At 62.0% G+C, this 113,188-nt stretch carries 109 protein-coding genes and 3 pseudogenes (2 of these 112 only partly in view); 68 read left to right on the plus strand and 44 right to left on the minus strand.

The window, feature by feature from the left end:
* Both NOV72_RS04350 and NOV72_RS04355 read right to left on the minus strand, forming a co-directional pair.
* Positions 1 to 155, minus strand: partial view of an O-methyltransferase gene (locus NOV72_RS04350; RefSeq protein WP_106853384.1) — the beginning only. Its footprint begins 511 nt before the window's first position; only the first 155 of its 666 coding nucleotides appear in the window; the start codon lies at positions 153 to 155; its stop codon lies beyond the left edge, outside the window.
* 141 nt (positions 156 to 296) lie between these two features.
* Positions 297 to 1,565, minus strand: a complete 1,269-nt coding sequence (locus NOV72_RS04355; RefSeq protein WP_106853385.1) for a LysR family transcriptional regulator — start codon at positions 1,563 to 1,565, stop codon at positions 297 to 299.
* A 210-nt stretch (positions 1,566 to 1,775) separates the two neighbouring features.
* Here NOV72_RS04355 and NOV72_RS04360 point away from each other — a divergent pair, with 210 nt between their 5' ends.
* Positions 1,776 to 2,003: a hypothetical protein gene (locus NOV72_RS04360; RefSeq protein ID WP_245932892.1), complete on the plus strand. Its 228-nt coding sequence runs from the start codon at positions 1,776 to 1,778 to the stop codon at positions 2,001 to 2,003.
* Positions 2,004 to 2,014: 11 nt separating this feature from the next.
* On the opposite strand, the gene NOV72_RS04365 is transcribed toward NOV72_RS04360, so the two are convergent.
* Together NOV72_RS04365 and NOV72_RS04370 are read right to left on the minus strand one after the other, a co-directional pair.
* Complete coding sequence (locus tag NOV72_RS04365; RefSeq protein WP_245932893.1) at positions 2,015 to 2,710, minus strand: GntR family transcriptional regulator; 696 nt, start codon at positions 2,708 to 2,710, stop codon at positions 2,015 to 2,017.
* A gap of 165 nt (positions 2,711 to 2,875) precedes the next feature.
* On the minus strand, positions 2,876 to 3,676 hold the full coding sequence (locus NOV72_RS04370) for a glutaredoxin domain-containing protein (protein WP_245932894.1): 801 nt from the start codon (positions 3,674 to 3,676) through the stop codon (positions 2,876 to 2,878).
* A gap of 122 nt (positions 3,677 to 3,798) precedes the next feature.
* Here NOV72_RS04370 and NOV72_RS04375 point away from each other — a divergent pair, with 122 nt between their 5' ends.
* The 15 genes from NOV72_RS04375 to NOV72_RS04445 all read left to right on the plus strand — a co-directional run bounded on the left by NOV72_RS04375 (position 3,799) and on the right by NOV72_RS04445 (position 17,234).
* Complete coding sequence (locus NOV72_RS04375) at positions 3,799 to 4,674, plus strand: LysR family transcriptional regulator (protein ID WP_106853683.1); 876 nt, start codon at positions 3,799 to 3,801, stop codon at positions 4,672 to 4,674.
* Positions 4,675 to 4,723: 49 nt separating this feature from the next.
* Positions 4,724 to 5,455 (plus strand): GntR family transcriptional regulator, encoded by a 732-nt coding sequence (locus NOV72_RS04380; RefSeq protein WP_106853386.1) that lies wholly within the window; start codon positions 4,724 to 4,726, stop codon positions 5,453 to 5,455.
* Positions 5,456 to 5,703: 248 nt separating this feature from the next.
* Positions 5,704 to 6,654, plus strand: coding sequence for an ABC transporter substrate-binding protein (locus NOV72_RS04385; RefSeq protein ID WP_245932895.1), 951 nt, complete (start codon positions 5,704 to 5,706; stop codon positions 6,652 to 6,654).
* A gap of 7 nt (positions 6,655 to 6,661) precedes the next feature.
* On the plus strand, positions 6,662 to 7,522 hold the full coding sequence (locus NOV72_RS04390; protein ID WP_106853387.1) for an ABC transporter ATP-binding protein: 861 nt from the start codon (positions 6,662 to 6,664) through the stop codon (positions 7,520 to 7,522).
* Positions 7,519 to 8,277 (plus strand): ABC transporter permease, encoded by a 759-nt coding sequence (locus tag NOV72_RS04395; RefSeq protein ID WP_106853388.1) that lies wholly within the window; start codon positions 7,519 to 7,521, stop codon positions 8,275 to 8,277. Before NOV72_RS04390 ends, NOV72_RS04395 begins: the two co-directional genes overlap by 4 nt.
* Positions 8,274 to 9,050, plus strand: coding sequence for an ABC transporter permease (locus tag NOV72_RS04400; protein WP_106853389.1), 777 nt, complete (start codon positions 8,274 to 8,276; stop codon positions 9,048 to 9,050). The genes NOV72_RS04395 and NOV72_RS04400 overlap by 4 nt, the downstream gene beginning before the upstream one ends.
* Before the next feature lie 2 nt (positions 9,051 to 9,052).
* Entirely contained in the window at positions 9,053 to 10,456 is a 1,404-nt protein-coding gene (gene leuC, locus NOV72_RS04405; RefSeq protein WP_106853390.1) for a 3-isopropylmalate dehydratase large subunit, read from the plus strand.
* Positions 10,453 to 11,070, plus strand: a complete 618-nt coding sequence (leuD, locus tag NOV72_RS04410) for a 3-isopropylmalate dehydratase small subunit (protein WP_106853391.1) — start codon at positions 10,453 to 10,455, stop codon at positions 11,068 to 11,070. Before leuC ends, leuD begins: the two co-directional genes overlap by 4 nt.
* Before the next feature lie 16 nt (positions 11,071 to 11,086).
* On the plus strand, positions 11,087 to 11,968 hold the full coding sequence (locus NOV72_RS04415; RefSeq protein ID WP_106853392.1) for an isocitrate lyase/PEP mutase family protein: 882 nt from the start codon (positions 11,087 to 11,089) through the stop codon (positions 11,966 to 11,968).
* 180 nt (positions 11,969 to 12,148) lie between these two features.
* Entirely contained in the window at positions 12,149 to 13,303 is a 1,155-nt protein-coding gene (locus NOV72_RS04420; RefSeq protein ID WP_245932896.1) for an efflux RND transporter periplasmic adaptor subunit, read from the plus strand.
* A 1-nt stretch (position 13,304) separates the two neighbouring features.
* Positions 13,305 to 13,997 (plus strand): ABC transporter ATP-binding protein, encoded by a 693-nt coding sequence (locus tag NOV72_RS04425; protein ID WP_106853394.1) that lies wholly within the window; start codon positions 13,305 to 13,307, stop codon positions 13,995 to 13,997.
* 6 nt (positions 13,998 to 14,003) lie between these two features.
* Entirely contained in the window at positions 14,004 to 15,158 is a 1,155-nt protein-coding gene (locus NOV72_RS04430; protein WP_106853395.1) for an ABC transporter permease, read from the plus strand.
* Positions 15,159 to 15,167: 9 nt separating this feature from the next.
* Entirely contained in the window at positions 15,168 to 16,334 is a 1,167-nt protein-coding gene (locus tag NOV72_RS04435) for an ABC transporter permease (RefSeq protein ID WP_106853396.1), read from the plus strand.
* Between the two features lie 106 nt (positions 16,335 to 16,440).
* Positions 16,441 to 16,833, plus strand: a complete 393-nt coding sequence (locus NOV72_RS04440; protein ID WP_106853397.1) for a tautomerase family protein — start codon at positions 16,441 to 16,443, stop codon at positions 16,831 to 16,833.
* A gap of 29 nt (positions 16,834 to 16,862) precedes the next feature.
* A complete protein-coding gene (locus tag NOV72_RS04445; RefSeq protein ID WP_106853398.1) occupies positions 16,863 to 17,234 on the plus strand; it encodes a GFA family protein in 372 nt (123 codons plus the stop codon).
* A gap of 125 nt (positions 17,235 to 17,359) precedes the next feature.
* On the opposite strand, the gene NOV72_RS04450 is transcribed toward NOV72_RS04445, so the two are convergent.
* On the minus strand, positions 17,360 to 18,436 hold the full coding sequence (locus tag NOV72_RS04450; RefSeq protein WP_106853399.1) for an HAD family hydrolase: 1,077 nt from the start codon (positions 18,434 to 18,436) through the stop codon (positions 17,360 to 17,362).
* Positions 18,437 to 18,703: 267 nt separating this feature from the next.
* Here NOV72_RS04450 and NOV72_RS04455 point away from each other — a divergent pair, with 267 nt between their 5' ends.
* The 5 genes from NOV72_RS04455 (at position 18,704) to NOV72_RS04475 (ending at position 24,055) form a co-directional block, all read left to right on the plus strand.
* Positions 18,704 to 19,789: a linear amide C-N hydrolase gene (locus NOV72_RS04455; RefSeq protein WP_106853400.1), complete on the plus strand. Its 1,086-nt coding sequence runs from the start codon at positions 18,704 to 18,706 to the stop codon at positions 19,787 to 19,789.
* Between the two features lie 107 nt (positions 19,790 to 19,896).
* Entirely contained in the window at positions 19,897 to 20,580 is a 684-nt protein-coding gene (locus tag NOV72_RS04460; protein ID WP_106853401.1) for a DUF3348 domain-containing protein, read from the plus strand.
* 10 nt (positions 20,581 to 20,590) lie between these two features.
* Entirely contained in the window at positions 20,591 to 22,837 is a 2,247-nt protein-coding gene (locus NOV72_RS04465) for a DUF802 domain-containing protein (RefSeq protein WP_106853402.1), read from the plus strand.
* Positions 22,834 to 23,481, plus strand: a complete 648-nt coding sequence (locus tag NOV72_RS04470) for an OmpA family protein (RefSeq protein ID WP_106853403.1) — start codon at positions 22,834 to 22,836, stop codon at positions 23,479 to 23,481. The genes NOV72_RS04465 and NOV72_RS04470 overlap by 4 nt, the downstream gene beginning before the upstream one ends.
* The gene (locus NOV72_RS04475; protein WP_106853404.1) at positions 23,474 to 24,055 is read left to right on the plus strand and encodes a DUF2894 domain-containing protein; all 582 of its coding nucleotides are present in this window, start codon (positions 23,474 to 23,476) and stop codon (positions 24,053 to 24,055) included. Before NOV72_RS04470 ends, NOV72_RS04475 begins: the two co-directional genes overlap by 8 nt.
* Before the next feature lie 178 nt (positions 24,056 to 24,233).
* Here NOV72_RS04475 and NOV72_RS04480 read toward each other — a convergent pair whose 3' ends face one another.
* From NOV72_RS04480 to NOV72_RS32610, 3 genes are all read right to left on the minus strand, one after another.
* Positions 24,234 to 24,821 (minus strand): peroxidase-related enzyme, encoded by a 588-nt coding sequence (locus tag NOV72_RS04480; protein ID WP_106853405.1) that lies wholly within the window; start codon positions 24,819 to 24,821, stop codon positions 24,234 to 24,236.
* Positions 24,822 to 24,869: 48 nt separating this feature from the next.
* Positions 24,870 to 27,479 carry a PAS domain-containing hybrid sensor histidine kinase/response regulator gene (locus tag NOV72_RS04485; protein ID WP_106853406.1) on the minus strand — a complete coding sequence of 870 codons (2,610 nt, stop codon included), beginning with the start codon at positions 27,477 to 27,479 and terminating at the stop codon, positions 24,870 to 24,872.
* 196 nt (positions 27,480 to 27,675) lie between these two features.
* Positions 27,676 to 28,077: a hypothetical protein gene (locus NOV72_RS32610; RefSeq protein WP_245932897.1), complete on the minus strand. Its 402-nt coding sequence runs from the start codon at positions 28,075 to 28,077 to the stop codon at positions 27,676 to 27,678.
* Here NOV72_RS32610 and NOV72_RS04495 point away from each other — a divergent pair.
* Positions 27,992 to 29,146 carry an aldose epimerase family protein gene (locus tag NOV72_RS04495; protein WP_106853407.1) on the plus strand — a complete coding sequence of 385 codons (1,155 nt, stop codon included), beginning with the start codon at positions 27,992 to 27,994 and terminating at the stop codon, positions 29,144 to 29,146. The genes NOV72_RS32610 and NOV72_RS04495 overlap by 86 nt on opposite strands.
* Before the next feature lie 2 nt (positions 29,147 to 29,148).
* Here the strand turns inward: NOV72_RS04495 and NOV72_RS04500 are convergent, their stop codons facing one another.
* The 5 genes from NOV72_RS04500 to NOV72_RS04520 form a co-directional block, all read right to left on the minus strand.
* Positions 29,149 to 30,336: a serine hydrolase domain-containing protein gene (locus NOV72_RS04500; RefSeq protein WP_245932898.1), complete on the minus strand. Its 1,188-nt coding sequence runs from the start codon at positions 30,334 to 30,336 to the stop codon at positions 29,149 to 29,151.
* Between the two features lie 3 nt (positions 30,337 to 30,339).
* On the minus strand, positions 30,340 to 31,437 hold the full coding sequence (locus tag NOV72_RS04505; RefSeq protein WP_245932899.1) for a serine hydrolase domain-containing protein: 1,098 nt from the start codon (positions 31,435 to 31,437) through the stop codon (positions 30,340 to 30,342).
* 80 nt (positions 31,438 to 31,517) lie between these two features.
* On the minus strand, positions 31,518 to 32,924 hold the full coding sequence (hydA, locus tag NOV72_RS04510) for a dihydropyrimidinase (protein WP_106853408.1): 1,407 nt from the start codon (positions 32,922 to 32,924) through the stop codon (positions 31,518 to 31,520).
* Positions 32,925 to 32,935: 11 nt separating this feature from the next.
* The gene (locus tag NOV72_RS04515) at positions 32,936 to 33,664 is read right to left on the minus strand and encodes a maleate cis-trans isomerase family protein (protein WP_106853409.1); all 729 of its coding nucleotides are present in this window, start codon (positions 33,662 to 33,664) and stop codon (positions 32,936 to 32,938) included.
* Between the two features lie 57 nt (positions 33,665 to 33,721).
* On the minus strand, positions 33,722 to 35,020 hold the full coding sequence (locus tag NOV72_RS04520) for an MFS transporter (RefSeq protein WP_106853410.1): 1,299 nt from the start codon (positions 35,018 to 35,020) through the stop codon (positions 33,722 to 33,724).
* A gap of 171 nt (positions 35,021 to 35,191) precedes the next feature.
* On the opposite strand from NOV72_RS04520, the gene NOV72_RS04525 reads away from it, so the two are divergent.
* Positions 35,192 to 35,923, plus strand: coding sequence for a GntR family transcriptional regulator (locus NOV72_RS04525; protein WP_245932900.1), 732 nt, complete (start codon positions 35,192 to 35,194; stop codon positions 35,921 to 35,923).
* Between the two features lie 6 nt (positions 35,924 to 35,929).
* Here NOV72_RS04525 and NOV72_RS04530 read toward each other — a convergent pair whose 3' ends face one another.
* Together NOV72_RS04530 and NOV72_RS04540 are read right to left on the minus strand one after the other, a co-directional pair.
* On the minus strand, positions 35,930 to 37,303 hold the full coding sequence (locus NOV72_RS04530) for a GntT/GntP/DsdX family permease (RefSeq protein WP_106853411.1): 1,374 nt from the start codon (positions 37,301 to 37,303) through the stop codon (positions 35,930 to 35,932).
* A 288-nt stretch (positions 37,304 to 37,591) separates the two neighbouring features.
* The gene (locus NOV72_RS04540) at positions 37,592 to 37,888 is read right to left on the minus strand and encodes a hypothetical protein (RefSeq protein ID WP_106853412.1); all 297 of its coding nucleotides are present in this window, start codon (positions 37,886 to 37,888) and stop codon (positions 37,592 to 37,594) included.
* A gap of 274 nt (positions 37,889 to 38,162) precedes the next feature.
* Here NOV72_RS04540 and NOV72_RS04545 point away from each other — a divergent pair, with 274 nt between their 5' ends.
* Positions 38,163 to 39,215 carry a helix-turn-helix domain-containing protein gene (locus tag NOV72_RS04545; RefSeq protein WP_106853413.1) on the plus strand — a complete coding sequence of 351 codons (1,053 nt, stop codon included), beginning with the start codon at positions 38,163 to 38,165 and terminating at the stop codon, positions 39,213 to 39,215.
* Here NOV72_RS04545 and NOV72_RS04550 read toward each other — a convergent pair.
* Positions 39,166 to 40,455 (minus strand): MFS transporter, encoded by a 1,290-nt coding sequence (locus NOV72_RS04550; RefSeq protein ID WP_106853414.1) that lies wholly within the window; start codon positions 40,453 to 40,455, stop codon positions 39,166 to 39,168. The two genes, NOV72_RS04545 and NOV72_RS04550, sit on opposite strands and share 50 nt — an antisense overlap.
* A gap of 121 nt (positions 40,456 to 40,576) precedes the next feature.
* Between NOV72_RS04550 and NOV72_RS04555 the strand changes: the two genes are divergently transcribed.
* From NOV72_RS04555 to NOV72_RS04580, 6 genes are all read left to right on the plus strand, one after another.
* Positions 40,577 to 41,461, plus strand: coding sequence for an RNA polymerase sigma-70 factor (locus tag NOV72_RS04555; RefSeq protein WP_106853415.1), 885 nt, complete (start codon positions 40,577 to 40,579; stop codon positions 41,459 to 41,461).
* A gap of 140 nt (positions 41,462 to 41,601) precedes the next feature.
* A complete protein-coding gene (locus NOV72_RS04560; protein ID WP_106853416.1) occupies positions 41,602 to 42,081 on the plus strand; it encodes a carboxymuconolactone decarboxylase family protein in 480 nt (159 codons plus the stop codon).
* 38 nt (positions 42,082 to 42,119) lie between these two features.
* On the plus strand, positions 42,120 to 42,527 hold the full coding sequence (locus NOV72_RS04565; protein WP_106853689.1) for a cupin domain-containing protein: 408 nt from the start codon (positions 42,120 to 42,122) through the stop codon (positions 42,525 to 42,527).
* Between the two features lie 77 nt (positions 42,528 to 42,604).
* Positions 42,605 to 43,612: a LysR family transcriptional regulator gene (locus NOV72_RS04570; RefSeq protein ID WP_106853417.1), complete on the plus strand. Its 1,008-nt coding sequence runs from the start codon at positions 42,605 to 42,607 to the stop codon at positions 43,610 to 43,612.
* Between the two features lie 125 nt (positions 43,613 to 43,737).
* The gene (locus NOV72_RS04575; RefSeq protein WP_106853418.1) at positions 43,738 to 44,499 is read left to right on the plus strand and encodes an SDR family oxidoreductase; all 762 of its coding nucleotides are present in this window, start codon (positions 43,738 to 43,740) and stop codon (positions 44,497 to 44,499) included.
* Positions 44,500 to 44,527: 28 nt separating this feature from the next.
* Entirely contained in the window at positions 44,528 to 45,064 is a 537-nt protein-coding gene (locus tag NOV72_RS04580) for an Ohr family peroxiredoxin (protein ID WP_106853690.1), read from the plus strand.
* Here NOV72_RS04580 and NOV72_RS04585 read toward each other — a convergent pair.
* The 4 genes from NOV72_RS04585 to NOV72_RS04600 form a co-directional block, all read right to left on the minus strand.
* Positions 45,037 to 46,419 carry an MFS transporter gene (locus NOV72_RS04585; RefSeq protein WP_106853419.1) on the minus strand — a complete coding sequence of 461 codons (1,383 nt, stop codon included), beginning with the start codon at positions 46,417 to 46,419 and terminating at the stop codon, positions 45,037 to 45,039. The genes NOV72_RS04580 and NOV72_RS04585 overlap by 28 nt on opposite strands.
* Before the next feature lie 74 nt (positions 46,420 to 46,493).
* Positions 46,494 to 46,829, minus strand: coding sequence for an NIPSNAP family protein (locus NOV72_RS04590; protein WP_106853420.1), 336 nt, complete (start codon positions 46,827 to 46,829; stop codon positions 46,494 to 46,496).
* The gene (locus tag NOV72_RS04595) at positions 46,826 to 48,571 is read right to left on the minus strand and encodes an FAD-dependent oxidoreductase (RefSeq protein WP_106853421.1); all 1,746 of its coding nucleotides are present in this window, start codon (positions 48,569 to 48,571) and stop codon (positions 46,826 to 46,828) included. Before NOV72_RS04595 ends, NOV72_RS04590 begins: the two co-directional genes overlap by 4 nt.
* 60 nt (positions 48,572 to 48,631) lie before the next feature.
* On the minus strand, positions 48,632 to 49,471 hold the full coding sequence (locus tag NOV72_RS04600; RefSeq protein WP_106853422.1) for an SDR family NAD(P)-dependent oxidoreductase: 840 nt from the start codon (positions 49,469 to 49,471) through the stop codon (positions 48,632 to 48,634).
* 136 nt (positions 49,472 to 49,607) lie between these two features.
* Between NOV72_RS04600 and NOV72_RS04605 the strand changes: the two genes are divergently transcribed.
* Entirely contained in the window at positions 49,608 to 50,501 is an 894-nt protein-coding gene (locus tag NOV72_RS04605) for a helix-turn-helix domain-containing protein (protein ID WP_106853691.1), read from the plus strand.
* A gap of 132 nt (positions 50,502 to 50,633) precedes the next feature.
* Entirely contained in the window at positions 50,634 to 52,283 is a 1,650-nt protein-coding gene (treA, locus tag NOV72_RS04610; RefSeq protein WP_106853423.1) for an alpha,alpha-trehalase TreA, read from the plus strand.
* Positions 52,284 to 52,332: 49 nt separating this feature from the next.
* Here treA and NOV72_RS04615 read toward each other — a convergent pair whose 3' ends face one another.
* Both NOV72_RS04615 and NOV72_RS04620 read right to left on the minus strand, forming a co-directional pair.
* On the minus strand, positions 52,333 to 52,569 hold the full coding sequence (locus NOV72_RS04615) for a tautomerase family protein (protein WP_106853424.1): 237 nt from the start codon (positions 52,567 to 52,569) through the stop codon (positions 52,333 to 52,335).
* Between the two features lie 69 nt (positions 52,570 to 52,638).
* Complete coding sequence (locus tag NOV72_RS04620; protein ID WP_106853425.1) at positions 52,639 to 53,349, minus strand: SDR family NAD(P)-dependent oxidoreductase; 711 nt, start codon at positions 53,347 to 53,349, stop codon at positions 52,639 to 52,641.
* Positions 53,350 to 53,545: 196 nt separating this feature from the next.
* Here NOV72_RS04620 and NOV72_RS04625 point away from each other — a divergent pair.
* Positions 53,546 to 53,928 (plus strand): annotated as a pseudogene (locus NOV72_RS04625) (hypothetical protein).
* A 30-nt stretch (positions 53,929 to 53,958) separates the two neighbouring features.
* Here NOV72_RS04625 and NOV72_RS04630 read toward each other — a convergent pair.
* Positions 53,959 to 54,252 carry a DUF1330 domain-containing protein gene (locus NOV72_RS04630; protein WP_106853692.1) on the minus strand — a complete coding sequence of 98 codons (294 nt, stop codon included), beginning with the start codon at positions 54,250 to 54,252 and terminating at the stop codon, positions 53,959 to 53,961.
* 251 nt (positions 54,253 to 54,503) lie between these two features.
* On the opposite strand from NOV72_RS04630, the gene NOV72_RS04635 reads away from it, so the two are divergent.
* Positions 54,504 to 54,803 carry a DUF4148 domain-containing protein gene (locus NOV72_RS04635; RefSeq protein ID WP_106853426.1) on the plus strand — a complete coding sequence of 100 codons (300 nt, stop codon included), beginning with the start codon at positions 54,504 to 54,506 and terminating at the stop codon, positions 54,801 to 54,803.
* 5 nt (positions 54,804 to 54,808) lie between these two features.
* Here the strand turns inward: NOV72_RS04635 and NOV72_RS04640 are convergent, their stop codons facing one another.
* The gene (locus NOV72_RS04640) at positions 54,809 to 55,690 is read right to left on the minus strand and encodes an isocitrate lyase/PEP mutase family protein (RefSeq protein ID WP_106853693.1); all 882 of its coding nucleotides are present in this window, start codon (positions 55,688 to 55,690) and stop codon (positions 54,809 to 54,811) included.
* Between the two features lie 254 nt (positions 55,691 to 55,944).
* Between NOV72_RS04640 and NOV72_RS04645 the strand changes: the two genes are divergently transcribed.
* A complete protein-coding gene (locus NOV72_RS04645) occupies positions 55,945 to 57,123 on the plus strand; it encodes an alpha/beta fold hydrolase (RefSeq protein WP_106853694.1) in 1,179 nt (392 codons plus the stop codon).
* A gap of 155 nt (positions 57,124 to 57,278) precedes the next feature.
* Positions 57,279 to 58,475 (plus strand): acyltransferase family protein, encoded by a 1,197-nt coding sequence (locus NOV72_RS04650; RefSeq protein WP_106853427.1) that lies wholly within the window; start codon positions 57,279 to 57,281, stop codon positions 58,473 to 58,475.
* 12 nt (positions 58,476 to 58,487) lie between these two features.
* On the opposite strand, the gene NOV72_RS04655 is transcribed toward NOV72_RS04650, so the two are convergent.
* Together NOV72_RS04655 and NOV72_RS04660 are read right to left on the minus strand one after the other, a co-directional pair.
* Positions 58,488 to 59,801 (minus strand): MATE family efflux transporter, encoded by a 1,314-nt coding sequence (locus tag NOV72_RS04655; RefSeq protein ID WP_245932901.1) that lies wholly within the window; start codon positions 59,799 to 59,801, stop codon positions 58,488 to 58,490.
* Positions 59,802 to 60,189: 388 nt separating this feature from the next.
* Positions 60,190 to 61,563, minus strand: a complete 1,374-nt coding sequence (locus NOV72_RS04660; RefSeq protein ID WP_106853695.1) for a sigma-54 dependent transcriptional regulator — start codon at positions 61,561 to 61,563, stop codon at positions 60,190 to 60,192.
* Between the two features lie 407 nt (positions 61,564 to 61,970).
* Here NOV72_RS04660 and NOV72_RS04665 point away from each other — a divergent pair, with 407 nt between their 5' ends.
* Positions 61,971 to 62,867 (plus strand): response regulator, encoded by an 897-nt coding sequence (locus NOV72_RS04665; RefSeq protein WP_106853429.1) that lies wholly within the window; start codon positions 61,971 to 61,973, stop codon positions 62,865 to 62,867.
* A 19-nt stretch (positions 62,868 to 62,886) separates the two neighbouring features.
* On the opposite strand, the gene NOV72_RS04670 is transcribed toward NOV72_RS04665, so the two are convergent.
* Positions 62,887 to 66,789 carry a response regulator gene (locus tag NOV72_RS04670; protein WP_245932902.1) on the minus strand — a complete coding sequence of 1,301 codons (3,903 nt, stop codon included), beginning with the start codon at positions 66,787 to 66,789 and terminating at the stop codon, positions 62,887 to 62,889.
* Positions 66,790 to 67,018: 229 nt separating this feature from the next.
* On the opposite strand from NOV72_RS04670, the gene NOV72_RS32615 reads away from it, so the two are divergent.
* Together NOV72_RS32615 and NOV72_RS04680 are read left to right on the plus strand one after the other, a co-directional pair.
* On the plus strand, positions 67,019 to 67,387 hold the full coding sequence (locus NOV72_RS32615) for a hypothetical protein (RefSeq protein WP_245932903.1): 369 nt from the start codon (positions 67,019 to 67,021) through the stop codon (positions 67,385 to 67,387).
* A 24-nt stretch (positions 67,388 to 67,411) separates the two neighbouring features.
* The gene (locus NOV72_RS04680; RefSeq protein ID WP_106853431.1) at positions 67,412 to 68,236 is read left to right on the plus strand and encodes an alpha/beta fold hydrolase; all 825 of its coding nucleotides are present in this window, start codon (positions 67,412 to 67,414) and stop codon (positions 68,234 to 68,236) included.
* Here the strand turns inward: NOV72_RS04680 and NOV72_RS04685 are convergent.
* Positions 68,233 to 68,880, minus strand: a complete 648-nt coding sequence (locus NOV72_RS04685) for a VC0807 family protein (protein WP_106853432.1) — start codon at positions 68,878 to 68,880, stop codon at positions 68,233 to 68,235. The genes NOV72_RS04680 and NOV72_RS04685 overlap by 4 nt on opposite strands.
* A 110-nt stretch (positions 68,881 to 68,990) precedes the next feature.
* Entirely contained in the window at positions 68,991 to 69,302 is a 312-nt protein-coding gene (locus tag NOV72_RS04690) for a hypothetical protein (protein ID WP_106853433.1), read from the minus strand.
* A 220-nt stretch (positions 69,303 to 69,522) separates the two neighbouring features.
* On the opposite strand from NOV72_RS04690, the gene NOV72_RS04695 reads away from it, so the two are divergent.
* Entirely contained in the window at positions 69,523 to 69,744 is a 222-nt protein-coding gene (locus NOV72_RS04695; RefSeq protein WP_106853697.1) for an HP1242/YdcH family protein, read from the plus strand.
* A 50-nt stretch (positions 69,745 to 69,794) separates the two neighbouring features.
* A complete protein-coding gene (gene ppk2 / locus NOV72_RS04700; protein ID WP_106853434.1) occupies positions 69,795 to 70,856 on the plus strand; it encodes a polyphosphate kinase 2 in 1,062 nt (353 codons plus the stop codon).
* Here ppk2 and NOV72_RS04705 read toward each other — a convergent pair.
* Positions 70,853 to 71,743: a LysR family transcriptional regulator gene (locus NOV72_RS04705; RefSeq protein WP_106853435.1), complete on the minus strand. Its 891-nt coding sequence runs from the start codon at positions 71,741 to 71,743 to the stop codon at positions 70,853 to 70,855. The genes ppk2 and NOV72_RS04705 overlap by 4 nt on opposite strands.
* 82 nt (positions 71,744 to 71,825) lie before the next feature.
* Here NOV72_RS04705 and NOV72_RS04710 point away from each other — a divergent pair, with 82 nt between their 5' ends.
* Entirely contained in the window at positions 71,826 to 72,593 is a 768-nt protein-coding gene (locus NOV72_RS04710) for a sulfite exporter TauE/SafE family protein (protein WP_106853436.1), read from the plus strand.
* A 177-nt stretch (positions 72,594 to 72,770) separates the two neighbouring features.
* Here the strand turns inward: NOV72_RS04710 and NOV72_RS04715 are convergent, their stop codons facing one another.
* Together NOV72_RS04715 and NOV72_RS04720 are read right to left on the minus strand one after the other, a co-directional pair.
* Complete coding sequence (locus NOV72_RS04715) at positions 72,771 to 73,202, minus strand: hypothetical protein (protein ID WP_245932904.1); 432 nt, start codon at positions 73,200 to 73,202, stop codon at positions 72,771 to 72,773.
* Positions 73,203 to 73,438: 236 nt separating this feature from the next.
* Entirely contained in the window at positions 73,439 to 73,642 is a 204-nt protein-coding gene (locus NOV72_RS04720; RefSeq protein ID WP_008347993.1) for a cold-shock protein, read from the minus strand.
* A 245-nt stretch (positions 73,643 to 73,887) separates the two neighbouring features.
* Here NOV72_RS04720 and NOV72_RS04725 point away from each other — a divergent pair, with 245 nt between their 5' ends.
* Together NOV72_RS04725 and NOV72_RS04735 are read left to right on the plus strand one after the other, a co-directional pair.
* A complete protein-coding gene (locus tag NOV72_RS04725) occupies positions 73,888 to 74,676 on the plus strand; it encodes an aldolase (protein ID WP_106853438.1) in 789 nt (262 codons plus the stop codon).
* A gap of 163 nt (positions 74,677 to 74,839) precedes the next feature.
* Entirely contained in the window at positions 74,840 to 76,219 is a 1,380-nt protein-coding gene (locus tag NOV72_RS04735) for an HdeD family acid-resistance protein (RefSeq protein ID WP_106853440.1), read from the plus strand.
* A gap of 5 nt (positions 76,220 to 76,224) precedes the next feature.
* Here the strand turns inward: NOV72_RS04735 and NOV72_RS04740 are convergent, their stop codons facing one another.
* Both NOV72_RS04740 and NOV72_RS04745 read right to left on the minus strand, forming a co-directional pair.
* A complete protein-coding gene (locus tag NOV72_RS04740) occupies positions 76,225 to 76,482 on the minus strand; it encodes a hypothetical protein (RefSeq protein WP_106853441.1) in 258 nt (85 codons plus the stop codon).
* 41 nt (positions 76,483 to 76,523) lie between these two features.
* The gene (locus NOV72_RS04745; protein WP_106853442.1) at positions 76,524 to 77,381 is read right to left on the minus strand and encodes an NAD(P)H-binding protein; all 858 of its coding nucleotides are present in this window, start codon (positions 77,379 to 77,381) and stop codon (positions 76,524 to 76,526) included.
* A 117-nt stretch (positions 77,382 to 77,498) separates the two neighbouring features.
* On the opposite strand from NOV72_RS04745, the gene NOV72_RS04750 reads away from it, so the two are divergent.
* On the plus strand, positions 77,499 to 78,134 hold the full coding sequence (locus tag NOV72_RS04750) for a TetR/AcrR family transcriptional regulator (protein WP_106853443.1): 636 nt from the start codon (positions 77,499 to 77,501) through the stop codon (positions 78,132 to 78,134).
* Between the two features lie 13 nt (positions 78,135 to 78,147).
* Here NOV72_RS04750 and NOV72_RS04755 read toward each other — a convergent pair whose 3' ends face one another.
* The 3 genes from NOV72_RS04755 to NOV72_RS04760 form a co-directional block, all read right to left on the minus strand.
* Positions 78,148 to 79,230: a glycosyltransferase family 2 protein gene (locus NOV72_RS04755; protein ID WP_106853444.1), complete on the minus strand. Its 1,083-nt coding sequence runs from the start codon at positions 79,228 to 79,230 to the stop codon at positions 78,148 to 78,150.
* A gap of 458 nt (positions 79,231 to 79,688) precedes the next feature.
* Positions 79,689 to 79,892, minus strand: a complete 204-nt coding sequence (locus NOV72_RS31825; protein ID WP_146149943.1) for a hypothetical protein — start codon at positions 79,890 to 79,892, stop codon at positions 79,689 to 79,691.
* Between the two features lie 80 nt (positions 79,893 to 79,972).
* Positions 79,973 to 81,025: a LacI family DNA-binding transcriptional regulator gene (locus tag NOV72_RS04760; RefSeq protein WP_106853445.1), complete on the minus strand. Its 1,053-nt coding sequence runs from the start codon at positions 81,023 to 81,025 to the stop codon at positions 79,973 to 79,975.
* A 147-nt stretch (positions 81,026 to 81,172) separates the two neighbouring features.
* Between NOV72_RS04760 and NOV72_RS04765 the strand changes: the two genes are divergently transcribed.
* Together NOV72_RS04765 and NOV72_RS04770 are read left to right on the plus strand one after the other, a co-directional pair.
* A complete protein-coding gene (locus tag NOV72_RS04765) occupies positions 81,173 to 82,258 on the plus strand; it encodes a fatty acid desaturase family protein (protein ID WP_106853446.1) in 1,086 nt (361 codons plus the stop codon).
* Between the two features lie 15 nt (positions 82,259 to 82,273).
* Entirely contained in the window at positions 82,274 to 82,582 is a 309-nt protein-coding gene (locus NOV72_RS04770) for a non-heme iron oxygenase ferredoxin subunit (RefSeq protein WP_106853447.1), read from the plus strand.
* A gap of 31 nt (positions 82,583 to 82,613) precedes the next feature.
* Here NOV72_RS04770 and NOV72_RS04775 read toward each other — a convergent pair whose 3' ends face one another.
* Positions 82,614 to 84,569, minus strand: a complete 1,956-nt coding sequence (locus NOV72_RS04775; protein ID WP_106853448.1) for a methyl-accepting chemotaxis protein — start codon at positions 84,567 to 84,569, stop codon at positions 82,614 to 82,616.
* Positions 84,570 to 84,630: 61 nt separating this feature from the next.
* A complete protein-coding gene (locus tag NOV72_RS04780) occupies positions 84,631 to 85,524 on the minus strand; it encodes a DMT family transporter (protein WP_106853449.1) in 894 nt (297 codons plus the stop codon).
* Positions 85,525 to 85,936: 412 nt separating this feature from the next.
* Between NOV72_RS04780 and NOV72_RS04785 the strand changes: the two genes are divergently transcribed.
* Entirely contained in the window at positions 85,937 to 87,226 is a 1,290-nt protein-coding gene (locus tag NOV72_RS04785) for an MFS transporter (protein WP_106853698.1), read from the plus strand.
* Between the two features lie 69 nt (positions 87,227 to 87,295).
* Here NOV72_RS04785 and NOV72_RS04790 read toward each other — a convergent pair whose 3' ends face one another.
* On the minus strand, positions 87,296 to 88,285 hold the full coding sequence (locus NOV72_RS04790) for a LacI family DNA-binding transcriptional regulator (RefSeq protein ID WP_106853450.1): 990 nt from the start codon (positions 88,283 to 88,285) through the stop codon (positions 87,296 to 87,298).
* Between the two features lie 199 nt (positions 88,286 to 88,484).
* Between NOV72_RS04790 and NOV72_RS04795 the strand changes: the two genes are divergently transcribed.
* The 3 genes from NOV72_RS04795 to NOV72_RS04805 all read left to right on the plus strand — a co-directional run bounded on the left by NOV72_RS04795 (position 88,485) and on the right by NOV72_RS04805 (position 91,799).
* A complete protein-coding gene (locus NOV72_RS04795) occupies positions 88,485 to 89,315 on the plus strand; it encodes an NAD-dependent epimerase/dehydratase family protein (RefSeq protein WP_106853451.1) in 831 nt (276 codons plus the stop codon).
* The gene (locus tag NOV72_RS04800; RefSeq protein WP_106853452.1) at positions 89,312 to 90,220 is read left to right on the plus strand and encodes an SMP-30/gluconolactonase/LRE family protein; all 909 of its coding nucleotides are present in this window, start codon (positions 89,312 to 89,314) and stop codon (positions 90,218 to 90,220) included. Before NOV72_RS04795 ends, NOV72_RS04800 begins: the two co-directional genes overlap by 4 nt.
* A gap of 232 nt (positions 90,221 to 90,452) precedes the next feature.
* On the plus strand, positions 90,453 to 91,799 hold the full coding sequence (locus NOV72_RS04805; RefSeq protein ID WP_106853453.1) for an MFS transporter: 1,347 nt from the start codon (positions 90,453 to 90,455) through the stop codon (positions 91,797 to 91,799).
* A gap of 60 nt (positions 91,800 to 91,859) precedes the next feature.
* Here the strand turns inward: NOV72_RS04805 and NOV72_RS04810 are convergent, their stop codons facing one another.
* Positions 91,860 to 92,609, minus strand: a complete 750-nt coding sequence (locus NOV72_RS04810) for a FadR/GntR family transcriptional regulator (RefSeq protein ID WP_106853454.1) — start codon at positions 92,607 to 92,609, stop codon at positions 91,860 to 91,862.
* 141 nt (positions 92,610 to 92,750) lie between these two features.
* Here NOV72_RS04810 and NOV72_RS04815 point away from each other — a divergent pair, with 141 nt between their 5' ends.
* The 7 genes and pseudogenes from NOV72_RS04815 (at position 92,751) to NOV72_RS04845 (ending at position 99,629) form a co-directional block, all read left to right on the plus strand.
* Positions 92,751 to 93,575, plus strand: a complete 825-nt coding sequence (locus NOV72_RS04815) for an NAD-dependent epimerase/dehydratase family protein (protein WP_106853455.1) — start codon at positions 92,751 to 92,753, stop codon at positions 93,573 to 93,575.
* A gap of 102 nt (positions 93,576 to 93,677) precedes the next feature.
* Positions 93,678 to 94,424: an amino acid ABC transporter permease gene (locus tag NOV72_RS04820; RefSeq protein WP_106853456.1), complete on the plus strand. Its 747-nt coding sequence runs from the start codon at positions 93,678 to 93,680 to the stop codon at positions 94,422 to 94,424.
* Positions 94,421 to 95,073 (plus strand): annotated as a pseudogene (locus NOV72_RS04825) (amino acid ABC transporter permease). Before NOV72_RS04820 ends, NOV72_RS04825 begins: the two are co-directional and overlap by 4 nt.
* On the plus strand, positions 95,057 to 95,785 hold the full coding sequence (locus NOV72_RS04830) for an amino acid ABC transporter ATP-binding protein (RefSeq protein WP_106853457.1): 729 nt from the start codon (positions 95,057 to 95,059) through the stop codon (positions 95,783 to 95,785). Before NOV72_RS04825 ends, NOV72_RS04830 begins: the two are co-directional and overlap by 17 nt.
* A 47-nt stretch (positions 95,786 to 95,832) precedes the next feature.
* Positions 95,833 to 96,630, plus strand: coding sequence for a transporter substrate-binding domain-containing protein (locus tag NOV72_RS04835; protein WP_106853458.1), 798 nt, complete (start codon positions 95,833 to 95,835; stop codon positions 96,628 to 96,630).
* Positions 96,631 to 97,042: 412 nt separating this feature from the next.
* Positions 97,043 to 98,764 carry a ubiquinone-dependent pyruvate dehydrogenase gene (gene poxB / locus NOV72_RS04840; RefSeq protein ID WP_106853459.1) on the plus strand — a complete coding sequence of 574 codons (1,722 nt, stop codon included), beginning with the start codon at positions 97,043 to 97,045 and terminating at the stop codon, positions 98,762 to 98,764.
* Positions 98,765 to 98,777: 13 nt separating this feature from the next.
* The gene (locus NOV72_RS04845) at positions 98,778 to 99,629 is read left to right on the plus strand and encodes an alpha/beta fold hydrolase (RefSeq protein ID WP_106853460.1); all 852 of its coding nucleotides are present in this window, start codon (positions 98,778 to 98,780) and stop codon (positions 99,627 to 99,629) included.
* Positions 99,630 to 99,631: 2 nt separating this feature from the next.
* Here the strand turns inward: NOV72_RS04845 and NOV72_RS04850 are convergent, their stop codons facing one another.
* The 3 genes from NOV72_RS04850 to NOV72_RS04860 all read right to left on the minus strand — a co-directional run bounded on the left by NOV72_RS04850 (position 99,632) and on the right by NOV72_RS04860 (position 101,769).
* Positions 99,632 to 100,426, minus strand: a complete 795-nt coding sequence (locus NOV72_RS04850; RefSeq protein WP_106853461.1) for a DUF899 domain-containing protein — start codon at positions 100,424 to 100,426, stop codon at positions 99,632 to 99,634.
* Between the two features lie 123 nt (positions 100,427 to 100,549).
* The gene (locus NOV72_RS04855; protein WP_106853699.1) at positions 100,550 to 101,059 is read right to left on the minus strand and encodes a DUF6622 family protein; all 510 of its coding nucleotides are present in this window, start codon (positions 101,057 to 101,059) and stop codon (positions 100,550 to 100,552) included.
* A gap of 134 nt (positions 101,060 to 101,193) precedes the next feature.
* The gene (locus tag NOV72_RS04860) at positions 101,194 to 101,769 is read right to left on the minus strand and encodes a thioredoxin family protein (RefSeq protein WP_106853700.1); all 576 of its coding nucleotides are present in this window, start codon (positions 101,767 to 101,769) and stop codon (positions 101,194 to 101,196) included.
* A gap of 241 nt (positions 101,770 to 102,010) precedes the next feature.
* Between NOV72_RS04860 and NOV72_RS04865 the strand changes: the two genes are divergently transcribed.
* The 10 genes and pseudogenes from NOV72_RS04865 to NOV72_RS04910 form a co-directional block, all read left to right on the plus strand.
* A complete protein-coding gene (locus NOV72_RS04865) occupies positions 102,011 to 103,765 on the plus strand; it encodes a cytochrome c biogenesis protein DipZ (RefSeq protein ID WP_106853462.1) in 1,755 nt (584 codons plus the stop codon).
* 386 nt (positions 103,766 to 104,151) lie between these two features.
* Positions 104,152 to 105,438: a quaternary amine ABC transporter ATP-binding protein gene (locus NOV72_RS04870; protein WP_106853463.1), complete on the plus strand. Its 1,287-nt coding sequence runs from the start codon at positions 104,152 to 104,154 to the stop codon at positions 105,436 to 105,438.
* Positions 105,435 to 106,325, plus strand: coding sequence for an ABC transporter permease (locus tag NOV72_RS04875; RefSeq protein WP_106853464.1), 891 nt, complete (start codon positions 105,435 to 105,437; stop codon positions 106,323 to 106,325). The genes NOV72_RS04870 and NOV72_RS04875 overlap by 4 nt, the downstream gene beginning before the upstream one ends.
* Positions 106,326 to 106,379: 54 nt before the next feature.
* Complete coding sequence (locus NOV72_RS04880) at positions 106,380 to 107,261, plus strand: glycine betaine ABC transporter substrate-binding protein (RefSeq protein WP_106853465.1); 882 nt, start codon at positions 106,380 to 106,382, stop codon at positions 107,259 to 107,261.
* Between the two features lie 57 nt (positions 107,262 to 107,318).
* Positions 107,319 to 107,599 (plus strand): annotated as a pseudogene (gene glyA, locus NOV72_RS04885) (serine hydroxymethyltransferase); the annotation flags it as partial.
* A 44-nt stretch (positions 107,600 to 107,643) separates the two neighbouring features.
* Positions 107,644 to 108,531 (plus strand): dihydrodipicolinate synthase family protein, encoded by an 888-nt coding sequence (locus NOV72_RS04890; RefSeq protein WP_106853466.1) that lies wholly within the window; start codon positions 107,644 to 107,646, stop codon positions 108,529 to 108,531.
* A gap of 5 nt (positions 108,532 to 108,536) precedes the next feature.
* The gene (locus NOV72_RS04895) at positions 108,537 to 109,868 is read left to right on the plus strand and encodes an NAD(P)/FAD-dependent oxidoreductase (RefSeq protein WP_106853467.1); all 1,332 of its coding nucleotides are present in this window, start codon (positions 108,537 to 108,539) and stop codon (positions 109,866 to 109,868) included.
* 17 nt (positions 109,869 to 109,885) lie between these two features.
* Positions 109,886 to 111,379, plus strand: a complete 1,494-nt coding sequence (locus NOV72_RS04900) for an aldehyde dehydrogenase (protein ID WP_106853468.1) — start codon at positions 109,886 to 109,888, stop codon at positions 111,377 to 111,379.
* 17 nt (positions 111,380 to 111,396) lie between these two features.
* Positions 111,397 to 112,167: a pyrroline-5-carboxylate reductase gene (locus NOV72_RS04905; RefSeq protein ID WP_106853469.1), complete on the plus strand. Its 771-nt coding sequence runs from the start codon at positions 111,397 to 111,399 to the stop codon at positions 112,165 to 112,167.
* A 53-nt stretch (positions 112,168 to 112,220) separates the two neighbouring features.
* Positions 112,221 to 113,188, plus strand: the 5' portion of a protein-coding gene (locus NOV72_RS04910; protein ID WP_106853470.1) for a LysR family transcriptional regulator. It continues 34 nt past the right edge of the window; only the first 968 of its 1,002 coding nucleotides appear in the window; its start codon is at positions 112,221 to 112,223; its stop codon lies off the right edge, out of view.

The following is a 113,188-nucleotide window of genomic DNA, read 5'->3' on the forward strand; positions in this document are numbered from 1 at the left end:
AGCATCTGAAGCAGCTTGCCCTGATTCGGGGCCACGGCGATCGCGGGCAGTCCCGCTTCCGCGCTGGACTTCAGCGCCGCTTCGAGCGCTTCGTCGGGCGTTTGCGTTCGGTCGCAGAGGTATTCGTCCATCGCAATCCATTGCTGCTCGTCCATTGCATCTCCCGTTCGTTGCGGTGATCGCGCTAACGACACCATACAACACGAATGCCCGCGCAGACAAAGCGCGTTAGCGCGATAAACGATTTAGATAACCTCGCAAACCGATTGCAATCGAGTTGACATGTTCGCGATGTATCACGCGAGCGTCTTGACGATGCCCGTCGAATCGCGGCGCAGTTCATGCCCGAGTTGATCGACCGTCAATCGGATCGCATCGATCAATGCACGTGCCGCCGGCGACGGCGTGCCGCCCGCGCGCATCGTAAGTCCGATTTCACGCCGCGTGTTTTGCAGAGGAATGTCCATCACCACGAGCTGGCCCGATTCGCATTCGTAGTGCAATTGCTGCGCGGAAACGGCGGCGAGCATATCCGTGTGCATCAGGAGACCGCGAATGACCGCGAGGTCGGCTGTCTCGACGGTCGGCATCGGCGGCTTCAGCTTCGCGCGCCTGAATTGCGCCTCGAACATGCCGCGCGCGGGCGCCTGACTGCGCGGCAAGATCCATTGCGCGGCGATCAGATTCTTGAGCGTCAGACCGCTTTCATTTGCGAGCGGATGCCCGCGACGCGCGAGGACGACGATATCCTCCGACATCATGCGCTCGTTGACGAGACCGCTCGACGCATCGTTCTGACGCAGTGCGCCGAGCACGAAATCGATATCGCCCGCGCGCAGGCCCGCCACGAGCGTTTCATAGGCGCTTTCGTCGGTCACGATGCGCACGCCCGGATACTGCGCGGCCACGCGTGCGATCGCACCCGGCAGGATCAGCGTTCGGCCGAGCGGCAGCGCGCCGACCGTCACATAACCCTGAATCGTGCCCTGCAAGGCCGCGAGATCATCGGGAATGTGGCGTAGTTCGTTCAGCGCGCGGCGCACGTGCAGAACGAAGGTTTCGCCTTCGCTCGTGAGCAGCAGTCCGCGCGGACTGCGATAGAAGAGCTGCATGCCCGCGCCCGTTTCCATGATGCGGATCGCGCTGCTGACGGCCGGCTGACTGAGGCCCAAAGTCTGCGCCGCGCTCGGCATATGACGATGCCGCGCGAGCGCCGAGAACAATTGCAGCCGCCGCGTGTTGAGCAGAAAGGCGGGAAGCGTGCCGCCCGTAGCGGTTCGGCGGCGCGATTGCCGCGTCGCGCACCATTGCGCCAGTTCTTCCAGTTCCGCGAAGATGCGCTGACACCGCAACAGCACGGCGCGCCCTGCGGGAGTGGGCAACATGCCTGACGGACGGCGCTCCAGCAAGGTTTCGCCGACCGCCGCTTCGAGTTCCTGCAGCGAACGCGTGACGGCCGATTGCGCACGGAATAGCGCGGCGGCGGCGCGCGTGGCGCTGCCCGTCTGCGCAACGAGACGGAACGCGCGCAAGTACGCGAGGTTGAGCAGTTCGCGATTGTCCATGAGCGAAAGGAATTTGATGCCATCAGTTTGATTTATCGCATCGTAACGCCTTCTGAAGCACGCGCTCCGTTTCCGCTAATTGTCCACGCCGATCATGACGTCATGAGTGAAACGACAGGAGAGCGAAGCCGCGCTGTCGATTGCTATCGCGCGCACGCGTGAAAGCAATGCGCGTTTGACCGTGCTGAATGTGATGGAGTCGGTGCCGTAATGGGCGGGCTGGGGAATCAGCCCGCGCTCGTGATTCGCCGCACCAGCGAGAAGATGCTTGCGCGCGCGGGTATCGAAGCGGACTGGCAAACGCGTACGCTGCCCGAAGACGGCGCTTGCCTCGACGCGGATCTCATCGTGCTCGGTGTGAGAGAGCCGGGACGCTTCAACTGGCAGGCGCGCGTGATCAGTTTGCGTGATGCGGACTTGCTCGCGCATCACGCCTGATTCCGTGCGAATCAGACGTCGAGAATCCTGAAGCGTCGCAGTGCGTCGATTTGCGTCTGAAGATTGCGTGCACGATTCTCGCGACATAAAGCTTGCGCCGACGACGCATCGCCTTGCCGCAATGCCTCGACGATCGCATGCAGGTCGCGTGCTTGCGATTCGTCGGGATCGATGAGCCGCAGCGTCAATTCGCGCACGCGGCGCACCTGATCCGAGCATTCGCCGACGATCTGCGTGAGTCGCGGGTTATCGCTCATTTCGACGAGCCGCGCATAGAACGCTTCTCGCGCAGCCGACCATGCTTCGCGATCATGCTTCGCGAACGCGCGATCCATATCCGTGCACGCTTTTTCGAGCACTTTCAGTTCTCTTGCGCCGGGCTTGCGCGCGGCGACTGTCGCGGCTGCGGTCGCTTCCAGACTCGTCTGCACCTGAAAGACTTCTTCGATATCCGCCATCGACACATTGCGCACACGCACGCCGTGCCGCGGAATGATCTGCACGAGATGCTCGTTCTGCAGACGGATGAGCGCTTCGCGCACCGGCGTACGGCTCACGCCGAACAACTGTACAAGTTCCTGTTCGAGCATCTGCGTGCCGGGGCGCAGTGCGTTGCTGAGAATCTTGTCGCGCAGCGCGAGATAGACCGTGTCGGTCGATTTCTCGCGCGGTTTGCTGATCGCGTCGGCGGTTCGGGCTGAAGCCATGATGGGCATTCCGAAAACGTTGCCGTCGATGCACGGACGATATATCCACCGGGCCACATGCCGGTGGACGGAATGCACACATTATATGAAAAGAATGTCGGCGTATCGCTCAACGTATACGTTAGCGCATGGCGGAAAGGAGCCGCGCGATCGGGAGAGGATCGATTACTTATCCCAGACTTCTTCGGGCAGCGGCAAGCCCGCGAGGTCATCCGCCGTCAAGGGACGATCGATCGTCGCGCCCTCGCTTTCCAGCATCAGCATGACTTGTCGCGTGTGTTGCGCGCTATGCCAGGCGGTGCGTTCGAGCACTTCATGCATCGAGCGGCGGCCGTAATACGTCGGCACGTCATACGAGAGCGAGCGGTCGGATTCATGCTTCCACCAGTCGAGCAGCTTCTCCCGGACGCTTTCGCCCCAGCGCGCGATATCTTCCGCTTGCCATTCGCCGGGCGGCTGATCGTCGAAGCCTTCGAAGCGCAGTTCGATTTGATGCGCGGCCTGAACGCCCATTTCAGCCACGCGAAACACATGGAATGTCAAACCGGCTGGCGTGCGATTTCGATTGCGAAATGGCGTGCGAAAGTAATCGGCGCCGAATTGCCGCGTGTAACGCGCATTCGATTCGAGCACATGCGCGAGCTTGCTGACGAGTTCGGCGGGTGGCAAGGGCGGAGTCGGCGTGGTCTTGAGATCGAGAAAGCGGATCACGTCGTTGATCGACTGGCATAGCGTGTACTTCGATCCCAACGCGACCACGGGCACGCTGCGCGCACCGAGCGCCGTGAGCGCGGCGAGGCCTTCGGGATCGTTGTGCACATCGATGGATTCGAACTCGATGCCCTGACGCGTGAGAAACTCCTTCGTGCGCAGGCACGACGAACATCCCGGTTGCCAGAACACGCGGATCCGGGTTGCGGCGATGGCTTCCTGCATGACGGTTCCTTTCGCGAGTGCCTGATTCAAGGCATTTTCCGCGCGCTGCCGTGCATGGCAAAGCGATGCTTCGTCATGCCGTCATCGTCGTCTGCGATGGCAAGCGTTCTTTCAGTACACTGCGGACGTGTCCAACAAGCGAGGCCGCGTCCATGCAGCCTATCGATCCGCTTTCGCTGAGACTGTTTCTCACCGTCGTCGATGCAGGCACGATCGCCGCAGCCGCGCAGCGCGAACACATCGCGGCGGCGGCGGTGAGCAGACGCATCAGCGAGATCGAAACCCTGTTCGGCGTGCCGCTATTGCGCCGCACGAATAAAGGCGTCGAGCCGACCGAAGCGGGCGAACGGCTCGCGGCGCTCGCGCATCGTGCATTGCATCAATTCGACGATATCGCAATCCAGATGCGCGACTTCGCAAGCGGCACGAGCGGCATCGTGCGCATTGCGGCGAACATCTCGTCGATCGTTCAGTTCCTGCCGCGCGATATTCAATCGTTTGCGGCGCGTCATCCGAACGTGCGCATCGTGCTCGAAGAAAAGCCGAGCGCGCAAGTGGTGCGCGCAGTCGCCGACAATGCCGCGGATATCGGCGTTTTCACTTCCGTTCCTCATGGTTATGCGATTCACGCGATGCCTTATCGCACCGATAACCTCGTGCTCGCGGCACCGCCGGAACATGCACTGGCGCGAGTGCAATCGCTCGCATTCGCCGACGCGCTCGATGAAGAGTTCGTCGCATTACCCGCCGATACCGCGATCAGCCAGTGCCTCACGCGTGCGGCGAACGAACTCGGACGCTCGGTGCGCGTGCGCATTCAGGTGTCGAGCTATGACGCGCAATGTCTGATGATCGAAGCGGGATTGGGGCTCGGCGTGATGCCCGAGGCAGTGGCGAAGCAACACGCGCTCGCTGTCGTCGCATTGACCGATGCATGGGCCGCGCGCGAACTGCTCATCGGCGTGCGTTCTCTCGATGCGTTGCTCGAGGCGTGCCGCAAGCTCGTCGCGCATCTCACCGACGTTTGACGCGGTGTTACCATCGGCGCAGGACGGAGATTCCATCAGGAGTTCAAGCATGGCCGCGTCTCGCATCATCGCCACGCCGAAGGTCTTATCGAACGACAAAGCCGCCGAAAGCGCGAAGCCTGCGAGACGCAACACGACCGAACTCGCCTATCGCGAACTACGCCGAAGGATCATCGAAAGCGAGCTGACGCCGGGCTCGTATCTGCTCGAACAAGAACTGGGGCTGATGCTCGGCTTCAGCCGCACGCCGATCCGCGAAGCGGCGCTGCGTCTGCAAGGCGAAGGTCTCGTGCAGATCGTGCCGCGCCACGGCATCCATATCGTGCCGACGTCCATCTCCGATATCAAACACATCTATGAAGTGCTCATCAGCCTGGAATCGACGGCGGCGGGCATCGTCGCGACAAGAAAAGATGTGGAGCTCGCGCCGCTCGTTCAGGCATGCGAGACGATGACGCTCGCGCTCGAACGTGGCGACATGTTTGCGTGGGCCGCGGCGGACGAGGTCTTTCATGAGACGCTCATTGCGTTGAGCGGCAATGCGCGGCTTCATGGCATCGTCATGAATTGCCGCGATCAGGTGCATCGCGTAAGACGCTTCACGCAGATGGTGAAGGCGCATCCGCAGCCGTCGAAGTCGATACAGGAGCATTACGACATCATCGATGCAATGCGCTGCGGCGATGCAGCGAAAGCAAGCGATCTTTATCGCGCTCATCGCGAGCGCGGCTGGCGCGACCAGACGGCCGTGCTGCAGCAATACGGCATTCAGCAAGCCTGAAACAAGCGATGTGCCCGCTCCGACGAGGGTATGTACGCCCTCGACCAATCTGGACTTTCACCGATTTAATGCATACATTAACTTGCACGGTTATTCGATAAGACCGTGCAAGCGATGCCATTCGTGCGCAGCGCTTTAGCAGATAGCAACGTCCAGAGCAGGTCCGTAAAAACCCGCCGATCATGGATGGAGACCCTTACATGTTTGCGCTTGCAAAGATCGCGAGAATCGCGCGCGGTGCCTGTTTCATGTCTCTCGCGGCCGCTTGCGTTGGCGGCACCAGCGTTCGCGCCGCGCCGCTCACCGTCACGCACTGGGGCGACGGCATGTACGGCGTGCCCTTCGCGGTCGCCATGGAAAAGGGCTTCTTCAAGGAAGAGGGCGTGGACGTGACGGGCTTCATCACGTCTGAAGGCGGCGGCACTACGGTGCGCAACGCGATGGCGTCCGAGATTCCCTACGGCGAAGTCGCACTCCCTGCGGCGATCTCGGCAGTGAAGCAGGGCGTCGATCTGACCATCGTGCACGGCGGGGTGCAGAGCCTCGCCGATCTCGTCTGGGTCGAGCAGAAGAACGGCACGATCACCGGTATCCAGCAGATGAAAGGCAAGACGATCGGCTACAGCAGTCCGAAGTCGACGACCGATACCATCGTCACGATCGCGCTCGATCGCGCCGGATTGACGGGACAAGTGCAGCGCAAGCCGGTCGGAAGTTCGAGCGGCATGCTCACATCATTGCAACAGGGTGCGGTCGATGTGGCCTACATGACCGAGCCTTCGTATAGCGCGAAGAAGGATCAGTTGCGCATCGCGTTTCGTTCGACCGATATCGTGCCGAATGAAACGCAGACTGTCGGCATCGTGCGCACCGATTACCTGAAGACCCATCCCGAAGTGATCAAGGGCATCATCAAGGCGCGGCGCAAGGCGGTGCAATACATGGCCGCGCATCGCGACGAGTCCGCGCAAATCCTCGCGAAGCAGTACAAGATGGACCCGGCGGTCGCGTCTTCCGCACTGAACAACGTGCTGGACGCCGATCCGAAGTACTGGAGCGAAGGCAGTTTCGATCGCAAGAGCATGGACGAAGTGCTGAAGGGATTGATACTCGTGAAGGCGATTCCCGAAGGCCCGTTCGACTGGTCGAAGATCGTCAACGAATCGCTCCTTCCCGCCGATCTGCAAACGAAGAAGTGAGGCCGCGATGAGCGTGTTGTCACGTCGCACGAAGATATCGGTCGTATCGCGCGATCCCGCCGCGCAAGATGCGGAGCGCGTGCAGGCGCGTCTCACCGATGTCACGCGCATCTATCCCGGCACGGCCGGCAAGCCGCCGTTTCATGCGCTCGGGCCCGTGAGTCTCGACTTGCGCGCAGGCGAGTTCTTTTCAGTCGTGGGCCCTTCGGGATGCGGCAAGTCCACCTTGCTCGACGTGCTCGCAGGACTGAATCCCGCGAGCGGCGGCACGGTCGAGTTCGAAGGGCAGGCGGTGGGCCACGAAGTGCCTGACGGCGTCGCGGTCGTGTTTCAGGAAGATGCGAGCTTTCCGTGGCTCAACGTATTCGACAACGCCGCGTTCGCCGCTCGTCGCGCGGGCGTGGCGGAAAACGAAGTGCGCGAGCGCGTCGATCATGCGTTGTCGTTCATGGGGCTGAAGTCGTTTGCACGCGCGTATCCGGCGCAGCTTTCGGGCGGCATGCGTCAGCGTGTGTGCATTGCGCGCGCGATGGTCGTGCGTCCGCGCCTCATGCTGCTCGACGAACCCTTCGGCGCACTCGATCAGCAAACGCGTCTCTTGATGGGCGATGAAACGCTGAAGCTGTGGCGCGACACCGGCGCGACCGTGATGCTCATCACCCATTCGATCGATGAAGCCGTGCTGCTGTCGGATCGCATCGGCGTGATGTCGGCGTGTCCGGGGCGCTTCATCGCGACGATCGAAACCGGCTGGCCGCGCTTGCGCGACAGCAAGATCGCGCTCGATCCGCGCTTCGGCGAACTCACGGCGCAAGTATGGGGCCTGTTGCGCGACGAAGCGTTGAAAGCGCTCGGGAGCAAGCCGTGAACGAGGCGGCGCGCTGGCGCATCGGACTCGTCGTCGGGTTGATCGCATTGCTGGAAATCGCCACGCGCCTGGCGTGGATCAATCCCGTTTCGTTCATTCCGCCTTCGCGCATGGCGGTCAGCGCGTGGGACATTCTCACGTCAGGGCAATTCACCGTCGATATCGTGCAGACGCTCGGCAGCGCGCTCGCGGCCGTGGCGCTCGCCGTGATCGTCGGCTTCATCGGCGGCGTGCTGCTCTTCCGGTTGCCGCGGCTGCGCCGTGTGCTCGATCCCTTGCTGCTCTCGTATTATGCGGTGCCCGTGTTCGTGCTCTATCCTATTCTCATCGTGATCTTCGGATTGAATCGATGGCCGCTCATCGGCATCGGCTTTCTGTTCGCGGTGGTGGCGATGGCCGTGAACACGCTCAATGGTCTCGAACGCGTGCCGCGTGTACTGCTGCGCACGGCGCGCGTATGCCGTCTGAACACGCTCGATGAAATTCGTTTGATTACGTTGCCCGCGAGCCTGCCGTTCGTGTTCACCGGCATCAAATTGACAGTGGTGTATGCGTTCATCGCGGTCGTCGCGGGCGAGTTCGTGTTGTCTGGATCGGGCTTCGGCTATCAGATCGCGTTCGCCTACAACGCATTCGACAACCCGACGATGTACGGCCTCATGGTCCTGATGCTGGTCTTCGTCACGACGATCAACGGCCTGCTGCGCCACGCCGAAAGACGCCTTTACCGGCGCATCAGAAGGGAGGCGGCATGAGCACCGTCGTCATCACGCATGGTACGAGGACGCGACACGCGCAGCGCTGGACCGATGCGCTCGTGCTGATCGTCGTGCTCGTCGCGCTGTGGCAGATTCTCAGCGAAGCGCTCGGCCCCGATGTGCTGACCACGCCCGCGCATACCGTGCAGCGCGCGGTGCATATCGTGAGCGATGCGGATTTTCCGGCGAGTCTTTACGTGACGTCGCTCGCGTTCGCATCGGCGTTCGCGATATCCGCCGTCGCGGGCGTATGCCTCGGCTTGCTGCTCGGCGCGCGCCGCATGGCCGGCGACGTCATGGAGCCGCTGATGATGGGCTTCTATTCGATTCCGAAGGTCACGCTCTATCCCGTCGTGCTGCTCGCGTGCGGCCTCGGGTTGTGGGCGAAGATCGTCTTCGGCGTGATGCACGGCATCGTGCCCATCACGCTCTTCACGATGAACGCGGTGCGCAACATGCCGCCGATCTACGCGCGCGCCGCAAGGACGTATCGCATGAGCCCCGGCGATTTCGCGCGTCATGTGCTGCTGCCCGCGTGCGTGCCGGAAGTGGTGTCGGGCTTGCGCATAGGCTTTTCGTTAACGCTGCTTGGCACCTTGATCGGCGAGATGTTCGCATCGCAGAGCGGCATCGGACGCATGCTGATGATCGCGATGAACCGCAACGAAACGAGCACGATCATGGCGCTCGCGCTGATGCTCTTCGTGTTCGCGACGCTCGTCAACATGCTGTTTCTCGCCTGGCAACGTCATCTCACGCATAGCGACTGATCATGAAAACGCTCTTCGACAAGCTGTGGGACAGTCACGCGATCGCGCATCTCGCGGGCGGCATCGATCTTCTTCAGGTGGACCGTCATCTGATGCACGAGTTGACCGGCGTCGAAGCCGTTCGTGTGCTTCAAAGGCGCGGCTTGAACGTGGATAGTCCCGCGCTGACATTCGCAACGCTGGATCATGTGATCTCGACGATGCCGGGACGCAGCGCGGGCGATGCCGACTGGAGCACCGAGATGATCGACGCGATGCGCGCACAAATGGCACAGCATGCCATTCCCATCTTCGACATCGGCAACGATGGCCGGCAAGGCATCGTGCATGTGATCGGGCCGGAGCTTGGGCTGTCGCTGCCGGGCACGTCGATCGTATGCGCGGACAGTCACACCTGCACGCACGGCGCAATGGGCGCGCTCGCTTTCGGCATCGGCTCGACGGAAGTGGTGCATGTGCTCGCCACGCAAACGATTCGCCAGAAGCGGCCGAAGACGATGCGCGTGCGGTTCGAAGGCCGCGTGCGCGAAGGCGTGAGCGCGAAGGACATGATCCTGTATGTGATCGGCAAGATCGGCGCGGCGGGCGGCACCGGGTATGCCGTGGAATATGCGGGCGACGCAATCGAAGACCTGTCGATGGAAGGGCGCCTCACGCTGTGCAACCTGAGCATCGAGCTGGGCGCGAAGTTCGGACTCGTCGCGCCCGACGAAACGACTTTCGTGTATTTGCGCGATAAACCGTACGCACCGCAAGGCGCGCAATTCGACGCGGCGCTCGCAGACTGGAAGGCGCTCGCGACCGATCAAGGCGCGCACTTCGATCGCGAAGTGATCGTCGATGCCTCCGCGATACGCGTGCAGGTCACGTGGGGCACGAGTCCCGAACATGTGATCGCGCTCGATGAAACGATCCCCGACCCTGCGGCACTCGAGGACGATTCGCGTCGCCAGGCCGCGCAAGACGCAATCGACTACATGGGCGTTCATGCGGGACAACATCTCGACGAACTCGCCGTGGATCGCGTGTTCATCGGCTCGTGCACGAACAGCCGCATCGAAGATTTGCGCATGGCCGCGCGCGTCGTCGATGGTCGTCACGTTGCGCGCAATGTGAAAGCGTGGGTCGTGCCGGGTTCGCTCACGGTCGCGCGTCAGGCGCAAGAAGAGGGGCTGGTCGAGATCTTTCGCGCGGCGGGCTTCGAATGGCGCGAGCCGGGCTGCTCGATGTGCGTCGGCGCGAACGGGGACGTCGTCGGGCGCGGCGAGCGGTGCGTATCGACGTCGAATCGCAATTTCATCGGCAGACAAGGGCCGGGTGCGCGCACGCATCTCGCGAGTCCCGCCGTCGCGGCGGCCAGTGCGATCGCAGGGCATATTGCCGCGCCGCAGGGAGCATCGCGATGAAAGCCGTCACGACGATCATCGGTCCGGCCGCGCCCCTCTTGCGCGATAACGTCGATACGGATCTCATCATTCGTATCGAACGTATTTCGCAACTGAAGCGCGGTCAACTCGGACCTTATTTGCTGGAGACATTGCGCTATCGCGGCAATGGACCGGAAAGCGGCGCGCGCGATGATTTCGTGCTGAATCAGCCGGTATTTAGTGGCGCATGCACGATGCTCGGCGGCAAGAACTTCGGTTGCGGAAGCTCGCGCGAAATGGCCGTGTGGGCGCTCGAAGAAGCGGGCATTCGCTGTGTGATCGCGCCATCGTTCGGCGATATCTTCTACAACAACTGCCTGCAAAATGGCTTGCTGGCAGTGCGGCTCGACGCAAAAATCATCGAGCGTATTGCGACGGCTTCGCGTGATGGGGCAAACGTGGAAGTCGATTTGCGCGCGCTCGAAATACGCGCGCCAGGAATCGATCCCATTCGTTTCGAGTTCGGCGAAGCGCCGCGCGAGGCGCTGCTCGAAGGACTGGATGAAATCGACCAGACGCGGCGCATGAGCGAACAGATCGCGCGGTTTCGCGCCGACGATCGCAAGGCGCGCGGCTGGGCTTATCTTGCCTGACTTCCGGAGATTCATCTTGACCCGTTCCGCACGCTTTCGCGAGTTGTTCAAGGAAGGCCCTTTCGTTTGCATGGGCGCGCATGACGCCATCACCGCGATGCTCGCCGAGCAGGCCGGTGCGAAGTCCATCTATGTATCGGGCTTCGTCGCGTCGGGCGTCGTCGCGGGGCAGCCCGATGTCGGCGTGCTGTCGCAGACGGAGATGTTCGAGCATATTCGCCGCATATGCCGCGTGACGTCGGTGCCGATCTTCGCCGATGCCGATACGGGCTACGGCGGCATTCTCGACGTGCAGCGCACGATGCGTCTCTGGGAAGAAGCGGGCGCCTCCGTGCTGCATCTGGAAGATCAGGCGCTGCCGAAGAAGTGCGGGCACTACGCGGGCAAGCAGCTCGTGTCGAAGGAAGAGATGGTGCTGAAGCTGCGCGCGATGATCGAAGCGCGGCGCGATCCGGATTTTTTCATCGTGGCGCGCACGGATGCGATCGCGGTCACCGGCATCGACGACGCCATCGCGCGACTCGAAGCCTATGCGCAAGCGGGCGCCGACGGTCTCTATGCCGACGCACCCGAAAGCATCGAGCACATGCGCGAACTCACGCGCCGTTTGAAGCCGCTCGGCAAGCCGATCCTCTTCAATCAGGCACGTACCGGAAAGAGTCCATACGTGTCGATGAAAGAGGCCTACGAAATAGGCTTCGATTACACGTTGAGCCCCATCGAGCCGATGCTCGCGATGCACAAGGCCGTGAAGGACATGCTCGACGTGTTCATGCGCGAAGGTTCGACCGATGCCATCGCCGATCGTCTGACGCCTTTCGAAGAGTACAACCGCTTCGTCGGGCTCGATAAGGCGGTCGATGTCGAAAAGCGCTTCGCCAGCGTGCAGCCGAAGTAGCGGGCGTGTTCGCGGTTGTCGGTGGTCAAGTAACGACTTCGTAAGCGCGCGAGTGTCGGCGCTATACTGACTATCCTTCCACCGCATCCCGATCCGCGGGACTCTCTCGCGGCGCAAGTCCATAAATTGGCTGAACACAACCTAGAAAAACTCAAAATCGACCGGGGACCGTCCGCCGCGATGCCGCGGCGCCGGCGCAACTGGCTTCGTTATGCGGTCATCGCGGCGATCCTGCTTGCGCTCGTCGCCGTGGCATTTCGTTTCGCTGGCCCGCAGGCAGTGGAGACCGCCACTGTCACGTCCGTCTACCCGTCGCAAAGTTATACGATGTTGAACGCCACCGGCTATGTCGTGCCGCAGCGCAAGGCGGCGGTGGCGTCGAAGGGGCAAGGGCGCGTCGAATGGCTCGGCGTGCTCGAAGGTACGCCGGTGAAGGAAGGGCAGATCATCGCGCGGCTCGAAAGCAATGACGTGGCCGCGTCGCTCGCGCAGGCGCAAGCGCAGGTGAAGGTCGCGCGGGCCAATCTGGAGCTTCAGCGCGCCGAGTTGAAGAACGCGGAAGTCGACCTCAAACGCTACAAGATCCTCGCCCCGCAAGGCGCGATTCCGGCGACGCAGTACGACGCCGCGCTCGCCCGCTACGACAAGGCGAAGGCTTCCATCAACAGCGACGAAGCCGCGATCTCGTCCGCGCAAGCCAACGCGCAGGCCGCGCAAGTGGCCGTCGATCAGACCGTGATCCGCGCGCCCTTCGACGGCGTCGTGCTGGAGAAGCACGCGAACGTCGGCGACAACATCACGCCGTTCTCGTCGGCGTCGGACAGCAAGGGCGCGGTCGTCACCATCGCCGACATGAAGACGCTCGAAGTCGAAGCCGATGTCGCCGAGTCGAACATCTCGCGCATCGCCGTCGAGCAGCCGTGCGAGATCCAGTTGGATGCGCTGCCCGACGTGCGCTTCGCGGGCCGCGTGTCGCGCATCGTGCCGACGGTCGATCGCTCCAAAGCCACCGTGCTCGTGAAAGTGCGTTTCGTCGAGCGCGACGCGCGCGTGCTGCCCGACATGTCCGCGAAAGTCGCGTTCCTGTCGAAGCCCGTGCCGCCCGAGGAGAAGAAGGCGGTCGTCGCCGTGCAGCCGGCGGCTGTCGTCACGCGCGACGGCAAGAAGGTGGTCTTCGCCGTCGAGCACGACACCGCGCGCGAAGTGCCCGTGACGACGGGCGAGCGCATCGGCGATCTGCTGGCCGTGCAGGGCGTGAAGCCCGGTGACGTGCTCGTCCTCGCGCCCGGCGACAAGCTCGCGGACGGCGCGAAAGTCACGCTGGCGAAGAAATAGCGTGAGCACGACGCCTCTCGTTCAGATCAGCCACGTCGTCAAGTCGTATCGGCGCGGCGTGCAGACGGTGCCGGTGCTGACCGACATCACGCTATCCATCGCCGAAGGGAATTTCGTCGCGCTGATGGGGCCTTCGGGTTCGGGCAAGAGCACGCTGCTCAACCTGATCGCGGGCATCGACCGGCCGGATAGCGGCGAGCTGCTCGTCGGCGGACTCGATATCACGCGCCTGCCCGAAGCCGCGCTCGCGGACTGGCGCGCGGCGAACGTCGGCTTTATCTTCCAGTTCTATAACCTGATGCCGGTGCTGTCCGCCTTCGAGAATGTCGAATTGCCGCTGATGCTCACGCGCCTCACGCGCCACGAACGGCGCGAGCGCGTCGCGATGGTGCTCGACATGGTCAACATGGCCGACCGCATGAGCCACTATCCGTCGGAACTGTCGGGCGGGCAGCAGCAGCGCGTCGCGATTGCGCGGGCGCTGATCACGGACCCGAAGCTGATCGTCGCCGACGAGCCAACTGGCGATCTCGACCGCAACTCCGCCGCCGATGTCCTCGCGATGCTGCAACGCCTCAACGACAAGCTCGGCAAGACCATCATCATGGTGACGCACGATGCTCACGCGGCGGGCGCGGCGAAGGCGCTCGTGCATCTGGAGAAGGGCGAATTGATCGATGGAACCCGACCTTAAACGATCATGTTCGTGCTCAAGCTGATCCTGCGCAACGCGCTGCGTCACAAGCTGCGCACCACGCTGACGGTGCTCGGCCTCACGATCGCCGTGCTCGCCTACGGCCTGCTGCATACCGTCGTCGATGCCTGGTATGCGGGCGCGGCGGCGGCGTCGAACGCGCGGCTCGTCACGCGCAATGCGATCTCGCTCGTGTTTCCGTTGCCGCTCGCGTACGAGAACCGCATCCGTGGCGTAGACGGCGTGACGCTCGTCGCGCGCTCGAACTGGTTCGGCGGCGTTTATCGCGATCCGAAGAACTTTTTCGCGCAGTTCGCCGTGTCGGACAACTATCTCGATCTCTATCCGGAGTTCATCGTTCCGGAACAGCAACGCGCCGATTATCAGCGCGATCGCAAGGGCGCGCTCATCGGCAGGCAACTCGCGGATCAATACGGCTTCAAGGTCGGCGACGTCATTCCGCTCAAGGGCACGATCTATCCGGGCACGTGGGACTTCGTCGTGCGCGGCATCATGGAAGGACGCGATGAATCGACCATCACGCGGCAACTGATCTTTCACTACGACTACCTGAACGAGACGATCCGCAAGACGACCAAGCGCAACGTGGATCAGGTCGGCGTGTATGTGGTCGGCATCAAGGACCCGGACGACGCCGCCGTCGTTTCGCGCAACATCGACAATGTCTTCAAGAACTCGCTCGCGGAAACGCTCACCGAAACGGAGCAGGCGTTTCAGCTCGGCTTCGTCGCGATGTCCAATCAGATCATCGCGGCGATACGCGTCGTGTCTTATGTAGTCATCCTGATCATCATGGCCGTGATGGCCAATGCCATGGCAATGAGCGCGCGCGAGCGCATCACCGAATACGCGACGCTGAAGGCGCTCGGCTTCGGGCCGGGTTTCCTGTCGATGCTCGTGTTCGGCGAATCGATGGCGATTTGCGCGATCGGCGGCGGCATCGGCATTCTGGCCACGCCGCCAATGGCCGAGGTCTTCAAGCACGCGACGGGCGGCGTGTTCCCGGTCTTCATGGTGTCGCACGAGACCATGCTGTTGCAGGCCGCGTGCGCGTTTGCCGTGGCGATGGCGGCGGCGATCGTGCCGGCGGTGCAGGCGAGCCGCGTGCGCATCGTCGAAGGCCTGCGGGCGATCGGCTGAGGACGCGCAATGGCCATTCCCGTTTCCTACGTCGCGCGCAATCTCTGGGCGCGCCGTCTCACGACGATGCTGACCGCGGGCGGTCTCGCGCTCGTCGTGTTCGTGTTCGCGACCGTGCTGATGCTCGACGCCGGCCTCAAAAAGACGCTCGTCTCGACGGGCGAAGCGGACAACGTCGTCGTGATCCGCAAGGGCGCGGAAACGGAGATACAGAGCGCGATCGACCGCAATCAGGCGAACGTCATGGAGATGCATCCCGCGGTCGCGATGAACGGCGACGGCGAGCCGCTCGCCTCGAAGGAAACCGTCGTGCTGATCTCGCTCACCAAGCTCGGCACGAACACGCCCGCGAACGTCGTGATTCGCGGCGTCTCGCCGATGGGCGTGCAACTGCGTCCGCAAGTGAAGCTCACGGCGGGGCGCATGTTCAGGCGCGGGTCGTCGGAGATTATCGTCGGGAGCAGCATCGCGAAGGGATTCGGCGGTACGCGCATCGGCGATCACCTGCGTTTCGCGCAGCGCGACTGGACCGTCGTCGGTCATTTCGATGCGGGCGGCAGCGGCTTCGATTCGGAAATCTGGGGCGATGTCGATCAGTTGATGCAATCGTTCAGGCGCACGAGCTTTTCGTCGATGGTCGTGCGGCTCGCGCGCAGCGATGCGTTCGATCGCTTCAAGGCCGATATCGACGTGGATCCGCGTCTCGCCGACGAAGCGAAGCGCGAGCAGGTCTTCTACGGCGATCAGTCGAAGGCGCTCTCGACGTTCATCAATATCCTCGGCTTCACGCTATCGGTCATCTTTTCGATCGCCGCGATGATCGGCGCGATGATCACGATGTACGCGTCGGTGGCGAATCGCGTCGCGGAGATCGGGACGTTGCGGGCGCTCGGGTTCAAGCGCTTCGACGTGCTCGGCGCGTTCCTGCTCGAAGCGCTGCTGCTCGGGCTGGTCGGCGGTATCGCGGGACTCTGCTGCGCGGCTCTGATGCAGTTCGCTTCGTTCTCGACGACCAATTTCCAGACCTTCGCGGACTTGTCGTTTCGATTCATCCTGACGCCTTCCGTCATCGCAAGGACGCTCGGCTTCTCGCTCGTCATGGGATTGATCGGCGGCTTTCTGCCGGCGTTGCGGGCTTCGCGGATGAACATCGTCGACGCGTTGCGCGCGCGATGATTCGGTTTCCCCGAACGGTCGATGCAGAACTATTGAATTTTCAGCGACGATAGCGCGGCGTAGAGTAGGTGCATTCATTGCTCCCGATCCGGAAGGAGAATTCAAAATGCCACTCGTCAGAATCTCGCTCGTGAAAGGCAAGCCGCGCGACCATATCCGCGCAATCTCGAACAGCGTTCACGAAGCGCTCGTCGAAGCGTTCAAGGTGCCCGCCGACGACCGTTTCCAGTTGATTCAGGAACACGAGCGCGACGACTTCATCTACGATCCCGGATATCTCGGCGTCGAACGCAGCGACGACCTCGTGTTCATCCACATCACCGCGAGCGACTGGCGCGACACGGCGACCAAGAAAACGTTCTACAAAACGCTGGCGGCGAAACTCGCGACATCGCCCGGCTTGCGGCCCGAGGACGTGCTGATCGTGCTCGCGCCGAATCGCCGCGAAGACTGGTCGTTCGGGCGCGGACTCGCGCAGTACGTGGAGGACGCGGCCTGAAGGAAAACCGTAAAGGAGACAAACCCACGATGAACCCGACGACTCTGAAAGGCGCGTGCCATTGCGGCGCGGTGACGTTCGAAGTTCAGACGCCGGTCGAACCGGCCGTGCGCTGCGATTGCAGCCTGTGCCGGCGGCGCGGCGCGGTGATGTCGGCGCCGTTCACCGTGGACAAACTGCGCATCCTGTCAGGCGAAAGCGAACTCACGCTTTATCAGTTCAACACGCGGGTTGCGAAGCATTATTTCTGCAAGCGCTGTGGAATTTACACGTTCCATCAGACGCGCTCGAATCCCGACGAATGGCGCGTGAACGTCGGCTGCATCGACGGCGTGGATGCCTATTCGATCGACGCGCCCGTGAAGAATGGGGCGAGCAGTTCTGTCGTCGGAAATACCTAGCGGTGCGGCCGCGTGAGTGAAGGGCGCGGGGAACGCCGCGTAGGCAGGTCGCTGGCATTCTGCATAACGCATGCAATAAACAAGGCCGCGCTTTGCGATGCGAGCCTATCCGCGGACATAAACCGTTACTGCTTCCCGTCCGGCGGATAGATCGTGTTCCAGTCATCCTTCATGCTCACGACGATCCAGCCTTTCGCGCGTGCTTCGTCCCACGCTTTATCGAGCTTGCCGATCTTCGATTGCCGGTCGTAAGCGTACTCGCGCGTCGCGTCATCGTGATGCACGATGAGTGCGAGATGCGGCCCGGCTTGCGCCGCGGTGTACTGGAGCATCTGCAGGTCGCCGTCCGAGTTGCCGAACGCGAGCACCGGCCTGCGCCCGATGTTGCGATAGATGCCGACGGGCTTGCCCGGACCGTCATCGACGAAATCGATCTTCGGTTCGCGTACGAGCGCGGGCTTGCCATCGCGCATTTCGTACTTCACGACCTGGCTCGAACCGATCACCTGTTCGGGCGGAACGCCGTACACGCGTTCGGCGAACACGCGCATGAATTCGATCGTTCCACCCGACACGATGTACGTCCTGAAGCCGTTCGCACGCAGATACGCAAGCAGTTCGAGCTGCGGCTGATAGACGAGCTCGGTATAAGGCCGCTGGAATTTCGGATGCCGCGCCGTGGCGAGCCATGCGCGGATCGCATGGTCGTAGTCATCGACGGTCATGCCGCTGTTCGCTATCGCGATGAGCTTCAGCACTTCTTTCTGCTGTCCCACGAGCGCCGCCGGATCACGCGCGGCGAGCGCGCGAAACGCCGGATTGTTGCGCCACTCGGGATGCTTCGGCGCGGCCGCCTTCACCTGATCGAGCATGAACACGAACTGGAAATAGAGCGGCTGCTCGGACCACAATGTTCCGTCGTTGTCGAACACCGCGATGCGCTCGGCGGGCGGCAAGAAGGTGGGTGAGCCTTCTCGCGTCACGTCGTCGACGAACTTGATGATCGCCTCGCGCGCGGTGCCTTCGCGCCATGACGGCAGGATGGCGGCCACAGCGGGCTGCGTCTGCGCGCTCTGCACGGGCGCAACGCTCGCGCTGTCGCCCGGGTTCGCACATCCGGCGACGACGAGCGCGGCAAGCAGCATCGCCGCGAGCGCGAGCAGATGATCAACGCGCTGTCGTATCGATCGATATCGTGCCATGCGTCCAATTCCGCAGGTTCTTTCCATTTTCGCAATGTCCCTATTCGATCCCACCAATATACGAACGCATAAGCTAATTCAATCTTTTTTTGAGCGGCCTCGCGAAGCTGTGCGAAACAATGCTCAGATTGCGGATACGGCCCTTCAAGGCGCACGTCATGTCGAAAAACGCAGCGGCGCGATGCTTTGACGAAAGGGCTTCGGTCCAGTAACTTGTCGCCAGCGCAAGCTGTCAAAGCTTCGACCAACGACAGAGGGAACACGGCCATGACCCGTCTGACTCGAAAGATCGCATGCCTCGTCGCGCTCGCATTGCTTTCCACGTCGCTCGCGCTCGCCTGCACGCGCGCATTGTATGTCGGCGATAAAGGCCTTGTGATAACGGGCCGTTCGATGGACTGGTCCGAGGACATGCGCTCGAACCTCTGGGTGATGCCCGCGGGCATCGAGCGCGATGGCAATGCCGGACCGCGATCGATCAAATGGAAATCGAAGTATGGCAGCGTGGTGGTATCGGGCTATGAAATCGGCACGGTCGATGGCATGAACGAGCGCGGGCTCGTCGCGAATGCGCTTTATCTCGCGGAAACCGATTACGGCAAGCCGGACCCGAAGCGCGATCCGATGTCCATCAGTCTATGGGCACAGTATGCGCTCGATAACTTCGCGACCGTCGGGCAGGCGGTCTATGTGCTTTCTCGCGAGCCGTTCCAGATCATCGCGCCGCCGCTGCCCAACGGCAAGCCGCTGACCATTCATCTGTCGCTGTCGGACGCGCGCGGCGATTCGGCGATCTTCGAATACATCAACGGCAAGCTCATCATCCATCAAAGCAAGAAGTACAAGGTGATGACCAACTCGCCGGTCTACGATGAACAGCTCGCCATCGATACGTACTGGAAGAGCGTCGGCGGGCTGGGCTTTCTGCCCGGCACGAATCGCGCGGCGGACCGCTTCGTGCGCGCATCCTTTCTTCTCGATGCTATTCCAAAGCAAGCCGATCCGAACTACATGGCCGGCGTGCCGCAGAAGTCGTACGCGTTTCAGGCCGTGGCCAGCGTAATGAGCGTGATGCGCGCGGTGAGCGTGCCGCTCGGCATCAGCACGCCCGAGCAGCCCAATCTTTCATCGACGATATGGCGCACCGTGTCCGATCAGCAGAACCTGGTCTATTACTTCGATTCCGCGACGCGCCCCGATACGTTCTGGGTCTCGCTGAAAAAGCTCAACCTGAATCCCGGCGCACCGGTGATGAAGCTGACGATCGATGCGGGACAGGTTTTCTCGGGCGAGGCAGCGGGAAGTTTCGTCGCCACGCAGCCGTTTGCGTTCATGCCCGCCAAGGCGCCCTGACGCGGCGTTCGCAGCCGCATTGCATCGGTTCGACAAGAAACGAGGCGTCGATTTCGCTCGCACAGGTAAAATAGTGTCCTTTTGCCCCCGGTGAGACTGTGCAAGGCATGAAGCGCACGGCATTCAGCGGCCCGGCGCTCGTTCGGCTGCTGGCACATTTTGCCGATCTCGAAGTTCACGAACCCGCTCAATCGCTCGCGGACCGCCTGAGTCAATGGCTCGGCTGGACCGATGCGATCGCGCTGTCCACCGCGCTCGCGACCGATCCGCCCGCCATGCCCGGCGCGCGATCCGCGCCGCGCGACGTGGAAGAAGAGTGCGCGCGCGTGCGGGCCTCGCTCGCCGGCGCCTTCGCGCGCGAGGAAGCGGCCGCGCGTCGCAGGCATCGTGCGCCCGTGCAGCCGTCGCCGGACAGTCCGGTTGACTATGCGGATTTTCGTCAGCGCTACGTGTCGCTGCAACAGGCGATGGAATCCGACATCGGCGCGCTGCGCACGCGTTTGCGATCGATGCTCGCGACGAAATCGCCGGACATGGCGCGCCTCGCCGTCGTCGATGCCGTCATGGAACAGGCGCTGACCGCGCGCGAACGCAGTCTGCTCGCCAACGTGCCCGCACTGCTCGGCAAGCATTTCGAGCGCCTGAAGAGCGCCCACGCTTCGCTCGAAACGTCCACAGCCAATGCATGGCTCGACGTGTTTCGCAAGGATCTGCAAAGCGTGCTGCTCGCCGAGCTGGAAGTTCGTTTTCAACCGATCGAAGGCTTGCTCGCGGCTCTTCGCCCCCGCTAACTGGCTCGCTATGTCCCGAAATCTTCTGAACATCGTTGTCTTTTCAATCGGCCTTGCCGCGGTGCTTGGCATCGGCATCGCGTATATCGTGTCGAATCCGATTGCGTTCGCCGTCACGCTCGTGATCGCCGGATGCTATCTCGCGGGCGCGGCGGAATTGCGCCGCTATCAACAGATCACCCGCTCGCTCGACGAAGCCGTCAAGCAACTGGCCGCCGCGCCGCGCAGTCTCGCCGTGTGGCTCGATAACCTGCATCCGAGTCTGCGCCATGCGGTGCGCCTGCGCGTCGAAGGCGAACGCGCGGCGTTGCCGGGGCCGGTGCTCGCACCGTATCTCGTCGGCCTGCTGGTGTTGCTCGGCATGCTCGGCACGCTGCTCGGCATGGTCGCGACATTGCGCGGCACCGGCACCGCGTTGCAAAGCGCATCGGACCTGACGGCGATCCGCGCGTCGCTCGCCGCGCCCGTGACGGGCCTCGGCTTCGCATTCGGCACGTCGATCGCGGGCGTCGCGACATCCGCGATGCTCGGCCTTTTGTCCGCGCTGTGCCGCCGCGAACGCCTGCAAGTCACGCAGCAACTCGACGTGAAGATCGCGACGACACTGCGCGCTTTCACGCAAGCGCATCAGCGCGACGAGACGTTCAAGCTGCTGCAACTTCAAACGGAATTGATGCCGAAGCTCGTCGATCGTCTTCAGTCGATGACGCTCGCAATCGAACAGCAAAGCATCGCTGCGAGCGAACGCCAGCTCGCCGGTCAGGATGCGTTTCATGCGAAAGCGGAGACGTCGTATCGGCGGCTGGCGACGTCGGTGGAACTGTCGCTGAAGCAGAGCGTCGCGGACAGCGCGCGGGCCGCGAGCGCCGCGTTGCAGCCCGTGATGCAGGCAACGATGGACGGCGTCGCGCGTGAAGTGACCGCGTTGCATGCCAGCGTCGAGCAGGCCGTCGCGCGTCAACTGGAAGGCTTGTCGAGCGGCTTCGAGACATCGTCGGCGAAGGTCGCGGAGATCTGGAACGCGTCGCTGTCGAAACACGCGCAATCGAACGCGGCGCTCGTCGAGGAAATGGGCGTATCGCTCGATCGTTTCGCGCAAGCATTCGATCAACGCGCGACGCATCTCGTCGACGGCGTGTCCGCGCAAATGGATCGCGTGTCGGGCGGGCTGGAATCGTCGGTAGCGAAGCACGCGCAATCGAGCGATGCGCTCGTCGCGCGCATGGACGTATCGATGGCGCAATTCGCGCAGACGTTCGAAGCGCGCGCTTCCGGCTTGATCGACGATGTCGCCGCGCGCCTCGAAAGCGCGACGGGCAACCTGTCTCAAACATGGTCCGATGCGCTCGCGCAGCAAGCGCGCGTCAACGAGCGGACGTCTGCGCAGAATCAGGAGGCATTGACGGCCGCAGCCGCGAGCTTCGAACAACACGCGGCCTCGCTCGTGCAATCGGTCGATCGATCGCATGCGGACTTGCGCGCCGAACTCGCGCAACGCGGCGAGGAGCGTCTCGCCGCATGGAGCAGCGCGCTCGACACGATGGCCGCTTCGTTGCGCGAGCAATGGCGCGAAACGAGCGCGGTGGCGGCGGATCGTCAGAAGGATATCTGCGATGCGCTCGCGCAGACCGCGCACGACATGTCCGCGCAATCGCAGGCGCACGCGAGCGCGACCATCGCGGAGATCGAGCGTCTCGTTCAGGCGGCATCGGAAGCGCCGAAGGCCGCTGCCGAAGTCGTCGCTGAAATGCGTCATAAGCTCTCCGAATCAATGGTTCGCGATACCGCGATGCTCGACGAGCGCAGCCGCCTGCTCGCCACGGTCGAAACATTGCTCGACGCGGTGAATCATGCGTCGAACGAGCAGCGCGCCGCGATCGACGCACTGGTCGATACATCGGCGACGCTGTTGCAGCGCGTGGGCGCACAGTTCACCGGCACGGTCGAAACCGAGGCCGGCAAGCTCGGCGCGATGGCCGCGCAAGTGACGACGAGCGCCGTCGAAATGGCGGGCTTGTCGGATGCGTTCGGCGCGGCGGTGCAGTTGTTCGGCGAATCGAACGACAAGCTCGTCGCGCATCTCGCACGGATCGAAAGCGCGCTCGACAAATCGCTTGCACGCAGCGACGAGCAACTCGCGTATTACGTTGCGCAGGCGAAGGAAGTCATCGATCTGAGCATGATGTCGCAGAAGCAGATCGTCGAGGACTTGCAGCATATCGCGGGACAACGCGTGGCCGGAGCGCGCGCGGCATGAACGAGGAAATCGACGGCGGCGCGGAACACGCCGCGCCGATCTGGGCCGCGTTCGCCGATCTGATGTCGGTGCTGCTGGGCGCGTTCGTGCTGATACTCGTCGGCGTGATCGGCGTGCAGTTGCAACTCGAGAACAAGCTCGACGAAGAGGTGAAGCATCGTCAGGAAGAGACGCAGCGCCGCAAGACGCTGGAACAGGCGCTCGCGGGGCCGCTCGCGTCGGGGCGCGTGACGCTCGTGAACGGGCGTATCGGCATCAGCGGCAGCGTGCTGTTCGCGCTCAACTCGGATCAGTTGCAGCCGCAGGGGCGTGACGTGCTGAAGAGTCTTGCCGGGCCGCTCGCCAGCTATCTGCATGCGCACGAGGAAATCCTCATGGTGAGCGGTTTCGCCGACGATCAGCAAGTGCACGAAGGCAACCGGCGTTTCGCGGATAACTGGGAACTGTCGGCGAAACGCGCGTTGACCGTCACGCGCGCGTTGATCGATGCGGGCGTGCCGTCATCGTCGGTATTCGCGGCGGCGTTCGGGTCGGAGCAGCCGGTGAGTTCCAACGCGGATGAACTCGGACGCGCGAAAAATCGTCGTGTGGAGATTTCCGCTGTGCCGCGATCATCGGATGGCGCGGTGAAGGCTCATGACTAACGCGACGCCGGCACGCGCGATGCTCGACGCATGGCGCGCGAGTGGCGACGATCGCGCGAATCCCGTGCGCTTTCATCTCATCGATGCGCTCGACAAACGCGCGGCTGCTTATGAAGGCGAGACGCGTCGCGTGCTCGATGCACGTGTCGCGCAGTTGCTCGATGCTTATCGAAGCGATATCGAGCGTGCCGCTTCGCAGCGCGCCGCGATTCATGACGATGACGAACGCGGACCGCTTGCCGCGCTCGTCGAAGACATCGCGAAGTCGTCTTCGATGCACAAGGCGTCGCATGCCGAATTGCTCGATTACTTCCGCGCGGTGTGGTCGAAAGTCAGCGCGGAAAAGCAGTTGCGCGATTCCCTCGCGCAAGTGCCGAGAAACGCGGGACCGCTCAATTCGAGCAGCCTCGTGCATCGTTCCTTGTCGCTCATGCGTGAAGTATCGCCGGGCTATTTTCAGCAATTCCTCGCTTATGCCGATGCGCTTTCGTGGATGGAAGAGCTGAACGGTCCGGGCTTCGTCCTCGCGAAAGACGCGGCGGGTGCAAAGAAGGGCGGGCGAAAGAAGAAGTGAACGAACGCCGCGCGATTCATCCGAACGCGCGGCGTTCTTGTATCAAGCGAGCCAGCCCTTGATGGTGCTCGACATCACATGGGTCGGGAACGCATCGGGCGGCGCGGTTCACGCTCTTCGTTCGCGCGACGCTTTCGAACGCGATGATGGATTTCAGCGGAAGAAGGCGCATGGGTGCTTACTTCGGCTCTTTCGGCACACGCCCCATCAAAAAGAATTCGTCGTTGGGCCGCATCGAAATCACGTTCGCCATGCGATTCGACAAGCCGAAGAATGCCGTGATGGCCGCGATATCCCATGCGTCTTCATCGCTGAAACCATGCGCATGCAACGCGGCGAAATCGGCATCGTCCACCGTGCCCGACGCGCGGCACACCTTCAGCGCGAAATCGAGCATGGCCTTCTGACGCGGCGTGATATCCGCCTTGCGATGATTCACCGCGATCTGATCCGCGACGAGCGGGCTCTTTTCATAGATGCGCAGAATCGCACCATGCGCGACGACGCAATAGAGACAATCGTTCACCGCGCTCGTCGCGACGACGATCATCTCGCGCTCGCCCTTGGTGAGACCGCCGTCCTTCAGCATCAGCGCATCGTGATAGGCGAAGAACGCGCGAAACTCGTCGGGCCGATGAGCGAGCGTGAGAAACACGTTGGGCACGAAGCCCGCTTTCTCCTGCACTTCGAGAATGCGCGTGCGAATATCGTCGGGCCAGTCTTGCGGATCGGGAACGGGATAGCGGCTGATGGGCTTTTGCGTCATGACGTCCTCGAAGACGTTGATCGAACGCCCATTGTAGAGCGCACTTCTTCAACGCGCGACCGTCAGCGACGACAGAAGCTTCAGCAGGCTATCGACGTTGACCGGCTTCACGAAGTGATAATCGAAGCCCGCCGATTGCGCGCGCAACCGGTCTTCCGCCTGTCCATAACCCGTGATCGCGATCAGCAAAGGCGTCGAGTCGCCCTTGCGACGCAAACGCCGCGCAAGCTCGTAGCCGTCGATATCGGGCAGGCCGATATCGAGCAGCGCCACGTCGGGTTGCAATCGCGGCGCGGCTTCCAGCGCTTCCGCCGACGAATACGCGACACGCGCGACATGTCCCTCCGATTCGCATAGCATCGCGAGCGAATCGGCAGCATCGCGATTATCGTCGACGACGAGAATGCGCAACGCCGCGCGCGTCTCGCGCATGCTCGTATCGGAAAGCGCGAGGGCCGAATGTCTTTCATGATGATGCAAGCGCGGCAGGCGCACGGTGACGGTCGTGCCGAGACCCGGGCCGGGGCTTTGCACGGCGATCGTGCCTTTATGCATTTCGACGAGCTTCTTCACGAGCGACAACCCGATGCCAAGCCCGCCGTTCGAGCGGTCCAGCGTGCGTTCGCCTTGCGAGAAGAGCTCGAAAACTTTAGGCAGAAGATCGGCGGAAATGCCGGTGCCCGTATCGGCGATGATGATCGAAACCCATTCGTCCACGGCCTGCACGCTCACGGTGATCCGGCCTTGCTCCGGCGTGTACTTGCTCGCGTTGTTGAGCACGTTGACGAGGATCTGCGAGAGGCGCGTGGGATCGCCGCAGACCCAGGTGGTGGCATCGGATACATCGACGTGAATGTTCTGCGAGCGCGACTCGACCATGCCCGCGATCGCTTCGACCGCGTGATACACGGCGGTGCCGACGAGAATCGGTTCGAGTTGCAGCGCGATGCGCCCCTGCGTGATGCGCGAGACTTCGAGCAGATCATCGACGATGCGCGTCATATGCTCGACCTGCCTGCGCATCAGATCGATCAGATCGTTCAGATGCGTGTCGCCGTCCTGATCCTTCTGCAATAGCGCAATGGCCGTGCGCAACGGCGCAAGCGGATTGCGCAGCTCATGCGCGAGCATCGCGAGGAATTCGTCCTTGCGGCGTCCCGCTTCACGCAGCATCAACTCCATGTGCTTGCGCTCCGTGATATCGATTACGCTGCCGATAATGCGAAGCGGCTCGCCGTCCTTGCTGCGCTGAAGCAGGGCACTGCCCTGCATCCATTGTTCGCCATGCAGGTTGCGCACGCGAAACTCGAAGTGGCCTTCGGGGTTCTCGCCTGCCGCGATGCTGCGCACATAGCGGTCGAGCGTCTTGCTGTCGTCGGGATGTACGCGAGAAAGCGCCGCGTCATAGCTGAGCGTTTCGGTGATCTGCCGCTCGCCGCCGGTTTCGAGAAAGAGCGTCCACGTCGCGAGTTCGAGCGATGCGATATGAATCTTCGCGGCCTGCATCGCCACCGTGAGACGCAAGCTGCGCGCTTCGATCGCGGCCTGCGCTTCATAACGCGGCGTGATATCGGTCGTGGTGCCGAACCATTCCTGCAGCTTGCCTCGGTCATCGTAGAGCGGCGCGGCGTGCGCCTGCACCATGCGATAGACGCCGTCGCGCCGGTACATGCGAAACGTGAGCGTGCGCGCGGTGCCTTCGCGCACCGCTTCGAGCCATGCCTGATGCGTGCGCTCGCGATCGTCCGGATGGATGTAGTCGAGCCAGCCCCAGCCGGACAACACTTCCGGCGGCGTGCCCGTGAACTGCTCCCACTCGCCGCCCGACGGACGAATCTCGCCGTTCGCATCGGCGGACCAGACGAGCGCGCCCGTCGTTTCGACGAGTGCGCGATAGCGTCGTTCCGAAAGACTCAGACGTTCTTCGTCGGCACGTTGCGCACTGATATCGAAGCTCACGCCATAGACACGCGCGAGCACGCCATAACGATCGAACTCGGGATGTCCGCGCATGCGCAACCAGCGTCGTTGTCCCTGATCGCCTTCGAGCACGAAATCGAATTCGAACGGCCCGCCGTCACGCAATGCTTCGGTGAGCTTGCGCTGAAACGGCTCGCGATATTCGGGCGCGACGCGATCCCACACTTCCGAGAGCAGCACCGCTTCGGTGCCGGCAGGAAAGGAATAGAGCGCGGCGAGTTGTGCGGTCATGCGCACCACGCGCGTCTTCATGTCCCATTCCCACGCGCCCATGCGCGCGCCGGCGAAGGCGGCCTGCAGACGCCGCTCGCTCGCCTCGTACATCGCCCAGGCGTGACGGCACTCGTGTATGTCGATCGCGACGCCGACCGTATCGCTGATCTGTCCTTCCTCGTCGCGCCGCGCCTGCAGATGCAGCGTGTGCCAGCGGAACGCGCCGTCGTTGCGCAGAAGCCGCACATCGACGTTGCGCAGCAATGTGCCGTCCCGCATTTGCCGCAGTGCATCGAGCACAGGAGGAATGTCGTCGGGGTGGACAAAAGCATTCCAATGCCGTCCGACGAGATCCGGAAACGGGATGCCGAGATATCGGCATGCCCAGGGATTGGCGTACTGGATCACCCCGTCTCGCGTCGCGCGCCACACGAACGACGGCAGAAAATGAGCAGGATCGTGCATGAGCGTCTTGCTTCCTTATTCCGGCGAGACGCGTCGCCGGGCGCGGCTTCGAACGCAGCGATAGCTTAGGGATACCATACAACAAAAGCAATCCGAAACGCCGTGTGGCAGCGTTGCGATTACCGTCACGCGCGCGTGCGCAAGTAATTTGTACGCGGTGAAAAATGATTCCTCTAACGAATGGCGCGCGCGACGGCTATCCCGCTTCTCCGACATCTTTCGGATTCGGCAGCTTGCTGTCCTTACCTTCGTCCGTGCGCTTCGGTTGAGCGGGCTCGTCGGTCATCGCACGTTTTTGTTCGTCGGATAAGCGTCTATCCGCCACGTTCGGATCTTCGGGTGTCTGCTTCGGTGGCGTCGGACGATCGTTTGATTCGTTCATGACAGGCTCCTTGTTTTCATCGGTGGATCGCGTGCGATAACGTTCGCATGGTGCGTGCCCGCCCGCATCAGGCATAAGCGATGCTGCCGTGCGCTGCGACGTATCGAACGAACTTCCTTGCAGATCGCTCATGTCGGACACCAAACGAACGCTCATCCGTTTTGCTTTCTTCGCATGCGCGATATGCACGGCGTCGCATGGTTTAGGAGCGTCCATTTCCACCGCACCTTTTGGCGCGACGCAACAAGGGCAGGCAGTCGCGCGATACACGCTGTCCAATGCGCGCGGCGTGACTATGAACTGCATAACCTATGGCGGCATCGTGACGCGCCTCGATGTGCCCGACCGGCGCGGGCGTCGCGCGGACATCGTGCTGGGCTTCGGCTCGCTCGGCGACTACGAGAAGTACAACGGAAAGATTCACTTCGGCGGTCTGATCGGGCGCTATGCGAACCGCATCGCCGATGGACGTTTCGAACTCGACGGACACAGCTACAAGCTGCCCGTCAACGAGCCGCCGAATACATTGCACGGCGGTCCGCATGGCTTCGACGAAAAAGTCTGGACTGTCGTAAGGACGTTTCAAGGTGCGCAAGGTGCGGGCGTGCAGCTTCGTTATGTGAGTCCCGACGGCGAGAACGGTTTTCCCGGCACGCTAACGGTCGATGTGACTTACACACTCACGGACGACAACGAAGTGCGCATCGACTATCGCGCGAAGACGGACAAGCCGACTGTCGTGAATCTCACGAACCATAGTTACTTCAATCTCGCGGGCGAGGGCAGCGGCACGGTCGAAGGGCAACTCATCATGATCGCGGCATCGAGCTATACGCCGGTGCGTGCCGATTCGATTCCCACCGGCGAGATCGCGAGCGTCGAGAGCACGCCGCTCGATTTGCGCGCGCTCACGCCGATAGGCGCACGGCTGCGTTCGTCGAATCAGCAGATGCGTTATGCGCACGGTTACGATCACAACTGGAAGCTCAACAAGAGCGGTCAGCGCAATGGCGAAGCGGCGTTCGCCGCGCGTGCCTACGATCCGTCGAGCGGACGCGTGCTCGATGTCTACACGACGCAGCCGGGCATGCAGTTCTACGCGGGCAATGGTCTCGACGGCAGCGTGATCGGCACCTCGGGCACGGCGTATCGTCAAACGGACGGCTTCGCGCTCGAAGCGCAGCACTTTCCGGATTCACCGAATCGTCCGGCGTTCCCGTCGACCGAGCTCAAGCCCGGCGACGAGTATCACGAAGTCACGGTCTGGAAATTCGGCGTGCGTTAGCGTCAGAGGCTCGGCAGATCGGTCGGGTCGACTTGCGCGCCCGGCACGCCCTTCGTGTGCGCGCTGATTGCGAGTTCATGCCGCAGTGCCGCGCGCCGTTGTGCCGATGGCCGCGCGTGATTCGCGTTGTCGAGTGCGGGAATCACGTAGCCGTTCACCATCTGCCGGAAGGTCTGGAGATTCTTCGCATCGCGCAGGCCGCCGTCGACGGACATCACGCTCGTCATCACGATCACCGTATTGCGCTCGGGCAGCACCGTGATGAATTGCCCCTTGAAGCCCATCGCGTCGAACTCCGGCTCGTTCTGCACGATGTTGTTGATCCACCAGTAGTAGCCGAAGTAAGGCGCGACGCCGGGCGACGTCATCTGCGTGATCCATGTTCGCGGCACGATCTGGCGCCCTTGCCAGCGGCCATGATCGAGCACGAGCATGCCGATCTTCGCCATGTCCACGGCGCGCAGACGCAGGCCCCATCCCGCCGACACGAGTCCGGAACGGTCCGCACGCGTCCATACCGCATGCTTCATTCCGAGCGGGTCGAAGAGACTGGCCTTGGCGTATCGTTCGACCGGCTCGTGCGCGGCGGCGCTCAACATCGCGGCGGCGAGTATCGGGTTGATGTCGGTGTATTCGAACTCGGCGCCGGGCGCGGCCTTGGGATTCGTTTCGGCGGCGAGCTTCAGTCGATCGGGCGCGGCGTAGTAGATCGGATCGTCCTTCGGCTTGAAGTCGTAATGCAGGCCGCTCGACATCGAAAGCACATGCTTCAGTTCGACGTTGCGCTTGTCGGCGAGATCGGCGCGCAAGTCGGGACGCCACGCGGCGAGCTTCGTTGCGACGGAATCGTCGAGACTGACCTTGCCCTGGCCGATGAGTATGCCCGCGAGCATCGACGTCACCGACTTCGTGACGGAGTACAACTCGTAGTTCGAATCGCGCGATGCGCCCGCGCCATAGCGCTCGAAAATCAGCTTGCCGTCTTTCACGACGAGCAGGCTGTACACATCGAGCTTCTGCTCGCGAATCCATTGCGACAGACGCACGAGTTCACGCGAATCGACACCCGCATCTTCCGGCGATGCCTCGGCGAGACCCGCCTCGCGCAGCGGCGCGTCGGCATGAGCGTTGGAGATCGACATCGCGACGAACACTGGCGCGATGCACTTGAGCAGCAAGCGTAGTTTCATGGATCAAGTCTCGGGTGCGTCGTTGAATGCGGCCGCCGTGCCGGGCACGCCCTGCGTCTTGTTGCTCCGATCGAGTTCTTCCTTCAGCGCGCCGGTCTTTGCAGCCGTCGCGACCGGGCGCACCGACGGCGTCAACGCGGGCAGAATGAAGTCGTTCACCATGCGGCGGTATTGATTGAGATACGTTGCGTCGCGCAATCCGCCATCGGTCGGCAAGAGGCTCGTCATCACGACGACCGCATGTTGTTTCGGCAGCACCGTGATGAATTGCCCCTTGAAGCCCATCGCGCCGAATTCGGGCTGGCCTTTCTCGACGACATGCTGAATCCAGCAGTAATAACCGTAGTCGGCGGCTGCGGGAGAGGGCGTCGTCATCTGTTTGATCCACGCCTGCGGCACGACTTGCTTGCCTTGCCAGCGGCCGTTATCGAGCATCAGCATGCCGATCTTCGCCATGTCGACGGCCCGCAGCCGCAAGCCCCAACCGCCCGCCACCGCGCCGGTTTCATCGACGCCGGTCCAGCGATAGTGCGACATGCCGAGCGGCTCGAAGAGCTTCTTCTGCGCGAAGCGATCCTCGCGTTCATGCGCGGCGACGCTCACGGCCATGCCGACGAGCACCGGATTCACGTCGATGTAATCGAAGTCCGTGCCGGGCGTCTTCGCGGCTTTCGCCGTTACCGCGACGCGCAGACGATCCGGCGCGCCGTAGTAGAGCGGGTCAGTGCCTTCGCGCGTCTGATAGTTAAGCCCGCTCGACATCGACATCAGATGACGCAGCTCGATGTTCTGCTTGTCGGCGAGTTGCGCGGCGAGATCGGGCCGCGCTTTCGCGATGAGCGGAGCAACGCGCGTCGAGGGATTCAGCTTGCCTTCGCCTTCGAGCACGCCGGCGAGCAACGAAGTTATCGTCTTCGTGACCGAATACAGTTCGTAGTTGTTATCGCGCGTGAGGCCATCGCCATAGCGCTCGAACACGATCTTGCCGTCCTTCACGATGACGAGACTGCGCACGTCCATCTTGTCCGCGCGTATCCACGCCGACATGCGCACGAGCGGCGCGGAATCGACGCCGATGGATTCGGGCACAACCGTCGGCATATCTTTGTCCGTGGCGTGTGCCGTCATGCAGAACATCGCGGCGGTCAGTGATAAGAATCGCAGCTTCATCGCGTGCCTCTTCATTCGAGATTGGGTTTGCCGGCGGGCAGAAAACGTCCGCGTCCGCTCTTCACGTTCAGCAGCCTGCCGTCTTCCACGAGCAGCTCGCCGCGCGAGAAGCAATGACGCGGCCATCCCGTGACTTCGATCCCTTCATAAGGCGTGTAATCGACCGCGTGATGCAGCGACGCATTCGCGATGGTCACGCGCTTCTCCGGATCCCACACGACGATGTCCGCATCCGCCCCGACCGCGATCGTGCCTTTCCTCGGGTACAGGCCGTATAGCTTCGCGGGCGCGAGCGACGTGAGTTCGACGAACTGATGCAGCGAAATGCGTCCTTCCTTCACGCCCTTGAACAGCAGCGGCAAGCGTGTTTCGAGTCCGGGGATGCCGTTCGGAATATGATCGAACGACACTTCCTTGCCGCCTGGCTTCTTGCCTTGCGGATCGTCGTAGGAGAAGGGTGCGTGATCGGAGGAGACGAGCGAGAACACGCCCTGGCGCAATGCTTTCCACACCGCATGCTGATTCGCGGGGTCGCGCGGCGGCGGACTGCATACGCACTTCGCGCCTTCGTATTCGCCGTGACCGAGATCGTCGGCGGTCAAGTACATGTATTGCGGGCACGTCTCCGCGAGAATCGGCAGGCCGCGCGACTGGCCCCAGCGAATCTGTTCGATCGCATCGGCGCCCGATACATGCACGATCAGAATCGGCACGTCGACGAGTTCCGCGAACGCGATCGCGCGATGCGTCGCCTCGCGTTCGACGACCGCGGGCCGCGCGAGCGCATGCACGTGCGGCGCGTGCAGGCCTTTTCCCAGCAGGCGTTCGGTAAGCCAGCCGATGCAGTCCGAGTTCTCCGCATGCACCATCACGAGCGCGCCGTGCTCGCGTGCGACCGTGAGCACGTCGAGCATCTGACGGTCGTCGAGCTTGAGATCGTCGTAGGTCATATAGACCTTGAACGACGTATAGCCATTCCTGATCAGACGCGGCAGTTCTTCGGAAAGCACGTGCGGCGTCGGATCGGCGACGATGAGATGAAAGCCGTAGTCGATCAGCGCGCGGCCTTCCGCGCGGCTGTGATAGTCATCGACGGCCGCTTGCAGCGATTGCCCCTTCGCCTGCGCGGCGAAGGGAATCACCGTGGTCGTGCCGCCGCACAATGCGGAGCGCGTGCCGCTCAGGAAGTCGTCGGCCATGCGCAGGCCGTCGGGCATCGGCTGATCGAGATGACAGTGGCCGTCGACGCCGCCCGGCAACACCAGCATTCCGCTCGCATCGAGTTCGCGCGGCGCGCCGGGCAGGCCGTGCCCGAGCATCGCCACGCGGCCGTCGCGAATGCCGATGTCGCACGAAAACCGGTCCGACGCGGTCACGACATCGGCGTGACGGATCACGAAATCGAGTTCGTTCGACATGGCTCGTCTCCTTAGACGACTTCGCTGAAGAGACGTCCCCAGCCCTTGACGTTGCGCGTGTCGTAATCGGCGAGTTGCAGCGATTTCCATACGACGGTCGTGATCGTGTCGTAGATGGGAATGCCGGTTTCTTCTTCGAGCTCGGGCACGAGATGCGCGGCGTTCAGATTGGTGCAGAAGATCGAGATCGCGCGCGGCTTGTCCTTCGCCACTTCGCGCACCATGCGGCGAATTTCATCGGGCGCGACTTCCGAGAACGAGAAGTTGACCTTCAGGTTCAGGTGCCGCTCCGCGATGCAGTTCAAACCTTCGCTCCGATAGTTCGCGATGATCTTTTCCTGGACATCGTCGAGATAGGGCGTGACGAGACCGAACTCGCGCGCGCCGGTCTTCTTCAGGATCTCGTTCAAGGCGAGCACGGAGGTCGTCGCGGGAATGCCCGTCGCTTCGGTGATGCGCCGGCACAGGCGCTCGTCGGCCTCGAAGCCGAGCCAGCCCGAAGACGTCCCGTTCCATGCGATCACATCCACTTTCGCATCGGCGAGCAATTGCGCCGCTTGCAGGATCTTCGAATCGTCGAACTGGCCGAGCGCCTGATCGGAGAGCGAGATCTCCGTCACCGGAAAGCGCGCGAAATGCGCGGAGACGCCGGGCAGGTTCGACACCATCGCGCTCGTCAGCGGTTCGAGCGACGTGTTGGACGAAGGCGTGAGCATGCCGAGCAGAGTGCGTTTTTTCATCGTGATATCTCTTGTGTGAATTGAGCGAAGCGTTGCTGCGTGAACTGCCGATTCCACTCAGACGGGAATCTTCTTTTCGTAATCGATGGCGCTGGAGCACACGAGCAAGCCGACGCCGGCCGCCGCGAAGAACATCAGCGCGAGGAAGTACGAGTGCGTGAATTGCACGATCGCGCCGACGATGATCGGCACCGCGACGCCGCCGATATTGCCGCCGAGATTCATGAAGCCACCGAGAAAGCCGATCTTGTTGCGTGTGCCGAGCGACGACGGAATGCACCAGTAGAGTCCGCACCAGCGCAGAAAGAAGAGCGTCGTCGAAAGCAGGGCGACGACCGCGACCGCATTCGTCACATACGCCACCGAGAAGATCGACACGGTCGCGATGACCGCCGCGATGCCGAAGAGCGTACGCATCACGACATTCGGACGGCCGCCGGCGGCCTTCCACTTGTCCGCGATCCATCCGCCGATCAACTCGCCGATGAAGCCGCTGAAAAAGATGATGAAGCTCGAACCGCCCATCTGCTTGATGTCGAAGCCGTGGACCATGTGCAGATAGTTGGGCATCCACGTAAGCAGGCCGTAGAACACGCTGTTGAAGCACATCCAGCCGAAGAACATGCACCACACCGAGCGGTACTTAAAGAAATCGCGCGTGCGGCCCGACAGCGACGAAGGCTCGGCGGCGGCGTCGCGGGCATGCGATTCCTCGATATACGCCGCTTCGAGTTCGTTCACGCCCGGATGCTCGCGTGGTGTATTGCGTACATAAAACCAGGCGAGGACGCCCGCGAGCACCGTGCCGATGCCGGCCACCGCGAATGCGAGCCGCCACGAGCCGAGCGTCGCGATGAGCCCGGTGATCAGAATCGCGCCCAGCGCCGCGCCGAGCGGGGCGCCGCCGTCGAGCAGCGTCGCGCCGCGGCCGCGCTCGGTTTGCGTCATCCAGATCGCGTTGAGCTTGCCGCCTGCGGGATAAATCGGCGCTTCGGACGCGCCTAGTCCGAGACGCGTGAGGAGCAGGCCCGGCGCGTTCGTGCAGAGCGCCGCGATCGCCTGGAAAAAACCCCAGAACACAGTGGCGGACGCGATCACGATGCGCGGCTTGAAGCGGTCGGCGAGCATGCCGCCGGGAATCTGCATCAGCGCGTAGGTCCAGAAGAAGGAGGAGAGGATGAGCCCCTCCATCGCCGGGCCGATATCGAACTCTTTGGATATGAGCGGCATCGCGACGGACAGCGACGCGCGGTCGATGTAGTTGATCGCGATGAGGCTCAGCATGACGACGAAAATCTTCCAGCGAACGGTGGATTTGCCCACCGTCAATGCGGCAACACCGGATGTTGAAGACATGTACGGGCTCCTGGATAGGCGGATGTTTTCGTGACGTCGCGCAACGTTGAACAGAGTATAGGATTAGAAATTTATAATTACAAACAGTGTAAACGATTGGTTTTATTGAAATTTGATCTGCCAGATCTTGGTGCAGGGTTTTCACCAACTTCGTGATAAGCTTGCACTGCAATGAACCAGACCACGAAAAGCCCCCTTCTTTTGCGCACGCGCGGCATGGCTGCGGAGATCGCCGCGCGCCTGCGCGACATGATCGACGAGGGCGAGCTGCCGCCCGGCGCGCGCATCGACGAAAAGGAACTGAGCAGCGCGTTCGACGTCTCGAAGACACCCCTGCGCGAGGCGCTGAAGGTGCTGGTGTCGGAGGGGCGCGTGACGCATCGGCAGTACATCGGTTATCGCGTCGCGGAGATCGATCTCGACGACCTCGCCGCCACGTTCGAACTGCTTCACGGCCTCGAAGCCATGGCGGGCGAACTGGTGCAGCGGCGCATCACGAACACGGAAATCGCGGCGATCGCGGCGAGGCATCGGCGGATGGTGGAGTGTCACGACGCCGGCAAGCGCGCCGAATACTTCAAGCTGAATCAGCAGATCCACCAGATGATCGTCGACGCCGCCGACAATCCCGTGCTCGCTTCTGTCTATTCGACGTTGATGTCGAAGGTGCATCGGGCGCGCGGCGCGGCGAATGCGGACACGTTGCGCTGGGCCGAATCCGCGAGCGAGCACGAAGCCATTCTGGCCGCGCTCGAACATCCCGCGCGCGAAGGTCTGCCGGCGATTCTGCGCGAGCATTCGGAGAACACGGCGCGCGAAGTGCTCGCCGTCCTCGAACGCACGAAACGCGACGCACCCGCCGCGCGAATCGGCGATCTCGCGCGCGAGGGAGCGTCGGGCTGATCGCCCTTACGTCAGCACGCTCCACAACACGAGCGTCAGCACGAGTCCTACCACGGAGACGATCGTCTGCAACACGGACCACACCGCGACCGTGTGCTTCAGCTTGAGCCCGAAGTATTCGCGCACCATCCAGAAACCCGCGTCGTTGACGTGGCAGAAAAACACCGAGCCCGCGCCGATCGCGAGCGCCATCAGCGAATTGTGCGTCGCCGTGAGTCCGCCGACGACGGGCGCGACGATACCCGCCGTGGTCGTCGTGGCGACGGTCGCCGAGCCGGTCGCCTGACGCAGCGCGACCGCGATCAGCCACGCGAGCAGGATCAGCGGCAGATGCGTGCCGACCGCGATCTTGCCGATGGTCGCGCTGATGCCCGCGTTGACGAGCATCTGCTTCAAGCCGCCGCCCGCGCCGATCGTGAGCAGGAGCGCCGCGATCGGCGGCAGGCTCTTGCGCAGGATGCCGCCCACGCGTTCGCGCGCCATGCCGCGCGACCAGCCGAGCATCACGATCGCGAAGAGCACCGTCAACGCCAGCGCGACGAGCGGTTCCCCGACGAAATCGAGCGTGTCGTAGAGCAGCGTGTCCTTCGTGAGCGCGAGTTTGGCGACGGTGCGGCCGAGCATCATCACGACGGGCAGCAGGATCGTCACCAGCGAGATCGCAAAGCCCGGCGTCGATGCACCGTCTTCATGCGCCGTGAAAAGCTTGCCCATCTCCTCGGGCTCTTCGATATGCAAACGTTTCGACAGCCACATGCCGTAGAGCGGGCCCGCGAGAATCACGGCGGGCAACGCGACGATGAGACCCAGCCCGAGCGTCAGGCCGAGATCGGCATGCAGCGCGCTCACCGCGATCAGCGGGCCGGGATGCGGCGGCAGTAATGCATGCAGCGTCGTCATGCCGGCGAGCGCGGGTATCGCGATACGCAGGATCGGCTGCTTCGCGCGGCGCGCCATCACGAAGATGATCGGCACCATCATCACGAGCCCGACTTCGAAGAAGAGCGGCAAGCCGACGATGATCGCGACGAACGCCATCATCCACGGCAGGCGGCGCGGCGTCGAATGATCGAGTAGCGTGGTGACGAGCCGGTCGGCGGCGCCGGACTCGGCCATCAGCGCGCCGAGCATGGCGCCGAGCGCGATGATGATGCCGACGTCGCCGAGCAGCGCGCCGGCGCCCTTGCTGAACGCTTGCGCGATCGCTTCGAGCGGTTGATGCGCGGTGAAGCCCGCCGCGAACGTGCCCACGAGAATGGACAGGAACGGCGCGAGCTTGAGCACGCTGATGGAAACGATGATGATCGCGAGGCCGAGCGCGCAGGCGATCAGCAGTTGTGTGTCGTGGGCGGACCAGGGAGCGAGAGTGGCGGGATTCACGTTGACCTTGAGCTGACGCGCATCGCCTTGACTGCCGATGCGATTACGAGAAGCTTTCGCGTCCCGCGCATGGTCTCGCGTTCTCTTTGGTACTTTGCGAGGCATGCGCGGGACGCGAAGCCCCGTCGTAATAGCACTTTTCGAGTCGCCGGTCAAAAACGACCGCGCGACGTTCGTGCTCTCTCAGGCTGGCCTTGCAATCGGCTTGCCGCTCGTTGCGGGCATTTTGCGTTCTGCATTCAGAATGCTTTTTTGTGTTTTGCATTCCGCATGCGCGTCCCGCGGACACTACGCGGCGACTTTGCCGGAGCCGTCGGCGTGATCTTGCGCAAGGAGATCGAACAGCCGCAGGACGCGGGCGCGTTGCGTGGACACGAGATCGTTTTCGTCGCCGAGTGCGGCGAGCCGCCTTTTCCAGTAGGCGCGATCGAGACAGGCCAGCGCCTTCTGATTGCCCGCTACAGCGGCCGAACGGATCATGCGCTCGATATGATCGAGCTGTGCATCCGCGACGCGCGCGGGCTTGAGCGCCGCTCGCGCGGTGAGCGCGGCGCGCCCGGCTTGCAAGACTTTCGACTTTTCCATTTTGACGCCCCGAAACGCCCTTTTTGCGGCACGCGGCTGTGTTTTTGGTCTAAGTCAGCCGTAAACCGCATGAGTGGGAGACAGCGATGTGACAGCGGGATGGCGGCAAGGAATCGCCGACCTGAACCGCCCGCGACGCCGCACACGCTGCTCCTCGTCCAGCACGATATACCGGCATTTCGAATACGCTTTACCATGCGTCTCATTTGCTGGCGCGCATCGTGCGCCAGCCACCGATCGAAAGGACAATCCGGACCGAATCCGACCATCGACCATGCCCGCCGACTCAGATCCATCCGTGCTATCCACGCGATTCTCGACGCAGGACGTGCCGCGCGAACGCCAACTGCTTGCATGGCGCGAGCGCGTCGGGCATGTCGTCGATGTCTTGCCCGACAACGATCAAATCGCACGCGGTTTTGCGGGCAGCATCGATCTTCATGCGGCGGGCGGCCTCGTGTTCACCGAAGCGCGCACCGAGGCAATGGTGCTCGAGCGATCGATCGCGCGCGTCTCGACCGACACGCGCCGCGACTTCGCGTTTCACGTCTATGCGGAAGGCGAGTCCGGCCATGTCAGCGGCCTGAACGTGAAGCGCAGTGCGCCGGGCTCGCTGCGCGGCATCGTCGCGTTCGATCTGAATCAGCGCTTTCGCATCGAACGTCCGGCGTGCCGCGTGTTGACGATGTTCCTGCCGCGTTCGGTCGTGGCCGTGCATATCGACGATTGCGATGCGCTGCATGGCCGCGTCGTGCCCGAGAACGCGCCGCTCGCGCGCTTCGTTTTCCAGCATTTCGATGCCACCGCACGCGAACTGCCGACGCTCAAACGTCCCGACGCCATCGACGCGTTCGATGCCGGCGCGCAACTCCTGCTCGCGGCATTCGCCGACAAACCGCATGCATTGCACGATTCGCGCGCCGCGCTGCAAGCGGCGGTGAAAAAACAGGTGAAGCGTTATGTCGAAACGCATCTCCACGAAGCCGATCTCACGCCGACGAAGATCGTCGATGCACTCGGCCTGAAGCGCGCGACGATCTATCGATGGTTCGAGCAGGAAGGCGGCCTCGGCGCGTACATCCGGCATCGCCGTTTGCGAGAGGCAGCCGACGAACTCGCGCGGTTTCCGAATCTGCAGATCACCGATATCGCGTTCGGGCTCGGCTTCAAGAGCGCATCGGACTTCACGCGTGCGTTTCGTCGCGCGTTCGACGTGAGTCCGCTGGAAATGCGTCTGCGCGCGCTGGACCTGTTGCACGCGGCGGCCAACGATCCCGTCATGCGCATGCACGCCGCGCATTCACGGGGCGTTCGGGGAAGCGGCTGAGCGCGAAGAGCGTCACGCCATTCGCGGCGAGCAGGTACCACGCGGGCGTCATCACGCTGCCGGTCGCGCCGATGAGCCATGCGACCGCGAAGGGAGAGAACCCGCCGAAGATGACGACGCCGAACGTGTAGATCACCGAGAGACTCGCCGCGCGCCGATGCTTCGGGAAGGCTTCGAGCATGAGCACCGAGCCCGCGCCCGCGTTGTTGAGCGCGATGGCGACATACAACAAGATGATCACGAGCGCGAGCGTATCCGATGCGCCTTGCGTCAGCGCATGAAACGCGGGATAGGCCGTCGCGAGCGCGCCGACCAGCGACGCGTATTGCAGCGTCTTGCGGCTCATCAGGCGATCGGCAGCGAGCGCGACGAGCGGCGTGACGACGAGAATCACGAGGCCCGAGAGCGACGCGATCAGGAAGCTCATCGCCGGCGGACGTCGCAACGTGTGCGTGAGATAGCTCGGCATGTACAACACGGCAACGTAGATGCTGGAGGAAGGCGCGGCCATCATCAAAATGCCGCACGCGAGCGGGCGTGCATGTTCGCGCAGGACGATCGAAAGCGGCGTGCGTGCAGGACGCGGTTTTGATACCGATGCGTCGCCCGGTACGCGACGAAGAAACCATCCGAGCGGCGCGATCAATCCGCCGATGACGAAGGGCACGCGCCAGCCCCATTGCGCGAGTTGCTCGTGCGACAGCAACGCGGACGTGCACGCGCCGACGAGCGCCGCCGCGCATGCGGCCGCGCCCTGGCTCGCACCGCGCCAACTGACCATGAAGCAGCGTCGTTCGTAGGGCACGGACTCCATCAACAGCGCGGACGCCGGGCCGATCTCGCCGCCCGCCGCAAACCCTTGCAGAAGCCGCGCGAACACGATCAGCACGCTTGCGCTTGCGCCGATCATCGCGTGCGTCGGCAGGCATGCGATAAGCCACGTGCCCGCCGCCATCAAAGCGATCGACAGCCGCATGCCGGCTTCGCGGCCGCGCCGGTCCGCGTATCGGCCGATCAGCATCGCGCCGAGCGGACGCGTCACGAAGCCCGCGCCGAAGGTCGCGAGCGACAGCAACAGCGACGAAGCGGCGTCGTGCGCGGGAAAGAATAACCGTCCGATGATCGCCGCGGAGAAGCCGTACACGGTGAAGTCATAGGCGACGAAGCCGTTGCTGATCACCGTCGCGACGATGATGCGGGTCAGATTCGCAGACGATTTTCGATGTTCGATGTCGGTCATGAATAAACGGAGAGTGAAGCAATATTAACGGCCATATTGCTCATATCTTTCGTTGTTTCGCCGGATTCAATAATTAATACGCGCGAGTAATATACGATCAGCTTATTTGCCGCTTTCAATCATGGACGACGCCACACGCGAATTCGACCGGCTGCGCCCGCGCTTGCAGGGCATCGCATATCGCATGCTCGGTTCGGTCGCCGAGGCGGAAGACATCGTGCAGGATGTATGGCTGCGCTGGCATGCAGCGGCGCGTGAAGCCATCGAAAATGCGGAGGCCTGGCTCGTCGCCGTCACGACGCGCCATTCGATCGACCGGCTGCGTGCCGCGAAAGTGCAGCGCGAACATTACGCGGGCATATGGCTGCCCGAGCCGCAGATCACGGAGCCGCCCGCGACGCCCGAAGAAGTCACGGAACGCGCGGACGATGTATCGGTCGCGTTTCTGATGCTGCTCGAACGACTGACACCCGAGGCACGCGCGGCGTTCCTGCTGCGCGAAGTTTTCGATGCCGATTATCCGGAGGTCGCGAGCATCATCGGCAAAACGGAAGCCACGTGCCGGCAACTCGTGAGCCGCGCCAAGGCACAACTGCGCGAAGAACGCCCGCGCCGTTCCGTGCCGCGCGAAATTCACAGGCGTTTGCTGCACGCATTCGCGCTCGCGATCGAACACGGCGATTTCGCGGCCATTCACGCGATGCTTTCTGACGACGCGACGCTCGTCGGCGATGGCGGCGGCCACGTGCAAAGCTTTCCGAAGCCGCTACTCGGCGGCAAGCGCATTGCACAGCTTTTCTATGCAAGTTTTCTGCGCTATGGAAAGGGCGTGCGTATTGAATTCGTCATGCTCAACGGCCAATGGGCGCTCTTGCGCTTCATCGAGGGCAAGCTCGAATCCGCTCAGACATACGAGATCGAAGACGAACGCATCGTGCAAATTCAGGTGCAGCGCAACCCGGAGAAACTCGAACGCATCGCGGCGCGTTACGGCAAGGCCTCGTGAGTTGCGGCGGAGATTGATGCGCGCGAGGCAATAGCGTGCGCACGTGCGCGTGTCTACCGTGAAAAGCTCGGCAAACATACGATGACATCCATGCCGACCGCGACGTGCCGGCGGCGTCTTCAACCACGGATGGAGTCATCATGACGCAGCGAATCAACTACGTGCAGCAATCGCCCGAACTGTTCAAGAAGTTCTATGACTTTAGCCAGGCCTTGCAGGAGTGCTCGATCGAGCGCACCACGCTTGACCTCGTGACGCTTCGCGCATCGCAGATAAATGGCTGCGCCTTTTGCGTCGATATGCATGTGAAGGAAGCAAAGATTCACGGCGAGCGCGAATTGCGCACGCATCACGTGGCGATCTGGCGGGAATCGACGCTGTTTTCTCCGCGCGAACGCGCCGCGCTCGCGTGGACCGAAGTGCTGACGCGCATTCCCGAACACGGCGTCTCCGACGAACTATATGGACGCGTGCGCGGGCAGCTCTCGGAGAAGGAACTGTCCGACCTGACCTACGCCATCATGGCGATCAACGGATGGAATCGTGCGAATGTCGCATTCCAGACGGTGCCTGGTTCGTCCGACAAGGTTTTCGGCCTCGACAAGGCGAACCTGTCGTAATGTATTCGCGCCGTCATTCGATCATGGGAGAACGGATCATGCACAGCATCAAACGCGTGGGACTCACGCTCGTCTTCGGATGCGCGGCGCTCGTCGCGAACACGGCGCAGGCGGCGCCACAGGCCATCGTCAAGGAGCTCATGACGAAACCGCTGCCCGAATATCCGGGCAAGGAAGCGCTGATGATCAGCGTCGAATATCCGCCGGGCGCGGTCGATCCGGTGCATCGTCACGATGCGCATGCATACGTGTACGTGCTCGAAGGCACGATCGTCATGCAGCTTCAGGGCGGCGAGCCCGTGACGCTCAAAGCCGGCGATACCTTTTATGAAGGCCCTGAAGATATCCACACCGTGGGCCGCAACGCCAGCAAGACGAAGCGCGCGAAGTTCATCGTGTTGCTTCTGAAAGACAAGGGCAAACCGGTTTTCACGCCGACGAAATAAAAAAATCGAGCATGGCGTGTCACAAAGTACTGCGCGCGAACGTCTTGTGATACAGAGCCACTACGCTTCGTGCCGCCATGCCATCAGAACTTGTGTGTCATTCCGACGATTCTCTCGCCTATAGCTTCGTGACGAGTTATGCGGGGGTCGTTTCTTTTCTTGCGGTCGCCAATGAAGGCAGCTTCGCGAGAGCGAGCGATCGCCTGGGCATCGGGCGTTCCGCGGTCAGCCGCAACGTGCAGAAGCTGGAAGCACAGCTCGATGCCCGTCTCTTTCTTCGCACCACGCGCAGCACGTCGTTGACGCGCGAGGGTGAACTCTTCTACAAGAACTGTCAGCCGGGCGTCGAGCGTATCGTGCAGGCGCTCGAAGACATGCGCGAGTTGCGCAGCGGGCCGCCGCGCGGACATTTACGTGTCGCATCGGCGCCGGGTTTCGGCCGCAGGGTTGTCGCGCCGCTTCTGTCCGGTTTCAACGCGCGTTATCCTGACATTGCACTGGAACTGGTGCTCAGTGATCGTCCGTGCGATTTCACTGCCGAGCGCGTCGATGTTGCTTTCCGCGACGGTCATATGGAAGACAGCGAAGTCGTCGCAAAGCAATTGATCCCGATGCAGATTGTCGTGTGTGCGTCACAGGAATATGTGCGCGAACACGGATTGCCTCGGCATGTCGATGACCTCGAAAAGCATCGCTGCATTAATTTCCGCACATCGGCGGGACGTATCGCCGACTGGGAATTCAAGGTCGACGGCTATGCGCACAGGCGCTCGCTCAAGGCGAAGCAAACGTTCAACGACATAGACCTGATGCTGCAAGCCGTGCTCGACGGGCAGGGCATCGCGCAACTGCCCGCCTATCTCGTGTGCGATTCGCTCAAGGCAGGGCGCCTCGTCTTATGCCTCTCGCAACATGCACCCGATGACGGCGGTCACTATCTCTGCTATCTCAGCCGCAAGCATCTGCCCGCGCGTGTGCGTGTATTCGTCGATTACATGACCGAGCATACTCGCGCGCTCGATCTGCATTGCCTGACGTCCGGCATGACGACAGCAACTTCTTCTGCGCTCGCTACGGCCGATTGATGCATTGAAGGCAACACGGCGCGTCCGCCGACAGCGCTACCCAATGCGGGCGCGCGCATCTACGATGCATCACTTATGAGCGATGAGCGCGGTGCCTTTTGCGCATCGCTTTAAAGGAGAACATCATGAAGATCGTCGTGATAGGCGGAAGCGGACTCATCGGCAGCAAGGTCGTGAAGAACTTGCGTGCGCGCGGACACGAGGTGATTGCCGCGTCGCCCGCATCGGGCGTCGATACGATGACGGGCAAGGGCCTGAAAGATGCGCTGCAGAATGCGCGCGTGGTGGTCGATGTGGCTAACTCGCCTTCGTTCGAAGACAAGGCCGTGCTCGAGTTCTTCGAAACCTCTGGGCGTAACCTCTTCGCTGCGGAGAGGGCAGCAGACGTCGCGCATCATGTGGCGCTTTCGGTCGTCGGCACGGATCGTCTCGCGCAAAGCGGCTATTTTCGCGGCAAGATCGCGCAGGAGAAGCTGATTCGCGAATCGGGCGTGCCATACACCATCGTTCAATCGACGCAGTTCTTCGAGTTCCTCGGCGGCATTGCGAAAGCGAGCGCCAATGAAAACGCGGTGTATCTTTCGGACGCGTATATTCAGCCGATCGCTTCAGACGATGTCGCGATTGCCGTTGCGGATCGTGCCGTCAATGCACCGTTGAACGGTGTGGTCGAGATTGCGGGTCCGGAGAAGTCGCGCCTTTCCGATCTCATGCAGCGCTATTTCAAAGCGGCGGGCGATCCACGGACGGTCATCGCCGACGAAAGCGCGCATTACTTCGGCGCGCGGCTCGCAGCGGACACGTTGCTGCCCGGCGCGCAAGCGCATCTCGGCGGAATCGACTTCGATGCATGGTTCGAGCAAGCGCAATCGCAAGCCGCGCATTGAGCGATCGATCGCAGAGAAAGAGGCCGTCATGGAGCCGCTCCGTCCGCCGCCCGTCAGCATGCTCGACAAGTACGAGGGCCGCGACGTGCAACCGCTGTACTCGACGACGGTCACCGTCACGGGCGGAGATGCAAACCACGGCCGCGCCTCGGGCGTGGCGCGTTCGGACGACGGCGATCTCGACCTCGATCTGCGCATGCCGCAAGCGCTCGGTGGTCCCGGCGGCGGCACGAACCCCGAGCAGTTGTTTGCCGCAGGCTATGCCGCGTGCTTTCATGGCGCGCTGGTCTTGCTGGCCGCGCGCGCGGGCATTGTGGCGGAGGGCGTGAGCGTATCCGTCACGATCGAGTTCAGCCGCGATCCGATGGACGGGCTCTTCGTGCTCACCGCGCACACGTGCGTTCGAATGCCCGGCATCGAACGCGCGGTGGCTGAAGAACTCGTGCGCAACACCGAGCGCTTTTGCCCTTATACGAAAATGACACGCAAGGGCATCGTCAATATAGTTGCGCTTGCAACCATTAGCGATTCCACGCCTCATTCGGCAGGCACGCCCACCTCGTGATCGAGTTCGCTCGCTTCGGGCGATGCATCGCGCCGGCTCAACGCGCCCAGTGCCAACGCGGCAACGATCGCCGGAATTGCGAGCAGTGTGAAGACCGCGCCGAATTGCAGGCCCATGCTCATGAGAAGACCGCCGGTCATCGCGCCCGCGACCGCGCCCATGCGTCCGATGCCGAGCATCCATGCAACGCCGGTTGCGCGGCTGCGCGTCGGATAGAACGATGCCGCGAGGGCCGACATCGACGTGACCGCGCTCGTCACCGCCGTTCCCGTCAGGAAGATAAGCACGGCAAGCCAGAACTGATCCGCGACGCCGCGTCCGATCGTCAGAACCAGCACTGCTGCGAAGACGTATGCGCATGCGTTGACGCGTCGCGGATTGGCCTTGTCCATCACCCAGCCGAGGCACAGGTTGCCGAGAATTCCGCCGAGCGGAAAGAGCGATGTCGTGAGCGCGGCGCGTTCGGCGGAGAATCCGGCGTCTTTGAAGAGCGTCGGCAACCAGTTAGTGAGCAGATAGAAGATCAGCAGCCCCATGAAATACGCGAGCCATAACATCGATGTGCCGAATCGATAGGGCCGCGAGACGATGAGTCCGAGTGCGGACTTATCGGCGCCGGCGGTATGCGTATCGGCGGCGATGAATGTGACGCCCGCGCCTTCGGCGAGACGTGAATCGTTCGAGATGCGTCGAAGAACGCGCGCGATATGTTGTGCGGAGCGCTTTCTCACGACCATGAACTGCGCCGATTCAGGCAGCAGAAAGAGCAACAACACGGTGAGCACGATCGGGCCGAGGCCGCCCGCGACGAGCACGCTTTGCCAGCCGAAATGCGGTATGAGCCACGCGGCGCACAGCCCGCCGATAGAAAGGCCCACGGAAAAGCCGCAGAACATCGTGTTGACGACGACCGCGCGAATGCGTGCAGGCGCATACTCCGACATGAGCGTGACGGCGTTGGGCATCGCCGCGCCGAGGCCGAGGCCCGTGAGAAAGCGCCATGCGGTTAGCGTTTCGATCGAGCTCGCTTGTGCCGACGCGAGACTCCACACGCCGAAGAAGAAGACGGAAAGCGCGAGCACGGCTTTGCGTCCGATGCGATCGGCAGCGGGTCCCGCCGCGAGCGCGCCGATACCGAGGCCGACGAGCGCCGCGCTCATCACGGGCCCCAACGCGGCGCGCGTGATGCCCCAGTCTCCGATCAACGACGGCGCGATGAATCCGACGGCCGCCGTGTCGAAACCATCGGCCGCGACGACGAGAAAGCAAAGAATCAGAATGACCCATTGATACGGCGAGAAGCGCTCGCCGTCGATAAAGCTCTGGACCTCGATGGTCCCGAAGTTCTTTTCCATATCGGTATGTCTCCATTCAGATATCTAAAAACGATCGCAAGGATGCGGCCTTCGTCGTGCCGCTATTCGGTGTTTCAACGCACTGCGGGAGAGAGGCTTTTAAACTCGACGCGCTTGATGATTCGACTCTCCTGCGCGACGATCAGATGCGCCGACGCCTGCAGATAAGCGGGCCATTCGGGATCGTTGTCGCGAGCGGTGCGTCGCTGGTCGTAATCGGCGATGCTCTCGTAGCCCCACAGATGCACGACCTGATTCAACGCGCCGATATCGCTCATATAAAAGCCGACAGGTGCGCCGAGATACTTGAGTTGTATCGGCATTGCAAGACGATCGAATATGTCGATGAATTCCGCCATGCCGCGCGGCTTGATCGTATAGATGCGGTGATCGATGAATGGATTGCTCATGCTGCGCTCCTCAATTCGCTGGAACTCGCGCGTGCATCGATGCGGCCTGCGAGATGCAATCCTGTGAGATAGCCGAAGGTCATGATCGGGCCGAGCGTGATGCCCGCGCCGGGATAGTTGCCGCCCATGACGCTTGCGCGATCGTTGCCGACGGCATAAAGGCCGGGGATCGGCTCGTGGCCCTTGAGGACCTGGCCGTGCGGATTCGTCGCGATGCCGTCGAAGGTGCCGAGGTCGCCCATCACGATCTTGAGCGCGTAGTACGGGCCATCGCCGACAGGTGCGACACAAGGATTCGGCTTGTGCGCGGGATCACCGAGATAGCGGTTGAACGAACTGCTGCCGCGGCCGAATGCGGCGTCCTTGCCTTTTGCGGCATCGCAGTTGTACTCGCGGACAGTTGCTTCCAGAGCGGTTGCATCGATGCCCGCGTGCTGCGCGAGTTCTGCAAGCGTGCGGCCTTTGACGAGATAGCCGCTCTTCAGGTGCGCTCCGAGTGGAATCGGGGCGGGCTTTGCGAAACCGAGACCATACTTTCGAATCGTCGCGTGATCGCAGACGAGCCACATCGCCGTTTCTTTTTCATCGCGGCACGCTTCGATCATCGCCGCGCCGACATCGTGATAAGAATTCGATTCGTTGGTAAAACGAACGCCACTACGCGTTACACCGATCACGCCGGGCTTGTAGCGATCGAGCAGATGCGGAAACACGCCAAATTTTCCGTCCTTCAGCGGCACGCGCGAAACGGGCATCCACGCGGCCGGCTGCGGATAGCGGATATCGACGCGACCGCCCACGCGTTCGGCCATGCGTGCGCCGTCGCCGGTGTTGCCTGCGGGCACCGGCGATACATGTTCGCCGCCGCGTCGCAGATGGGGATATGCCTTCGCGATGCGCGCGACATCATGCGAGAAGCCACCGCACGCGAGCACGACACCACGCCGCGCCGTGATGCGCGATTCGCGTCCATTGGCAATCACGATCGCGCCTGTCACGCGCCCCTTTACAGTGACGAGTTCCCTCGCACCCGTGCGTGTATAAATCGGAATGCCGAGATCGAGCGCGGACTTCGCAAGACGCGCGGCGAGGGCATTGCCACTCGTGATCTGCACGCCGCGTTTATAAAGCGCAAGTTCTCTGATGTGACTCGCAAGCCGCTTCGCGACATACCACGCCGATGCCAGCGATTTCGTCGCGTTGAAGAAGTGCTCGAGATCCGCGCTCGACGAATTGAACATCATGCCGATGAACGTGATCGTCTTGAGCGGCGGACGAAGGCGCGCGATGTCCTTGCCCAGTTCGCGCGCATCGAAGGGTTTGGCGACGACGGAGCGGCCCACGTCGACACCGCCCGGTGCATCGGGATGATAGTCGGGATAGAGCGTCGAGAGAAATTCGACGGACGTCTCGCGCTCGAAGAAATCGATCATGCGCGGGCCGTTGTCGAGAAAGGCATCGACAGCGGCTTCGTCGTACATTGCACCGGTCTCGCCACGCATGTACTGTAGCGCGGCTTCGCGGGTATCTTTAACGCCCGCTTCCTTCGCGTGGCGATTGCCGGGTATCCACAACACGCCGCCCGAGAATGCGGTCGTGCCGCCGAAGTATTCCTCCTTCTCGACGACGATCACATCGAGCCCTTGCTTCTTCGCTGTAATGGCCGTCGAAAGGCCGCCGGCGCCCGAGCCGATCACGAGCACATCGCAAGCGAGATCGGACGACCGCGTTGCCGTAGTCATGATGTTGTCCTTTGATTGGAAGCGGGCGCTTTGCACACCCGCGAAAGAAATGGCCGTGTTTCAGGCGGCGCGCGGGGCTTCGAAGCCGGGACGCGGAACGAGGTCCATCAACATGCATTCGAAGCCGCCATCGACGGCAAGCTCTGCACCGTTCACGTAAGCGGCGCGCCGGCTCGCGAGAAACGCCACGACCTCGGCGATATCGCATGGCTCGCCGATACGCCTGCTCGCGGTCATTGCGCTTCGGCGCGCTTCGACATCGCCTTGTTCATAAAACGCCTTCGAAAGCGGCGTGCGGATCATGCCCGGGCAGACCGTATTGCTGCGCACGCCACGCGCGCCCCATTCGGCGGCGATCTGGCGCGATAACATCGCGATGCCCGCCTTGCTCGGGCTATATGCGCCGCTCCAGGTTTGCGGGTGATGCGCCGCCACCGATGCGATATGCACGATGCTGCCCGCGCCGCGCGAGAGCATGCCGCGCCCGAATGCCTGTGCGCATAACATGTAGCCGGTGAGATTGACGGCAAGCATCGCGTTCCATGCATCGAGCCCGATATCTTCGATTCCACCCGCCCTCAACAAGCCCGCGTTGTTCACGAGCACATCGACTTGACCGAACTTTCGCTCGACCTGATCGCGCGCGCGGTTCACGCTCGCCGCATCGCCGATATCACACGCAATGGCGAACGCATCGACGCCATTCGCGCGCAACGCATCGGCTACTTCATGACAACCCGCTTCATCGCGATCGAGCAGAGCGAGGCGAGCGCCTGCCTCGGCGAATGTCGATGCAATCGCACGCCCGATACCGCCCGCCGCGCCCGTCACCACACACACGCTCGATTCGAGCGCGAGCCAATGCGACGCGCTGTGATCGCGCGTGACCTGATTAGTCATCCTTGTCTCCCGAGTCAGTTCGATGCAAAGGCGCTGATAGCCTTGCCTGTGAAAAAAGTATATTCACGGCCTTGCATAAAAAATTGGACAAAGGCGGCAGACGACAGGACAATTTGTGCATCAGGAGACGCGCGACATGAGGAAAATCCCTAACTACAACTTGTACGGAGAATCGGCGCGTCCGCCGTGGTACGACGCGTTCAACTTCGAATGGATTGCCGAACGCAGCGCGCCGAACGACTGGCATATCGACGCGCATCGTCATGACGCGCTCTTGCAATTTCTGTACATTCGCGACGGCGGCGGGCAAGTGCTGATCGAGAACAGCATGATCGATATATTGCCGCCGTGCGTCATCGTGCTGCCCGCGCAAACCGTGCATGGATTCAACTTCGCGCCGAACGTCGATGGCCTCGTCGTGACCGTCGCGCAGAGATCGATCGAGGCGCTTGCATCGATCGCGGCGCCGGGACTCATTCCGGTGTTGCAGCGTGCGGGCCTCTCGCGAGTCAATGCTCAGTCCGTGAAGGAAAGCGCATTCATGACCATCGTCGAATTGCTGGAGCGGGAATTTCGAGCGACGAATCGCGGGCACATGGCGGCGGGCATGTCGCTCCTGATCGCACTTTTCGTGCATGTCGCGCGGCTATGTGAAAGCGCATCGGCGCCGAATGTCGCATCGACGGAAAGGCGCGCACAACAGATCAAACGCTTCCGGGAATTGGTCGCGGCGCACTTTCGCGAGCATCATCCCGTGGATTTCTATGCGCGCAAGCTCGGCATGACCGTCACGCAACTCGGGCGCATTTGCCGCGACGAGATATCGAGTTCGCCGCTTGCGCTGATCAACGAACATCTCGTGCGCGAAGCACAGCGGGATCTCGTTTATTCGAGCATGTCGGTCAAGCAGATTGCGCATGGATTGGGTTTTGCCGACATCGCCTATTTCAGCCGCTATTTTCGCAAGCAGACTGGCGTCACGCCGACGCAGTTTCAGGCCGAAGCGCACAAGGCGCTGGCCATTCAATAGTCGATCCGCTTCGAAGTCCGAGGGTTGCCACCGCCGTGCAAGCGTGCGATGCTTCGCCGTGCCGTGAATCAATCAAAACTAGAAAGCCCGAGCGAGACCAGTCCGGTTCACTCATCCTTTTGAGGAGGGAGCATGATCGCACTGTCATCGCATCGCGCGGCGCACGCGGCGTCGCGGCGTTTCCAGTTCAAGGCACGCGGAATGCTATGTGGCTGGCTCGTCATGAGCGCGGCTGCGAATCTCGCGTATGCCGACGCGCAAACCGGTTATACCCCGCCGCCTCCGCCGAGCGAGCTATACGGCGATCTTTTCGTCGCCGTTCAGACACAGAACATCTATCCCGATCAAAAGACTTTCGTCGACGCAACGCCCAAGATCGATCCCGCGCAAATCGTGCAGGCTTATCATCAACAGATGTCGGTGCCGGGCTTCTCGCTGACGGCTTTCGTCGCGCAGTACTTCACGCCGCCGACGGATCAGGTCATCACGCCGCCGCCGAATCAGACGCTGCGCGAACATATCGACTGGCTGTGGCCCGAGCTCACGCGTCTGACGACGACCGCGAACGTGCCGCCCAACAGCTCGCTGATTCCGATGCCCAAGCAATACGTCGTGCCGGGCGGGCGTTTTCGCGAAGGGTACTACTGGGACACGTATTTCACGATGCTCGGCCTTCAGGAAGCCGGCCGTGAAGATCTCGTCGACGACATGCTCGATAACTTCGCGTATCTGATCGACACGATCGGACATATTCCGAATGGCAATCGTACGTATTACGTGAGCCGGTCGCAGCCGCCGTTCTTCTCGTACATGGTCGAACTTGCCGCGCACAAGGAAGGCGGGCGGGTTTATCAGAAGTATTTGCCGCAATTGCGCAAGGAACATAGCTACTGGATGCAGGGCGCGAATACGCTGCAACCGGGCGGTGCGGTGCGCAATGTCGTGATGCTGCCGGACAAGACCGTGCTCAATCGCTATTGGGACGAACGCGACACGCCGCGCGACGAGTCTTATTCGGAAGACGTCGCCACCGCCAAACAGGTCACGAATCGCCCGGCGAACGAGGTGTATCGCGATCTTCGCGCGGCGGCCGAAAGCGGCTGGGACTTCAGCTCGCGCTGGTTCGGCGACAACATGACGCTCGCGACAATCCGCACGACATCGATCATTCCCGTCGATTTGAATAGCCTGATGTTCCACCTCGAAACGACGATCGCGATCGGTTGCGGCGAAGCGCGTGATTTCGGTTGCGTCGGTGAGTTCATCGGGCGCGCGGCCAAGCGTGCGGTCGCCATCAACAAGTATCTCTGGAACAAGAACGGCTACTACGGCGATTACGACTGGAAGCTCGCGCAGCCGCGCAATAACCCTTCGGCGGCGATGCTTTATCCGCTCTTCGCGAACGCGGCGTGGCCGGATCGCGCGCACAAGACGGCGGAGACAGCCGAAGCGCTGCTGCTGAAACCAGGCGGCCTCACGACGACCACGTACAACACGACGCAGCAATGGGATGCGCCGAACGGTTGGGCGCCATTGCACTGGATCGCGATACAAGGACTGAGGCGGTATGGGCGCAGCGATCTCGCGCAGCAGATCGGCACGCGCTTTCTTGGCGACGTGAACAACGTCTATAAGACGCAGCAGAAGCTCGTGGAGAAATACATCGTGGAAGGCGAGGGAACGGGCGGCGGAGGCGGGGGCGAATACCCGCTGCAAGATGGCTTCGGATGGACGAATGGCGTCACGCTGAAGCTGCTCGATCTTTATCCCACGGGACAATAAGACAGCAAAACAACGGCATCGCCGCACCGCATGCGGCGATGCCATTGCATCAACTTCCTTTTGCCTGCTTGCGCCGCCGATATTCCTCCACCGGCAAGCCACCCATGCCCCAGTTCTCCATCTCCACTTCTTCGATCACGACAAACGTGGCGTCGAGCGGCTTGTTCAACACGTCGAGCAGCAACTGGCTCACGCCTTGGATGAGCTGCGCTTTCTCATCGGCCGTGACGGCATTCGTGCCGGGCTTGCTGCCTTCGCGTGTGACTTGAATCGTGACCATCGGCATGGCGATCTCCTTGAGTGGATAACAACGAAGCGCCCGTAACGGGCGCATTCGCAACGGGCATAGATTCGATCAATGTCCGGCGCTTTGACCGCCGTCGACGTGCAGAATCTCGCCCGTCACGAAGGGCGCGGAATCAAGATACAACACGGCGTTCACGATATCGCTCATTTCGCCCATGTGTCCCATCGGATGCAGGGCGCCGAGCGCTTCATGCGTTTCGGGCGCGTGCATCGGCGACTTGATGATGCCGGGCGATACCGCATTCGCGCGAATGCCGGACTTCGCATATTCGATAGCAAGTGATTTCGTCGCGGCATTCAGGCCGCCCTTCGTCAGCGACGCCAGCACCGAAGGCACGCCGCTCACTGCATGATCGACGAGCGACGTCGTGACGTTGACGATATGCCCGCTCTTGTTCTTCTCCATTTGCTCGACAGCGAGCTGCGTGACATGGAAGAAGCCGTTCAGATTCACGTTCAGGAAGGTCGCGTAATCTTCTTGCGTATATTGCGTGAAGGGCTTGGCGATAAAGATGCCGGCGTTGTTGACGAGCGTATCGATGCGGCCAAACTTTGCGATTGCAGCATCGACGACACGTTGCGCGGTGGCGCGATCGACGATATCGCCCGCGACGGCGATGACATTCGGATCGTCCGGCTGCTGAATCGAACGGGCAGTTGCGACGACGCGATATCCTTGCGCGCGAAACGCACGCGTGATTTCCGCGCCGATGCCTTGCGACGCGCCGGTAACGATAGCGACTTTGTTTGCGTTGCTCATGATGAACCTCGATAGATGTTGATGTGGGCCTTTGCGGATCGGACCCGTGGCTCCGATGGGCGTAATTTAGGCTCTTCGAGATTCGTTGCGTACACACGCGATGGACAATCAGTCTTGCGCGCGAGGAACAAATGCGGCGCGCACGGATCGATCAGAAGAATGACTCGACGGGAGAAACGAAGCGACGTTGCGCAACGTGAAGACGTTCCTATTCGATTTATTCGGCACGGTCGTGGACTGGCGCGGCGGCGTTGCGCGTGAGGCTGCGCCTTTCCTGAAACGCTATGGCGCGACAGGCGCGCAGCCTGAAGCGTTCGCCGATGCATGGCGCAGTCGCTATGTGCCCGCGATGCGCGAGATCATCGGCGGCGAGCGATCGTTCGTGCGGCTCGATGTACTGCATCGCGAGAATCTGCTGGACGCGACCTCGCAGCGGCAAGAAAGTGCGGCTTGCGCACCGCGTTTATCGCGCGTCCGTATGAGCGCGGTCCGAATCAGACAGTCGATCTGAAAACCGAAAGCGACTGGGATGTCATCGCGAACGACATGATCGAACTGGCCGATGCCGCAGGCACGTGAACGCCGTGAGCATCGACCGATGAAGCGACGTTAAGCAGCGCCTTCGACAACACGGAAATCGCGCACCACGGAATCGCCCAGCACTTCCAGCGCATGCTGATAGGTTGCGCTGTTATAGGCGGCGACGGCTGCTTCGAGCGAATCGAATTCGATGACCACCGTGCGCTCGATGACGCCTTCGCCTTGTACCATCGCCGCGACGCCGCGAACGAGCGGACGTCCGCCGCCTTCCGCGATGGCCTGCGTTGCGATCTTCGCGTATTCGGCGGCTTGCTCGGGCTTCATGATCTTCTTGTACACGCTGACCCAATATCCTTTTGCCATCTGTATCTCCAGTGTTTGACGGGCGCCTTGCGCCATGAGGCGAACGCAACGCGCATCTGCGTTCTGTCCGGCGGCCAGCATAGCAAATTCTCGGGCGTGAATGCCCGCGCCGTCGATTCTGTGTGATAGCGGGAAAGGTGCTTTCCTGCGTTTGGGGTTAACCCGCGAAGTGCAGCGTCATAGACTGCTGTTACTGCTTTCGAACGACACCCTGTTCGAAGCCGGGCGCCTCATCACACTGGCGTTTCATCATGAAGTCGATCGTCCGCGCAGCCATTGTTGCCACCGCTCTTGTCGTTCCCGTCGCTTCGTTCGCGCAAAGCCAGATCACGCGCGCTCAGGTCCGTGCGGAACTCGCCGAATTGCAAAGCGTCGGCTATCACGTGGGCGACGGCGATCAGGCGCATTATCCCGAAGCGATTCAGGCGGCCGAAGCGAAGCTCGCGGCACGCGATGGCGCGACAGATTATGGCGGTACGGCTAACGGTACATCGCAATCGGGCGGTGTGCGTGTATCGCCGTCGGACTGGAACGCGATGTACTCGCGTTAATGCATTCAGTCCGCGGCGTATTTGCGGTCGAGTTCATCGAAGAGCGGCTTGTTCACGAGGCGCTGACGTTCGGTGAAAGGCGTGACGACTGCCGGATCTTCATCGAGCCGACCTTGCGATTTCAATGCGCCGAGCGCGGTCTGCATGCCGCGCACGGCGCTTTGCAACGCCGCATTCGCATACAGCACGAGACTGAAACCCAGGCGTGCGAGATCCGCCTGATCCGTGACGGGCGTCTTGCCTCCGATCACGATATTGATAAGCTGCGGCGCATCGAGCAACTTCGGCAGCGATGCGATTTGCTCCGGCGTCTCGATAGCTTCGACAAAGAGAATGTCCGCTCCCGCCTCGACAAACGCATGCGCGCGTTCGATCGCCGCGTCGAAGCCTTCTACCGCGCACGCATCGGTGCGCGCGATGATCAGGAAGTTATCGTCTTCGCGCGCATCCACCGCCGCGCGTATCTTGCCTGTCATTTCATTCGCCGAGATCACCGCTTTGCCCGCGAAATGGCCGCATTTCTTCGGCATCACCTGATCTTCCAGTTGTATTGCATCGGCGCCCGCGCGTTCCAGCGTGCGCACCGTATGACGCACGTTGAGCGCATTGCCGAAACCCGTGTCCGCATCGACGATGAGCGGTACGTCCACTGCATCGCGAATGCGCGACGTATGCTCCGCGATTTCCGAGAGGCCGATGAAGCCGAGATCCGGCATGCCGAGTGACATGTTCGTGACGCCCGCGCCGGTGATGTAGATCGCTTCGAAACCCAGATCGGCCGCGACGCGCGCGCTCATCGCGTTGAACGCGCCGGGCAGGAGCAGGGCCGTGCGTGCGTTGACACGTTCGCGAAAGGCGGCGCGGCGGCGTGAAGAGGAAGTGGTCATGGCTTCGGGTCCGGAAAGTGAGTTCGTGTCTGGCGTCGATATCGCGCCGCGCATTCAATGCTAACGCGCGATGCGTTTCGGCGCTCGTGCGGACTTCGCGCGTGGCGGAACGGGTTGTGCGGGCTCTCGTTCAATGTCTCGCTGCATTCTAGAAACGAAAGCCGACCTCGCATACTATGTTCATATCCTTGCGCGAGAGCGATAGCCTGCCGCGCTATCGCTTCGGCGCGCTGCCCGAAGCATGGGAGACATGCATGAATGAAATTTCAAACGAACTGCCTTTGCCGGACGGCATTCGCGCGCGCATGATCGACAACGGCAATGGCCTTTCGATGCATGTGCTCGAAGCCGGCTTCGATGCGCCCGGGCGCCCGTGCATAGTGCTGCTTCACGGCTTTCCTGAGCTTGCCTATAGCTGGCGCAAGATCATGAAGCCACTGGCGGATGCGGGCTTTTATGTCATCGCACCCGATCAGCGCGGTTATGGACGCACGACCGGCGGCAATGCTCTATTCGATACCGATCTCGACGATTTCAACTTTCCGAATCTCGTCCGCGATGTGCTGGGTCTCGTCTCGGCGCTGGGTTATCGCAGGATTGCATCGGTCATCGGTCATGATTTCGGTTCGCCTGTGGCCGCATGGTGCGCATTGATTCGGCCTGACGTATTCGCGTCCGTCGTGATGATGAGCGCGCCGTTCGCGGGGCCGCCTGCATTCGCGTTTAACACCGCGAAGGACGATGCGAGCGCCGCGCGCGTGGAAACGGCTGCGAATGTCATGGTGGAAGCGGTGGTGGGGCTCGCATCGCTCGATCCGCCCCGCAAGCACTATCAATGGTATTACTCGGGCGCTCAGGCCAACGACGATATGTGGCACGCGCCGCAGGGTCTCGCCGCGTTCCTGCGCGCGTATTTCCACGTCAAGAGCGCTGACTGGCCGGGCAATCATCCTCATCCGCTTGCATCCGTCACGCCCGATCAACTCGCGTTGCTGCCCGCGTACTACGTGATGCTTGCGGATGCAACGATGCCGCAGACCGTCGCGGAGCACATGCCCGGCGCCGATCAGGTCGCGGCGTGCGCATGGCTGTCCGATCGCGATTTGAACGTCTACGCCAGCGAATACGCGCGCACTGGCTTTCAGGGCGCATTGAACTGGTATCGCTGCGGCACCGATGCTCGTTATGCGGCCGCATTACGGACGTGGTCGGGACGCACGATCGACGTGCCGTCATGCTTCATCGCGGGCGCGAGCGACTGGGGTTATTATCAGCGCCCCGGCGATTTCGAAGCGATGCGCGTCCTGACCTGCACCGACTTTCGCGCAACGCATCTTATCGAGGGCGCGGGTCATTGGGTGCAACAGGAACAGCCGAGCACGGTCGCCAGCCGCATTCTGCGTTTTCTGAGGCACGATGCTCCCGCTGTCTAGCCGTTTGTCGGGAAAGTTGTATCGAGAAGTGTATGAAGTTTCTTGTTGTAAGAGTTGCCGGCCTATTGGCGATTTTCAGGAACTTCACTGAAAACGCTTTTGTCCACGAGCCTCGCGGCCTTTGAAGGTCGGCATCAACCGCGAGGAGAGTATCGATGAATAAAGGACGTGTTGCCGCGCTCGACGCTGGCCGGGCGCTCGCGATCGTCGGGGTAGTCGCTGTACATCTGTCTTTTCAGTTCCCCAATCTGCCTGGCAGCGTGACGCTCATTGCACGCATGGGCCAATACGGCGTGCAGCTTTTCTTCGTGATCAGCGCAATCACGATTTTCATGACGCTCGAAATGGATCACGCGCGCTGCGCAGATGCGCGCCATGTCACGTTGCGCTTCTATATCAAACGCTTCTTTCGCATAGCGCCGCTGTACTACGCAGCGATCGCGGTCTATGGCCTCATCAGCTATGGCGCGACGCGCTCGGGCATCGAGCGTGCATGGATTCTCGGTGCGCATGGCCCGGTGGACGTTCTGCTCAACATGCTCTTCCTGCATGCGCTTTCGCCGACCGCGATCAATAACGTCGTGCCGGGAGGATGGTCGATCGGCGTGGAGATGCTGTTCTACCTGATCGCACCGCTGCTGTTTTTTCTCGCGATGAATCGCGCGCGTCTGTTGCTCGCTACGGTCGTGCTGCTGGGTCTCTCGTGTGCAGTGATGTCGGTGAGCGATTGCAATGGCAGTCTCGATTGCAACGTCGCCAATAACACGTTCAGCTACTTCTGGCCGCCTGTTCAAGGGCCGTGCTTCATCATCGGCATGTGGGCGTGGTATGCATTCCGCTCGCATTTGCTCGGCGCGTCCGATGTCACGAGGCGCGTATCGTGCCTCTATTTCTCGCTTGCATTGGGTTTCGCACTCGCGACGGCTGCGCTAGGCGTATGGCTCGACAAGGCGCATGCGCTCGCACCCCTGTTCGCCGCATGCAGTGCCGTGGCGTTCCTCCTGTTCGTGTGTTCGCATCATGCTCGCAAACGTCGCGACGGCGCTCAGGCGACGCCGCGCGCCACGTTCGTCCGGCGCTGCGCCGCCGCGCTCGGTCGCGAAAGTTATGGCATTTACCTGTGGCACTTCATATGCGTCTATGTGACATTCCATTTCTTCGATCGCACATTCGGAGAGAAGAACGGCGAGACGTCGCTCGCGCTGTTCGGCGCAACGCTGATCGCCGTGCTCGTCGTCTCTTATGCGCTTTCGCGCGTGTCGGACCGGCTGATTCAAGGGCGCGCGACGCGTTTGTCGAGACGGCTGCTCGCATCGGTCGACCGACGTTTTCATCTGACACGCGATGTCTAGCCGCGAGGTTGCCTATAACAGCGCCTGAGTCTCCTTCGACGTCACCGGCGCCGCAATATCGATGCGCTGGCCGCGCGTGCGATACAACACGATACTCACGGTCAACGTCGCGAGTTCCGTGATGGCGACGGTCATCCAGATGCCGTTCGGCCCGAGCCAGTCAGAGAGGAACCACAGCATCGTCAACAGCAATAGCCAACTGCGCAGCAGCGCGACGATCATCGATGCGAGTGGCGCTTCGATAGCCGTCAGATAACCGCTGATCGCGACATTGATCGCGGCCGGCACGAATGCGAGCGCGCACCACGGCAATGCATCGCGCAGAAGTGCTTGCGCTGCCGGACTGTCGGGCACGAAGAGCGCGCCCAGCGGTTGCGCGAGCGTGAGCGTCGCGAAGGCGGCGGCGAGTGCGAATCCGGTCGTGACCATGATGCCGATGGAAAACACACGCGACACGTTCTGCGCATTGCCCGCGCCGCGCTGAAAGCTCACGATCGGCTGCATGCTCTGCACGAGCGCGACCATCGTGACCGACGCGATCATCGTCATGTATTCGACGACTGCGAACGCGACGAGGCCCGTATCGCCGAGCCAGCGCAACACCGCGTGATTGAAGGCGAAGAGCGTGACGCTCGGCGCGATTTCGCCAAGAAACTCCGACCCGCCGTTATACGCCATGCGCCACGCGTGATCGAGTCGCGCGAATGCGCGTGCTACCGGACGAACGTGTCGCGCGCGGACGAAGTGATAGGCGAGCATCGGAATGCAGGCGAGCGCCTGACTGATGCCCGACGCGAGCGCCGCGCCGCGCATGCCCCATTGCATGTGACTCACCATCCACCATGTCAACGCGACATCGGCGATTCCGCCTGCGACAAGACAGACCAGCCCGAATTTGGCCGCGCCTTCGATGCGCAAGAAGAGTTCGAGCGCATAACATGCAGTCGGGAACAGGACGAACGGTGCATAGGCATGCAGGAACTCTTTGGCGAGGCGCGCGAGTTCACCGCGAGCGCCTGTCCATTGCACGAAAGTATCGGCATGGAAATGAATCGCGAGTGCGAACGCCACGCCACATAAGCCGAGCAGCCACAGTGCCTGCGTGAATGCTTCGGCGGCATCGCGCTCGCGCCGCTCGCCGAGCAATCGCGAGACGAGCGTCGATCCGCCTACGCCGATCATCACGCTGAATGCATAGGGCAAGTAAAGCAGAGGGACGAGCAGATTCAATGCGGCAAGCGCATCGGCGCCGACATGGCGTCCGATGAAGATGCCGCTGATGACCGAATGCATGCAGTACACCCATGCGGCAAGCACGGTAGGCACAGCGAAGTTCGAGAATTGACGAACGAGGGATATGTTCTTGTTGAGCGAAACCATGACTGACAACCCGAGATTACTCGCTGAAAACGCCAATACGGGCACGCGCCGCAGTCGACGTGCGAGCAATGTTATGGCATGGCGCATTAGCGCTGTATGAGCGCGCCAGAGAACTTCAGGCGGGCCGCATCTGAATGAAACGAGACTGCGTAGCGCGATCTGACGGCGCGAGATACGCCAGCGGGCTACGAGATGAAAGACGTGATGTGCGAAGATCGCTTCAGGCCTTCACGATGCATCGATTGCGATGCGGTAGTTGGAGCGGCGAGCGCAAACAAAGGTTCCTTCGCCCGCTTTTAAGCGAATCATGATTCACGCACCGGATCATTGAAGGCTAGGCGCCCGACGCTTCCAGAGGCCGGTCCGATTTCGGGCGCAAGCCATACGCAGTCAGCATGCGATACAGCGTGACGCGAGAGATGCCCAATTCATCCGCGGCTTCACCGAGACGTCCGCGATGACGCAGCAGCGCCACTTCGATAGCCTGTCGCTCGGCCGCTTCGCGCGCTTGTGCGAGCGTCATCGGCGCGGCTTCCGCATACTCGCCCAGTTCGAGGTCGCCGGCGAGAATCTGGCGTCCTTCCGACATGACGATCGCGCGCCGCACGCGATTGATCAACTCGCGCACATTGCCCGGCCATCCATAGTTATGAAGCGCCGCGATCGCGCACGGTGCAAAGCCGCGCAGCCGCCGACTCGCATCCTTTCTGAAGCGATCGAGCATGTGATTCGCGAGCAGTTCGATATCCTTGCCGCGCACGCGCAACGGCGGCTCGTCGATCTGCAACACGCACAGGCGATGGTACAAGTCCGCGCGGAAGCGTCCTTCGATCATCGCCGCCTGCATATCGACGTGCGTCGCCGAGATGATGCGCACATCGACATCCGTCGATCCCTGGCCGCCCAGACGTTCGATCTTGCGTTCCTGCAAAAAACGCAACAGGCTCGCCTGGCTTTCGAGCGGCAAATCGCCGATTTCATCGAGAAAGAGGGTGCCGCCGTCCGCTGCTTCCACTCGTCCGATCTTGCGTTGATTCGCGCCCGTGAACGCGCCGCGCTCATAACCGAAGAGTTCCGATTGCAGCAGATGCGCGGGTATCGCGCCGCAGTTGATCGCGACAAACGGTTGCTCGCGGCGCACCGAACGCTCGTGAATGGCGACCGCCGTAAGTTCCTTGCCGGTGCCCGATTCGCCGGAGATGAAGACCGGCGCATCGGTCATCGCGACTTTGCGAATCGAGCGATACAGCGCCTGCATCGCGTCGCAGGAGCCGACCATGCAGCCTTCCTTGCATTCGTCCTTGCGCGGATCGTTGCTCGCGGTATCGTGGAGCGACACCATGCCGTACGCATGCCCGACTGCATCGACGATACGGTCCGCGGAAGAGGGCACCGTCACGTAGTCGAAACAAAAGTCGCGAATCAGCCGGCAAATCTCGGGGTTATCGACATGCTCGGCATCGACGGTCGCGACCCAGCCTATCTGATAGCTCGCGAGCATCGCGGTGAGCGTGGCCGCTTCGGCCGCAAAGCCACGTGTCGTCAGATCGACGATGCCCGCAGCCGCACGCTTGCCGTGTTTGTTGGATTTGGGCGGCTTCGCGGGATCGATGCGCTCGATCGCCCAGCCGCGGTCATGCAGGCGACCGGACAAATCGTCCGATACGGCACGACCCACGAAGTACAGCGTTCTGGCTTCCCCGTACATGGCTTCACTCGGCTTTTCTTGGTATAGCGGCAAGTATGCGCCCGGTTGCGGCAATGTAAAACGCCCCGCAAACGATAAGCCGATATCGAATGTTTACATTGATCGGCGGAATCGATTAAAAACATCAGAGCATTTTTTGCATCACGTCCGTGCGGAAATTTAGCGAACGCACGTGCTTTACCGATGTCTTCCATATGCAGACGGCCTTTCCCTGCATCAGCAAGGCGGAAGGAGTTACTCATCTGCTTATGAATATGATTAGCTCTGCAAGTATCTGCCCGTTTGAAAGTGGCCTCTGCTGAAATATCAGATAATTAGCACCTTCATGCATTTTTTGAATTTGCGACGCAGGCATTGCGGGCGTAGAGTTCGTGAGCGCGTCTCGTGTGATAAATACTCGTTCGAACATGGAAAAAGCAGAGAACCGCACTACAACGTATCAGCCGCGTTTGCTTTTGGTCGACGACGATCCGGCGATGGTCCGCATCATCGGCGAAATGCTCGCGGAATTCCCCAATCAGCGCTTTGCCGTTACCGGCGAGGCAGCGCTCGCCCTCGCGCGCGAATCGATACCGGACCTCATTCTTCTCGACGCCAATCTGCCCAACATGACGGGTTTCGATGTCTGCGAGATCCTCAAGAACGACGCGAAGCTCGCGCGCGTGCCGGTGATTTTCATCACGAGTCACGACGCGCCCGCGCTCGAAGTCGATGCGTTTCGCATGGGCGCAGCCGATTACGTGATCAAGCCGCTCGCCGCGCCGCGCCTTCAGGCGCGCGTGCGGGCGCAGCTTCGTTTGCGGCATCGCGTGATGGAGGCGCAGGCGGCGAAGCCCGCAACGACGAAACCCACGGGTGTCCGCGTGCTCGGCATCCTTGAAGACGACATGATCGAGATGCATCGGCGCGCGCTGGAGGCTATCGGCGCACTCGATCTGGTGAAGGATTGCGAAACCGCCCTGCGGCTTGCTCAAACCAGAGAGCCGGATGCGATCGTGCTGGATGCGCGTTGCTGCGATAACCCTTGTAACGCCGTGCGTACCTTGCTGGCGGAATTGGCTCACGTGCCTATCGTCGTATTAGCCGATGCGCGCGATGCCGAAACCGAGCAATGCACGCTCGACGCCGGTGCAGCGGATGTCATCGCGAAGCCAGCGAAATCTGCCGTGCTGCAGGCGCGTGTGCAAGGTGTGTTGACTTCTGCGCGCCAGGCGCGGGAAGAATTGCGCGCGCTGATGGAATCGGCGGGCGGCGCGAGTGTTCATCCGTTTCCCGTGATTGTTCGCGATACACGCACTGCGTAGCTATAACGCCGCGTTGCGCTCAAACTTGCTCGAGCATTTCGCGCGCGATCTCCGATGCGCGCGCGAAATCGAGCGCACGCACTCGCGCGAGAAATTGCTCGAATTCCTCGCGATACGCGCCCGGCGCATGCGGCGATAGCTTCTCGGATAACGCAATCGCTTGCAGATTCGAAGCATCGAGCAATTCGACGATCGCGGCGAGACGAGCGCGCCAGTCGTCGTCATCGAGCGGTAACGTGCCGGTCTCCGGATTCACGGACGATGACGCCGGCCCGAACTCAACGACGAGCTGCGCCACGCTCGATGCAAGCAATTCATGCATGCGCGGCAGTTGCGCGCGTGCTCCTTCGAGAAAATGCGCATCGGTTTCCAGCGTGCTTGCGAGCTCGGCGAGCGCCGCTGCGCCGATCGTGCCCGCGCTGCCTTTGATCGTATGCAGCATCGATGCGGCGCCGTGTGCATCGTGTGCCGCTAACGCGGAGTCGAGCCGCGCCAGTTGCTTTTCGGTCTGTGCACCGAAGCGGCCGACCGCATTGCGGATCAGATCGATATTTCCACCGAAGCGCGCGATGATCGAATCGCGCGGCTCGATGATCGCTTTTCCCGCATACACGCTCAGCGCGGCGACGAGTCGCTCGACGTCGATCGGTTTGCCCACGTGATCGTTCATTCCGGCCTGCAAACACGCATCGCGATCCGCGCCCGATGCATTGGCCGTCATCGCGATGATCGGCAGCGCGGCGAAACGGCCATCGGCGCGAATCAGACGCGTTGCTTCGAGGCCGTCGAGGTCGGGCATCTGCACGTCCATCAGCACGGCGTCGAAGTGTGCATCGGTCGCGACGATCCGATCGACGCCTGCACGGCCGCCATGGGCGAGCGTCACGGATGCGCCTTCCGCCAGCAGCAAACCCTCGGCGACCTGACGGTTGAGCGCATTGTCCTCGACCACGAGTAACGCGAGTCCTGCAAGGCGGCGCGTTTTCTTCGCCGGCATCTGCGTTGTTGCCGGCATCGCTTCGCTACCGCGATGCAACGCTGCGCGGATCGCGGCGGCGAGTTGCTTCGGTGTCACGGGCTTCGTCAGGAAACCGGCGAAGGGCGCGGCGCCGCCGTCCTGCGACTCGCGCAACACCTCTCGTCCGAAAGCGGTGACGAGCAGCACCAGAGGCGTCGCGCGGCCCTTCATCGCGCCGATCTGCTTTGCGGCGGCGAGCCCGTCGAGTCCCGGCATGCGCCAGTCGAGCAGGGCGATGTCATAGGGCGCATCGCTCAGCGCGGCCTCGCCGATGCGCGCGACCGCTTCCGATCCGCTCGTCACGATATCCGCTTGCCAGCCGAGCGAACGTACCGTGCGCGACATGATCTCGCCCGCGATCGCGTTATCGTCGGCGATAAGAATGCGCGCGCCATGAACGGGCATCGCGATGTCGTCATGCTCCGGCGCACCCGATGTATCCACGCCAAGCGTGATATCGAACCAGAAGCGGCTGCCTGCGCCGACGCGGCTTTCGACTTCGAGCTGACTGCCCATCATCGCGAGAAGCCGCTTGCTGATGACGAGCCCGAGGCCCGAGCCTCCATAACGCCGCGACGTCGATGCCTCGGCCTGCGTAAAGCCTTCGAAGATGCGCCCGAGTTGTTGCTCGCTAATGCCGATGCCGCTATCGCTTACCGCGATGCGCACTCGCAATCCATCGTCCGTCATGCCGGCCGAGTCCTCGCATCGATTCACGCTGACGACGATCTGCCCTTTCGACGTGAACTTGAGCGCATTGCCCGCAAGATTGATGAGCACCTGCTGAAGCCGGAAGCTATCGCCGACCAGCAGCGTCGGCAAGGTCGGATCGAGATCGAACAGCACTTCGACATCTTTCGTTCCCTGATTGCCCGCAAGCACGATGCCGAGTTCCTGCATCAGCTTTTCCGGCTCGAATGGATGACTGTCGATTTGCAGCTTGCCCGCTTCGATCTTCGAATAATCGAGGATATCGTTGAGCAGGTTCAGCAGCGATTTCGCGGCAGTTTCGGCCTTGCTCACGTAGTCATGCTGACGCGCGTTGAGCGACGTCAGTTGCACGAGATGCAGCATGCCGAGCACCGCGTTCATCGGCGTGCGGATTTCGTGACTCATGTTTGCGAGAAACGACGACTTCGCCGCGCTCGCCGCATCTGCCTGTTCCTTCGCGTTACGCAGATGGAATTCCAGTTCGTATTGATCGGTAACGTCGTAGTTCACGCCGGTCATCACCGCAGGCACGCCGTTCGCGTTGCGTTGCGTGCGCAGGCCGCTCTGGATGCGCCGCGTCGTGCCGTCCGGCAATACGATGCGAAACGGCGGCAAGGTCTCCGTTTCGCCCGCCGCGGCCGCGCGCAGGTCGGCCATGATCGCGTCGTGATCGTCGGGATGAATGCGCAGGCGCCAGTGTTCGAAGTGCAGTCCGTTGTCGAGCATTTCCGGCGGATATTGATAGAGCTCGAACATGCGTGCGTTCCAGTGCAGCTTGCCCGTCGCGATATCCCAGGACCAGATGCCCAGTTCGGCGATATCCGCGGCCAGCAGCAACTGGTCGCGTGCGTGAGCCAGCTCGGTGCGCTCCTTTCTCTGCCGGGAAATATCCGTAATGACAGATACAAAATGCAAAGCGCCGTCAAGCCGCATCGCGCCGGTAGAGACGTGCGCGGGAAACGATGTGCCGTCCTTGCGCTGGCCGGCAAGCTCGCAATCGGCGGTCGGCACGCCGTTCTCGCCCTTGAATTGCATTATGTATTCGTTATACGCATCCAGATGCGGCGGCGGAACCAGCATCCGGATGTTCTGCCCGATGACCTCGTCGGCCCTGTAGCCGAAGACTTTTTCGCCTGCCGAGTTGAACGAGCGGACGGCGCCGCGCTCGTCCACGGTGATGATCGGGCTGATCGCGGTGTCGAGCACGGTCTGCGTGGTGGCAAGGCTGCGGGCGAGTGCCTGCTCCATGCGCGTGCGCGCGGTCACCTGGCGCACGAGCCGCGCGCCGAACATCGCCAGGACGAGCGCGAGCACGGTCGTGACCGAGGCGTGCCAGAGCGTGTCGCGCCACCACGGCGCGAGGATTTCATCCTCCGAGAGCGCCGCCGCGACGAAGAGCGGATAGTCCTGCAATTCGCGCAGGCTGTTCAGGCGCGTGATGTGATCCTGCGAGGAACGCGTCGTGAACACGCCCGATCCGCCCTGTTCCAGATGTGAGCGATAGAGCGCCGTATCGATCACGTTCTTGCCGACGAAGCGGTCTTCGAACGGACGGCGCATGACCATCACGCCCGAGTTCAGGACGAGCACCGCCGCGCCCGATTGACCGAGATCGAGGCTGTCATAGAAACGCGAGAAGAAGTCGATGTCGATTGTCGCGAGCGCAGCGCCGGCGAAGCTGCCGTCGGGCGCATCGATGCGGCGCGAGATCGGCACGATCCACTTGCCCGTCGAGCGGCTTCGGACCGGCGGACCGATGTGCGAACCCTGATCCGCATGCGTGCGGTGATATTCGAAGTACTCGCGGTCCGAATTGTTGAAGCGCGAGTCGAGCGTGGGCTGCGAATTGACGAGCCAGGCGCCGGTCTTGTCGTAGATGAAGAGGCCGTTCAGTTGCGGCAGTTGATCGACGCGCGCGACGAGCGAGCGATGCAGCCGCGCGAGCGCCGGCGGCGACGTGCCGTCTTCCTCGACGCGTTCCACCATGCCGATGAGCGTCGTGTCGGCTTCCTTGAAAGTGTCGTTCGCGTGTTGCGCCATCGCGCGCGCGAGGTTGGAGGTCGCCGTCGTCATCTCGTCGATCTGCACACGGCGCGCGGCGACGCTGCGCCCGATATCGGTGCCGATCAAAAGCATGCAGACGATGACGATGAACACCGTCATCCTGAACGTGAGCGAATGGCGACTGATCACGCCGTGTCTCCGAATGAGCGATTGCAGCCGTATCTTATCGTGCAGTTGCGAAGCGGCCTTTCGACGGACGCGCGTGACGAGCACTCACATTCGTATACGGCGCGATCCGCGAAAACTTGAGCTCACGTCACGGGAATATTTTCGCGGGTTTTTCCGTATCGCAAGCATGGCTTCGGCGCTCATGACGTGTTCGGCGTTGTCCGTCTTTCGGAAACGAAAGCGTTGGCTCGTGCCCGACACTTCCGTCACCCGGCGTGCGGCTCGGTTCGCGCAGAGCCTTATCACACAAGGGATTCGCATGACTGGCACGGTGACTGCATTACATGTCGCCACCGCCGCCCCAGCGACTCCCCGATTTACTCGTTTTAGTCGATCGCTCAGCGGCATCTCATCGAAGAAACAGTTGGTGCAAGTGGAGCGAATCATGTTTGGATACCTAATCAATATCGGAAAAGAATTCATGCTGCCGCATCTCATCTGCTGGACAGGGATGCTGCTCAACGATGCGGAGCACGGCCGCCGCGATGCCTATCTCGGATCGTGCGCGGATATCGGTGAACTCGAACGCCGCATGCGCGCGTGCGACAGTGAAATCTGATCATTCACGAAGCGAGAACGAACAATGATGGTTTTGAACGACGAACACACCGGCGCGCCTGTCATCGCGCTGCATTGCTCGGGAGCGGGCGCGAATCAATGGCGTCAGCTCGGCGAAACGCTCGATGCACTCAATACGGACAACGCGCGCTATTCGCTGATCGCGCCGGAGCATTACGGCTGCGACAGCGTCGGGCCATGGAGCGGCGAACGCGCCTTCACGCTCGCGGATGAAGCTGCGCGCACCGTCGAGATCATCGATCGCCAGCGGGGCAAGGTGCATCTCGTCGGACATTCATATGGCGGCGGCGTCGCGTTGCGGGCCGCGCTCGAACGGCCGCACGGCGTCGCGAGCATCACGCTGTACGAGCCATCGGCGTTTCATCTGCTGAAGGGCATGGGCACGCGCGGGGCGGCGGAATTCGCGGAGATTCTCGCGATCGCCGCGCGCACGGCGGAGGGCGTCGTCGCGGGCGATCTGCGTGGCGCGGCGCGCTCGTTCGTCGACTATTGGGGCGGGCATGGCGCGTGGAGCGCGCTGCGTCCTTCCGTGCAGGCGATGCTCACGCGCTGGGTGCCCAAAGCGCCGCTCGATTTTCGGGCGCTCATCCACGAGCCCACGCCGGCGAGCGCGTACGCGAAGCTGCGCATTCCGACACTCGTGATGCGCGGTGAGCATGCGCCCGCGCCGACGCGGTTGATCGCCGAGTCGCTGCCCGATCTGATGCCGGCGGCGAAGCTGATCGTCGTGCCCGATGCGGGTCACATGGGGCCGCTCACGCACGCGCCGGTCGTGAACGAAGCGATCGCGCGGCATATCGCCGCCTGCGACGCGCGGCTCGTCAGCTAGCCGAGCAGCCCGTCGCGCGACGGTGCACTTTCGCCCTGACGTTCGATGAGCCGTGCGCGAAACCAGAACGTCCACGCGAGCAATCCGCCGTAGATCACATAGCTCACGACCGGCGATACGACGAGATAGCGCTCGACCGGCCACGTCCACGCGAACCAGAAACGCAGCACCGTTTCTACCGTCAGCCCGACGCCCCACACGAACGTCATGAGCCGCAACGACGCGCGCAGCGACGCGCTTTCGCTCCAATAGGCCTCGAAGCGCTCGGCGCCGTTTTCCTGCTCGCGCGTGACGGTCGCGCGGGCGAGATAGAAGATGAGCGGACGCTGGAAAAGCAGCGAGATAAGGAAGACGATGCCCGTTGCGCCCGCCGCGAGCGATTCACGCACGAGCAGGATGCGCGCGCTGCCGCCCATCGCGAGCATCACGATCGACAGCGCGATGCCGAACAGCACGAGCGCGGAAAGCGCATCGACGCGACGCGACCGCGCGAATTCGGCGACGCTCCACACGAGCGGCGGCGCGGCCGATGCGTAGAGCGCGCCGACATCGCCCCAATACGGCAGCGCAAGCCGATACGCCAGCCACGGAAGCACCAGATTGGCGGCGAGTTCGAGCACGAGACCGGGTTTGATCTTTTTCATGGACTCAGGTGTGTGCGTATCAAACGCTAGACCGTGAGCCAAGTATAAAAGATCAGACGTGCGCGAATGTACGCATGCGAGCGCGCCGCTACGTCAGGGAAACTCCCCGGTTATTTCTTTTGCCCTCCGCCCGCGGCGGCTCCAGGATTAACGGCATTCGCATTGTTGGCGGCGTTGGGGTTATAGGTCGAGTTCGCGTTGTAATTCGGGTTGGTCGTGGCGGCGTTCGGCGTATTCGTGGGCGCGCTCGGCTGCCTCACGGGCTTGGGCTGGAGCGTCTGGTTGATAACGCCCATCTGGCCCATTTTCTTCGCGGCCTGGCTGTCCGCGCTGGCTGCCGTGGCGAAGCACATGCCGGCGGCACCGGCGATCAACGCAATATGCAGGGCGCGGCGTCGCGCGCGATTGCGGGTCTTCTTCATGACGGCCTCCTTGGCTCATGCTCACCGCGCGGGTGCGCGGCGGCAATCCATTGTGTGCAAGGACGATGCCCGGATATAGAAGGGTTTTGCCTAGGTGCGTTCGGTGCGCTCTGCGGCACCACGGCGCAGGTTCGCTTGATAAATGTCTAACAAATGACGCTGTTCGTTGGGTACTATGTACTTCGAAGTATTCAACACGAACGCACCGGAGGATCACCGCATGTTTCCCGAATATCGCGAACTCATCTCGCGGCTGAAGAGCGAGGACGCTCATTTCTCGCGGCTCTTCGAGCGCCACAACGAGCTCGATCATCAGATCAGCAACATGGAGACGGGCGTCACGCCTGCCGACTCGTTCGCCATCGAATCGCTGAAAAAAGAAAAGCTGCTGCTGAAGGACAAGCTGTACGTGGTCTTGAGAAAGGCGCACGAAGCCGCCTGACTAGACGAAGCGCGAGACCGAGGCGCCGGAGCAACAACCAAGAGGAAGGAATGAAGTTGATATCGCCGGAGAAGGCTGCTGAATCGGATGGCTGCATCGAACTGGAAGAAACGAGCGTCGCGGTCGAAGCGGCTCATGAGCTGCTGACCAACAGCCTCGGCGACATTCTTCAGGGCTTCGACTCGCACGACCACGAAGAGAGGGATTCGCTCGTCGACACCGTGAGAACCCTGATCGGCGGGATGTCGCCGGATGAAGTCGCCATGCTGCGCGCCCAGCTTTTCGATCGCGAAGCCGTGCAGCGAACGGCCAGCGAATCGGCCGACCCCGACGAAGAACTGTCGCCGTCCTGGCGCGAAGGCGGCTATCCGTATCGGAATCTGATGTCGCGGCACGCGTACGAGAAGCAGAAGTACCGTCTTCAGGTCGAGTTGCTGAAGTTGCAGGCGTGGGTGCGCGACACCGGCCAGCGCCTCGTGATCCTCTTCGAAGGGCGCGATGCGGCAGGCAAGGGCGGCACCATCAAACGCTTCATGGAGCATCTCAATCCGCGCGGCGCGCGCGTGGTGGCGCTGGAAAAGCCGTCCGAGCGCGAGCGCGGCCAATGGTATTTTCAGCGCTACGTCGAGCACTTGCCGACGGCGGGCGAGATCGTCCTGTTCGACCGTTCGTGGTACAACCGCGCGGGCGTCGAGCGCGTGATGGACTTCTGCACGCCGCGCGAATACGAGGAATTCATGCGGCAGGTGCCGGCGTTCGAGCGGCATCTGTCGCAAGGCGGGACGCACGTCATCAAGCTATGGTTTTCGGTGAGCCGCGCCGAGCAGCGCCGCCGCTTCAAGGAGCGCGAAATTCATCCGCTCAAGCAATGGAAGCTGAGCCCGGTCGATCTCGCGTCGCTCGACAAATGGGACGCCTATACCGAAGCCAAGGAAGCGATGTTCGCGCACACCGATAGCGCCGACACGCCCTGGACCGTCGTGCGCTCCGATTGCAAGAAGCGCGCACGGCTCAACGCGATGCGCTACGTGCTGCACAAGCTGCCGTATGCAAATCGCGATCTGAAGGCGATCGGCGCGGTGGATCCGTTCATCGTCGGGCGGCCGTTCTAGCTTGCCTTCGCGCCTTCCATCAACGTCTGTGCGAGCAGGTGCGCGTGTGGCGTGAGCACGGCGAAGTCGCGGGCGCACAGATGCAGGCGGCGCGTCGCCCACGGCTCGGTGAGCGGCACGATGGCAAGCTGTGGCCGCGCCAGCATGAGCGCCGACGCCTCCGACAAAATCGCCAGCCCGATGCCCGCCTCGACCAGCATCCCGACGTTGTCGATGCTGCGCATGCGAATCCGATAGCCGATCTGCCGGCCGAGCCGCGACGCGCGCTCGGCCAGATGCAATTCGAGCGCGGCATCCGACAAACCAACGAACGCCTCGCCGACGATCTCCGCGAACGCCACCGCGCGCTCCCCGGCGATGCGATGCGCGCGGTTCGCGACCACCACCAGTTGATCCTGCGCCAGCAGATGCGTCTGAAGCTGCCCGAGGTCCGCCGTGTCCGAAACCACGCCTAGATCGGCGCGGCTTTCCGCGATCGCGAGCACGATGTCGACGCTCGGGCGCTCGTCGAGATCGATCGAAAGATCCGGATGAGCCGCGAGAAAATGCGAGAGCCTCGGCGGCAGGAAGGCGGCCAGCGCCGCCGTGTTCGACATGAGACGGATTCGGCCCTTCAGGCCGGTCGCGAACGAGCGCAATTCGCCGCGCATCTGTTCGACCTGACCGAGGATCCCGCGTGCGTGGCGCACGAAGGCTTCGCCGGCGGCGGTCGCCTGCACGCCGCGACGGTTGCGCTCGAGAAGCGGCGCGCCGAGCGCGGCCTCCATCCCGGCGATGCGCTCGCTCGCCGAAGCCAGCGCGAGATGCATCGCCTGCGCGCCCGCCGTGATGCTGCCGCGCTCGATCACGGTCAGGAAAAGCCGCATGTCGGTCAGATCGAAACGCATGCCGGATCCTTCGGTTTAACCGAAGCCTCGCATTGGAAATGCCAGATTGTAAGCGGCGCGCGGCGTCGTTAGCATCTGTCGCATGGAACTCTTCATTCTCGTCATTGGCGCCGGTTTTCTTGCAGGCGCAATGAACGCGCTCGCTGGCGGCGGCTCGTTCGTGAGCCTGCCCGCGATGATCGCCGCCGGCTTGCCACCGGTTCAGGCGAACGCTTCGAGCACCGTCGCGCTCTTTCCGGGCGGCGTCGTGAGCGCGTGGGCGTATCGCGACGGGCTCGGTCCCGTCGGTTCGGTATCGATCCGCAAGATGCTCGTGACGACGCTCGTCGGCGGTTTCGTCGGCGCGGCGCTTTTGCTGTCCACGTCGTCGAAGACGTTCTCTTTCGTGCTGCCGTGGCTTCTGTTGTGCGCGAGTTTGACGCTCGCGTTCGGGCGCAAGCTCGGCGAAGCGTTGCGGCGGCGCTGGCGCATCGGCGTGGCGGCGGTGCTGTCGATCCAGTTTCTGCTCGGCGTCTATGGCGGCTACTTCGGCGGCGCGGTCGGCATCATGATGATGGCGGTCTGGGGCCTGCTCGATTCGCGCGACCTGAAGAGCCTGAACGCGCCGCGCACGCTGCTCGTGAGCGCGGCCAACTCGGTGGCCGTTCTCACGTTCGCGGCGGCGCAGGCCGTGCGCTGGCCCGAAACGATCGCGATGCTGCTCGCGGCGATCGCGGGCGGCTACAGCGGCGCGCAAATCGGCCGGCGCGCGCCGCCGCAATGGATTCGCGCGGGCACGCTGATCGTCAGCGCCGGTATCACGGTTGCATTTTTCGTCAAGACCTACGGGCCGATGTTTTCGCATCGGTGATGCGCGCGGACCGCACGAGGGAGACCATCATGATTCCCGCCTTGCTGGAAACGCTCGGTGCGCTTTCGCTGATCGTGAGCGTGGCGGCGAAGATCGCATTGCTGCGCGGGATGTCCGACGAAGACGTGCCGGTTCGGCATGGTCGAGCCGCGTGTCGCCGACGCCGAGTGCATCGGGTCAATGCGCGTTGTGTTCGAGCGGCGGCAGCCCGAGCGGCTTTTTCGCGGCCTCGTAGGCACGGATGAAACGCGGATCGTCGTCGAGTTCGCGCGCCATCCACTTGGACAGATCCGCGCCGCAGCCTGGATCGGCGATGTCGCGGAAACATGGCGAATTCGCTGGCATCATGCTCGCGGCCCAGTAGAAGCTGAAAAGCGCCTGCTTTTCCGCCGGCTCCATGAGAATGGCGTGCGGATCGTTTCCCGAGAGCCACTGGTCGAGTCGCGCCGCGAGCGATTCTTCGGTTTCGTGGCTATCGTAAGAGAAGACATAACCGCCGCCCGCCTGCGCCGTGTGGAAGTCATTCATCACGACTTCCGTGACGAAGCGCGCCGCTTTCTGGTTAGTCGCGAACGGTTGCGCGTGCGCATCGCAGGTCAACAGCCACATCGAGACGAGCAATGCCTTTGTTTTATGCCGAACGAGCGTACGACATTTTTTCCGATTGCTTGCCGAGTTCACACGAATCAGTGGAAATAATTTCGCGTCGAGGCGAATGGATTTGACTTGAATTAGCTGTCGATTCTACTGATATATTTATTTTCCGCTTGCGGTCGATTTATGAACGCACCAATACAAAACGGCCCGAATGGGCCGTTTTGTGCCTTGCGGCGGCAGCGCCGGAATTACAGCGGCTGGATCGTCGAAGCTTGCTTGCCCTTCGGGCCTTGCTTGACTTCGAAGCTCACCTTCTGATTCTCCTGAAGCGACTTGAAACCCTTGGACTGGATTTCGGAGAAATGTGCAAACAGGTCTTCACCGCCGTCGTCCGGCGTGATGAAACCAAAACCCTTCGCATCGTTGAACCACTTGACAGTACCTGTTGCCATTTTTTCCAAACCCTATTGAGACGGATAACGTTGAAGATGCGCTTCGAATGTCGAGCGGCATAGAGTTTTACCATGCCAGAATGCGGAGTTCAAATAAGCGTTTCTGCTAAGAGACACGACATAAGCGCGTCATACTCCGCGCAGCCAGCGCCTGGCGCCGAAATCTTTTTGTTCGGACGTTATTCGCCCGTTCGTTCGATTATCCTCGACATTTCGGACAGGCAGATGACCGGAGACGCATTCTTATGGCTCACACGCTTTCCAGTGCCGCTCAACGCGTCCGGCCCGATTCCGTCCGGCTCGATGCGCCCGAAATCGCTGACGCGCGCCGTCAACTTGCAGCCTGCTTACAACTCGCGGCGCTGCACGGCTTTGAAGAGGGCGTCTGCAATCACTTTTCGGCGATGGTGCCGGGCCACGACGATCTGTTCTTCGTGAATCCCTATGGCTATGCGTTCAGCGAGATCACGGCGTCGCGTCTGCTGATCTGCGATTTCGACGGCAATGTCATCGACGGTGAAGGCGAGCCGGAAGCGACTGCATTCTTTATTCACGCGCGCGTGCACAAGCTGATTCCGCGTGTGAAGGCCGCTTTTCACACGCATATGCCGAACGCGACCGCGTTATGCCTGCTCGACGGCCCGCCGCTCTTGTGGCTCGGGCAGACATCGTTGAAGTTTTATGGCCGCACGGCCGTCGACGAGCATTACAACGGCCTGGCGCTCGACGATGCAGAAGGCGATCGCATTGCCGGCGCCATTGGCGACGCCGATATCCTCTTCCTCAAGAATCATGGCGTGATGGTTGCAGGCGCAACTATCGCCGAGGCGTGGGACGATCTCTACTATCTGGAGCGCGCGGCGGAGGTGCAATTGCGCGCGATGAGCGCGAACCGTCCGCTCAAGCCGGTGCCGCACGACATCGCACAGCGCACTTATGAGCAGATGCGCGCGGGCGATGTAGAAAGCGCGCGTGCGCATCTCGCAAGCGGTATGCGCCGCTTGCGCGCGCGGAACATCGATTTCGAGTCGTGACTGGTTGCGCGCGCCAAAGCGCGTTTGCCCATATCCGTTTGCTGAAGGAATACGGCAATCACGATGATCAATCCCTTCAGCACGAGATCGTGCGCTATCGATCTTCGCGGCGACTGCACTACCATGTACGAGCACTTACCGTCATTTTTCGGAAGAGAGAACGATGGTCAAGCTGATGATGATCCTGCTCGGTGTGGACTATTTGCGCAATCGCTGGCGGAGCCTGTTGGCGATAGGCTGGCTTCTGCTCGTGATCGGCATCGGCGTGTTCGTCGATGCGCTCGACGGCGCGCTGGGCTTTCCGATCACCTTCGTCGGCTGGCTGCTGCTGATCGAGGCCGCGTTGACGCTGGCAGTCGCATGGGCTGGCGTCGGCGGCCAGCGCAGATTGCGCTACGCGAAGGGCATTGCGTTCGTGCTCACGGCCGCGCTTATTTTCGAAGGCAACCATCACGGTCACTTCATTCTCTCGATCCTGATCGGTCTTGCGTTTCTGTTCGATGGTTTGTTGCAGGCGAGCTCGGCGCTCGTGGTGCGTTACCGGCGCTATCGCGTTGCACTCGGCTTCGCGATCTTCGAGATCGTTCTCGGCATCTTCATGATTCAACCGTTTCCGACGCACTATAAAGGCACGGTGCCGTATTGCATCGGCGCGTTCTTCATCTTCGCGGGATGGAATCTGATCATGATCGCGACGCGCGTACGCAAGTTGACCAGCAACCCCGCCGTTTGGGGCGATGCGAGCGCGGAAGCGGCGAGCGTTGCGGGCAAGGAACTCAGCGGCGCGCGTCCGCCATTGCAGGCGAGAGAATGGGATGGCCCGCCCGCGGACGACGAACCGGCGCTCACGGTGCATGTCTGGACGCCGGTGGGTTCATCGAAGGCGGAGACCCAGTGGCATCCTGTTGTGGATCGCTATATCGCCGCGGTCGATCGCAATGGAGTGATCTCGACAGGGCACGCCGCGCTCGAATCACCGGAAGGCATCTACGTGAGTCTTTATCCGGCCGTGGAAATCGACCGCTCGCCCGATGACTTCGCGCGCCTCTTGCGGGCCACGCGCGAGAACGACGTGCCAGGCGTATTTCAGCCGAGTTATGCGATCGAATCGAAGGCCTGGTGCCCGTCGACCGTGCGCGTGCGTATCCGCAATTACGATCCCGCACGGCTCGATAGTTTCTGGCGCAACTATCGCGAGGACACGACGTATAACCTCACGCATCGCAATTGTTCGAGCAGCGTGTCGCGTGCGCTCGACGCCGCGCTCGAAGGTGCGGCGGGGCGTTTGTACGGTGCGCGCGCGGGTTGGGGCGCGCTCTTCAGGATGATCGTCACGCCGGAGTTATGGGTCGCGGCGCAAGTGCGCAAGCGCGCGGTGACGATGGCCTGGACGCCGGGCCTCACGCTCGACTACGCGCGCGCGCTCAGCATGGTCGCCGATCCGCGTCCTTATGGTTGGCTCAAGGTTGCGCGCATGGCGCTCACGAAGATGCGCAAATCGCGGCGCGCGTGGCGCGAGGAAGGGACGTTCGATGAAACGTGACGCTGCTACAGATCGAGGTCGTCCGCTTCCTTGCGCGCGCGGCGTTCCTCGTTTGCCCGGCGCGCGCGCAAACGCTGACGCGACAACTGGGCGATCACTTCGCCGGTGGACGCGCCCGCCGTGATTTCATTGCGGATAACCTTGGGCACCATCGGCAATCCCATGCGCTGTCTGCGCAGCGCGCGGGCAATTGCGGTGCGGCATTCCTGACCGTGACAATCCCATTCGTCACGGATTCGCTCACAGTAGGGACATTTTTCCATCCCCAAAGTCTACCGCGAAACGGGGCCGGATTTCGCGGACCTCACGCGTGCCCCGCGTGCCCCGCGTGCCATATGCCGCTTGCAGCGGTTCGCGTTGCATAGTCTTCGAACGAGCGGGCTTCGCGATGCAGTGCGGCGCGCACGCCATCGGCAGGCTTTTCGTTGCGGCCATCGAGCACCGTGGTGAAGAGATACAGGATCAGGTCGGTTTCCTCCTTCGATACGCCTGCTTCGAGCAGGCCGGCGCGAAACGCGTCGGCGGCCACTGGCGCGAGATGCAGATCGCGCCGCGACGCCTTTGCGATGCATGCGAGCGCTTCGGCGAAAGAGATCGCGCGAGGGCCGGTGAGCTCGTAGAGCCTGTTTTCATGGCCCGGCTGCGTAAGCGCCGCGACGGCTGCGTCGGCGATATCTTCGGCATCGACGAAAGGTTCTCGAATATCGCCGACGGGCAGGGCGAGCGTGCCCTCGCGAACCGGATCGAGCAAGAAGCTCTCGCTGAAGTTCTGCATGAACCAACTGCAGCGCAGGATGGTCCATGTCGCGCCCGACTGTTGAAGTGCCTCTTCGGCGGCTTGCGCTTCTTCTTCACCGCGTCCCGAAAGCAGCACGATTCGTTCGGTGCCGTTTGCGAGCGCCATGTCGAAGAATGCACCGACCGTATCGAGCGCGCCTGGTACTGCGAGGTCCGGCTGATACGTGACATATGCGTATTTCACGCCTTCGAGCACCGGGCGCCACGTCGCGCGATCGTTCCAGTCGAAGCGGAGTTGCGTGGAGCGTGCGCACGCGCGAATCGCGATTCCCTGTGTGCGTAGCCGCTCCGCCACGCGTCGTCCCGTCTTGCCGTTGGCGCCCAGAACGAGGATAGGTGCGGCATCGAAGTCCGAATGAGCCATGATTGTCTCCTGTGTTTAAAACGTGAGAGTTGCTCACGTTTTAAACATGATAGATACTCACATTTGACTGTCAAGCATTTTTGAGCCTGCACTGACGCAGCAAAAAAGGAGTTGAACATGCAGGAGAAGCCGCCACGCATCACGGCGAAGGGCAGCATTGCGCGCAGGCAGCCCGCACAGCAGCGCAGCCGCGAACGCCTCGATCGCATTCTGGAGATCGCGCAGCAACTGATCGCGGAGAAAGGCAGCGAGCACGTGAAGATGAGCGAGATCGCGGAGCTTGCAGAGATATCGATCGGTTCGCTGTATCAGTATTTTCCCGACAAGCGCGCGATCGTGCGCACGCTCGCCGAGCTCTACGCGGACGAGAGCCGCCAATGCGTGCGAGAAGCGCTCGACGCCGTGCAGGACAAGGCGCAACTGCTCGACGCGTTCGCGTCGCTGGTTGACCAGTACTACGAGATCGTGCTGGACAAGCCGGTGATGCGCGACATTTCGTCGGCGCTGCGATCGGACAAGGCGTTGATGAGCATCGAGATTGCGGAAGGCCGTGCGTGCGGCGCGTTGCTCGCAGCGGCGATAGGGCGCGTGACGCCGCGCGCGGACAGCAAGCGCGTCAACGCGCTCGCGTTCCTGATCTGGCAGCTAGGCGAAGAAACGATGCGCCTCGCCGTCGCGCACAAGCGCGGCGAGGGCGCGATGCTCGTCGACGCTTACAAGCAAATGAGCTTGCGAGCCATAGACGAGGCATGAAGACGAAGCGCGCTTATCCGCTCAATTGATTCGACGTGCTCGGGCGACGCTCGCGCTGATGATGATCGAGGCTGCGCCTCAATACTTTCTTGACGAGCCCTTTGAGAAAGTGAATCGAGCGGTCGGTGCGCACGTTCAAATCGAAGGGCGCGAGCTCGACGACTTCACGCCCGCCATGCGCGGTGAGCGTCTCGCGCTTCGTACGATGATCGACAGCCATCGCCGTCAGCGTCTCCGATGCCTGCTTGAACGACGCGCGATCGACGCGCGCGCAAACGTGGCATGCGCGGTGAAAGAGCTTGTCGAATACGGTGAGCCAGAAATCGTCCGTCTCGCTGCCGTCGCAACGTGCGAGCGCTTCCTGGCCGGAGACGCGCAGGTCATGCATGTCGCGCAGCTTGGCGGTTTGCGTGATGCTGCCGAAGCGCCGGCGATAGCCGATCAGCGGCTTGGGAATGCGATAGATGCTGCTCGCGCGAAGATAGGTCGCGGGCACGAGCGCCATGTCTTCGTAATTTCGTCCGACGGGAAAGGGCGCTTCGTCGAAGAGATCCGTGCGATAAGTACGCGCCCATGCGAACGTGTGAAACCGATCCGCGAATTGCTTCAGCGCGGCGCGATCCATCGGGTGGCCGCCGCTCGTCGCGTCGTCGGCGATTTCGATTTCATCGAGCTCGCGGCCGCTATCGTCGATGATCTTGACGTTGTACTCGACCACATCCCATTTGCGTTCGGCGAGGACAGGAATGATCGCGTCGCTGAAAGCCTTCAGATAAATATCGTCGCCGTCCAGGAAGCCGACATAGGGCGTGCGCACTGCCGCGAGGCCGGTATTGCGCGCGGCGCTCAGGCCGCGATTTTCCTGGTGCAGCAGTTCGATGTGTACGCCGCGATCGCGTTCCACGATTGCGCGCGCCGCCGCATAGGTCTCGTCGCGAGAACCGTCATCGACCACGATGATCTTCATCGCGTCGATATGAGGCTGGGACAGAAGGGACTCGAGCGCTTCCTCAATATATCCCTCGATGTTATACGCAGCTACGACGATGCTGAGCAGCGGACCGGTGTCTCGCAATGAGTCACTGTCTAACGGCATAGATGACGCTCTCCGTCGATGATTGGGTTTCAATATGCCACGCGTGGGAATCGCGGCACCGCAAAACATGCAGTTGGTCTGATGGATGCGACGCAATGGACGCGTTATCGTTGGAGCATGTCACATCATATGGCGGGCCCCGAATGTCCCGGCCTGATATGCATGTCGATGGAATGAACGTTAATAGAGCGATTTCGCAGGCTGCGGGTTCCCGAATGGCCGCAACATGCAATCGGAGAAATAGGGCGGCTTCTCTGACTATAGTTCGAATCAGCTCGCAAACGTTATCGTCCGGACGCGCTGCATGCTCCTCCGTGCGCTTGCCCACATGCGGGGCTCATCGAAGTAAATGATGCGTGACAAACGGTTTCATGTTGCAAGCAACTGTAGCGATGTGAGTACATTTTTCTTCTCTTTGCACTTATATGACATCGAGAAGAAAAATGTTCACTACGCGGTCAATGATGCATGTAGAGCGATTGCCTCAGCGCTTGCGGCGAGGGCTGAGTTGTCCATCCGCTTTGCACGCTTCCTTCGACGCTCGGTCCGTAATCGTTGTGCGCTTCGGTGTTGGCCTGCTTGAACGGAGCGGGCGATTGCGCATAGGAAAGCATCGGCACTGTGACAGAGGCGGCGAGAAGGGCGGCTGCAAGTTTCTTCATGATCGTTCTCCTTGAATGTGTGAACTACGATAAGGAGACTAGATTCGAAGAATTAGCGGATCGTGAGTGCTTCGGACACGTCAGACGTTCTCCGGTGTATAGAGCTGCGCCGGCAGTGGATATTGGCTCGCTTGCGCGGCTTCGCCCGGCAACGCCTGCAAGCTACGCAGCATCGCCTGGACTGCTGTTTCCGCGATGCGCTGAAGTGGCGTGTCGATCACGAGGTCGATGACGCCTTCGACGAGCGCCTCGTAACGGTCCGGCATCAGGTCGCTGCACACCGTCACGATGCGTCGTCCGGCGGCTTCTTCTCGCAATGCGCGAATCACGCCGCCCACGCCGCCGCCGGGAATATAGAGGCCGGCGAGATCGGCATGGCGCGCGAGCATGGCGAGCGTGGCTTCGTAGGCGAGTTGCTTGTCTTCGAGATTGATCTGCGTGTCGAGCACGCGTAGTCCGGGCGCGTGCTCCCGCAAATATGAGCGAAAGCTGATCTCACAGCTTTCCTGACCGAGATAGCGCGGCGTGCCGACGAATACGCCGACCGTGCCCTCGTCGCGACGCGTGAGGCGGCTCACGGCCCACGCTGCCGTGCGTCCGCTCTTGCGCGGATCGACGCCGATATAGCCTGCTCGAAACGGCGCACTCAGATCCGACAGCAAAGTGACCGTGGGCTTGCCTTGTCCATGAAGCGTTTCGATGGCCGCCGTCACATGCGGATGATCGACCGCGACCACGCCAAGTGCCTGCGCTTGCTCGCCGAGCGAAAGCAGCGTGCGCGCGATGGAAGCCGGGTCGAGCTCATCCATGTATTCGATGACGGCGGTGCAATGTTCGGGCTCGTGACGCGCGGCCGCATCCTTGAGAATGCGCGCGAAGGTTTGATAGAACGGATCGGCTCGTTTTTGCAGGCAAAAACCCAGCGTGTATCGCTCGTGATGTTCGCCGCGTTGTGCGCGCAAGCGTTCGCGCATCAGCCCGGCGCCGTGATAGCCGATTCGCTCGGCCGCTTCGATCACGCGCAAGGCCGTGCCTTCGCGCACGCTGATTCGGCCGTTGAATACGCGATCGACCGTTGCGGGGCTCACCCCGGCGGCTTCGGCCACTGACTGAAGAGTGGGACGCTTACTCATCTTTTGATGTAAATGATGGGTTTTCAAGTCACGCGATGATGCCTAAAGATAGCAAATGCAGATGAAGTTTGCGCAGTGATTGGTTCCGCTTTTATCATCGGTTCAACGATAGCGAATGATGTAATTTCAATCATCGGATGAGGTGACATGATGGAATCCGGGCAAGCGCATCGCGTGGACGAGCGCGATGGCTATCGCGGTTATCAGTTGATCGGCGGTGCGGGCGAACGCGCGAAAGCGGCGGGTCTCGTCAACGCGGAGTGGTACAAATGCGCGGTGCCGCGGCCCGTCATGAAAAGCCTGATGCAGCGCGGTGATGCACGCGCTATTCGCGACACGTTGCTCTGGTATGCGGCGATCATCGCGAGCGGCGTGCTCGCATGGATTGCGTGGCGAGCGCATTCGCTCTGGGCGATTCCGGCATTCCTTCTTTACGGCACGCTCTACTGCAGTCCCGCAGACTCGCGCTGGCACGAAAGCGGTCACGGTACTGCTTTCAAGACACCCTGGATGAACAAGGCGCTCTATCAAGTCGCATCGTTTCAGGTGTTTCGCCGTCCGACGATATGGCGCTGGAGCCACGCACGACATCACACCGATACGCTCGTCGTCGGGCGAGACCGGGAGATTGCGGTGCCGCTGCCTACGGACTGGGTGAGTCTCGCGTTAAACGTGTTCGCTTTGAAGCACGCCGCCGCCGAAGTGCCGAAGATCATCTCGTCTGTGTTCGGAAACATAGGTGAAGAGGAAAAGACCTACGTGCCGGAGTCGGAGTGGCCGAAGGTTATTCTGGAGGCGCGTATCACGCTTGCGATCTATGCCGTGGTTATCGGCGCGTGCTTCTTGTTTCACTCGATCTTGCCGCTGCTCTATATCGGCTTGCCGAGCCTGTACGGCGCATGGCTCTATCTCTTCTTCGGCCTCACGCAGCATGCGGGCATGCCTGAGAACGTGCTCGATCATCGTAAGAACTGCCGCACTGTGATGATGAATCCCGTGTTCCGGTTTCTCTATCTGAACATGAACTATCACGTCGAACATCACATGTTTCCGATGGTGCCTTATCACGCGCTTCCGCGATTGCACGAAGCGGTGAAGCACGACATGCCGCCGCCGTATCCGAGCACGATCGCGGCCTATGCGGAGATCATTCCGGCGCTCGCGCGGCAGAGGCGCGATCCGTCGTATCACGTTGAACGGCCGATGCCCGACCCGATCACAACGCACGCATAAGGGAGACGATTCGCCATGACGCAATGGATCGATGCAGCCTTGCTCGACGATATCGAAGACGAGGACGTGATGCGTTTCGATCACGATGGCCGCACCTTCGCGATCTATCGCGTGAACGACGAGGTGTACGCGAGCGATGGCCTTTGCACGCACGAGCAGGCCCATCTGAGCGACGGCTTCGTGATGGACCATGTTATCGAATGTCCGAAGCACAACGGGCGCTTCGATATCCGTGATGGCCGGCCGCTATGCGCGCCCGTTTGCGAAAAGTTGCGGACGTATCCTGCGAAAGTCGAAAACGGGCGCATCTTCATCGAGATCTGATGCCGGGATTCGGCGCTGAGTCGTCGATGAATCAGATACGGAACATGCTGACCGCGCGCTCGAGACGCTCGGCCTGATCGCGCAGTTCGGCCGCGGAATGCTCTGCTTCACCCACGAGCGCGGCGTTCTGCTGAGTCGCTTCGCCGATCAGCATGACCGCGCTGTTCACCTGCTCGATGCCCGACGCCTGTTCACGCGACGCGACGCCGATTTCATCGACGATCGCATTCACGCGCGACACGTGCTCGACGATGCCGCTCATCGTGCCGCTGGCTTCCTCCGCGATCTTGTAGCCCCGCGAAACCTTTTCTGCCGATTCGGCGATCAACGTTTCGATCTCTTTCACGGCGCCCGCGCTGCGTTGCGCGAGCGCACGCACTTCCGATGCGACGACCGCGAAGCCCTTGCCGTGCTCGCCCGCGCGCGCCGCTTCTACGGCCGCGTTCAACGCGAGGATATTGGTTTGAAACGCGATGCCTTCGATGGTCGCGGTGATATCGGCGATGCGTCGTGCCGATGCATCGATCTCGCCCATCGTTTCCACGACGCGTCCCACTGCATGGCCGCCCGCGCGCGCCGCATCCGAAGCCGATGCGACGAACGTGCCTGCCTGTGAGGTATTCGCCGCGTTCTGCTGCACGGTGCTCGTGATTTCTTCCATGCTCGCGGCGGTTTCTTCGACGCTCGCCGCCTGCGTGGCGATGCGCGTCGCGATATCGCTGCTGCCCGATGCGATGCGCGCCGTGCCTTCGTTCATATCCGCCGACGCGGTGCGCACTTGCGCGACGATGCCCGCAAGCCCGCGCGCAATGCCATCGATTGCACGCATCAGGCGGCCGATATCGTCTTCACGCGCGCTGTCGATGCGCACGGTGAGGTCCCCCGCGGCGATGCGTTCCGAAGCGCGCGTCACGTTGTCGATGGGACCGCCCACGAACTTCGTGACCGCATAGATCAGCACGCCGACGAGCAGCGCGACCACGACTGCGCCGAGCATCAGAAAGCGATTGCGGCTCGCGTGCACATCCGCGAGCAGTTCGTTGCGATAGGCGATGCCGCCGATCATCCATTGCCATTGCGGCACGGTCATGAAGACGATTTCCTTCGTGCCGCCATGCACGCGTGCATCCGCGCCCGCGACATCGGCGCCGTCGAACGTGAGCTGGCCTTCATGCGAATCGAGCATCTGCCTGAAGGGCGCGACGCGTTCATCGGCCAGTTCGCCTTTCGATCCGGGATGCACGAGCAGCTTGCCGCGATTCGCGCCATTTGAAGCATCGACAACGAAGTGATAGCCGCTCGCGCCGATCGCGAGTTTAGCGATCGTGTCCTGCAGCGCGGCGAATTCGGCGGTCACGTCCACGCCCACGAAGAGCGCGCCGATCACGCAGCCCGATGCATCGGTGACGGGCTTGTACTCCGTGATGTATTGCTTGCCGAAGAGCGCCGCGATGCCGATATACGGCTTGCCCGCGATCATCGGCGCGTATGCGGGACCTTTGCGGTCGAGCAGCGTGCCGATCGCGCGCGTGCCGTCCTGCTTCTTGAGCGACGTCGTCACGCGCACGAAGTCGTCGCCGGTGCGGGCGAAGATCGTCGCGATCGCGCCGCTTTCTTCGAGGAACGCATCGGGAATCGCGAAGTCGTTGTTCAGCGGTTTGTCGCCAGCGAGGAAGGCCGGCGTCGCGACGCCGCCGATGTCCACGGTGCGCGTTTCGTCGAGCGTGAAAGTATCCGGCAGGCGATGCGCGAAGATCGTCATGAAGCGCGTGACTTCCGCGCTCACGGCTTTGTCGTAAAGACCGATCATCGTCGCGATCGATCGATTCTCGCTTTCGACGCGTGCGAGCGCGTGTGTGTCGACCTGCTCGCCCGCGCTGCGGGTGACGGCGATAGTGAAGAAGGCAACGACGACGGCCGTGAGCGCGCAGGCGAGCACGGCGAATTGAGTCCCGACGCTCATGCGGGCCAGAGTATTGCGAAGCATGGAGGAATGACTGAACGATAAGAGGGGCAATGCTTCTTATCGGCATATCGATGTCGAGTCTTTAATTTTCCTTAACCCGTGCTCTGCCGCGTTGCCTCATGGCGAGCGCGACGCCCGAGAGCGTGAGCGCCATTGCGATCGCCTCGCGCACGCCGAGCGGCTCGCCAAGCGTGAGCGCCGCCGCGACGATCCCCATGATCGGTACGAGCAGCATGCCGATGGATGCGACCTCGGCCGGCAGGCGGCGCAACGTGGCGAACCACGCGAGATAGCAAACGGCCATCGGCACGAGGCTCATGTAGACGAGCACGGCCCAGCCGTCGAGCTCGAGCGCGGAAAAGACCGGATGCTCGATATAGAGGCCGAGCACGATCATCGGCGCGCAGCCGATGCCGACTTGCCACGCGACGAGCGTGACGGGCGGGATGGGTATCGGTCCGTGCGTGATGACCGTGCCGAGCGCGAACAGCACTGCGGCCGAGAGCGCGAACGCGATGCCGGCGATCTTGCCGCCATCGAAGGACAGGCCATGCGCGGACAGGAGCACGACAACGCCCGCGAGTCCCAGAGCAAGGGCGCAGAAGCCCGCGACCGAGGGCTTGCGCTTCGCGATGGGCCACGCGAGCAGCATCGCCCAGATCGGCATCGTATAGACCAGCAGCGCGCCTTCGCTGACCGACAGCCATTTCATCGAGAGCGTGGAGAAGCCCATCCACGCAAATACATTGATCGCGGATGCGAGCAGCAGTCTCGGCACGAGCGCGCGCGGCACGCGCATGTCCTCACCGGCCAATCGCGCGATGACGCCAAGCAGTACGGCAGCCGCGATGCCGGCGACGCCGCGCGAGAAAAGCGGCGGCCATTCGCGCAGCAGGATTTTCATGGCGGGCCAGTTCAGCGCCCAGCCGGTGGCGGTAACGAGCAGGCAGAGCAGCCCTGTCAGGCGAGCGGGCATGGAAAGGATTCGCCGTTGTTTCGATTGGGGTTCGATCATACAGGCGCGTCGGCGGGTTCGAAGACCCGCGCCGGCGTTTTGTATTCGTAAGGCGGAATGCAAAACGCCAAATCCAGCACGGCACAGCCCGTTGGAAGTAGCTGGACGAGAAAACGATTAACTAACCGAGCCGGAGCATAAGCCGGACGGGAGAGTGTTTTCCGGGCCGCCAAATACCGGATCGAACGCCCGAACTAGGGCAAACACCAGGATAGTCAGCGCAGTTCAAACCCATTATTCTTCGAAAAACGTTTTCCAAAACCCCGGCCGGCTTGCGGCTTCATTACGGATGCAAGTCATTGCCACGGCGCTCGTCGCCGGTCACGCAACAAAGAACGCGGCACGACGAGCGCCGCCGCGTCCGGAGACTTTCATGAACACTGTCGTTGCCGGCGTCGTGCGTACCGCCAGCCGCTATCGCTGGACCGTGTGCGCGCTGCTCTTCTTCGCCACGGTCATCAACTACATGGACCGGCAGATTCTCGGTCTGCTCGCTCCGATGCTGCAGCACGACATCGGCTGGACGCAGGTGCAGTACGGCCGCATCGTGATCGCGTTCTCGGCGTTTTACGCGATCGGCCTGCTTTGCTTCGGACGCATCGTCGACTGGCTCGGCACGCGCATCTCCTACGCGCTCGCGATGTTCATATGGAGCATCGCCGCGATGCTGCACGCGGCCGTCGGCTCCGTGATGGGCTTCGCGATGGTCCGTGCGCTGCTCGGCATCGGCGAGGGCGGCAACTTCCCGGCCGCCATCAAGACGACCGCCGAATGGTTCCCGCGCCGTGAACGCGCGCTCGCCACTGGCATTTTTAATTCCGGCGCGAACATCGGCGCGGTGTTCGCACCGGCGCTCATTCCGGCGCTCGCGGTGGCCTTCGGCTGGCGTTCGGCGTTCGTGATGGTCGGCGCGATCGGTCTCGTGTGGCTCGTCGTGTGGTTCTTCATGTATCGCCAGCCGGACGGCAGCGCGCAAGAGGACGATCTCGCGAACGAAGGCGACGAAACCCGTTCCGCCGATGCCGTCAACGCGAAAGCAGGCGCGCCGGGCTTCAAGGTACTCATCAAGCAGCGCGAGACGTGGGCGTTCATCGTCGGCAAGTTCCTGACGGACCCGGTGTGGTGGTTCTATCTGTTCTGGCTGCCGAAGTGGCTCAACGAATCGCGCGGCATGGACATGCAGCACATCGGCTTGCCGCTCGTCGTGATCTACGCGATCACCACGATCGGCAGCATCGGCGGCGGGTGGGTTTCGTCGGCGCTGTTGCGTGCAGGCTGGACCGTGAATGCTGCACGCAAAACTGCGATGCTGATCTGCGCATGCGCCGTGCTGCCGATCGCGTTCGTGTCGCAGGCGGAAAATCTGTGGGTCGCGGTGGCGATCGTCGGTCTCGCGGCGGCCGCGCATCAGGGCTGGTCGGCGAACCTCTTCACGACGGCGTCGGATCTTTTCCCGCGTCGTGCGGTGGGCGCGGTGGTCGGCATCGGCGGCATGGCCGGTTCGATCGGCGGCGTGCTGTTCTCGGAAGTGATCGGCCAGGTTCTGCAACGCACGGGCCACTACTGGGTGCTGTTCGCGATCGGCGCATCGGCGTATCTCATCGCCTTCGCGATCATGCACGTGCTCACGCCGAAGATGACGCCGGCGAAGCTTCCGGCGTAATCGCTAATTATTAGTAAAGCAGTGCGCCGCGCCGCCAGCACTTGCAACTCGCGGGCGGCGCGTCTCGCATCATGCAGCCGTGGCAGTCGATTCACGCACGATGAGCCTCGGCTCGAACATGGAGTTGCCGGGATCGGGATGACCGGCGAGGGCGTCGATGAGCTTCTGCATCGCCAACTCGCCCATCTTCTCGCTCTGAATGTCGACGGTCGTGAGACCCGGTGCGGCATACGCGCCGTAAGGCACGTTGTCGATGCCGGTCACCGACACGTCCTGCGGCACGCGAATACCGAGCGACGCGGCCTCCTTCATGAAGCCGAGCGCGATCAGGTCGTTGTAGCAGATCACCGCTTGCGGCCGTTTCGGTCCGAGCATCACGCGCGAGCAGGCCTGTTCGCCCGCGAGCGAGGTCGGCGCGTGCGCTTCGTAGATGTCGAGTTCGAGGCCCGCTTCGGCGAGACACTCGCGCGCGCCGCGAATCCGCTCATCGTTGATGCGCGCATGCTCGAAGCCGAGATACGCGATGCGGCGATGCCCGAGATCGAGCAGATGGCGCGCGAGCATGTAGGTGGCGAGGCGGCTGTTGATGCCCACGCTCGGAATCGGCAGTTCGGCATTGCGCAGGAGCACGACGGGCTTGTCGAGGTCGAGCATCCATTGGGCGTGTTCATCGGCGAGGCGCGAACTGACCAGCAGCCCGTCGACGCGCTGCGCAAGGGCTTCGATGAGCGGACGTTCGCGCGCCTGGTTCTCGTCGATATCGACGAGCAACAACGTGTAGTCGTGCCGCAGCGCGATACGGTTCGCGCCTTTCACGACGTTGGTGAAGTGCGGATTGCTGATGTCGAGGATCGTGAGGCCGATGGTGCGCGTCTTGCCCGTGATCATCGAGCGGGCGAGCGGGTTCGAGCGGTAGCCGAGCGTATCGATGGCTTCCTTGAGCTTGGCTTCGACCGGCGCGGAGAAACGTTGCGCGCCATTGATGTACTTGGAGACAGTCGCAACGGACACGCCCGCTGCCGCGGCGACGTCGCGAATGGTCGGGGAAATTTTCTTCATCAGGAAGGTAACGTTTTCGCAATGTTTACGGATTGTCGCAGAAAATCGGGAAACAATGAGGTGGCATCATGCATTTTGCATGCAGCGTTCTTAATGCCAGCCGCCGATTGACCGCTCATCGGTCCCGCCGCTATAGTCCCGAAAACGTTTTCTTTATTTTTGCTTTCAACGCATCAACAAGTATTGGATAGGAGTGTCGATGAATCAGCCAAACGCAGCGGGCAAACCGTTCAAGCGCCTGCTTTTGACCGGCGCCGCCGGCAATCTGGGCCGTCAGTTGCGCGGCGCGCTCGCGCAATGGGCCGACGTCGTGCGGCTCTCCGACATCGCCCCGCTCGACGACGCGGCGAGCCATGAAGAAATCAGCGCCGTCGATCTCGCGGATCGCGAGAAGGTGATGCAACTCGTCGAAGGTGTCGATGCGATCGTGCATCTCGGCGGCATTTCGATCGACGCGCCGTTCGACGATCTGATCGAAGCGAATATCCGCGGCACGTACAACATTTATGAAGCGGCGCGCCGTTACGGCGTGAAGCGCATCGTGTTCGCGAGCTCGAACCATGCGATCGGCTTTCATCCGGTCACCGACGTGCTCGACGCAAATGCGCCGCATCGTCCGGACAGTCTCTATGGCGTGACGAAGTGCTTCGGCGAATCGCTGTCGCGCTATTACTTCGACCGCTTCGGCATCGAGACGGTGAACCTGCGCATCGGTTCGTCGTTCGAGGAGCCGAAAAATCCGCGCATGCTCGTCACGTATCTGAGCTTCCGCGATTTCATCGAGCTCGTGCGCTGCTCGCTGTTCACGAATCGCGTCGGACACGCCGTGGTGTATGGGGCGTCGGACAATCCGGTGAAGTGGTGGGACAACTCGAAGGCCGCTTTCCTCGGCTTCAATCCGCAAGACAGCTCCGCGCAGTTCGACGGGCTCTTTCCGGTGACCGCGCCGACAGCCGAGCGCGACGACCCCGCACAGCGCTTCCAGGGCGGCGCGTTCGTCCTGGGCGAGCCGATGGAGCGCAAGCGATGAACAGCGCCGTGCGCGCCGAACGGCTCGACGCAGGCGGCCGTGCGACGGTCGGCGAATGTCCGGTATGGCGCGCGCAGGAAGGCGCGCTGTATTGGGTCGATATCCCGGCGCGCCGTATCGTCCGGCTCGAAATCGGAACCGCGCGCCGTACGGAATGGGCGTTCGCCGAACAGGTCGCGTGCTTTGCGTTCGATAAAGCGGGGCACGTCGTCGCGGGCATGGAAAGCGGCATCTTCCGCGTGACGTTGACCGATGCAAATGAAGGCCGCGCCATGAAGCTCGCTTCGCCCTCGTTTCCCGCGACGGGCATGCGCTTCAACGATGGCCGCTGCGACAGGCAAGGGCGCTTCTGGGCGGGCACGATGGTGCAGGACATGTCGCTGGCGAGTGCTGTCGGCGCGCTGTATCGCTTCGATGAGCACGGCGCGTTGTCCGCGCCCGTCGTCGATGGTCTGATCACGCAAAACGGTCTCGCGTGGTCGCCGGATGGCGGCACGATGTATCTGTCCGACTCGCACCCGCAACGCCGCCTCGTATGGGCATTCGATTTCGACATCGAGACGGGCACGCCCGCCGCGCAGCGTGTGTTCGCCGATTTGCATCACTATGCGGGCCGCCCCGACGGCGCTGCGGTCGATGCCGACGGCTGCTACTGGACCTGCGCGAACGATGCGGGGCGTCTGCTGCGCTTCACGCCGCAGGGCAAGCTGGATCGGGAGATAGCATTGCCCGCGAGCAAGCCGTCGATGTGCGCATTCGGCGGCAGCGATCTGAAGACGCTCTATGTCACGACAATTCGTCCGGCAACGAATGCCACTGACGACGATGGCTACGTGTTCGCATTGAACGCCGGCGTGCAAGGCTTACCGGAACCGGACTACGCCGGTCTGTTACCGGTAGCATGATCTTCGCGAAACGGGGCGCATGACGCGCCCCGTTCGCAATTTTTACGCATACTTTGGGACGCAAACGATTCGATGCACCGCATTGGCGCGCATCGAACGGATGGACACGTGCCGCTTCGGAACCGATACCAAGAACAAACACCAATGCTGTAACGCCTCCGTAAAGGGTAGTCTCCGCAAGTACCTCAAGTACGCAGCGATCTACCGATTCTCTCATCCGGAGGAGACCTAGATGGACCTTGAAGCTCGCACCATGAAGCGCGTGATGGTTCGCCTCGTGCCGTTCCTGATTCTGTGTTACTTCATCGCGTATCTGGATCGTGTCAACGTCGGCTTCGCGGCGTTGCAGATGAACAAGGCGCTCGGCTTCACAGCCAGCATGTTCGGTTTCGGCGCCGGTATTTTCTTTATCGCGTACTTCTTTTTCGAGGTTCCGTCGAACCTGCTGCTCGAACGATTCGGCGCGCGTCGCTGGATCGCGCGCATCATGTTCACGTGGGGCATTCTCGCGGCGGCGATGGCGTACATTCCGCACATCGCGCAGGCGACGGGCCTGTCGAACGCTTATGTGTTCTATGGCTTGCGCATTCTGCTCGGCGTCGCGGAAGCGGGCTTCTTTCCCGGCATCATCTTTCTGCTGACCTTGTGGTTTCCGGCGAAGTATCGGGGCCGTGTCGTCGGATACTTCATGGCGGCGATTCCGCTTTCCACCGTGATCGGCGGACCGATTTCCGGCGCGCTGCTGCAAATGGACGGCATGGGCGGCATGCAGGGCTGGCAATGGCTGTATCTGATCGAAGCGATTCCCGCGCTGTTGCTCGCGTTCGTCGTGTACTTCTATCTGACCGACAGACCCACCGATGCGCACTGGCTCGCAAAGGACGAACGCGACTGGCTCGTGAATCGTCAGGCGCAGGAGCGGGCGCATCGTGAATCGGTGCATGCGTTCAGCGTGAAAGAAGCCATTTTCAATCCGCGCGTGCTGGCCATCGCGTTGATCTACTTCGGCGCGAACGCAACGAACTATGGCTTGAGCTTCTTCCTGCCGCAGATCGTCAAGGCGTTCGGCCTGACAAATCTGCAGACGGGCTTCGTCACGTCATTGCCGTACGTCGTGGGCGTGATCAGCATGGTGCTGTGGGGCCGGCATTCGGATCGCAAGCTCGAACGCCGCTGGCACGTCGCGATTGCGCTGATGGTGGCGGCGGGCGGCATCGCGGCTTCGGCGGGGCTGGACAACCCGGTGCTGAAGATGATCGCGCTGTCGATCGCGGGCTTCGGCATCTTCGGCTGCCTGCCTGTGATCTGGACGTTGCCGGCTTCGTTCCTGTCCGGCGCGGCGGCCGCCGGCGGCATCGCCGCGATCAACTCGCTCGGCAACCTCGCGGGCTTCTTCGGTCCCTATGCGATGGGCTGGATCAAGGACAGCACGGGCGGCTTCGGCGCGGGCTTGCTGTGTCTTGCGGGAGCGGGCATGGTCGGCGTGGCGGCGGTATTGTTGCTGCATCACGATTCGGCGCTGGAGACGATTTCCGGCGCGCACGATATCGAAGACGGCGAGCCGAACATGGCTCGCTGAAGCTGTCGTATCGAAGGCAAGGATCGCGCGATACGCGGTCCTTGCCGCGCATTCATCGCATCAGGAAGACGCCTTCGCGCGCCGCAGCCTCTCGCGGCTATTGATCAAATGCAGGCGCATCGCGGTACGCGCGGAGTCCGCATCGCCGCGCTCGATGGCATCCGCGATCTGCTCATGCTCGCGATTCACGCGCATCAGATATTCCGCGTTTTGCTCACGCGGAATGGGCGTGGCCGTGATGCGCGTGCGCGGAATCATCCGCGCGCCGAGATGCTCCATGATCTCGACGAAATAACGATTGCCCGTCGCACGCGCGATCTCCATGTGAAAACGCAAATCGGGCGATACCGTATCGGACGCCGCGCCGACGCTCCGCGAGAAATCGTCGAGCGCCGCGCGCATCGTCGCGAGACGGGCGGCGTCGCAGCGCGTGGCCGCGAGTCCCGCGCTTTCCGTTTCGAGGCTGATGCGCAATTCGAGGATGGCGAGTGCATCGATGGAGCCGGCGACATCGGCGGGATCGAGCTGCAAGAGCGGCGACGTGCCCGCGTCGCACACGAAGGTGCCGATGCCATGTCGCGTCTCGACGAGCCCCGCCGCCTGCAGACGCGATAGCGCCTCGCGCACGACGGTACGGCTCACGCCGAATCGCTGCACCATTTCCGCTTCGGTCGCGAGGCGGGCGCCGGCTTGCAATTCCTTCGCATCGATTTGCGCGCGCAATGCATCGACCAGTTGCGCGGTGAGACTGCGTCGCGCGGCGGGCAGTGCAGTGGACGTGTCGGCGTACGGATCGGGCGATTGAGTCACGGCGTTCTCTTGGAATGGGTTTTACACACATTGACAAATCGGTCGGCAAATGATGATATGCGTCATGCAGTGATATGACAACGTACAAGAAGATGCGTGCAGGGTAATCCCTAGCGCGACAGCCTTCAGGAGACACGTTCGATGGAACAACAAGACATCGCGCATTTCGATCGCCTGCTGCTGACGGGCGCCGCTGGCGGGATCGGGCGGGCGATCCGGAATCGCGTCGCCGAATTCGCGCAGCATGTGCGCATCTCCGATCTGCCCCGCGTGCTGGGGAGCGATGCGGCGCCTCACGAAGAACTCGTTGCTTGCGATCTTGCCGACCGCCAGGCCGTCGATGCGCTCGCCGCCGATTGCGATGCGATCATCCATCTCGGCGGCGTGTCGGTGGAGCGGCCCTTCGAGGAAATTCTCGAAGCCAACATCAAGGGCGTGTTCAATCTGTATGAAGCGGCTCGGCGTCGAGGTGTCAGGCGCATCGTGTTCGCGAGTTCGAATCACGTAACGGGCTTCTATCGGCAGGACGAACGAATCGACGCCACCGCGCGCAAACGTCCCGATGGTTACTACGGCCTGTCCAAGTCGTTCGGCGAAGACATGGCGCAGATGTATTTCGACCGCTATGGCATCGAGACCGTGAGCATCCGCATCGGCTCCGTATTTCCCGAGCCGAAGGACCGCCGCATGATGGCGAGCTGGATGAGCTACGACGATTTCCACGAACTGTTGCGCCGCAGCCTTTTCACGAAGGACGTCGGTCATACGATCGTGTTCGGCATGTCCGCGAATGCGCACACGTGGTGGGACAACCGCTGCGCCGCGCATCTCGGCTTCGTGCCACGCGACTCTTCCGAGCAGTTTCGCGAAAAGATCGAAGCGACGCCGCCGCCCGCGTCCACCGATCCCGTAGCCGTGCTGCAAGGCGGCGCGTTCACGACGACCGGCCCGTTCGACCCGGTTTAATGCATGCAAGATGCAGTATCACGACATTCGTAGTATGTCGTCATACCTCCGCGCCGGCCATATCGGGCAAGGCGCCCGGACATCACAGGAACATTTGCCGCCATGTTTTCTCTCGATTTCTCACCGCTTTTGCCGTACTGGCCGACGTTCCTGCTGGGCGCGTGGCTCACGCTCAAGATGACGTGCGTGGCCGTGTTCTTCGGCCTGATTCTCGGGATGCTCGTGGCGTTCGCCAAGCGCGCGAAAGTGCCGGTGCTCACGCGCATCTGCATCATCTATATCGAGGTCGTGCGGAACACGCCGTTTCTCGTGCAGATCTTTCTCCTGTACTTCGGTCTCGCAAGCATCGGCTTGCGCATGCCGACCTTCGCGGCCGCCGCGCTCGCGATGACGATCAACATCGGCGCCTATGCGGCCGAGATCATTCGCGCCGGGCTGGAATCGGTGCCACGCGGACAGATCGAAGCGGCCGAGTGCCTCGGGCTTTCGAAGTGGCGCATCGGCTGGCACGTGATGCTGCAACCGTCGATCGAGAAGGTGTATCCCGCCCTGACGAGCCAGTTCCTGCTGATGATGCAGGCTTCCGCGATCGCGTCGCAGATTTCGGCGGAAGAGCTCACGGCGGTCGCCAACACCGTGCAGTCCGATACGTTCCGTTCGCTCGAAACGTACATCGTGGTGGCGGCTTTGTATCTCGCGTTGTCGTTGCTCATCAAGCTGATCGCGTGGGCCGTGGGCGAGCATCTCTTCAAGCGGCGCCGTGCGATGCGTCTCGCGGCGAAGCGCGCGGGCAAGACGCCGCCCGATTCGCAACGCATCGATACCGTCATTCCCGGAGGTGCGGCATGAGCGGCGGATTCACGTCAGCGCACCTTGTTTATCTGGTGCAATCGATCGGCTGGACGCTCGTGCTTTCCGTGCTTGCGTTCTTACTCGGCGGCATCGGCGGCTTCTGCGTGATGCTCGCGCGCATCTCGCCACGCGCGTGGCTTTCGCGCGCCGGGCTCGTCTATATCGAAGCGATTCAGGGCATTCCGCTGCTGATCCTGCTCTTCATCGTGTACTTCGGTTTGTCGGTGTATGGCTATCAGGTGCCCGCGCTCGTCGCGGCGGGCCTCGCGCTGATGGTCTATTCGAGCGCGTATCTCGGCGACATCTGGCGCGGTTGCATCGAAGCGATGCCGAAGCCGCAATGGGAAGCGTCGGAGTGCCTGTCGCTCACGCGCTGGCAGACGCTGCGCCTCGTGATCATCCCGCAGGCGATGCGTCTCGCGTTGCCGCCGACCGTCGGCTTTCTCGTGCAGCTCATCAAGATGACGTCGCTCGCTTCGGTGATCAGCTTCGTCGAACTGACGCGCGCGGGGCAGATCATCAACAACTCGATCTTCCAGCCGTTCCTCATCTTCGGACTGGTCGGCGCTTTCTATTTCGTACTGTGCTATCCGCTTTCGCGCTGGAGCCAATCGATGGGAACAAGCTCAATGTCAGCAATCGTTAAGGTCGGCGATATTCACAAGAGCTTCGGCTCCAATCATGTGCTCAAGGGCGTGTCTTTCGAAGTCAACAAGGGCGAGATGATCGCCGTGATCGGTGCGAGCGGCTCGGGCAAGAGCACAGCGCTGCGCTGCATCGACAGGCTGGAGACGATCGACCAGGGGCAGATCGAAGTGTGCGGCATTCGCGTGGACGATCCGAAAGTCGATCTGCATCTGTTGCGCCGCGAAGTGGGCATCGTATTTCAAAGCTATAACCTCTTTCCGCACCTGACCGTGGAAGAGAACATCATGCTTGCGCTGCGTCACGTGAAGAAGATGCCGCGCGACGAAGCGCACCGCATTGCGCTGAACGTGCTGGAGCAGGTCGGTCTTGCGCAGAAGGTCGATTCGTACCCCGAACAATTATCGGGAGGTCAGCAGCAGCGCGTTGCGATTGCGCGCTCGCTCGCGATGTCGCCGAAGGTGATGCTGTTCGACGAAGTGACGTCGGCGCTCGATCCGCAATTGACGGGAGAAGTGCTGCGCGTCATGGAAGATCTCGCGGCGGACGGCATGACGATGCTGCTCGTCACGCACGAGATGGCCTTCGCCAAGCGCGTCGCGGATCGCATCATCTACATGCATCAGGGCAAGGTGTGGGAAGTGGGCGACGGCAGCATGCTCGATGCGCCACGCACGCCTGAGTTGCGCGAATTTCTCGATAACGGACTTTGATATCCGCAGTATCCAATCAGTAACACCCATAACGAAGGAGACTCGACTTGAAAGCGAAGACAATCATTGCACGCGCGGCTTTGGCAACGTTGATGATGGCAGGTGCGGTGCACAGCGCGATGGCCGATCAACTCGACGACATCAAGAAGGCGGGCGTGGTGCGCGTCGCGATCGCGATCGGCACGCCGCTCTTCAGCTATGCGGATCAGAACCTGAAGCCCGCCGGATCGGATGTCGATACCGCCACCGCGCTCGCGAAGGATCTCGGCGTGAAGCTCGAACTCGTGCAGATCACCAACGCCGCACGCATTCCGACATTGCAGGCGAAGCGCGCGGACCTCGTGATCTCTTCGCTGTCGGTCACGCCGGAGCGCGCGAAAGTGGTCGATTTCTCGAACCCGTATGCGGTGATCTCGATCATCGTCGGCGGCGTGAAGACGATCAAGGTGAAGGATTACGCGGACCTGGACGGCAAGACCATCGGCCTCACACGCGCCACGGTGAACGACACGCTCACGACGCAACAGGCGAAGGGCGCGCAGATCCAGCGCTACGAGGACGACGCGACGCTCATCACGTCGATGGTCACGGGTCAGGTCGAGCTCTTCTCGAGCACGCCTTCGAACCTGAAGGAGATGCAGGATCGCGCGCCGCAACGCAACATCGAAATGAAATTCGAGCAGAAGACTTTCGATCTCGGCATCGCGATGAACAAGGATCAGCCGCGCCTGAAAGAGTGGGTGAACAACTGGGTCGGCACGAACATGAAGAACGGCAGCCTGAACACGATCTACAAGAAGTACCACGGCCGCGATCTGCCGGATACCGTGCGCAAGGGCGTTTGAGCTTGCATGTTCACGCGAGCGACGCGGCATTGCCGAGCGCTCGCGTGACGTGTTCGACCGCCGTGTGATCGGCGTGCTGCGATTAATCCGGTTCGCAATCAGAGCAACGAACTGGAAGCGGGGCGGGGCCGATCGGCTCGGCCCCGTTTGTCGTTTGCATTCGGCATACAAGGTTCGTCTTCGAATAATGCATTCGAAATGCCGCTATTGCCGCGTCTGAAAGTCTGCGCAGGCCACGCACATCATCTCGCCGCGCGCTTCGACACCGTTTGAGACAAGCCCCCACGCTCCGGCGTACACTCCCTTTGCGTTTTGAATCCTGCATGCATTGAGCCATCGCGAATGCACGGCGCCGCGTTCGCACGCGGGTTCGCCACTCATTGGACTTCCTCTCTTCATCACAGGAGCCATCATGGCCAAGAACACGGTAGCGGACTATCTGGCGAAGACGCTTGCGGCGGCGGGCGTGGAGCGCATCTGGGGCGTCACCGGCGACAGCCTGAACGGACTTGCCTTCAGCCTCGATCGCGTGGGCTCGATTCGCTGGATGCATACGCGTCACGAAGAAGCGGCCGCCTTCGCGGCAGGCGCGGAGGCTGCCGCTACCGGCAAACTTGCCGTCTGCGCGGGAAGTTGCGGGCCGGGCAACCTGCATCTCATCAACGGGCTCTTCGACTGCCATCGCAATCATCAACCGGTGCTTGCCATCGCTGCGCATATTCCGTCGACGGAAATCGGCCTGGGCTACTTTCAGGAGACGCACCCGCAAGAGTTGTTCAAGGAATGCAGCCACTTCGTCGAACTGGTATCGAACGCGTCGCAGTTTCCGCGCGTGCTCGAACGTGCGATGCGCGCGGCGCTCGATCAGCGCGGCGTCGCGGTCATCGTGTTGCCGGGCGATGTTGCATTGAGCGATGGCCCGAGCGTCGAGCCGCGCTGGACCGCGAGCGCGCCGGGCGCCATCGTGCCGGCCGATGCGGATCTCGGCAAGCTCGCAGACCTTCTGAACGGCTGCGAAGCGGTGACGATCATGTGCGGCAGCGGCGTCGCCGGCTCGCACGATGAAGTCGTCGCGCTCGCCGATACGCTCGGCGCGCCGATCGTGCATGCGCTGCGCGGCAAGCAGTTCATCGAATACGACAATCCGTTCGATGTCGGCATGACGGGGCTCATCGGCTTCAGTTCGGGTTATCACGCCATGATGTCGTGCGACACGCTGCTCCTGCTCGGCTGCGATTTTCCGTATCGCCCGTTCTATCCGCCGCAGGCGAAGATCGTGCAGATCGACTGGCGCGGCTCGCAACTGGGACGTCGCGCGCCGCTGGAAATGGGGCTCGTCGGCACGATCAAGGAAACGTTGACGGCGCTCCAGCCCAAACTCAAGCGCAAGGACGAACGGCACTTTCTGGAGAACGCGCTCAAGCACTATGCGACCGCGCGCAAGGACCTTGACGATCTCGCGACGCCGTCCGCGCCCGGACGTCCGATCCATCCGCAATATCTCACGAAGCTCGTCGATGAAATCGCCGCCGAAGACGCGATCTTCACCGTGGACGTCGGCACGCCGACGCTCTGGGCCGCGCGCTATCTGACGATGAACGGCAAGCGCCAGTTGCACGGCTCGTTCAATCACGGCTCGATGGCCAATGCAATGCCTCAAGCGCTCGGCGTGCAGGCCGCGCAGCCGCAACGGCAAGTGGTATCGCTATCGGGCGACGGCGGCCTGTCGATGTTGCTCGGCGATCTGCTCTCCGCTGTGCAGCTCGACTTGCCGATCAAGGTCGTCGTGTTCAACAACAGTCTGCTCGGCTTCGTGTCGATGGAGCTGAAGGCGGGCGGCTTTCTCGACACCAACGTCGATCTGAGCAAGACCGATTTTTCGCAAATCGCGAAGGGCGCGGGCATCTGGTCGGTGCGCGTGGAAGAGTCGGAGCAGCTCGAAAACGCGCTGCGCGAAGCGTTCGCGCACAAGGGACCGGCGGTCGTCGATGTCGTCACGTCGAAGCATGAACTCGCGATGCCGCCGACCATCGAACTGTCGCAGGCGAAGGGCTTCAGCCTCTATATGTTGCGGGCGATCCTGAGCGGGCGCGGCGATGAAATCGTCGAACTCGCGCGCACGAATCTGCGTTGAGCGAGACTGCGCGATGACTGAAGAGAAAGACAGCCTTCCGCTCGATCACGTGTTCGACTTCGAAGGGCAAGCCGTGCGTTATGGCGTGATCGGCGAGGGCGCGCCGCTCGTGCTGGTGCATGGGACGCCGTTTTCATCGCAGGTATGGCGGCGTATTGCGCCGATTGCGGCCCGTTCGCGGCGCGTGCATTACTTCGATCTGCTGGGCTATGGCGAATCGGAAATGCGCGACGGACAGGATGTTTCGCTGGGCGTGCAGAATCGCGTGCTCGCGGCGCTTGTCGCGCATTGGAGCGCAAACTGGAATGGCGCACTGCCCGATGTGCTCGCGCATGACTTCGGCGGTGCGACGTCGCTCAGAGCCGCGTTGCTGAACGGCTGCGCTTATCGTTCGCTGATGCTCGTCGATCCGGTCGCCGTGGCGCCTTGGGGGTCACCCTTCGTGCGTCATGTGCGTCAACATGAGGCCGCGTTTGCAGGCGTGCCGCCGTACATGCATCAAGCGATGCTCGATGCATATCTGCAAGGCGCGGTGCATCGAAAGTTATCGGAAGAGACATTGCGTATTTATACACAGCCATGGACCGGCGAGAAGGGACAGGCCGCGTTCTATCGGCAGATCGCGCAAATGGATCAGTGTTATACGGATGAAGTGCAGTCGCGCTATGGCGAACTGACGTGTCCCGTTTCGATTCTCTGGGGCGAGGAAGACGAATGGATACCGGTCGAGCGCGGCGTCGAACTTGCATCGTTGATTCCGCAGGCGCGCTTTACGCGTGTGCGCGGTTCGGGACATTTGATGCAGGAAGACGCGCCCGAGGTTATCGTCGGTGAATGGCTGACATTCGGGCACGCCGGCCTTTAGCGTCATCCTTTGTTTTTGGCATTCTCCGCGCGAAATGCCGCTTCTCCCGCGTCGGATACTTCGACCCATTTCTTGTCGGGCGGTGCATCGTCGACATAACTATCGTGCCAGTTCCACCACTTGTACGTCTGTGTTTGCGGATAACCTTCGGGCGAATCTTCCCATAGCTCCTGACGTCCAAGCGGCGTGATGTCGAGATAGTTCCATGTATTGCCCATCTGCTCGTCGCCGCGATTGTTGAGGAAATACGTGCGTAAGACCTGATCTCCATCACGGAAGAACACGTTGGTGCCGTGCCATTCGTCGACGCCGAAGTCGGCATCGAAACGATCCGTCAGCGTGAACCATGGAATGTCCCAGCCCATGCGTTCCTTTAATCGCGCGATGTCCTGCTGCGGCGCACGCGATACGAACACGAGCGTCGTGTCGCGTGCATTCAGATGCGCGAGATGCGCGACCTGATCGGCGACCAGCGAGCAACCCCGGCACGCATGCTCGGGCCAGCCGAACACGCCGGGCTCATAAAACGCGCGATAGACGATCAACTGACGCCGTCCGTCGAAGAGATCGATAAAGCTCGTCTTGCCGTCAGGGCCCTCGAACATATAGTCCGCTTTCACGGCCATCCACGGCATGCGGCGGCGCTCGGCGGCGAGCGCGTCACGCGCGCGCGTGTGGGCCTTTTCCTTCACGAGCAACTGCTGACGTGCCGCTTCCCACGCTTCTTCCGACACGACGGACGGTGTGCGCATGTCAGTCCGTGCGCCCGTCGTTCCTTTTTCGTCTGATGTAGTCATGGCTTTGCAACCTCCTGAGTTGAACTCTTGCTCGTCGTTTGCCGTGAACCAGTCTGCACCCGAACGCGAATGACCGGGAGTAACAAGTGTGACGGCATTTTCAGGAGGTTGCGTGCAGATCTTTCAGGCCCACGATTCGCGCAGCGCGTGCATCGTTTTCCAGTACGTGAAGTAGCGTCCGGCGAACATGCCCGCGACGATACCCGACACGGCCGCATCGATGACGCCATACGTCACGAGCGCCGGCAGATTCGTCACCGTCGCCATCTCGAAGCCGAGCCAGAACTTCGCGATGAACGTCGCCGCGATCAACAGCAAGGGCACGAACGACCCCGGCAGCATCACGGTGCGAGCGATCGGATCGACGATGAAGCGGCTCCGGCTCGCGTTGAACACGCCAGCCAGCACGCCCGCGCCGAGCGCGAGGATCCACGCGGCGACAGCGATGAAGCCCGTGAGCGGCGACGAAACCAGATGCGCGATGCCCATGCCCGCAAACACCAGCGGGATGATCGCGAGCTTGGAAATCGGCGTGGTGCTGGCCTGCGTTGCCTTGAAGCCGCGATACAGCAGGAATGCGAGCAGCACCCAGACCCACGTCGGCGTGCCTTGAATGATGGCGATCGGTGTCATGTTCATCTCCTTCAGAGCGGTTGTTTGATGCGCATGATGCCGCCGGAGAATTAGCTGCGAATGAGACGAACGAGTCCGTTTTTTATCGCGTGAATTAAGCGGTCCCCGAAATCCGGCCGCGTCGCGCTGCATTCTTAGCCCTGTTTTCCGCTCAATCCCAGCAGCCCGCGAATCGTTTCTTCGGTCTGTGCATAGCGTCCTTCGCCGAAGTGCGTGTACACGATCTTCCCGTTCTGATCGATCAAATACAGCGCGGGCCAATACGCGTTGTTATACGCATTCCACGTCGCGTATCGATTGTCCTGCGCGACCGGATATTCGATTCCATAACGCGCGATCGCTTTCTTCAGATTGCCCGTGTCGCGCTCGAACGAATACTCGGGCGTATGCACGCCGACCACGACGAGCCCTTTGTCCCGATAGCGCGCGTACCAGTCCTTCACATGCGGCAGCGTATGCGCGCAGTTGATGCAATCGAAGGTCCAGAAGTCGACGAGCACGACCTTGCCCCGCAACTGCGCGAGATCGAGCGGCGCGCTGTTGATCCAGTTATCGATGCCGGTGAAGTTCGGCGCCTGTGCGCCAAGTGCTTGCGTGGTTTTCACGCCGGCGGCCGAGTCGGTCGATGAAAACGCGGTGAGCGCGGCGACGGCGCCGAGCGCGGCGATCATCGCGGTGCCGACGGCGGCGATCTTGAGTCGAGCGAACATGACGGGTTCTCCTTTCGGTTTGCGTTGAAGCGTATTGAAGCGCGCGGATGTATCGGGCGCGTGTCCCGTTTGTATCGCCATGTATCCGGCGTCGCGGCCGATACACGGCGTTGCACGGCGCGCCGTTTCTGAAATTTCCGCGATACATGAAGGCGCTGGAATACGGCACATGGCCTGCTGTGCCGTTTCCCCGGCGTTCGATGCCGGTCCGTCCAACCGCTTTCCACGGAAGACCGATCTCATGTCACTCATCGTCATCGCATTGCTCGGCGGCGTGTTCACCGTGCTGAGCCCCTGCATCCTGCCGGTCGTGCCGTTCGTATTCGCGCGCTCGGACAAGCCCTTCGTCACCGACCGTCTGCCGCTTCTCATCGGACTCGCGGGAACGTTCGCGCTCGTGACGGGCATCGGCGTTGCCGGTCTCGCGGGCGCCGCGCAACTGAATCAGTATGGCCGATGGATCGCGCTCGCGACGCTCGGGCTGTTCGGCGTCGCGCTGCTGTTTCCATCGATTGCCGACCGGCTCACGCGGCCGTTGTCGATGCTCGCGGATCGTATCGTCGCGCGTTCGCAGACACAGGGCACGACGCGCCGTGTCGCTTCGTCGATGCTGCTGGGCGCCGCGACCGGGCTGCTGTGGGCTCCGTGCGCGGGGCCGGTCCTCGGCGTGATCCTCACGGGCGCGGCCCTGCATGGCGCGAACTGGCACACGGCTGCGGCGCTCGTCGCATACGGCGTCGGTGCGGCGAGTTCGCTTGCGGTTGCATCGAGCCTCGGCAAGCGCGCGCTGGATATGCTCAAGCGTTCGCTCGGCGTAGGCGAGCATCTGCGCCGCGCAATGGGCGCGCTCGTCGTGTTGACCGTGGCCGCAATCGCGACGGGCCTCGATACGCGTCTGCTCGCGCACATTCCCGGCGCGCCGACGAACGGCATCGAGAGCGCGCTCGTCGGCGTGTTGAAGACGAAGCAGACTTCGCATGATGCACGGCAGGGCGCGCGCATCGTGCGCGTATCGACGGCGGACGCGCTGCCGGTTCAGGGCAAACTGCCATCGCTCGACGGCGCGACGACCTGGCTCAATTCCGCGCCCCTTTCCGCCGATGCATTGCGCGGCAAGGTCGTCGTGATCAACTTCTGGACGTACTCGTGCATCAATTGTTTGCGCACGTTGCCGTATCTCAAGACATGGGCGCAACGTTATGGCGACGACGGGCTCGTCGTGATCGGCGTGCATACGCCCGAGTTCGGCTTCGAGCGCGACACGGGGAACGTGAAGCGCGCGCTCGCGAATCTGAACATCAAGTACCCCGTTGCCATCGACAACGAATACGGCATCTGGCGCGCGTTCGGCAATCAATACTGGCCGGCGTTCTATATCGTCGATGCACAAGGGCGCGTGCGCTTTCATCACTTCGGCGAAGGCGGATATCGCGATGCCGAGAACGCGATTCGCCAGTTGCTCGCCGATAACGGCGCGATGACGACCGCCCACGATGGGCAAGCCGTGCAGGGCAGCGGCGCACAAGCGGCGGCCGATCCGGCGAACATCGGTTCGGACGAGACTTATGTGGGTTATCGGCAGGCGCAGGATTTCGCTTCGCCGCAACGTGTGAAGCCCGATGCCGTCGAAACCTACACGCTGCCCGCGCAACTCGCACTCAACGACTGGGCGCTCGACGGAAAGTGGAACGTTGGTGCCGAAGCGGCGGCGCCGGCCGCGCCGCACGCGCGCATCGCGTATCGCTTCCATGCGCGCGATCTGCATCTCGTGCTCGGACCGTCGCCGGATGGCAAGCCGGTGCGCTTTCGCGTGACGATCGATGGTGCGGCGCCCGGCGCATCGCATGGCGCGGACATCGCCGCCGATGGCAGCGGCGTCGTCACGAATGCGCGTCTTTATCAGCTCGTGCGACAGTCCGGTGCAGTGGGAGATCGCACGTTCGAAATCGAGTTTCTCGATCCGGGCGCGCAGGCTTATAGCTTTACCTTCGGGTAATTCGCTTGCTAACTTTCCCTCTCGACGCCGCGCGGATGCGCGGCGTTTTTTCGCCTTTATCATCAGAAAGAGTCATTCAGAAGGCTCCAGATAGGGGCATTCCCTAGCCCTTCTTCCGAGAGGTCGCGCGGCGCGTGTCGTCCGCGCGCACGACCATTGCCCGCAAAGCCGCGCCCGCTATGACTTTGCAGCCCTCGCGCATCGACGCACCATTCTCAAGCATCTTCCGCACTGCCCGCTTGCATTACCAGAAGTATCGAAAAGTGCTCAGAAAATGTCGGTGGGTGATCGAAATTGGCCATGTACGCTTCATTCAACGCGAAGAACGCCGGGATGTTTCCGGCAGCGACAAATCCTTTTTCGAACCTGCTAGGTGGAATGACCCGATGATTCCCAACCTAACGCTCGCACCGAACGACGTCACGAATACAGTCCCCACGCAGTCGGGAACCGTATCGCCGGCCCGGTCGGTTGCGGCATCCCAGACCGAGATACTCACGGTCAAGAACCTTTCGAAGATTTTCGGCGCGAAGCCGGAGCGCGCGCGGGAGCTCTTGAAACAAGGCCTCGGCCGCAACGAAATCTTCGCGCAGACGGGCAACATGGTCGCTGTCGACGATGTCAGCCTCGCCGTCAACGCGGGCGAGATCTTCGTCATCATGGGCCTTTCCGGCTCGGGCAAATCGACGCTCGTGCGCCTGCTCAATCGACTGATCGAGCCGACGTCGGGACAAGTAATTCTCGAAGGCCGCGACATCGCGCCGATGAGCACGCCCGAACTGCGCGCCGTGCGCCGCGAAAAAATGGCGATGGTGTTCCAGTCTTTCGCGCTGCTGCCGAATCGCTCCGTCATCGACAACATTGCTTACGGCCTCGAAGTCGCGGGCAAGAAGAAAGCGGATCGGTATGAAGTTGCACGCGCCGCATTGACGCGCGTCGGCCTCGCTTCTTACGAGAAGCTGTTGCCGAGCGAATTGTCGGGCGGCATGCAGCAGCGCGTCGGCCTGGCGCGCGCGCTGGCAGTGAACCCTTCGGTGCTGTTGATGGACGAGGCGTTCTCCGCACTCGACCCGCTTATCCGCTTCGAAATGCAGAACGAACTGCTGCGCTTGCAGAAGGAAGAACAGCGCACGATCGTCTTCATCTCGCACGATATCGAAGAAGCCGTGAAGATCGGCGGGCGCATCGGCATCATGAAGGACGGCCGCCTGATTCAAGTGGGCACGCCCGCCGAGTTGATCCAGTCGCCCGCCGACGCTTATGTGCGCGACTTCTTCCGCAATGTCGATGTATCGCGCTTCCTCGAAGCATCGAGTCTGATGACGAAGGTCGAGCGCGGTCTCATCGCATGCAATACGGGCGCGCCGTCGGAACGCTATTTGAATAGTCTCATCGACAGCGGCGCCGAGTGCGGCTACGTATGCGACGAGGCGGGGCGCTATCAAGGCTGCGTGACGCCCGCATCGCTGCACAAGAGCGGCAGCCGGCCGATCAGCGACGCCATGCTGCGCGACGTCGCGGCCGTTCCGCTGACAGCGGATTTGCATCAACTCGCGACCATCGCGCTCGGTCAGGAGCACGACGTGCCGGTCACCGATGAACAAGGCAGACTCGCGGGCGTGGTGTCGTGCCGCACGATTCTCAAGCAGGTCATGGAGCGGAGAGCAGCATGAATTCCTCGATCTTTGGAAAGTTCGCCGAAGACGCAGTCAACTTTCTTTTCTCGCATTTTCGCGGCGGTTTCGACGCATTTTCGGCCGCGCTCGGCGCGGTCATCAAGCTGCTCGAAGACGGCCTGGGCGCGGTGCCGTTCATCGCGATGCTCGTAATTCTCATGGCGCTCGCGCTGTGGAGAAAAGGCGTCGTGTTCGCCGTGTTCGTCGGCGCGGCGCTTTATGTCATCAACTACATGGGCCTTTGGGCGCAGACGGTTTCGACACTGGCGCTCGTCGTAGCAGCGACGTTCTTCAGTCTCGTGATCGGCGTGCCGCTCGGCATCTGGGGCGCGCGCAACAGGCGTGTGGAAGTCGTGCTGCGCTCCTTGCTCGACTTCATGCAGACGATGCCCGCGTTCGTCTATCTGATTCCCGCGGTCATTCTGTTCGGGCTCGGACGCGTGCCCGCCGTGATCGCGACGATCGTCTTCGCGATGCCGCCTGTCGTGCGCCTGACGACGCTCGGCATCCGGCAGGTGCGCGAGGAATTGCTCGAAGCGGGCCGCTCGTTCGGCAGCACGGATGCGCAACTGCTCTGGAAAATCCAGTTGCCCAACGCACTGCCTTCGATCATGGCGGGCGTGAATCAGACGATCATGATGGCGCTGTCGATGGTGGTGGTCGCTTCGATGATCGGTGCGGGCGGACTCGGCGAATACGTGCTGAGCGGCATTCAGCGGCTGGATATCGGAATCGGCTTCGAAGGCGGTCTCGGCGTCGTGCTGCTCGCGATCATTCTGGATCGGCTGACGGAGAGCTTCGGCGTGAAGTCGAAGAAATCGAAGAAGAAGGTCATCTCCACGCCGGTAAAGCCCGCAACGGCCGGAAACGCCACGCAAACCTGATCGATACAGCATCGACAACACCTTGATATTGAATGTTCCGATACGGAGTCCGAAATGAATAACAGCTTCATCAAATCCTTGATCGTCAAGATCGTGACGCCGGCCATCGTGGCGTTCGGGGCCGGTGCGAATCCGGCGATCTCGGCCGAGCCGATCAAGGTCGCCGTCACGAACTGGGCCGACGTGCTCGCGGTCGCGAACGTCGCGAAGTATGTGCTCGAAACGAAGCTCCAGCAGCCGGTGCAGTTCGTTCAGGCGGATATCGGCATCCAGTATCAGGGTGTGTCGCGCGGCGATCTCGACATCATGGTCGGCGGATGGCTGCCGGTGACGCACGGCCAGTATGTGGCGCGCTACAAGGACACGCTCGACGACGTCGGCATCATTTATACAGGCGGCAAGAACGGATGGGCGGTGCCCGCCTATGTGCCCGAGTCGCAGGTTTCTTCGATCGAAGATCTGAAGAAACCGGACGTGCAGAAGCAGCTCGATGGCGTGATCCAGGGCATCGAGCCGGGCGGCGGTCTCATGCAGGCGTCGGAGAAGACCATCAAGGCTTATGACCTGTCGGGCTATAAGCTGCAATCGGCCAGCGAGGCCGGCATGCTCGCGGCCATTCAGCGCGCATATGGATCGAAGCAATGGATCGTCGCAACGGTATGGAGCCCGCACTGGCTGTTCCAGAAGTGGCAGATGCGTTATCTGAAAGACCCGAAGGGCACGCTCGGCGGTGAAGAGCAGGTTCACGCTTTCGCGTCGAAGCAGTTCGCGACCAAGTTTCCGCGTGCGGATGTATTCTTCAAGCATTTCAAGCTGACGCTCGCGGATGTCGAGTCGATCGAATTCGAAGGCAATTCGACCAACGATTACGCGAGCGCCGCGAAGAAGTTCGTCGACGCGCATCCGGACAAGGTGAAGGCATGGCTCGCGCAATGAAGCTCGAGTTGAATGCTTCGTAAAGCCGTATTGCACGACACCCTCGGAGTATTTCCCGTGAACGAGTATCCGCGCTTCTTCGGCGACAGCCTGCAGAGCCACTATCCGGTCATCGCATCGGAGATCGCTTTGGCGTTGCGGCATCAGCAAACGCAGATCGAACTGGTTGCATCCGAAAATATCGTGTCGCCGGCGGTGCTGGAAGCGCAGGGCGCGGTCCTCGCGAACAGGTACGCCGAAGGTATCCGTTGCTGCGCTGCGAGCATGTCGATCGCATCGAGGCACTTGCGATCGATCGCGTGAAAGCATTGTTCGACGCCGAATTCGCCAACGTGCAGCATCGCGCATGACCACAAACACTTCATTCATCAGAGAGACAATCATGAGCTTCGAAGGCGTACATACTCCGCTCGTCACCCCGTTCAAAGACGACGGCGAAATAGATCACGAGATGCTCGGCAAGCATGCCGCCAGTCTCGTGGGCCGCGTGGCGGGCATGGGCGTGGGCGGCACGACCGGCGAGTACTACGCGCTAAGCTTCGACGAGCGCGTGAAGACGTTCGAAACCGTGGCGTCCGCGGTCGGCGGCAAGACGTACCTCACCGCAGGCATCAACGCGACCACGACGAAGGAAGTCATTCGTATCGGCCAGGAAGCGAAGCGTGCGGGTTACGACGCGTTGCTCGTCGCCGCGCCGTATTACGCGCAGCCGACGCAGGAAGAATTGCTCGATCATCTGCTGAAGGTCGATGACGCGCTCGACATGCCCATCATGCTCTACAACTTCCCTGCGCGCACCGGCACGGCGATCGGCGACGAAGTTCTCGATAAGCTGCTCGCGCGCCCCAACTTCGCGGCGATGAAAGAGAGCACGGGCGATATCGCGCATCTGCATCATCTCGCGACGCATCTGCCGGAGCGCTTCGTCCTCAGTTGCGGCATGGACGATCAGGCGCTCGAATTCTTCACGTGGGGCGTGCGAAGCTGGGTCGCGGGTGCATCGAATTTTCTGCCCGAAGCGCATACCGAATTGCTCGAAGCATGCGTGAAACGCGGCGATTTCAACACGGGCCGCAAGCTGATGACGCAACTGCTTCCGGTGCTCGAACTGCTGGAGCGCAGCGGAAAATTCATCCAGTATGTGCGTTATGGATGCGAACTCGCGGGCACGCGCGTCGGCAATGCGCGCGCGCCGCTCGGCACGCTCAACGACGAAGAGCGCAGTGCCTTCGCCAAGATCGTTCAACCCTTGCTGCGCAACGCTCAGTAACGTGAATGGCCTCGAAACTGGACTTCGTGCGGTTTCCCGCACCCGATGGTGTGAACGGCTGGTGGGAAAGCCTGCCGCCCGCCGCGCCCGCCAAAGGCGTGACGGGCGATCGGCGCTTCGACTTCGTGGTGGTCGGTGGCGGCATCACCGGCTTGTGCGCGGCGCGGCGGCTGGCCGAACTCGCGCCGGATGCATCGATCGCGCTCGTCGAGGCGGATCGCATCGGGCGCTCGACAGCGGGGCGTAATTCCGGTTTTTTCGTCGATCTGCCGCATGACATCAGCAGCGAAAGTTATTCGCGCAGTGTCGAGGCCGACAAGGCGGACGTACGCCTGCAACGGCATGGCATCGGCTATGTGCGCGGCACGGTCAAAGCACATGGCATCGATTGCGACTGGCGCGACGACGGCAAGTATCACGCCTCGGTGAACAAGAAGGGCCATACGGCGCTGACTCATTTCGCGAATGGGCTCGCGCGCATCGACGAACCGTGCGAATGGCTCGACGAAACCGCCATCGCCAAAGTGACGGGCACGCGCTTCTATCAAAGCGCGCTCTTCACGCCGGGATGCAGCACCGTGCAGCCGGCTGCGCTCATGCGCGGCCTCGCCGCGACGCAGCCTTCGAACGTGACGGTGTTCGAATTGAGCGCAGTACAGGGCATGGAAACGCGCGGACAGACGAAGCTCCTGCGCTTTGCGAACGGCAAGCTCGAAACGAAGCGCGTCGTGCTGTGCACCAATGCCTATGCGGCGACGTTCGGCGGCCATCCGAACGGCTTGTTGCCGGTCTATACGTTCGCGTCGATGTCGCGCGTCATGACCGACGACGAAATCGCAAGACTCGGCGGCACGAATTCCTGGGCGCTCATTCCCGCCGATCCGATGGGCACCACCGTGCGCCGTCTCGCGACGAACCGTATTTGCGTACGCAACCATTTCGCGTTCCGGCCGAATCTGTCGGTATCGCAAGGCGATCTCGCGAAGGCGAAACATCTGCATCAACGCTCGTTCGACCGGCGTTTTCCGATGCTCGACGATGTCGAACTGCAATACACATGGGGCGGCGCGCTGTGCCTCTCGGCGAACAACGGCGCGCTCTTCGGGCAACGCGACGACGGCGTGTTCGAAGCCGTCGGCTGCAACGGACTTGGCCTGAGCCGTGGATCGGCGGCGGGCAAGCTCATCGCCGAATACGCGCTCGGGCAATCGAACGAATTGATCGATCAACTGCTGAAACAGCCGCATCCGCGTTCGCTGCCGATGCGGCCGATTGCGGATGTCGCGGTGTCGGCGGCAATCTGGATGAAGGAATTCTCGGCGGGCGCCGAACTTTGAATCTGTGAGGACATGACATGACGACGCATCAGGAATGGAAACGTCAGGCAGAAGACCTGTCGCTCGACGGCCGCGCATTCATCGCGGGAGCACGCTGCAATGCGGCATCGAATGAAACGTTCGACACGCTGAATCCTTCGACCGGCAAGGTGCTCGCGGAAGTCGCGAAGTGCGACGCGAAGGACATCGACCGCGCGGTCGTCGCGGCGCGCGACGCGTTCGAATCGGGCGTGTGGTCGAAGGCGGCGCCATCGCAGAGAAAGGCCGTGTTGCTGCGCCTCGCGCAATTGATCGACGACAACGCCGAAGAACTCGCTTTGCTCGAGGCGCTCGAAGCGGGCAAGCCGATCAGCGAATGCATGGGGCTGGATATTCCCGAGTCGGCGTCATGCATTCGTTGGCATGCCGAAGTAACGGACAAGCGCTACGATGCGTTGTCGCCGTCCGGTTCGAGCGTCGTGAGCATGATTACGCGCGAGCCGATCGGTGTCGTCGGCGCGGTGCTGCCGTGGAACTTTCCGGCGCTGATGCTGGCGTGGAAGATCGGGCCGGCGCTGTCGGTTGGCAATAGCGTCATCGTGAAGCCAGCGGAACAGACCTCGCTTTCGACACTGCGTATCGCGGACCTCGCACTCGAAGCGGGCCTGCCGCCCGGCGTGTTGAGCGTCGTGACGGGCTTCGGCGAGAGCGCGGGACAGGCGCTCGGCACGCATGCCGATGTCGATCTCATCGCGTTCACGGGATCGACCGAAACCGGCAAGCGCTTCCTGCGCTATTCCGCCGATACGAACCTGAAGCGCGTCGTGCTCGAATGCGGCGGGAAGAATCCGCAAGTCGTGTTGCCCGACGTCGCCAATCTCGATGCCGTCGCGGAGCAGGCCGTCGCCGCCGCGTTCTGGAACATGGGCGAGAACTGCAGCGCGGGCTCGCGCATCCTGGTGCACACGAGCCACAAGGCCGAACTGCTGCAAAAGGTGCAGGCCGTGCTCGAAGGCTGGAAGACCGGCGATCCGCTCGATCCCGATGTCAAGCTCGGCTCGCTCATCGAGGAAGCGCATTACCGCAAGGTGCTCGGCCACATCGAGAAGGCGAAGGCGGAAGGCGCGCGCGTTGCGAGCGGCGGCAACGCGACGCTTGCGGAAACGGGCGGCTGGTTCGTCGAGCCGACCATCTTCGACAACGTCACGCCCGAGATGAGCATCGCGCGCGAAGAGGTCTTCGGCCCGGTCGTGTGCTTTATCGAATATGCTGACGTCGACGAGGCCGTGCGTATCGCCAACGATACGTGCTACGGACTCGCGGCATCGCTGTGGACCGACAACGTGAACCAGGCGCATAAGGTCGCGGCGCGCATTCGCGCCGGCACCGTGACCGTGAACTGCTTCGGCGAGGGCGATCTCTCGACACCCTTCGGCGGCTTCAAGCAGTCCGGTTTCGGCGGACGCGACAAGTCGGTCTACGCGCACGATCAATACTGCGAGCTGAAGACGACCTGGCTGAAGCTCGACTGATCATCGGACGAGGCACCATGCGCATTGGCTTCATCGGCACCGGCACGATCACGGAGGCGGTCGTGACCGGCATGATCCGTTTCGGCGTTGCTTTCGAGCGCGTCGCGCTGTCGCCCCGCAATGCGGGTACCGCGGCGCGACTGGCCGCGCTCGACGCGCGCATCGAAGTCTGCGAAAGCAATCAGCACGTGCTCGATGCGTCGGACGTGGTCTGTCTCGCGGTCGTGCCGCAAATCGCGGCGGACGTATTGAGCGCACTCACGTTCGATGCGCGGCATCACGTCATCAGCTTCATCGCGGGAACGTCGCTCGATCGTGTTCGGGCATTCGTGCGACGTTCGGCGAAGGTCCTGCGCGCCGTGCCGCTGCCCGCCGTGGCCGCAGGCAAGGGCAGCACGGCGATCTGCCCGCGCGACGACATCGCACGGGCGCTGTTCGCGCCGCTCGGCGAAGCAGTCGAAGTGGACGACGAACATCAGTTCGACGCGCTGTCCGCCGCAACCGCGACGATGGCGGCCTTCTTCGCGCTGCTGGAAGAACAGGTGTCGTGGCTCGTGGCGCAGGGCGTGCCGTATGCGTCGGCCCGTTCGTTTTTGTCGGGCTATCATGTGGGTCTCGCTCACGAAACGACCGAAAGCGCGGAGCCTTTCTCGGCGATGATCGGCCACGCAAGCACGCCCGGCGGTCTCAACGAGCAACTCAACCGCGAGCTGTCGGAGCGGGGCACGTACGCGGACTATACACAGGCACTCGACAACATCATGCGCCGCGTGCAAGGTCGCGGATGAGCGCGCGGAGAACGAAGAACAAACGATAATCGCGGCCCTCGAAGGTGAGTCACATGCAGAAGAAACAGCAGTTCGCGGACCGGCTTCTCGCCCAGATGCCGTCGCTGCGCGCGCTCCGGTGTTTCGTCACCGCGGCGCGTTACGAGAGCTTCACGCAAGCCGCGGAAGTGCTGTGCGTCACGCAGGCGGCCGTGAGCCGGCAGATCAAGGAGCTCGAAGACACGCTCGAAGTCGCGTTGTTCGAACGCACGGGCCGGCACATCTCGCTGACCGACGCGGGCCGCATTCTCTACAACGCGTCGTATCTTTCGATCATGAATATCGCGGAGGCGGCGCAGGCGGTGCGGCGCGTCGATCGTCACGCGCTGACGCTTTGCATCTCTCATACGTTTTCGGCGCTCTGGCTTTCATTCAGACTGCCCGCGTTTCGCCAGCGCTTTCCAAATATTCGCCTGCATGTGATGGTGACCGAGCACTTCATGGAGCTCGACGATCTCATGGAGCCCGATGTCATCATCACGAAGAATCCGCCGCGCGAAGCGGAGTATGAAGTCGAGCCGCTCTTTCACGACATCGTTTATCCGGTATGCAGCGTTCCGTTTTATGAGCGCTATTTTCATGGCCGCACGTTGAAGCCGCTCGATCTGCTCGCGCAACCCACGTTGAGTCTGTCGCTGCTCGGGCGCGCGCAGGTGTGCGAGCACGTCGACTGGCGCGTGTGGAAAAACTGGTATCAGCAGGGCGACGGCTCCGAACGGCTCGATCAGCACGACGATCTGGAGAGCAACGACTATCGGCTGCTCGTCGCGCAGGCCGAAGCGGGCGAAGGGACATTGCTCGGCTGGCATCATCTCGTGCATCGTCAGGTCGAGCAGAAAAAACTGGTTCGGCCCGTGGACGATGCGCTCGTGTTCCATGATCGTCATCATTATGTGATCACGCATCGCAACGCGAAATCGCGCCCGGAATACATTCAGTTTCGCCAATGGCTCGACGAGGAAATCGCCACGATGATGCAGGG

The sequence above is a fragment of the Caballeronia novacaledonica genome, assembly GCF_900258035.1.
Classification (GTDB): domain Bacteria; phylum Pseudomonadota; class Gammaproteobacteria; order Burkholderiales; family Burkholderiaceae; genus Caballeronia; species Caballeronia novacaledonica.

Bases quoted from the DNA above. Each gene is read 5' to 3' on its own strand.
- NOV72_RS04850 (WP_106853461.1), bottom strand. From the start codon at position 100,426: ATGACTACATCAGACGAAAAAGGAACGACGGGCGCACGGACTGACATG.
- NOV72_RS04640 (WP_106853693.1), bottom strand. From the start codon at position 55,690: ATGACCACTTCCTCTTCACGCCGCCGCGCCGCCTTTCGCGAACGTGTC.
- NOV72_RS04500 (WP_245932898.1), bottom strand. From the start codon at position 30,336: ATGAAACTACGCTTGCTGCTCAAGTGCATCGCGCCAGTGTTCGTCGCG.
- NOV72_RS04440 (WP_106853397.1), top strand. From the start codon at position 16,441: ATGCCACTCGTCAGAATCTCGCTCGTGAAAGGCAAGCCGCGCGACCAT.
- NOV72_RS04620 (WP_106853425.1), bottom strand. From the start codon at position 53,349: ATGAGCAACGCAAACAAAGTCGCTATCGTTACCGGCGCGTCGCAAGGC.
- NOV72_RS04790 (WP_106853450.1), bottom strand. From the start codon at position 88,285: ATGAAGAAAATTTCCCCGACCATTCGCGACGTCGCCGCGGCAGCGGGC.
- NOV72_RS04565 (WP_106853689.1), top strand. From the start codon at position 42,120: ATGCACAGCATCAAACGCGTGGGACTCACGCTCGTCTTCGGATGCGCG.
- NOV72_RS04485 (WP_106853406.1), bottom strand. From the start codon at position 27,479: ATGCACGATCCTGCTCATTTTCTGCCGTCGTTCGTGTGGCGCGCGACG.
- NOV72_RS04505 (WP_245932899.1), bottom strand. From the start codon at position 31,437: ATGCCGACGGTTGTGCCCGAATCCATCGGCGTCGATTCCGCGCCGCTC.
- NOV72_RS04550 (WP_106853414.1), bottom strand. From the start codon at position 40,455: ATGACCGACATCGAACATCGAAAATCGTCTGCGAATCTGACCCGCATC.
- NOV72_RS04740 (WP_106853441.1), bottom strand. From the start codon at position 76,482: ATGGAAAAATGTCCCTACTGTGAGCGAATCCGTGACGAATGGGATTGT.
- NOV72_RS04555 (WP_106853415.1), top strand. From the start codon at position 40,577: ATGGACGACGCCACACGCGAATTCGACCGGCTGCGCCCGCGCTTGCAG.
- treA (WP_106853423.1), top strand. From the start codon at position 50,634: ATGATCGCACTGTCATCGCATCGCGCGGCGCACGCGGCGTCGCGGCGT.
- NOV72_RS04430 (WP_106853395.1), top strand. From the start codon at position 14,004: ATGTTCGTGCTCAAGCTGATCCTGCGCAACGCGCTGCGTCACAAGCTG.
- NOV72_RS04875 (WP_106853464.1), top strand. From the start codon at position 105,435: ATGAATTCCTCGATCTTTGGAAAGTTCGCCGAAGACGCAGTCAACTTT.
- NOV72_RS04390 (WP_106853387.1), top strand. From the start codon at position 6,662: ATGAGCGTGTTGTCACGTCGCACGAAGATATCGGTCGTATCGCGCGAT.
- NOV72_RS04805 (WP_106853453.1), top strand. From the start codon at position 90,453: ATGGACCTTGAAGCTCGCACCATGAAGCGCGTGATGGTTCGCCTCGTG.
- NOV72_RS04685 (WP_106853432.1), bottom strand. From the start codon at position 68,880: ATGAAAAAGATCAAACCCGGTCTCGTGCTCGAACTCGCCGCCAATCTG.
- NOV72_RS04650 (WP_106853427.1), top strand. From the start codon at position 57,279: ATGAATAAAGGACGTGTTGCCGCGCTCGACGCTGGCCGGGCGCTCGCG.
- NOV72_RS04830 (WP_106853457.1), top strand. From the start codon at position 95,057: ATGTCAGCAATCGTTAAGGTCGGCGATATTCACAAGAGCTTCGGCTCC.
- NOV72_RS04705 (WP_106853435.1), bottom strand. From the start codon at position 71,743: ATGCGTTTCGATCTGACCGACATGCGGCTTTTCCTGACCGTGATCGAG.
- NOV72_RS04855 (WP_106853699.1), bottom strand. From the start codon at position 101,059: ATGACACCGATCGCCATCATTCAAGGCACGCCGACGTGGGTCTGGGTG.
- NOV72_RS04660 (WP_106853695.1), bottom strand. From the start codon at position 61,563: ATGTACGGGGAAGCCAGAACGCTGTACTTCGTGGGTCGTGCCGTATCG.
- NOV72_RS04595 (WP_106853421.1), bottom strand. From the start codon at position 48,571: ATGACTACGGCAACGCGGTCGTCCGATCTCGCTTGCGATGTGCTCGTG.
- NOV72_RS04750 (WP_106853443.1), top strand. From the start codon at position 77,499: ATGCAGGAGAAGCCGCCACGCATCACGGCGAAGGGCAGCATTGCGCGC.
- NOV72_RS04860 (WP_106853700.1), bottom strand. From the start codon at position 101,769: ATGTTCGCTCGACTCAAGATCGCCGCCGTCGGCACCGCGATGATCGCC.
- NOV72_RS04760 (WP_106853445.1), bottom strand. From the start codon at position 81,025: ATGAGTAAGCGTCCCACTCTTCAGTCAGTGGCCGAAGCCGCCGGGGTG.
- NOV72_RS04605 (WP_106853691.1), top strand. From the start codon at position 49,608: ATGAGGAAAATCCCTAACTACAACTTGTACGGAGAATCGGCGCGTCCG.
- NOV72_RS04895 (WP_106853467.1), top strand. From the start codon at position 108,537: ATGGCCTCGAAACTGGACTTCGTGCGGTTTCCCGCACCCGATGGTGTG.
- NOV72_RS04900 (WP_106853468.1), top strand. From the start codon at position 109,886: ATGACGACGCATCAGGAATGGAAACGTCAGGCAGAAGACCTGTCGCTC.
- NOV72_RS04585 (WP_106853419.1), bottom strand. From the start codon at position 46,419: ATGGAAAAGAACTTCGGGACCATCGAGGTCCAGAGCTTTATCGACGGC.
- NOV72_RS04470 (WP_106853403.1), top strand. From the start codon at position 22,834: ATGAACGAGGAAATCGACGGCGGCGCGGAACACGCCGCGCCGATCTGG.
- NOV72_RS04745 (WP_106853442.1), bottom strand. From the start codon at position 77,381: ATGGCTCATTCGGACTTCGATGCCGCACCTATCCTCGTTCTGGGCGCC.
- ppk2 (WP_106853434.1), top strand. From the start codon at position 69,795: ATGAAGTTGATATCGCCGGAGAAGGCTGCTGAATCGGATGGCTGCATC.
- NOV72_RS04890 (WP_106853466.1), top strand. From the start codon at position 107,644: ATGAGCTTCGAAGGCGTACATACTCCGCTCGTCACCCCGTTCAAAGAC.
- NOV72_RS04755 (WP_106853444.1), bottom strand. From the start codon at position 79,230: ATGCCGTTAGACAGTGACTCATTGCGAGACACCGGTCCGCTGCTCAGC.
- NOV72_RS04635 (WP_106853426.1), top strand. From the start codon at position 54,504: ATGAAGTCGATCGTCCGCGCAGCCATTGTTGCCACCGCTCTTGTCGTT.
- NOV72_RS04520 (WP_106853410.1), bottom strand. From the start codon at position 35,020: ATGTCTTCAACATCCGGTGTTGCCGCATTGACGGTGGGCAAATCCACC.
- NOV72_RS04665 (WP_106853429.1), top strand. From the start codon at position 61,971: ATGGAAAAAGCAGAGAACCGCACTACAACGTATCAGCCGCGTTTGCTT.
- NOV72_RS04495 (WP_106853407.1), top strand. From the start codon at position 27,992: ATGTCGGACACCAAACGAACGCTCATCCGTTTTGCTTTCTTCGCATGC.
- NOV72_RS04365 (WP_245932893.1), bottom strand. From the start codon at position 2,710: ATGGCTTCAGCCCGAACCGCCGACGCGATCAGCAAACCGCGCGAGAAA.
- NOV72_RS04795 (WP_106853451.1), top strand. From the start codon at position 88,485: ATGAATCAGCCAAACGCAGCGGGCAAACCGTTCAAGCGCCTGCTTTTG.
- NOV72_RS04400 (WP_106853389.1), top strand. From the start codon at position 8,274: ATGAGCACCGTCGTCATCACGCATGGTACGAGGACGCGACACGCGCAG.
- NOV72_RS04785 (WP_106853698.1), top strand. From the start codon at position 85,937: ATGAACACTGTCGTTGCCGGCGTCGTGCGTACCGCCAGCCGCTATCGC.
- NOV72_RS04445 (WP_106853398.1), top strand. From the start codon at position 16,863: ATGAACCCGACGACTCTGAAAGGCGCGTGCCATTGCGGCGCGGTGACG.
- NOV72_RS04820 (WP_106853456.1), top strand. From the start codon at position 93,678: ATGTTTTCTCTCGATTTCTCACCGCTTTTGCCGTACTGGCCGACGTTC.
- NOV72_RS04630 (WP_106853692.1), bottom strand. From the start codon at position 54,252: ATGGCAAAAGGATATTGGGTCAGCGTGTACAAGAAGATCATGAAGCCC.
- NOV72_RS04880 (WP_106853465.1), top strand. From the start codon at position 106,380: ATGAATAACAGCTTCATCAAATCCTTGATCGTCAAGATCGTGACGCCG.
- NOV72_RS04375 (WP_106853683.1), top strand. From the start codon at position 3,799: ATGCAGCCTATCGATCCGCTTTCGCTGAGACTGTTTCTCACCGTCGTC.
- NOV72_RS32610 (WP_245932897.1), bottom strand. From the start codon at position 28,077: ATGGACGCTCCTAAACCATGCGACGCCGTGCATATCGCGCATGCGAAG.
- NOV72_RS04710 (WP_106853436.1), top strand. From the start codon at position 71,826: ATGGAACTCTTCATTCTCGTCATTGGCGCCGGTTTTCTTGCAGGCGCA.
- NOV72_RS04600 (WP_106853422.1), bottom strand. From the start codon at position 49,471: ATGACTAATCAGGTCACGCGCGATCACAGCGCGTCGCATTGGCTCGCG.
- NOV72_RS04690 (WP_106853433.1), bottom strand. From the start codon at position 69,302: ATGAAGAAGACCCGCAATCGCGCGCGACGCCGCGCCCTGCATATTGCG.
- NOV72_RS04775 (WP_106853448.1), bottom strand. From the start codon at position 84,569: ATGCTTCGCAATACTCTGGCCCGCATGAGCGTCGGGACTCAATTCGCC.
- NOV72_RS31825 (WP_146149943.1), bottom strand. From the start codon at position 79,892: ATGAAGAAACTTGCAGCCGCCCTTCTCGCCGCCTCTGTCACAGTGCCG.
- NOV72_RS04645 (WP_106853694.1), top strand. From the start codon at position 55,945: ATGAATGAAATTTCAAACGAACTGCCTTTGCCGGACGGCATTCGCGCG.
- NOV72_RS04800 (WP_106853452.1), top strand. From the start codon at position 89,312: ATGAACAGCGCCGTGCGCGCCGAACGGCTCGACGCAGGCGGCCGTGCG.
- NOV72_RS04455 (WP_106853400.1), top strand. From the start codon at position 18,704: ATGACCCGTCTGACTCGAAAGATCGCATGCCTCGTCGCGCTCGCATTG.
- NOV72_RS04715 (WP_245932904.1), bottom strand. From the start codon at position 73,202: ATGTGGCTGTTGACCTGCGATGCGCACGCGCAACCGTTCGCGACTAAC.
- NOV72_RS04560 (WP_106853416.1), top strand. From the start codon at position 41,602: ATGACGCAGCGAATCAACTACGTGCAGCAATCGCCCGAACTGTTCAAG.
- NOV72_RS04420 (WP_245932896.1), top strand. From the start codon at position 12,149: ATGCCGCGGCGCCGGCGCAACTGGCTTCGTTATGCGGTCATCGCGGCG.
- poxB (WP_106853459.1), top strand. From the start codon at position 97,043: ATGGCCAAGAACACGGTAGCGGACTATCTGGCGAAGACGCTTGCGGCG.
- NOV72_RS04515 (WP_106853409.1), bottom strand. From the start codon at position 33,664: ATGAAAAAACGCACTCTGCTCGGCATGCTCACGCCTTCGTCCAACACG.
- NOV72_RS04355 (WP_106853385.1), bottom strand. From the start codon at position 1,565: ATGGACAATCGCGAACTGCTCAACCTCGCGTACTTGCGCGCGTTCCGT.
- NOV72_RS04720 (WP_008347993.1), bottom strand. From the start codon at position 73,642: ATGGCAACAGGTACTGTCAAGTGGTTCAACGATGCGAAGGGTTTTGGT.
- NOV72_RS04865 (WP_106853462.1), top strand. From the start codon at position 102,011: ATGTCACTCATCGTCATCGCATTGCTCGGCGGCGTGTTCACCGTGCTG.
- NOV72_RS04765 (WP_106853446.1), top strand. From the start codon at position 81,173: ATGATGGAATCCGGGCAAGCGCATCGCGTGGACGAGCGCGATGGCTAT.
- NOV72_RS04435 (WP_106853396.1), top strand. From the start codon at position 15,168: ATGGCCATTCCCGTTTCCTACGTCGCGCGCAATCTCTGGGCGCGCCGT.
- NOV72_RS04475 (WP_106853404.1), top strand. From the start codon at position 23,474: ATGACTAACGCGACGCCGGCACGCGCGATGCTCGACGCATGGCGCGCG.
- NOV72_RS04870 (WP_106853463.1), top strand. From the start codon at position 104,152: ATGATTCCCAACCTAACGCTCGCACCGAACGACGTCACGAATACAGTC.
- NOV72_RS04735 (WP_106853440.1), top strand. From the start codon at position 74,840: ATGGTCAAGCTGATGATGATCCTGCTCGGTGTGGACTATTTGCGCAAT.
- NOV72_RS04815 (WP_106853455.1), top strand. From the start codon at position 92,751: ATGGAACAACAAGACATCGCGCATTTCGATCGCCTGCTGCTGACGGGC.
- NOV72_RS04770 (WP_106853447.1), top strand. From the start codon at position 82,274: ATGACGCAATGGATCGATGCAGCCTTGCTCGACGATATCGAAGACGAG.
- NOV72_RS04615 (WP_106853424.1), bottom strand. From the start codon at position 52,569: ATGCCGATGGTCACGATTCAAGTCACACGCGAAGGCAGCAAGCCCGGC.
- NOV72_RS04590 (WP_106853420.1), bottom strand. From the start codon at position 46,829: ATGAGCAATCCATTCATCGATCACCGCATCTATACGATCAAGCCGCGC.
- NOV72_RS04725 (WP_106853438.1), top strand. From the start codon at position 73,888: ATGGCTCACACGCTTTCCAGTGCCGCTCAACGCGTCCGGCCCGATTCC.
- NOV72_RS04450 (WP_106853399.1), bottom strand. From the start codon at position 18,436: ATGGCACGATATCGATCGATACGACAGCGCGTTGATCATCTGCTCGCG.
- leuC (WP_106853390.1), top strand. From the start codon at position 9,053: ATGAAAACGCTCTTCGACAAGCTGTGGGACAGTCACGCGATCGCGCAT.
- NOV72_RS04680 (WP_106853431.1), top strand. From the start codon at position 67,412: ATGATGGTTTTGAACGACGAACACACCGGCGCGCCTGTCATCGCGCTG.
- NOV72_RS04465 (WP_106853402.1), top strand. From the start codon at position 20,591: ATGTCCCGAAATCTTCTGAACATCGTTGTCTTTTCAATCGGCCTTGCC.
- NOV72_RS04460 (WP_106853401.1), top strand. From the start codon at position 19,897: ATGAAGCGCACGGCATTCAGCGGCCCGGCGCTCGTTCGGCTGCTGGCA.
- leuD (WP_106853391.1), top strand. From the start codon at position 10,453: ATGAAAGCCGTCACGACGATCATCGGTCCGGCCGCGCCCCTCTTGCGC.
- NOV72_RS04845 (WP_106853460.1), top strand. From the start codon at position 98,778: ATGACTGAAGAGAAAGACAGCCTTCCGCTCGATCACGTGTTCGACTTC.
- hydA (WP_106853408.1), bottom strand. From the start codon at position 32,924: ATGTCGAACGAACTCGATTTCGTGATCCGTCACGCCGATGTCGTGACC.
- NOV72_RS04570 (WP_106853417.1), top strand. From the start codon at position 42,605: ATGCCATCAGAACTTGTGTGTCATTCCGACGATTCTCTCGCCTATAGC.
- NOV72_RS04780 (WP_106853449.1), bottom strand. From the start codon at position 85,524: ATGCCCGCTCGCCTGACAGGGCTGCTCTGCCTGCTCGTTACCGCCACC.
- NOV72_RS04905 (WP_106853469.1), top strand. From the start codon at position 111,397: ATGCGCATTGGCTTCATCGGCACCGGCACGATCACGGAGGCGGTCGTG.
- NOV72_RS04385 (WP_245932895.1), top strand. From the start codon at position 5,704: ATGTCTCTCGCGGCCGCTTGCGTTGGCGGCACCAGCGTTCGCGCCGCG.
- NOV72_RS04575 (WP_106853418.1), top strand. From the start codon at position 43,738: ATGAAGATCGTCGTGATAGGCGGAAGCGGACTCATCGGCAGCAAGGTC.
- NOV72_RS04525 (WP_245932900.1), top strand. From the start codon at position 35,192: ATGAACCAGACCACGAAAAGCCCCCTTCTTTTGCGCACGCGCGGCATG.
- NOV72_RS04695 (WP_106853697.1), top strand. From the start codon at position 69,523: ATGTTTCCCGAATATCGCGAACTCATCTCGCGGCTGAAGAGCGAGGAC.
- NOV72_RS04480 (WP_106853405.1), bottom strand. From the start codon at position 24,821: ATGACGCAAAAGCCCATCAGCCGCTATCCCGTTCCCGATCCGCAAGAC.
- NOV72_RS04360 (WP_245932892.1), top strand. From the start codon at position 1,776: ATGGGCGGGCTGGGGAATCAGCCCGCGCTCGTGATTCGCCGCACCAGC.
- NOV72_RS04580 (WP_106853690.1), top strand. From the start codon at position 44,528: ATGGAGCCGCTCCGTCCGCCGCCCGTCAGCATGCTCGACAAGTACGAG.
- NOV72_RS04540 (WP_106853412.1), bottom strand. From the start codon at position 37,888: ATGGAAAAGTCGAAAGTCTTGCAAGCCGGGCGCGCCGCGCTCACCGCG.
- NOV72_RS04545 (WP_106853413.1), top strand. From the start codon at position 38,163: ATGCCCGCCGACTCAGATCCATCCGTGCTATCCACGCGATTCTCGACG.
- NOV72_RS04380 (WP_106853386.1), top strand. From the start codon at position 4,724: ATGGCCGCGTCTCGCATCATCGCCACGCCGAAGGTCTTATCGAACGAC.